This is a genomic window from Citrobacter sp. Cpo030 (genome assembly GCF_030333005.1).
In the GTDB taxonomy this organism is placed as follows: domain Bacteria; phylum Pseudomonadota; class Gammaproteobacteria; order Enterobacterales; family Enterobacteriaceae; genus Citrobacter; species Citrobacter portucalensis.
Genome location: NZ_JAOWGT010000047.1, coordinates 1 through 115343 on the forward strand (window position 1 = coordinate 1; position 115343 = coordinate 115343).

Sequence of the window (115343 nt, forward strand, 5' to 3'; positions counted from 1 at the left end):
GATGCTCAGGCCGAGATCCGCCGTCTCCAGAAAGAGCTGAAACGGGTTACCGACGAACGGGACATATTAAAAAAAGCCGCGGCGTACTTCGCAAAGCTGTCCGACTGAGGTACGCCTTTATCCGTGACAACTCCTGTTGCTGGCCTGTTCGCCTGCTCTGTCGGGTGCTGGATGTTCATCCCAGTGGTTTTTACGCCTGGCTTCAGCAGCCGCATTCACAACGCCATCAGGCAGACCTGAGACTGACAGGACAGATTAAACAGTTCTGGCTGGAGTCGGGATGCGTCTATGGTTATCGCAAAATCCATCTGGATCTGCGTGACAGCGGGCAACAGTGCGGAGTAAACAGAGTCTGGAGACTGATGAAACGTGTCGGAATAAAGGCTCAGGTCGGATACCGAAGCCCGCGGGCACGTAAAGGCGAGGCCAGTATCGTGTCACCCAACAGGCTCCAGCGACAGTTCAATCCGGATGCTCCTGATGAGCGTTGGGTAACGGACATAACCTACATCAGGACCCACGAAGGCTGGCTGTATCTTGCCGTTGTTGTTGATCTGTTCTCACGCAAAATTATCGGCTGGTCCATGCAATCCCGGATGACAAAGGACATTGTCCTGAACGCACTGCTGATGGCTGTATGGCGGCGTAATCCCGAAAAACAGGTGCTGGTTCATTCGGATCAGGGCAGTCAGTACACAAGCCATGAGTGGCAGTCGTTCCTGAAATCACACGGCCTGGAGGGTAGCATGAGCCGTCGCGGTAACTGCCATGATAATGCGGTTGCAGAAAGTTTTTTCCAGTTGTTGAAACGTGAACGGATAAAGAAAAAGATCTACGGAACGCGGGAAGAAGCCCGCAGTGATATTTTTGATTACATCGAAATGTTTTATAACAGTAAGCGTCGGCATGGTTCTAGCGAACAGATGTCACCGACAGAATATGAAAACCAGTATTATCAACGGCTCGGAAGTGTCTAGATTATCCGTGGCGATTCAAACGGCTACTTACCTCTACTTTTGAACATGAATAAAAGGCTTATTGAACCCCGTAAAAGGAATGTACATTTTCACAGCGCCTTGATTGTTCCTGAAAAAAATAGACATGGTTTTGCTTTACTCATTAATAAAATGCAATGTGGGATCAACATTAACGGCTATCAAAGTCATCATTTGGAAAGAGCTAACTTCAATGATGATTTTTTGAATGATTTTGGCTTACATCATTTCCACCTTGGTGAAACAACTCAAAAGACTGGAAAGCATAAGCACTACATTGAAAGAACTGGCAATACTGTTTTTGCAAAGGTTGATCAGAACGACATTTATTTATTAGGAGTATTCGGTCATAACAGTGAAGAAAAACAATTCATCTATTCTGATGAACAACTGCTCAAGTCCTTATATGATGAGTGGCCACATCTCCTTGAACAGTGTCGAGTTAGAGGTGTGACAGGGCAAACACTATCCCCAGAAGAACGAAATGCCTTACGAAGTAACGGTGCCAATGTGATTACGGCCCTTAGTGATGACATTACAATTATGTCCCCCGGGGGAGGGTACATGGCAAATAAAATGAGTGCTTCTGTTTCCATAGAAATGATACATCTATACCGTACAATTTCTATGCTTAAAAAATCATTATTTGAGATTCAAGAACAGCACTATCCATTTGATGCTGAATTCAAAGTGATCACTTTCGGTCACGATGAGTTAAGCTTATTTTGCGATAAAAACTGTTTTTTTACAAAAATACAGATATTAGGTGGCCATCATAAAACCATGAGTTTAGCGCCTGGATATGGGCCAGTTTACTCTCATGGCTTTGTACTAGGTAAAACGACTAAGCTATATGTTGCATTGATTGAAGCGCTAAATACTACTGCGAGCAGAAATTATCTACATCCATTTCCGTCACTATATATACGACATTTATGAATCTTTAATATACAATTAAATCAAAATTAAAATTTTTCAGGCATTTATTTCGAATCATAGATGTGCCTAAAATCCACACAATTTCCTTAAGGGGTCTTTGCATGCGGATTAGGTTACCTTTAAAGTGAACTTCCGCTCCTCGCTCATGAGGGACAACCATACTCAAATCTCCCACATTGCAGGAGATTTAAGTATGAACACGTCACCGTGGAACAAAGACCGTATCATTGGCCAAAAAAGACCACTTCAGATATCTCATATCTGGGGTATCCGAATCCGACTTGAACTGGAAGGTAAAACGCGCGATTTAGCCCTGTTCAATATGGCCCTAGACAGTAAACTTCGGGGTTGTGATCTGGTTAAGCTAAAAGTTTCTGATGTTGCATATGGTAGCTCCGTTTCAAGCAGAGCAATGGTGTTGCAACAGAAAACCGGTAGCCCTGTGCAATTTGAGATAACTAAAGGGACAAGAGAAGCTGTTGCTGCATTGATAAAGCTTAGCAATTTGCACAATAAAGACTTCTTGTTTTGGTCTCGGGTCGGAACTAACCGGCACATTTCAACTCGGCAATACAACCGAATCTTTCATAGGTGGGTAGAAAAGCTTGGTCTCGAAGATTCGCTTTACAGCACACATTCCATGAGAAGAACAAAACCTTACCTGATCTACAAGAAAACCAAGAATCTCCGGGTGATCCAACTTCTGTTGGGTCATAAGAAACTGGAAAGCACAGTCCGTTATCTGGGCATTGAAGTCGATGATGCGTTAGAGATCTCTGAATCGATTGAAGTCTAAGGTTGCCAGGGCTGCAACAGCAGTCCTGTGCCAAAAACGGACATTAATACATGGGGGGCGATAATGGGTGTGAACTCTTCTGCTGAATCGATTCCTGTGCTAACATAAACCCATAGGGGATGGCATTCCCCCTTGAACCGCCATGTGGCTAATGATGCCTGCATTTATTCCCGGACCGGGAAGATGCAGGCTTATCGTTTTATCAGCCATGCAGCGTTGTGTGTCCGGGATGATTAACCATCTGAGGATGCTTCAATGCGCTCAAATCACTTCCTGCTCAATAATTCAATCAGTTCTCTTGCGCAATGGCTTGGCCTTGCTTTCCTGATCGCCGTGCTGACCGGCACAGCTTCTGCGTTCTTTCTGTTTTCCCTTGACTGGGCTACGGCGACCCGGCTCAGACATCATTGGCTTATCTGGTTGCTTCCCGTTGCAGGATTTGCCGTGGGATGGGTTTATCTGCGCTACGGAAGTTCAGTAGAAGGCGGGAATAACCTGGTGCTCGATGAAATTCATAATCCCCAAAAAATTATCCGTCTGCGCATGGCCCCGCTGGTATTTATCGGCACTGTTGTTTCGCATCTCTTTGGTGCTTCTGTTGGGCGCGAAGGGACAGCAGTACAGATGGGTGCCTCCATAGCCGATCAGTTTACTCGCATGTTTGGCCTGACGCCGGATACCCGACGCATTGTCCTGATGGCCGGTATCAGTGCCGGTTTCTCATCAGTATTCGGCACCCCTCTCGCGGGCGCCATTTTTGGGCTTGAGGTTCTGGCCGTAGGGCGGATGAATTACAACGCATTAATACCGTGTATTTTCGCTGCCATTGTGGCCGATCAAACTGGGTTATTATGGGGAGTACATCATACTCATTACTCCGTCTCGTTTATTCCTCATATGTCTGCCTGGGCACTGATTGCTGTCATAATCGCCGGTGGGCTCTTTGGTCTGACTGCCAGGGCTTTTGCCAGCGCAACACATGCCATCGGCAGTTTCATGAAGAAGGCTATCCATTATGCGCCACTGAGACCGTTCATTGGCGGACTGGTAGTGGCTGTGTCGGTCTTTTGCCTGGGTGCTGATCGCTATATCGGTCTGGGTATTCCCGTTATCGTTGACGCCTTTCATCAGTATCTGGCTCCATGGGATTTCCTGGGAAAACTGGTATTTACGGTCACTTCTCTGGGCGCAGGTTTTAAAGGTGGGGAGGTCACACCGCTCTTTTATATTGGGGCCACACTGGGTAACGCGCTGGCTCCAGTGCTGCATTTACCGGTCAGTTTTCTGGCCGGGATTGGCTTTGTGGCCGTCTTTGCCGGAGCTGCGAATACCCCTGTGGCTTCAACACTGATGGCTATTGAGTTATTTGGCTCTGAGATGGGCGTTTATGCTGCACTGGCCTGTGCTGTTGCCTGGCTGATATCGGGTTATACCGGCATTTATCGTTCCCAGCGCGTAGCCTGCCTGAAACATGGCTTCGTGCCGAAGAATATTAAACTTGCTGATGTCCCTGACTGGTTAGCAGACAATGTAAAGTCCCGGAAACCGAAAAGCAGCGAAACCTGTTCGGCAGAGGTGAATAAGTGAAGATGGAAACGCTATCGACGCTACGAATCTATATCCCGTCAGGCACCAGGGTAAAAGCATCGGGATTTATGAAAAAACTTACCGCTCCTCCATTGAGCCATTATCTGCTGCGTCAGGCTAGGGCAGAGGGAGTACCTCAGGCTATCATCCACAACGTAAGTGCAGGGTATCTTGTCGGGATGAAAATAAGCTATTCCCACCATGAAATTAAAGCAGGTACTCACCCGGAATGCCTTGAACTGATTGGGCATGTAGCTGAATTAAAAAAATTCATCGCTGATTATGAAGAGCATCTCGAAGGATTGCGCTGCATCATCTCAATGTCTGAGGAACACACCATCATTTCTGAAGAAGTATTACCATGAATGAAATACATCCGTTGTAATAGCACGGATAGCTCTGAATCACCATGGGTTCAAAGGCAACTGCGTGCAAGTCATGGGCTGGGATTAGCCCATGACTTGCAGACACGGACAAATATCATGAATGTCCGTTATTCGCTCAAAGCGGACCTTGCGACGCTTCACTAGATGCCATGAAACGGGCATTTCAGCAGTAGTTTGGGCTGTGTTCAAACTCACCCAACCCTTTGTGATACGATATTCGCTTTAAATTGTCACATGGGGTCAGATTTTGAATTCATACATTTTCCTTGCTGGGGCCATCGTAGCTGAAGTCGTAGGTACAACCCTGATGAAGTTCTCTGACGGATTCACACGCCTATGGCCATCTGTAGCAACTATTGTGTGCTACTGTGCAGCCTTTTATCTTCTCTCCCAAACTCTGTCGACCATTCCAACGGGTATCGCATACGCAATTTGGTCAGGTGCTGGAATCGTATTAATCAGCCTTTTGGGCTGGTTAATAAGCGGGCAAAAGCTAGATTTTCCGGCGATCGCAGGTATGCTTCTTATTTGTGCTGGGGTTCTGGTTATTAATATTTTTTCAAAATCCTCCCCACATTGATCCTCTTATCTTGTTCGAGCAGGAAAAGTGCATATGAAAATACCAATACTCCATACAGAACGCTTGCTGTTAAAACCATTAGAAGCCGAAGATGCCTCGCAGATTCAGGTGCTTTATCCCCGCTGGGAGATAGTTCGCTATATGGTCTCCTCAGTACCCTGGCCCTATCCTGATAACGGTGCGGAGAATTACGTCAACAACGTTGCCCTGCCTGATATGGAAAAAGGGATTGCGTGGATCTGGACTATCAGACTCCGTGAGGCCCCTGACGCTCTCATAGGTTTAATTTGCCTTTATGACGTTGAGGATAATAACCGTGGATTTTGGTTAGCTCCGGAATATCAGGGGCAGGGTTTTATGCGTGAAGCCAGTAATGTCGCTACGGATTACTGGTTTAATACGTTAAATAAGACAGTATTGCGTGCGCCGAAAGCCTCTCTCAATATCCGTTCCAGACGTATTTCAGACAGTAGCGGAATGCGGCTTATCAAAACGGAAAAGAAAGAGTATGTCAGCGGTTTGCTGGATTCTGAACTTTGGGAAATCACGCGCGACGAATGGAACGCTCGTCAGGTTGGTTAAAATAAATTATGGAATGTCCATAACCGAACCGCAGAGAATTTCTGTTCTTCGCGAAAGTTCATCACCTCTTGAATCAGTTTTCTGCCCAATCCAATCCACTGCCGCGACAGCCATCATCGAGAATACACCAGCGCAAATGTGCTTCATTCATTTTGCCCTGCACCAATGGCAAGTTTATTAATCCTGAAGTTGCGATCATAATAAATAGATACGCAGCGAAGCCTGTCACTCGCGGGCAACATGAGTAATGCTATCTTATTTGAGGATTCTGGCATGGCCCCCTTTCATCAACTGACTGCCATCAGTTTGCATGGCCAGCCCATCTGTATGGCCGACTACGCAGGCAAACTGGTTCTGGTGGTTAATACCGCCAGCCATTGTGGTTTCACTCCACAATATGCAGGCCTCGAAGCGCTCTACAAGAAGTACGCCGCGCAGGGTCTGGTGGTGCTTGGTTTTCCCTGCAACCAGTTCGGTAACCAGGAGCCCGGTGGAGCCGACGAAATCGCGCAAACCTGTCACATCAACTACGGTGTGAGCTTCCCGATGTTTGAGAAAGTGGAAGTCAACGGTGCCGCTACGCACCCGGTGTTTCGTTACCTGAAAGACGAATTACCCGGCGTGCTGGGCGGGCGGATCAAGTGGAATTTTACTAAGTTCCTGATCGGGCGTGACGGCAAGCCGCTTAAGCGATTTGCACCCTTCACTACCCCAGAGAAAATAGAAACCACCATCCTTACAGTGCTTAAAGTCTGAGCGCCTCTGTAATTCAAACCGACCCTGGTATGCCCCAGTTCGCTGTCTGAATAAAAAACACGCTGCAAAATCAACAAAATATAATCAACTTGCTTAATTACTCTGCAATCGCGTGAGATCGGGAAGAAAAATGCTATTTCCCTCTTGCCTCATTCGGTCTGTGCCGCTAATATTCGTCCCCGTTGTCACCTACAACGTTGCGTTCATAGCTCAGTTGGTTAGAGCACCACCTTGACATGGTGGGGGTCGTTGGTTCGAGTCCAATTGAACGCACCATCTTGCGTCCGTAGCTCAGTTGGTTAGAGCACCACCTTGACATGGTGGGGGTCGGTGGTTCGAGTCCACTCGGACGCACCAAATCATATCCCTTTGATTTGGTGCTATTTCACTTCAAAACTATCTTTTTATCTTCAGTTTGTATCCGTCAGTTTTATCATTTCCCATGATGATTCAATAGCACTGCGCTAAATCATTCTAAATTCCATGCTCAACGCGTATCATTCATCTTCTTCGCATAATGTCTATCGTCAGAGCCAGGATACCATGCCCTCTTCCATCCTTCTGTTCGCTGCGGGCAGTTTACGCCCTGCATTTACTCCACTGATAAGCCAGTTCACGCACCAGAGCGGAATAGACGTTAAGGTCGAATATGGTCCGGCCGGTCTATTGCGCGAGCGTATTGAAGCGGGAGAAATGTGTGCGCTCTTTGCCTCCGCTAACCGGGAACATCCACAAAACCTGTTGGTACGTAATAAAGCCGTCTCTACGCACACCTTTTGCTGGAACAAACTGAGCCTTGTCAGCAATCGAACCGGTGTCTGGCTGGATTTACTCCGCGACCCAACGCTGCGACCTGGTACATCAACGCCCGGCTGCGACCCTTCCGGAGACTATACCTGGGCATTTTTCGACAATATGGATGTACTGGAACCAGGACTCGGGCAACAACTTCGCGCTCGCGCCATCCCGCTGGTTGGTGGTCGTGATACGGTAAAAATCCCGCAAGGAGAACTGGCGAGCGCCTGGATCCTGCGCCAAGGGCTGGCCGATTTGTTTATCGGTTACGCGCATTACGCACACGCGCTGCGAGCGATGCCCAACGTACATTACGTGGCTATTCCTGATGAGCACAATATTCGCTGCGAATACCAACTGGCGGTGCTTGATGCATCCAAAGAAGTGATGGCGCTGGTTGAATTCATACTTTCCCGCGGCGGTCAGGCGTTCCTTACCGCCGCAGGATTCTTACCGCTTAACGACGAATAGAAAACAACGGTGCAATAAACGGCGTCTGGTAGTTCTCCACGCTGAGTCTTCTCAGCGTTAAACCATAAGCCAGGAATAAATTCTCCTCCGTCACAATGCTGTCCGTTAGCCCAGCCCGCCATTTTCCTTCAGGGAGTAGCAGCAAAGTATGGGAAGCAACCTGTAACGCATGCAGCGGATCGTGGGTCGAAAAGACAATACTGCATCCCTGTTGATGGGCCAGATCGCTGATTAGCTGCAGCACCACCTGCTGATTGGCGAGATCCAGCGCGGAACACGGTTCATCCAGTAACAGCGTTTGACACTCCGTCACCAGAGCCCGGGCAATCATCACCAACTGTTGCTGCCCGCCAGAAAGTGAGCCAAATGAGCTGGAGGCGAGATGCGTGATATTCAACTGCTCTAACGCCTGCATTGCTCTTTTTTGATCCTGCGGACTGGGTTGCGCAAAAAGCTTCACGTGCTGTGCTCGCCCCATCAACACCACGTCGCTGACCGTGTACGGAAACGGCAGATGGCTATGCTGTGCCACAATCCCTATCCCACCGTTATTTTCAATACTCCCGCCTATAGCAGGCAGCGTGCCGGTTAACGTATCGAGCAGTGTGCTTTTACCCAGGCCGTTGCGTCCCAGCACGGCCCAGATCTCACCTTTCTGGCAACAGAACGTTAGCGGCTCAAATAGCGGCGCGCGATGCCCATAAATAAGCTGATTTACGCGCAGTGCGGCAGGTATCATGATTTCTCCCGGCGGCTGGTACGAATGAGCAAGAAAGCAAACAGCGGCGCGCCGAACAATGCGGTAATGATCCCCAACGGTATCTCCGCGTGCATCAGGGTGCGGGCAATGTCATCCACTACAATCATAAAACCGCCCCCCAGCCAGAAGGCACACGGCAGAAGACGACGATGATCAACGCCCACCAGCAAACGCGCCAGATGCGGAATCACTAATCCAACCCAGGCAATACTGCCGCTGACCGCCACCTGAGCGGCGACCAAAAATGCGCAGCACACCAAAACGCTGCGTCGCAGAGGAACCACCGCCACCCCCAGTGCTCTGGCATCTTTGTCATTAAGCGACAACAGGTTTATCCGCCAGCGTAGCTGGTACAAAACCGTCGCGGCGATACCGACCGGAACCGCCAACAGCAGCACTTTATGCCAGTTGGCCGTCGCAAAGCTGCCCAGCAGCCAGAACACAATATTAGGTAACGTCTCTTCGGTATCTGCCTGATACTGGATCAGGCTCACCAGCGCGGCAAAAAATCCGCTCAAAATGATACCCGACAGGATCAATACCAGCGTATTCTCCAGCCCCTGTAACGCAGCAATGGCATACACCAGGATCAACGCTGTCAGACCAAAGAAAAACGTTGATCCCATCATCAGCCAGGGCGAAAGACCGAGCAGGATGGCCAGTGTTCCACCAAAGGCCGCCCCCGACGTCACGCCGATAATATGCGGGTCGACCAGAGGGTTATGAAATACCCCTTGCAGCGTCGCGCCGCATAACCCAAGCGCGCCCCCCGCCAGCAGTGCCATCAGAATACGCGGTAGCCTGACTGTCCAGATAACCTGGCTGCCTATTCCCTCAGCGTCGCTATAGTGCGTCAGGTGATAAAACACTTCGCTTAACGACAGCGGATACTGTCCGAGGCATAGCGAACTGACGCCCAGCAACAGGACCACAACGATTAAGAGCGGTTGCTGGGGCAAAATACGGTTACTTAGCTGCATCAGGCTGCCAGTTCACACGATAAAAACGTTGATAGTAGTCCTGGGCCTGCGCATCAACGTCCACGTTTTTATAGGCATCCGGATACAGTTTTTTGGCCATCCAAAGTTCACCGATCGCCAACGCTTCCGGCATCGGATAGCCCCAGGCTTTGGCATATTCAGGCATCAACCAGACGCGATGATTTTTCACCGCATCAATCCCCTGCCAGTTTGGATCGTTTTGGATCTGAGTTACCACCTGCGGATAGCGATCCTGGACAAAAATCACCTGCGGGTTCCACGCTAATACCTGCTCCAGCGCAACCTGATGGGCACCTTTCACACTGGCAGCCGCCACGTTTAATCCCCCCGCGTGCTGCATCATCAGTCCCGTGTACTTCCCGGAGCCGTAGGTCATCAGGTCGGGGTTAGCCATATAAATACGGACTTTTTGCGCATCCGGGATTGTTGCAACTGGCGCATTGAATTTTGCCCGCGCGGCAAAAACGTAGTCGATTAACGTTTCGGCCTGCGGTTTGCGCCCAACCACGTCAGCGATCAGGCGAATACCCTGCTTCAACCCTTCGTTGTAGACCTGCTCTTCATCGGCCATGGTCGGGTTCATTTTATTCTGTTGCCCGGTGGCATCCTTACGTAACGAGATAGCCACGACCGGAATACCGGCGTTCTGAATCTGCTGGATCATCTCCGCTGGCGCATAGTTGGCGACAAAAACCACCTGCGGATGAATCGCCAACAGGCTTTCGATGTTCACGCTGGTGAGATCGCCTGGCGTCGGCAATGTAGTAATCGTCGGCATAAAGCGCGCAAATTCAGGCCCGAGCTGCTTTTTCCAGCTCGACATCACACCAACAATGTCCTGCTGGGCATTGAGCTGAACCAGAATATTCAACGTCTGGTGTTGCAGCACGACCACTTTGTCCACGTGGTCAGGAATCGTGACCTGTCGACCAAGCTGATCGGTGATCGTTCGGTCGGCCTGAGCAGAAAACGCAAACAACATGCTGGCGCAAACCAGCACAAAAGAGCGGAAAGTTAACATGGGATACCATCTGAATAGAGGAGTAAAAACGATATGCATTAAATTATATAACGAGAGACCTGGCAAACCATTTTCATCATGAGCGCACCAAACCCCACATTTCAGAGGGGAAAAAATGGCGTGCAATCCTTATCACGCCTGTCTTTATACGTGAGCGCTACTCCTGTGGGGGTAACGCGTTTAAAACTCGCATCGCCTGCTCCTGAGTGAGCGAATAATCGAAGAACTGGCGATAAAAATCTCGCGTTACGCTGACCATATCCAGGCCGCCAAACAGCGCAGGATGCAGTTTTGATGCGGCCCACTGCAGCTGCAACGCGCTTTCAGTGCCGTAACGGTCCCAGGGGAACACGCCCGCCGGATTGCGCCAGACGTTACCCTGTTTCACTGCGTTAAGTTCTTTGAACAATGCCGCATATGGCGAACTGGCGATATCACCGCACCCCGCACCGAGAATAATGACCTGCGGTTGCCAGTAAAGCACCCTCTCGGGCGACACCTCTTTCATGTTGCCGTCAACTTCACCTGCCGCATTCCGTCCACCCGCCAGCGTAATCCAGGTATCGATCAACGTGTTCCTGCCGTCGACTTTAAGCGGATTTAGCGATTGAATATGAAGTACCCGAGGGCGCTGATTTTCCGTCAGCTCCGCAGTTTTAGCCTGCACATCCGCGAGCACACGGTTGAGATACTGATTGTAAGCCGTTGCCCGGACGCGAGCCTGCTCGGTACCCAGAACCTCTGCGGTCGTAGTGACCGATTTTTCCATCGAAGCATAGTCAGTAAATGCCATTTCAAGGGCCGGGATACCCGCCTGACTGTAGCTTTGAGCATCCCCTTTTCCTTTTGCCACAAACACCACGTCGACGTGCCGGGCCAGCAAATCCTCACTATTAAATGATGTTCCCCGTATCTGTAAGGCTTGCCTCAGAGAAGGATTGATTTTAAACATCCATGGCTGGTTTTCCTCATGGTTGACCGTCGCAACAATGTTACGACCTGCGCCCAGCGTCATCAGCACCGAATGATGTGCAAACCAGCCATCCGCAATACGTTCAACATGCGTGGGAACGGTAACTGTGTGACCAGCATCATCCACAACCTGGCGTGTTGCCAGGGCAGGAAACGCCAGCCACACACAAAGCAGCCATGTGTGGCACGTTTTCATAAGCAACCTCTAAAAATCAACCTGAACAGAAAACTGAGCCTGGCGCGGTGCGCCAAGTTGAGCGCTGGCAGCCCCTGCACCCGTGTAACCAGTCAATGCGCCCGGAACAATATTGGTCCAATAGTGACGGTCGGTGAGATTGGTGATATCAAACCGGAAAGTGGTTGGCGTGTTCCACAGTCTGGTGGCATAACGCGTACCGATGTCCACCGTGGTGTAACTCCCGACCCAGCTGTCGTTGGCATTATCGGTAGCCCGACGTCCGACGTAATGCACGTTCGTGTCGACATCCAGTCCCGGAACCCGTTCGATGGTGTAGATTGCGAGGATATTCGAGGCGAAGCGCGGCAAACCAACTACTTGCTTACCATCCGCATTGCTGGCCGCGGTATTATGAAGTGTTGGATCAAGCCAGGCTCCCCCGCCTAACACGCGCAAATTACGGGTGATATGCCCATCAGCCATCAGTTCCAGCCCACGGTTCTTCTGCGTACCATCCTGAGCAAAATCGCCATTGTCGTTGGTATAGGCAAAGGGGCGTTTGGCTTCAAAAAGCGCAGCGGTAAGCAGCAGATCTTTTACTGGCGCATATTTTGCGCCCACCTCCAGTTGATGGCTACGGTAGGGAGCTAACACCTGCCCGGCATTGCGCGCCCCGGCGGGCGCGGTATCGCCCTGCTGCAAACTGTCCGCCCAGGTGGTATACAGCGTGACGTTCTCCACCGGTTTATACATCAGGCTGGTGGAACCGCTCATGCCATTGTCTTTCTGACGGCTGCTTTCATGCCCAGCTTTGTTGTAGTTACTGACGGTAAACAGGTTCTCGCTGCCGGAAAGCAGCAAGCTCCACTGCGGGGAAAAATGCAGCGTATCGCTTAGCAAAAATGCATGCTGAGTGGTAGTCGCCGAATGATAGCGATCGTTAAAGTCTGGATACGGTGGTCGCGGATAGTCGGGATGTTGATCGAGAGAAGAATGCCCCAGAGTGAAAGTGCCGCCGTTTCTTGGATTATAGTTTTTCCACACAAATCCACGCATTCCGGTAGCAATATCCTGCGTCAGCCAGCCGGTATCAACGCTACCGGTCAGGTTCGCTAAATAACTGTTGATGGTAAAGCGACTGGCCGCCGAATTAGAGGTTGTAGTGGTGTAATCGCCCCGGTTATCCGTCAGGGTGTTGGTCACGGCCGTCGACTCGCGGTCTGCAACCTGGTGCAACGCCCCCAGGTCCAGCATCCAGTTGCCGTCAAAATCATGCTTAATATGCATATCGACGGTAGTCGTTTCGTCATCATGACCCGCATAAGATTGACCATATTTACTGTCCGTAGGATCAAATGCCGCGGGAAAGTGAACGCCTTTCGCCAGGGCAAAGCTACCCGGCATGCCTTTTTCGTAATAATGGTAATAGCTGAAATTACTCTCCAGCACCGTTTGATCTGTCAGTTGAAAGTCCAGCCCCAAGCCAGCGTACTGTCGACGGACATGGCTATCGGTGGTGTAGCTATGGCCCTCATCGTTCAGCAAGTTGAGGCGATATTTCACCCGGTCTCCCGCATCGATTGGGCCGCTGAAATCCATCGATGCCAACGTTCCCGACCCTGTACCTTGCCCTACTGTGACGCGATGCAACTGTGTATCGACAGGTCGTTTAGACACCAAATTAAACATCCCTGCTGGATTAGCAGGGCCATACAGCGATCCAGCGATGCCGCTCAACACCTCAATGTTCTGGAACTGTTCGGTCGAATATTCCGTCGTGGAGACGGCGTTCAGGCCATCAATCATATGGTTTTGTACCACGCTCCCCTGCATGCCGCGGGTTTGTGGGCGGACGCCGTCACCCTGAACGGACGGTAGGTAGCGATAGGCGTCTTTCACATCTTTGATTTGTTGCTGATCCAGCACTTTTTTCGACAACGTCTGCACCGACCAGGGAACGTCTATCAACTCTCGCTCGCCGAGGCTACCTAACGTTGCTTTTTTTTCGCTCGCCGGAGGTTCATGTTCCGATAACGAGGATTGTGACGTGGCTGGCGCCGAAACGATGACGGTATCTTCAGCATGAGCCGTGACGGCGGTGGAAAAACAGGCAAAGGTTAACAACCCAGAGGCCACTGGGGTAAATTTGTTATTTAACATTCGTTAATTCAATTCGTTAGATAGAAAGACTGGAGGCCGCTAACGCAAGCGCCTTCTCTTGAAGAGTACAGTTATTATATTTGTATGATGAATAGGATAGACCCAATCGATATATATGTAAATATATAACGACGTGTTGTTGATAAATCCACGACAACAAAAAAGCCGACGGTGATGACGACCGTCGGCTTTGGGTAAATGACAATTAACGAATTACTTGGTTGCTGCTTTAATAATATCAAGCGCTTTGGCGAACTGCTCCTGCGGAATTGTCATCGGGTAAAGGAAACGAATAACGTTGCCATACTGACCGCAGGTCAGCAGCAGTAATCCTTGCTCAAGGGCTTTCTTCTGCACGCGTTGCGCGGCTGCGGCGTTGGGTTCTCCTGTCGCTGCATCACAGAATTCAGCGGCAATCATAGAGCCTAAACCTCGCACTTCGGCCAGTTCAGGACACCCTGCTTGTGCATCTGTCAGAGCGGCGCGCAGCTGTTCGCCGAGAGCCGCCGCACGCTGGCATAGCTGCTCATCACGAATGATATCCAGCACCGCATGGGCCGCTGCGATCGACAGCGGGTTTCCAGCGTAGGTTCCCCCCAGACCACCCGGCGCAGGCGCATCCATAATTTCGGCTTTGCCCACGACGCCTGACAGCGGCATGCCGCCCGCAAGGCTTTTCGCCATGGTCATCAGGTCCGCTTTATCGGCGTAATGATCCATCGCAAACAGCTGACCCGTACGGGCAAACCCGCTTTGTACTTCATCAGCTATCATCACGATGCCATGCTCGTCGCAAATACGGCGGATGGCAGCCACAAACTCTGGCGGTGCCACCACGAAGCCCCCTTCTCCCTGGACGGGTTCGAAGATAATCGCCGCAACCTGGGTTGGATCGATATCGGCTTTAAACAGGCGCTCAATCGCTTTTAGGGAATCCGCCGTGGAAATGCCCTGCAATTCAGAAGGATACGGCGCATGGTAAACAGAGCCTGGGAACGGGCCGAAACCTTTTTTATAGGGTGCCACCTTGCCGGTTAACGCCATCGTCATGTAAGTTCGCCCATGAAAACCACCCCCAAATGCGATAACGCCAGGACGGCCGGTATGCGCGCGCGCAATTTTCACCGCGTTTTCTACCGCTTCAGCCCCGGTAGTGAAGAATGTGGTTTTACGCTTGCCGTCGATTGGCGCAACAGCGTTGATTTTCTCAGCCAAAGACACATAGCTTTCGTACGGGACAATCTGATAAGCCGTATGGGTAAAAGCCTGAAGTTGCGCTTCGACTGCCTGCACCAGGCGAGGATGGCGGTGTCCGGTGTTCAGTACGGCGATCCCGGCGGCAAAATCGATGTACTGATTGCCTTCGATATCGGTAATTGTGCTGTTTTCTGCCGACTGGGCATAAAAATCACACATCACACCCACGCCACGCGGGGTGGCATCCAGACGACGTTGTTGCAGGTTTTTATTGTTCATTCTCTACACCTTGTCCATTAATACATTTCGGTTGAATTACCCTTTAAATTTAGACGCCGTCTGGTACTTTAATCGAGAGCCAAATCGTTTTATTTTAAGGATCCAAATGCGTTCACTTGCCGGAGATGTGATCAAGCATGCATTTAATCAGCAGACTGACGAAAAACTACATCGCCGCCTGTATGCCGCCATTTGTAGTTGCATCCTCGAAGGTAGCCTGAAACCGGCTACCCGAATGCCTCCGTCGCGTGACCTGGCAGGAGAGCTGACGCTATCGCGCAATACCATCCTGCGGGTGTACGAACAGTTGCAAGCTGAAGGGTATATTTCCGCGCGCACCAGCAGCGGCACATTTGTGACCGACAGCGTGCTGGACAATCTCGACCTGCGTCCTGACAAAGAGCCTGTTACTGCCGCTCAGGAAGATCACACCCGTTTATCCGCCCGCTGCCTTGAGCTGTTAGGTAATGCCAGCGCCAGTCCCCGTCAGTGGGGGGCATTTATTCCAGGCGTACCTGATGTAGAGCATTTCCCGCACCGGGTGCTCAAGAAAATTCAGGACAGGCTGGCAAGACGACTGCGCCCGGAGTTTCTCACTTACGATGCAGCAGGCGGCATGAATGAGTTGAAAGAAGCTCTGGCAGACTATCTGCGCACCGCTCGCGGCGTACGGTGCTCACCGGAGCAAATTCTGATTACTGAAGGTATTCACCAGGCCTTGGATCTGGTGACCCGGACTTTATGCAACCCCGGCGATCACGCCTGGATTGAGGAGCCGGGCTACTGGGGAATCAAAAATATTCTTCGTATCAATGCGGTAAATTTTTCGGCTATCCCGGTTGATGAACAAGGCATGGTCCCGCCGGATGCAGGTGAAACACCGCCAAAACTTATTTTTGTGACACCGTCACATCAATACCCACTCGGTTCGGTCATGAGTCTGAGCCGCCGCCGGCAACTTCTCTTTCGCGCACGTGAAACGCGAAGTTGGATAGTGGAAGATGATTACGACAGTGAGTTCCGCTTTTCCGGTCAGCCGATTCCCTCTTTGCAGGGGCTGGAAGAAGAGACACCGGTCATTTACATCGGGACATTCAGTAAGACCCTCTATCCCGCACTGCGACTCGGGTATGTCGTGCTACCTAAATCGCTAGCCGCTCCGCTGAAAAAGGTTCATAACGACCTTTATCGTGGTGGACATCTGTTGATTCAGGCCGCACTGGCGGAGTTTATTCGCGAGGGTTATTACGCGGCACACATTCGGAAAATGCGTCAGCTATACAGTCGTCGTCGCCAGATGCTGGTAGAGCTTATCAGCCGCCAACTTGGTGAACATTTTCTTGGTTCTTTCAGCAGCAACGCCGGGCTGCATATGATCTTACAGTTACCCGCCGGGAGTGATGATGCGGTCATTGCCCAACAGGCGAATGCGCAAGGGTTGCTGGTGCGCCCACTGTCACGCTACTACGTGAATGAAGAGAAACGCAGCGGCCTGTTGCTGGGGTTTGCCAGCATTGAAGAGCATGAAATGACGGCGGCGTTTACCCGACTCGCGGATATTATCAGAGTAAACACCGTGTAAGCACTGCCGGATGGCGGTGCAAGCACCTTACCCGGCATACGATTTAATGTGACGCTTTTTTAACGCCAGCCAGGTCTTCCTGGCTTACTTCGCTATTTCCTTCACCCCAGCTCTTACGCACGTAGTTGATCACGTCGCGCATTTCGTTGTCGCTTAACAAGCCACCGTAGGCAGGCATCTTAAAGGAGACGCTGCCACGCGTTGTCGGTGTTTCTGCGCCGTGGGCAATCACTCTGAACAGCGGTGTCGGGTCATCAACCATCACCAGTGGATTGTTCACTAAAGAAGGCGCGTTATCATCCGTACCTTTCCCTTCCAGACCGTGACAAGTTGAACAGTAGCGGTTATAGGTCACTTTGCCCGCCTCAGGTGAATTCGACCAGGATGCTGTAGTCGCCGCAGCACGTACCGTTTCAGGCTTCTCACTTTTCAGGCTCAACAGATATTGGGCGATCGCCGTGGCATCTTCGTCGGTCAGATACTGTGTACTCTGCGTGACGACTTCAGCCATCGAACCTGAAACCGCGGCATGCTTGCTTTTACCGGTCAGCAACAGCGATTTTAACTCCTGCTCAGACATACCGGTGCCCCGCAGCGAAGGGGCATACCAGCCGTCGATCATCGCGCCGCTCAGGTATTCGGCATCAGCATTGGTATACGCTTTTTCGTTCATCGCCATGCCTCTCGGGGTATGGCACGAGCCGCAATGTCCTGGACCTTCCACCAGATAAGCGCCCCGTTTTACCAGGGCTGCATTGTCATCCGTTTTCGCAGTTTCTACTGTCGCCGCTGGCGCATCGGTAAACAGCCAGTTCCAGATATGCAGCGGCCAGCGGGCGGAGAGTAACCACGGAATGGCATTCTCTTTATTGGGTTGCGCAGACGGAGTGACATCATGCATAAAATAGCGATACAGCGCCTGAACATCCTCGTCAGAAAGTTTTGCGTAAGAGGGATAAGGCATGGCCGGATAGAGCGGATGACCATCTTTGGCAATCCCCTGCCGTACGGCCTTTTCAAAATCCTCGTAAGAATAGTTACCAATACCCTGCGTCTTGTCTGGGGTAATATTGGTCGAATAAATATCCCCCACCGGAGTAGGAAACTTTTTGCCTCCCGCCATCGCCGCGCCACCTTCAGCGGTATGACAGGCGACGCAGTCTGAAATTCGCGCGATGTATTCACCGTTAGATTCAGCAGCGGAAACCGAAGCAGTAAATAAACAGGCGGCGAGAATGGTTACGTTACGCATAGATCACCCCATATCCTTGAGTTCATTAACCGCACGCCATGCCTGATCGATTGCCGTATGGGCATAAGCACTCCAGTCAGAATCGGAGTTAGCGATGGCAATGCGACCGACTGGCTGACGCGCCCGCTCGATGATCTCTGGCATTTTATCCATATCATCGAACAGCGAGTTGGCGTAGTACGCATAGCCATGCGCCCAGCGGTTAACCGTAATGGCGGAGATATCGCGTTGATTATCAAATCCGGTTGAGCCAAACATCTCCTGCAACTGGGAGCGAATCATCTCCTCATGCGCCGCAAAGGTGGTCCCCAGCAAATAGGCTCGTCCCAGACGGAACTGCTCTCTGGCCGAGAGGTTACTGCCCGGATAGGTCGGCACATAGACCATATGAATGACCATCGGATCGTCCGGGGAGGCCGGATGTTGATACCCACCAATACTGACCGGATAGTCGAGCTTGACCCTGCTATAAGGTGCCGCCGGAGAGTAAAACTCATGTACGCCAAGCTGTTTGAACGCCTGCCAGTTTTTGACCACCACGTTGGTGTACACCAGCGGTGCTTTCACGTTCAGTTTAAGATCCGCCTGCTGCTGTTCCGGCATCTCAGGCACCAGATACGGGATCATCATGTTATAACCCGCCATGATGGTGTTCTTACCGCGCACACGGTGCATTTTACCGTCACGCAGATAGGTCACCGCCACGCCATCCTGCACGTTGGCCGCATTAATCACCGTGCTGTTCAGGCGCAGGCGCGTGGTGTTTTCCGGCAGATCCAGCTTTTCGTAATGCAGTCTGGCGAGGACAGAGTCTTCCATAGTGTTGCCCGGTAGCGCATCCGGCAGCATATACCTGACTAACAGTCGCGCTAACCCGGCGTTACCGTCCGGGAAGTGGTAAACATACGGCTCTTCGAGGTCAGCCAGCGACTCACCGTCCAACGGCGGTAACCCCATCCCTTCCATGCCGGGTAAGGCGCACGCCCTGGCATCGCTGCAGGAGATGCCTTCAATACCGATGGCAAAGAAGTCGTTGGAACGCTGCTGGAAATAGAGCAGCGCCATTTTGCTCAAACCCACTTTTGTTGCTAAAAATTCACTGTAGCTGTGGGTATCCAGCCATTCCATTTTCTCATCGACCGTCATCCCCGGAAGGTAATCGCCAGGACGCACGTGCAGGTCGATCAGCGCTTTTCTGTCGTTCTCACTTAGCGGAAAATCATTGATAAAGTCTTCAATTTTACGCCCATTGAGCCTGTCCGGCGGAATATCATCAGATACCGCGCGGCCCGGATCGCCGCTGACGATTTTTGTTTCGCCAAAATTCTTCTTGTCGAAGAAAACGCCGCGACTGAGCTGCCAGTCGGGGTAGAAGTTTACGTCAAAACTCTCTTTTAACCGCGTGACGCTGACGCCCACGGTTTCCATCAGCTTTTGTACTTCAGGGCTGAAATTATGCGCAGGGGACTGGAATGCTTCGCTGCCACCATAACCGAGTAATTTCTTACCCGAGCTGGTAAATTCATTGCGTTTGGCGTGTCCACCAAAGTCGTCATGATTATCGAGGATCAGGATCCGGCTATTTTGCCCGGCAACTTGACGCCAAAAACAACCGGCAGCTAACCCGCTAATACCGCCACCCACAATCACCAGATCGTACTCTTCCTCAACGGGCAGAGCGTTTAAATCAAAATGTTTATGCTCGCGACCTAGCGCATGCGCCATTTCAAACGATCCAGGATGATTACCTCGCAGCCCCGTCAGCGCAGGAGGATAATAATTTCCATCTATAAATGCGTTTCCCTTTCCTGCCGCCCTGACCCACTCCAGCGGGGTAAGTCCCGCCGCAATAGTCACCGCGACGCCGTTGAGAAAATCACGTCTGGTAATTGCCATTAACTTTTTTCCTTATTGCTACACACTGCCTTTAATACGACACAAATAAGAGAGATACCCCTTCTTATTTATAAAGGGGTACAACCGACTACTTCACTGGCTTTAACTCTTCATCCAGTTTTTTAGAATCATAATAATCACCCTGCCAGGTGATTTTTCCTGCTTTAACATGAATATAGCTGACGCCTTCAAATTTGATCGGATTATTTGTCGGCGGACTCCCTGCCCATTCACCACTATTTTTGCCTGAAAATTCCCAACGAAAGGCCACGGTGTCTTCATCGTAGACGGGCTTGCCGACCATTTTCCAGCTAAGATCTGGAACCGCCTTAATAAAAGCGCCGATAACCTCTTTTTCTGCTTTTTCCCTGCCGTTTACCGGTTCTCCCGCGGCGGCATCATAATAGACCGCATCATCAGCAAGAAATTGAGCGGCTCGCGAAGCATCATGCGCATTCCATGCCGCCATATACTCTTTTACGGTATTCAGCGATGTACTTTCTGCCAGGCTATAGCCCGAGAACATCACTAATGAAAGCACCGCGAGTTTTAATGTTTTCATCGTAATCCTCTCTATTCAGAAATGTCGCACATGATATGTTTCACCCGAGTGTATTCCTCGAGCGAATAAGATGAGAGATCTTTGCCATAACCCGATTTTTTGAACCCGCCGTGCGGCATTTCGGCGCACAGAGGAATGTGATTGTTAATCCACACCGTGCCAAAATCGAGGTCAATGCTGAAGCGTTGGGCGCGACCATGATTACTGGTCCAGACGCTGGCGGCAAGACCATACTCCACATCATTCGCTTTGTGTAGTACCTCTTCGTCAGTAGTAAACGACTGAATAGTCATCACTGGGCCAAATACTTCATGCTGAATAGCTTCATCATTTTGATGCACTCCGGAGACGATCGTCGGCTCAAAATAGAAGCCAGGACCAGGCCCGACGCGCCCACCGGTTTCAATTTTCGCATGTGCCGGTAAACGCTCAATAAAGCCTTTCACCTGCTCCAGCTGATTCCGGCTATTCAATGCACCGTACAGTGCATTTTGATCTTCTGGCGGCCCAAATTTGATTCTTTTTGTTTTCTGGATCAGTTTTTCCAGAAACTCAGCGTAGATAGATTGTTCTACCAGAATCCGCGTAGCCGCTGTGCAATCCTGCCCGGCATTGAAAAAGCCTGCTGTGGTGATCGTCGCAATCGCCTTGTCCATATCCGCATCGGCGAACACGATTGCGGGCGCTTTCCCGCCCAATTCCAGGTGTGCTCGGGTCAGGTTTGCCGCCGCCGAAGCCGCAACCTGCAAACCCGCACGGACCGAACCGGTAATAGAAACCAATGAAGCCTTCGGGTTTGAAACCACCAGCGAACCAGTGCTGGCTTTGCCCAACACAACGTTAAATGCCCCTCTCGGGAACAACGGTGCGGCCAGTTCAGCCAACAGCAGCGTACTGACTGGCGTGGTGTCGCTTGGTTTTAACACCACAGTGTTGCCTGCCGCCAGCGCTGGTGCAATCTTCCACACCGCCATCATGAACGGGTAGTTCCACGGCGTCACTTGCCCAACAATACCCAACGGTTCACGACGAATGGTTGAAGTAAATCCTGCGGAATATTCTCCAGCCGCCTTTCCTTCAAGACAGCGCGCCGCACCAGCAAAAAAGCGGATGGCATCGCAAGATGCCGCGATCTCCTCTTTCTCAATAAAATGGCGAAGCTGACCGGTTTCCTGGCTCTGCGCGGTTACCAGTCGCTCAACGTTGCGTTCAATCTCATCGGCCAGCCGCAACAATGCTTTTTGCCGCTGTGCCGGCGTCGATTTTCTCCAGATGCTAAACGCCGCCTCCGCTGCTGAGTAAGCCTGCTCTACCTCCGCCTCGTTAGCGTTGGGAGATATTGCGTACGTTTCACCGTCAACCGGACTCACCAGTTCGAAGCTATCTTCGCTACTGCCTGCTACATAGTGCCCATTAATAAAATGCTTCAGGGTTTTCATGTTTGTCTCCTGCCAATTAATACATAAAGAATCTTATGTAATATATATATTGTAAAATTTTTTCAAATGCGCAACATTGACACTATGATAAGCCTCGCATTTTTAACTTAATTTTTACATTTTCAGGATGAGGCTTTTTATTGCCAGCTGACGCGTTACGCCCAGCTCATCATAAGGTTATCGGGACACACATCCGCTTGTGCAGTGACGTTGCGCCCAGGCATGTAAAATAACTCGGCCATTCTTACCTTCCTTGCCCGACGGGCATGTGTTAAAAATGGTCGTTGTTTCAGGGAATTGAGTACAGAAAAGATTATGATTACTCACGCGGTCATATTTGCGCCTATCGGGCAGGTCAGTCGTTCAGACCAGATAGTCCAACGCCTTTCAAATGCCATTATCACGGGGTTGCTGGAGCCAAAAGAACAGCTCCCCAACGAAACTGATTTGGCAAAGATGATGGGTGTCTCACATATCACTATCAGAGAAGCGCTAAACACGCTTCGGGCTAATAATCTTATCCATACGGTTCGTGGTCGTAATGGCGGGAGTTTCGTTTGCGAAAATATTGATGGCAAAAATAGCGCCCTGCATCCGTTCAAGGCGATCAGTACGGATTATCTGTCTGATCTGGGTGAAATGCATTGCGCCATTATTAGCCATAGCGCGCGGCTGGCTTCCCGACGGATGACCGGTGCGGATATCGCCAAATTTCGCGAGTTTGTCGAGGTGCTCAGAAAGGCAAACTCACCTGAGTTGATGACCCAGGCCGATATGCGTTGTCTGCTGGCGATTGCCGCAAGTTCGCATTCAGCGCGACTGGCCAATCAGGAGCTGCAGGTTCAGGCTGAATGGGCATCGCTGGTGGCGATACTTTATCGCACAGACAGTATTCATGCAGAAATTACCGCGCTTTATTCGGCGCTGGCCGATGCGCTGGCTGCTCACAACGAGGCAGAGTCAGTACAGTTTGCCACGCGGATCATCGACACGTTTACCTACTACCTTATTGAAAAAAAGCTGAAATATAACTCGAACTGACAATCAGTGAAGGCAGGACAGACAATGAGCTCTTCGACATCCCTAAGCGCATTAATTCGTAAAATTGATGACATTACTGTTTCTACCGTAGATTCTACCGTTGCGCTGGCGAGGAGCATCCATGAGGCGATTTCAGGGGTACAAAAGGCCTCAGCCGAGGTCGTTCTCGACCCCTCAGTCAGATCCACCGTTCAACAGCACATCAAGCGCACGCTCAATAACAACCATTACTGCTCAGGGGCGGGATTCGCCAGCCATATTGAGAGCACCGCAACCACAAAAGAGTATTGGTTGCTGGAGTGGTGGTATAAGAAAGATAATGGTTTGAGCCAGGCGCATCTGGATTTGGATCAGGCCACGCAACAACGACTGGACTTCAGAACCTTTGAGTGGTTTAAGCATTCTCCTCCGGCTGGCAAAGCCTATATCCACGGTCCCTACGTCGACTATATTTGCAATATCTCCTATACCCTGACGTCAGCCGTCCCGGTCTACTACAACGATCAGTTTCTCGGTGTTGCCGCGGTCGATCTGCTGGTCAGTCAGATAGAAGCCGAACTGCTTTCCTGCGCCCATCCTGACTATGTGATTCTGACTAATCTGGAAAACAGGATCATTTTCTCCAGTTGGCCACGTTTTCGCGTGGGTGAATTGCTGTCACCTGCAAACAGTACAGTGGTGTATCAGAGCGACTACTTTATCCTTTATCACTATCAAAACTAAGGGCCCGAAGGCCCTGAGTTTTTAGTTATCCTGCCCCATATTGAGCTTATTGGCGTAGGCAATGGCGTCGTTTTCCGGCGCCGCTGAACGACCAAACGGACGGGTCAGGAACATATAAATAAGCCCCGAGCCAACAACAATCGCCAGGCCGAACAGGACCGTCCAACGGTCGATGAAGTCGCTGCTGTCTGCCGGTTGCGCCAGTAACCAGATCCCGCACAATCCGTAAGCTAACGCCAGCACATTCACGATTACGCCCCAACCGCCAATGGTCCACTCCCCCGCCGGTTTCCAGCCTTTCAGACGCTGACGCAGCGCGGCCAGCACAACCATCTGGAACGAGATGTATATCCCGATTACAGCAAACGCGGTGATACGCGACAGGTTATCTGGCTGGAAATAAACCCAAACGCAGATAATCACTGGCAGCAGGCAACTGACGACCATGGCATTATCCGGAACACCATTTTTAGAGATTTTGGCCATCCATTCACTTCCCGGCAGCATTCTGTCGCGGGAGAAAGAAAAGATAAGACGGCTTAACGCAGCCTGCAGAGACAAAATGCACGACAACATGGCGATAATTGCGACGACGATAAAGACAGTTGCGCCAGTTTCGCCCAGAGCTTCATTAAGGATTGCAGGGATAGGATCGGACGTTTTGCCATTCACGATGCTGACCAGATTCGGTGAAGCCAGCAAATAACCCATAACAGAAATAATGGCGGAAATCGCGCCGAATACGATGCTTAAAATCATCGCCACCGGGATCTTTTTACTCGGATTCTGCACCTCTTCCGCAACGTTACCGCAGGCCTCAAAGCCAAAGAACATAAACAGCCCCATCAGCGCAGCGGACATAAATGCGGTGGAGTAGCTGCCGTCATGCGCCAGCACGCCCATCGAGTCAAAAATCACAGAGAACGGCTGCGAACGGTGGAAAATCAGCAGATAAATCCCCAGCGCGATCACGCTGACAATTTCACACCAGAAACCAATTTTTGCCACCCGGGCCAGATTTTTAGTCCCGGACATATTAACGGCCATCATCAACAGCAGCAGCAGGACAGAAGTCACCAACATCGTGGCCGGCGTCTGACCATAGTGGAAGAGTGATTCAACAAACGTTGATGTATATTCCGCGATCGACGTAATGGTGACTACCAGCGCCCACAGGTAGATCCAGGCGGCGATCCACGCATACTTCTTGCCCCACAACCTTCTGGCCCAGGGGTAAAGCCCGCCGGTTATCGGATACTGGGAAGCAACCTCACCAAACACCAATGCCACCAAAAGTTGCCCACATGCGACGATTAAAATCCACCATACTGCGGGCGGCCCCGCCAGCGTTACGGCCAGCGCAAACAGCGAATAGACGGCAGTAAGCGGCGACAGGTAGGTAAAACCCAACGCAAAGTTTGAAATAAGACCTATCGATCTATTGAACTGTTCTTTGCCATCTTTTTGAAAATTATCGTTTTTCTTATCAGGTGTCTGTTCCATATAGCTTTCTCTTTTGTGGAATAGTCGCAGGGTTGAACGATTAATGTATAAAAGATATTAAGTTATATGTATAGTGATTTTGTCGCAGATTTGTTAAAAATGATCGCGCATCACGTTAATGAAAAGTGGAGACAAAACGGTAGAGAGAGCGAGAATTTTGCGGTATTTACAACCAACGATTCTTTAGCAATTGCGAACCATAGGCTATTTTGGCGGATAAATACGCACAGCGGATTGCGTTCGATGCTAAGTAGCAAGAATCGCTGCTGTTAAGCAACATTTTTGCAATATAATAACGCGATGTTAAACGCTGAACCTGAGCAGGTGAATGATGGAAATTGATCTCGATAATCTGGTCTTTGATGGACTGGAAGAAGCGCAAGAGCGTAACGCTGAACGTCTGGAAGATGCAGACAAGAAAGCGCAGGAAATTATTGCTGATAATGACTGCGGCGACGCCTGCAAAATCTGATTTCCAAACCGGCGTAATGCCGGTTTTTATTGCCTGTTTAAGCCACCCGCTTCAGCCCGTATACCGCAACGCCTCAATCAGTTGCGCAAAAGCGGCGGTATGCTGTTTTCGGCTGGGATAGTACATATAATAGCCAGGAAAAGGTTCACACCAGTCCTCTAACACTTTTTCCAATGCCCCCTCAGCAACAGCCTGTTCGACGGTGTCTTCCGGCACAAAAGCCAGCCCCATTCCCGCCATCGCTGCGCTAATTCGCGGAGGTAGATTGTTAAAAATAAGCTGCCCTTCCACCCGTACGCGCAAATCTTGCCCGTCTTTAGCAAACTCCCAGGCGTATAATCCGCCCAACGTCGGCATGCGCATGTTAATACAGCTGTGATTTTGCAGGTCATGAGGGGTTTGCGGTTTGCCATGACGAGCAAAATACGCCGGTGACCCCACCACTACCATGCGCCAGTCCGGGCCAATTCTTATGGCGACCATGTCTTTTGCCACCTGCTCACCGAGCCGAATACCCGCGTCATAGCGGCCAGTCACAATATCCGTCAGACTATTGTCGATGGTCATTTCCACATTCACATCAGGGTAAGCCTGCAAAAACGGCTCCAGCGCGGGCCAGACGGTAGATTGCAATGCATGTTCGCCCAGCGTCAGGCGAATGTTACCGGCCACGCGCTGACGGACATCGGTTAATGCCAGCAGCTCTGTTTCAATGTCATCAAAACGCGGGCTGATACTGTTGATAAGCCGTTCTCCGGCTTCGGTCGGCGCAACGCTGCGCGTGGTGCGGGTCAGAAGCCGTACATCCAGCCTCTCTTCAAGCCCACGAATCGCATGGCTTAGCGCGGATTGCGAAACCCCAAGTTTTGCCGCTGCCCGGGTAAAACTACGCTCGCGGGCAACGATAATGAGATAATAGAGATCGTTAAAATTATCACGCAGCATGCTTATCCCCACTCCAGACCTGTTGTGACATATGGTACAGGTCCGGAGGGTATTCCAGTAGCATTTCTGGACATTAGCACAACTCAATCTTATTCAAGCGTGCTCTCTCACAAAAACAAAATGCGAATTATTACCAGGCTTATGCACGATTTTACCTTTCACTCATGCATTATTTTCACCCGCTATTAACACATCCTTCACTAATAACATTTTGTATATAGATAAGAATTTTTTCTTATTTTGTCCCAACCGTAAGTTATGGGAGCGTAAAAAGCACAAACCAAAAACTACAGGGATTTCATACAATGATGGCAACGAAAACGTACCGCGCTAAAAAAACACTGCTGGCATTGGGCGTGCTGCTGGCCTCAGGACTTACCGTCTCGCAGGTTCAGGCTGACCAACTGGCCGATATCAAAGCTGCAGGCGTCGTAAAAGTCGCGACATTTGACGCGAATCCTCCGTTTGGCTCCGTCGATGCCAAAACCCATAAGATTGTCGGCTACGACGTTGATTTTGCCGAAGCGCTGGCCAAATCCCTTGGTGTAAAACTGGAACTGGTGGCGACCAATCCGGCAAACCGCATTCCGTTATTACAATCCGGTAAAGCTGATTTAATCGTCGCGGATATCACGATTACACCTGAACGGGCGCAGGTAATAAATTTCTCCGTCCCTTATTTTGTTACCGGCCAGCAGTTCCTTGTGCCAGCAAAATCTCCGGATAAGCTCGATGAATACAGCAAGGCACGCATCGGCGCGGTAAAAGGCACTACTGGTGAACAGGCACTGCATCAGCGCTTCCCGCAGTCGCGCGTGGTGGCCTACGACGACATCCCGCTGGCGTTAACCGCGCTACGCAACGGCAATGTTCAGGCCATTACCCAGGACAGTACGATTCTGGCCGGTTTATTAGGCGGTGCGCCGGATAAAGCCGATTTCAAAATTCTGCCGGACCTGCTGAGCAAAGAAGAGATCGGCGTGGGGGTGAAAAAAGGTGAGCCAGCGTTGTTAAAAGCCGTCAACGATGAGCTTTTGAAGCTGGAATCTACCGGGCAGGCGGCCAAAATTTATGATGTCTGGTTTGGCCCTGAAACCAAAAATCCGCAACCCCGCGCCTTTAAAATAGAAGCCAAGTAATATGCTCTCAGCCCTTTTTCATCGTTCCGCAGCTTCGGCTGCGGATTTTACCCATTTGCGCCAGGCGAGCGTCGAACTGCGCAATGTGATTAAACAGTATGACGCTCATTCCGTCCTTAACGGCGTTAGTCTGGAGGTTGAAGCCGGTGAAGTGGTGACCATTCTGGGGCCTTCCGGCTCAGGAAAGTCCACTCTTATACGTCTTATCAACCAGCTTGAGTCGCTCAGCGGTGGCGAAATCTTCATCGATGGTAAACCGATTAGCCAGTTGCGCGGGGCGGCGTTACGCCAGCTACGTAGCCGTATCGGTTTCGTATTTCAGCAATTCAATCTCTATTCGCACCTGACTGCGCTACAAAACATTGCTCTGGCGCTGGAATATGTTCACGGCTGGAACAAGACGGAAGCGGATCGTCGGGCTCTCGAGTTGCTGGAAAAAGTAGGACTGGCGGAAAAAGCCAACGCCTATGCCGCGCAGTTGTCCGGTGGGCAGCAGCAGCGCGTGGCCATCGCCCGCGCACTGGCTTCATCACCGCAAATTATTCTGTTTGATGAGCCCACTTCCGCGCTGGATCCGGAAATGATCGGCGAGGTACTGCAGGTGATGAAAAATTTGGCCCACAGCGGTATCACCATGATCGTCGTGACCCACGAAATGCATTTCGCCCGCGAGATTGCCGATCGGGTGGTTTTCATCGATGGTGGCGATATTCTTGAAGTGGCCCCGCCGGAGGATTTTTTCGTCCGACCACAGCACCCAAGAACCCAGCGTTTCCTGAAAAAAGTGCTCGACCCGTTACACCAGGAGTCATCATCATAATGCATGCAATGGACTGGCAGGGAGTGCTGAGCGGGCAACCCCTGCAATGGATAATTTCTGGTTTTCTTACCACGCTCTGGGTAACGCTGGCAGGTATCGTGCTCGCCACGCTCATTGCCATCTCACTGCTCGGCCTGCGCCTGACAGGCAATCGTCTCGCTAAAGCGATAGTCGGGGTGTGGGTCTCGATGTTTCGCAACACGCCTTTACTGGTGCAACTGATGTTCTGGTATTTTGCCGCCTGGAACTGGCTCCCCCGTAACGTCATTAGCTTTATCAATGCCGATCATCCATGGTCAATTCTGCCGGGTGATGTCTGGTGGTTAACGCCGGAGTTTATCTGTTCAGCATGGGGACTGGGCGTATTTACCTCAGCATTTTTGGTTGAAGAGATCGCCTCTGGTTTACAGGCTGTTTCTGCCGGACAACGCGAGGCTGCCGTGGCGCAGGGGTTTTCATCCTGGGCGATATTTCGTCACATTCTGCTGCCTCAGGGACTGGCAAACGCCTGGCAACCGATTGTTGGGCAATATCTCAACCTGATGAAGCTTTCCTCGCTTGCCAGCGGTATTGGATTTGCTGAGCTCACCTACCAGGTACGGCAAATTGAGAGCTACAACGCGCACGCGCTGGAAGCCTTTGCCGTTGGCACCGCACTTTATCTGTTTACCGGCATCGTGCTGGGTATGCTGCTTACGCGTCTTGGCCCGCTGCCTGCGTCGGATAAATCATCAAAGGTAAGAATGCGCATCTTCAGCGTCAGGGGCATACTGCATGATCGCTAATATTTCGGTCATTACCGACAATCTTGACTATCTCCTGTGGGGCCGTGTAGCTGAGGGGCAACCCGGCGGCGTCCTGCTCACTTTGCTGATGGCTATCGGTGCGGCTTTGCTGGCGCTGCCTGGCGGGATCGTTCTTGCCTGTTGTGCCTGGCGATTTCCGGGCGCGGTTCGCAACGGATTGTTTATCTGGGCGGAATTTATTCGCGGCATTCCGCTCATCTTTGTGATTTTCTGGATGTGGTATTTGCTACCCATGCTGACCGGAAGCGATCTGCCCGGTGCCGTTACCGTGACACTGGCGCTGGCATGGTTCACCGCCGCCTCGGTGATGCACTCGGTGTATGCTGGAATTAGCGCACTGCCTGGCGGGCAATATGAAGCGGCAGTTGTTCAGGGTTTTCGCCCGGATCAGGCCCTGTGGCTTATCTTGCTGCCGCAGGTGCTGCGTAACGTACTGCCGTCGCTGACAGGGATTTTTATTGGGCTACTGAAGGACACGTCACTGGCGTTTATTGTTAACGTGCCGGAACTCACGACGGTTGCCGGTCAGGTTAACAGCCGGGTGCAGATCTACCCCGCTGCCATTTTTATCTTTACCGGGCTGGTCTATTACCTGCTGTGCTTTAGCCTTGAAAAAATCACCCAGCGCCGATTCGCACTAAAATGACCTCTCGGCTCAACATTCCACGAACTGATGGTCTTCGTTGAGCCGATATTTCACGCCCGCCCGAATGTTATTTTCCCCTTCAACGGCAAGCGCAAAACGCATTCTTTTGCCATCGTGATAAGCCAGCGCCGCACATCCGCCGGGACCAAGAATTATCGAGTCGACAGCACCGGTACTGGCAACAACGGCGTTCTCTCCGCTGGCAATAATGTGGATATTGTCCGCGCAGTTAGCGATTTTCGCCTCTGCGCCAAAACAGGCCAGCTGGGTTAAATCACCGCTACTGGCAATCCGGTTTCGGTCGCCGAGCGAACTGATACGTACGCGCATGCCGGTACTGGCGATACGCGTTCCGTCACCCACGCTGCTGATACGCGCCGAGTTTCCCGCAATCGCTATTCGCCCGCGATCGCCTGAACTGCCGATATGCGTGTTATAGCCTACACTGCCAATCCGTGCGCTGTAACCGGCACAGGCGATCTGCGCAGCATACCCGGCGCTGGCAATTTTAACGTTGTCACCCGCACTGCTAAACCGGGCATAATCTTCCGCACTCGCCAACGGACGGCTGGTTTCCCCCGCGGCTTGCTCACAGGAAATATTCCCCATTGCGTCAATATCCTGCTGAGCAAAACTCGCCTCTTCCCGCCATTTTGACCAGCCGTATTCCACCAGGCTATTTGCCCAATCGGTATACCCTTCCCGCTGGAGCGCGCGATGAACATCGGCATAGCTTCCTCCTGCAGGAAACGCGCGTAGAAACCAGCGGTACATGACGGGCCCAACACGCCAGGCCCGTAAGTCACTTCGCGTAATCATCATCGCTTAATGCCGGTGGTAGCCATCCACCATACACTTGAAGGTTTCGCCCGGCGTGCGACCCGTAGTGCAGAGATAAAGATGCCCAAAAATGAAAAACAGACTGACTATTGCCAGCGCAAAGTGCGCCTGAAGTAGCCAATAACGCACCCCGGGGAACAGATCGCCGACGGCCGTCGGGTAAAGCGATAACAATCCAGTGATCAGTAGCAGTGGCAACAAACCATACATCACGCCAACATAGGCCGCCTGCTGTAACGGATTAAACTTAGAGCGAGGTGAGGCCGGAAATGGGTGTGACTCGCCCTGCATAATGCCAAACAGGTAAAAACGAGTTTGTCTTTGCGCGCGTGCGATCCAGCCCTGACGTTGAATAATATAGTGATGTCCGTTGCCGCCAATCAGGTTGATCAGCACAAAACCAATCCAGCAGGCAAGTAGCAAAAAGCCACAAACCTCATGAACGGTAAGCAGGCTTTTCATTACCGGTGCGCTGACGGCAGAGAAGTGATTGACCAGGCCACTGACCAAAAGTAGCAGAAACAGCAGCGCATTCGACCAGTGCCACAAACGAACAGCCTTCGAATATAAATAGACCTTCTCACCGTGCCCTGCCGACGCTTTATGTGCCGCCCGAAAGCGCAGCATGGCGTGAAGCGCCAGCACCAGCCACATTCCCACCAGCATTAACCCGGCAACGACTAACCACACAGGCCAGTAGTCCGGTGAAAACAGGGGAACATACTGTGCAAGCTGGGCGTGAAACTGTTCGGCATTCTGCGACGCGTTCATACATTTTCCTTTTTAATCAAATGTTGACCGAACCGACGATACAGATGGGGTTTCCCGGCGCCTGCAAGTTGATATTCGTAATACTTGTTTTCTCGCAACCAGGTCTGAATTTCCGGGCTATCTTCACGACCGAAAATCAGCGCATGTTCCGGGCAAGCGTTAACACAGATCGGAGGGAAACCTTTCGCCAGCCGAGATTCTGCACAGAAGTCGCATTTATCAGCCACTTTGGTTTGCGGGTTTAGATAGCGAACCTGATAAGGACACGCACCAATACAGTAACTGCAGCCAATACAGGAAGACGTATCTACTCGCACAATACCGTTCTCATCTCGCCAGGAGGCACCGGTCGGACACACCTCAATACAAGGCGCATCATCACAATGCTGGCAGGACTGACGGAAGTAGTGATACAGCGTTTCGTTGTCGTTGTCCGAGACTGGAATATGCGCTATCGACAAACGGCTGCCCTGGGCAGGAACATGGTTGGTTTTCCTGCAAGCCCGGGCGCAGATATTACATCCGTTACACAGTGATTCATCGTGAATCATGACGTAACGAACGGCTTTAGGGCTCCTGGTACTCGCTAACAGATTTTGACCTGGACCGGTGAAAAAAATCACCGTCCCCATGCCAATGACAAATTTTCGTCGGGTGAAGGACATCGGGTTATCCTCTAATACTGTGACAGTGGTCGTCCACACGTTCCATGACATCAACCTGAATAATTCAGGGGTTCTGATACTGCTCAACCTCAAGCCATTCACACAGGCCGTACGCTTTGCCATAACTCATAATACGTTCGCTAAACAGATAAGGCTCCGCATTTGACGATTCCACAGTACGTATATCCGCGTAATCGGGATGCGTTTCCATGGCCGTGAGCGCCGCTGTAATCTGTTGAGACTCAAAGCTGTACGGCGGTTGCGTCAACATGGCGACCTTATAGGGGCGAGGATACGTTCGACAGTCGAAGCGTACCGCCTCGGCAATCGCACGGCAGATGTCGTTTTCCACCACCTGCACGCACATGTCGGCGTAGTTTGCCGTCATGGTTTGCGTTGAGTAGAAATAGACATCTTCCGCCCCCTGCACACGGGTGATATCCGCATTATTCGCGTCCTGGCACAGCACATCCAGCAGCGCGGAGAGATCGGCTTCAGGGACCGTATAAGGTGGCTGCAGAAACACGCTGCGCGCTACCAGGTGCCCCGATGCCGAATGCTGGCGGATAAAATCTGCCACAATCGACTCCGGGCTGGCGGCTTCCTGAACCTGCGGCGCAGTCACCTGCTCGACCGGCGGGTGAAACGCCTGTAGCCAGTGTCTCTTTTGGCTATCAACCTCGTCAGGAATCGCCTCAACGGGTGCCTGAACGTTGCTCACGTTAGTCATCTCGCGTTCCTTACGCTGGCAACAGATCCTGCGCAGCCAAATCGGCTGCCACATCTTCAAGTCCGAGTCGGTTCAGGGTTTCGCGCGTTGGGCAACCCAACTCGGGATCCCAGCCCATTTCCTGATAGAACATCGTCAGTGACTGACGCATATCCTCCCTGTCCATCTTGTCGGTGCCTTCGGTGAAGACCGGAATTTTCGGATCTTTATCAAACACCCAGGAGCAGATAAGATCGTGTTCATTACGCATATCTTTGGTTTGCATCAGTTTGACCGTATAGGCACGATGCAGGGTAAAGATGCGTTCAGCGGCCAGGTCCAGACTCGCCTGCGTGGTTTCATCACCAGTGACTGCCTGGAAGAATTTCGCTTCCAGATCCAAATCTCCGCGATAGTTGCGGCTCTTGAGTGGTGAAACCGTCATTGGCCAAACCCAATTACACAGCGTAACCGCGTTATGCAGGCAGACTTTCAGCAGCGTCCATTTGGCATATTTGATCTTGGCGGCATTGATCGGGGTGTAATTCTTGGTCTCGTCGTAGGCGTCCTGCGACCCAAATAACTCGCCCGCCACTTCGCGCTGTAATTTCAGCGGCAAACCGGAACCGATGAAGTTGATATGGGTGTGCGCCATACAGTCACGGTTAAACATACAGTTGGTGATCGCCCCCACCTGCGCCGAGGCTTCGTTTGCATGGTGGACCGGAAAACCAAACGGCGACCACAGTTTATTTTTGGCATAACCCCAGTACTCTTCGCCCAAATCCCAGCGTTCAGCAATGGCATACGAACCGTCCGCAAGATGACTGAGTTCCCCCACGCGATGCGCCAGTCGATAGTAAAAATCTTTGATAAAGTTAGGATCGCCCGCCTCCAGTTGATCCCAACGGATCTCCGCGTACTCTTCGGCTGGCAGCACGCGTTTAAAGACACCTTTCGAATAGCAGTAGGTAAAGTCACGGTGCAGCTGGCCGTAGTTACACCAGATACCGTAATCGTCAAACAGGTTCAGTCCGATCAGGTTCCCTACGACTCGCCCATCGTCTTTATCGTCAAAATCTTTCGGGCCATTGGGGAAAATGGTGGTGTGAACAAAGTTCGCCACGCAGGTGTTGCCGCCGGTACTCGGCACGCCAAAATCCTTCACCCGCGGGACATTGAGCTGCGACATACAACGAATAGGGCATGAATGACAGCCGCTCATTTTGACCGTGTATTTTTCTGCGGCTGGACCCAGATCGAACACCGATTTATAGGTACGGAAACCCACCGTATTTTGGTTGCCCGGCGGGATTTCACCGGTTTCGATTGGCCCCCCTTCTGCCGCCCCCCAGAAAAGTCCCTTACGGGCTGTCCAGCGCGAGTTTGGCGAAGAGTATTCTGCCCAGGCCTGCGGGGTGCTTGGCACAACGTGGTTGTTGTTGGCGCCGATAAGCTCGGTCATCATGTAGTCATTGAGACGCTTCATCTCTTTACGATCGGCAATGTTGACGCCTTTAGTCCCTTCTACCGCAATGGCCTTCAGGTTTTTCGACCCCATCACCGCACCCGTACCGGCGCCGCCGCTGTGGTTGCGGCTGTTGATCATGCAGGACAGTGGCACCAGATTCTCACCCGCCTGCCCAATAGCGGCAACGCAGGTTTCCGGGCTGGTAATCCGGCAAATCTCTTCGGTTGTAGCGCGAGTCCCCTTGCCCCACAAGAAATCGGCTTTTTCGATACTGACTTTATCGTCTTTGATGTTGATCCAGACCGGTGATACGGACTTGCCTTCAATAATAATGGCGTCGTAACCGGCGAATTTCATTTGTGCAGCAAAGAAACCGCCCATATGGGCATCTACGACTAAGTTACCTTTGGTAAACGTCGATAAGGAGGTGATATTGACGCGGGAGCTACAGGGAGCGCCAGACCCCGTCAATGGTCCGGTGGCAAAAACCAGTTTATTCCCTTCATCAAAAGGCATGGTGCCTGGCGGGACTTCGTCGTACATAATTTTATAACCAAAGCCCATCCCACCGACAAATTTTTTAAATTTACTGGAATCTTCAAGGGTGATATTACCCGTAGTGAGATTGACCCGTAAAATATTACCTGTCCAACCATTAGCCATCATGTTTTCCTTTGCAAGAAGGTTTAATAGATATACCCGCCATTCTTCAGGCAGCTTTTTTATCCAAAACTGCAGTATTTTTGGTAATTAATGGCGCGAATCAGGTATGCCTGTTATCTATCAAACAGTAATATCTTTCCACTCGATAATTTTTAATGCTCCAGTCGGACAAGCATTGGCGCATTCCCCGCATAACACACATTTTGAGGACTTTTTCGTTTCGGTATTTACGGTCGCCATCATCCACGGGCAGGCTGTGGTACACGCGCTACAGCCAATACAGCGTTTGTGGTCCACCGCAATACAACCGTCTTCCTGTTTCCAGGTAATTGCACCAATTGGGCAGACCTTCATGCACTGCGGATCTTTGCATTGCCGGCAGGTATCAGCGGTATAGTTTAAATCGCCATACAGCCCACCACCGGACCCGACGCCATCATCGCCAAAGAAGAAATTGCGATGGATTTTTATCCGGGAAAAGAAGGTCCCTACGGCACCATCGTTATAATTGGTACAGGATATTTCACAGCGGTGACAGCCCGTACAGCGGGCTCGCTGGGTCACCAGAACCCCTTTCGGCGTATTGATAAGCCCCACGGTCCCACTATCGACATCTTCCTGCTTACAACCAAATAGGGATAACAGCGCGGGGGCAATCGTTAATCCCGCTAGTCCTTTCCCTGATATCCGCAGGAATTCTAGTCGCGTTAAACCACAATCTAAAAATGGACGATCAACCTGGTTCATTTATTTCGCATCCTCTTCGCAAATGCTGTGGTAGCAACACATCCAGGCTAATTTAAACCAGCGCAGCTCAAGCCATATCGGGCGGTTAATGTTGCCAACAACACGTAAATTTTTGCCCTAACCTGATCGCGTAAATGACGGTGGTTAAACTGAATGAATCTAATCCTTTAGGGTTAGGCGCAGAAATAATGTGGTTATTCAGCATGCATAGTCTTGATCGTCATCAATTAAAAAACGGAAGGGATATAATTAATGCGGAGTGAGATTTATTATCATTAAGAAATGGAGTGTAATAGCAGCCCATTTAAATTACAAATATTTGTGAAGCCTCTCACAAATATAATACTGCACGATCATCGGTATATAAACAAATATATATCGATTTATAATTCTCTACAAGAATTTATTAACGAAGATAAATTATATAGATTGATAGATTAACGTAATGAGAATAAGAGGACGGCGAGAGAAACTACCGCCCTCTTTTTGTGGATTAACCGGCCAATGCTTTAATTACGGTCTCAATAGCCTGTTTTTCTAACTCACTGCGCTTCACACGCTGGTTAGCAAGGGTGGTTCTCAGCACTCCCGCAATGACGATATGCTTAGGCTCTTGTCCCAGATCGCGCATTTCCAGCACTACTTTACCGACTACTCTGCACATTTCACGGTACAACTCGTCGTCTTTCGTCTGATTTCCCATTTTTGCCCGCTCGTCATTAACTCAAACCAACAGCATATATCACTCTGAGGATTTAGACAAAATTCAATGAAAATCAAATAAATGTCATCATTCTACTGAACTCGCTGAAGTCGATTAACAAGCTCAGCAAGACTTCCTGCCTGCATTTTTTCCATCACCCGCGCCCGGTGCACTTCAACCGTACGCACGGCAATATTCATGGCATCAGCAATTTCCCGATTCATTAATCCTTTTGCAACCAGATGCGCCAGTTCCCGTTCTTTTGGCGTTAGTTGTTGATAGCAGCAGATGATCTCTTGTCGCGAGAACGCCGCTGCCGAGACCTGCAAGGCATGTTCTAATGCTGCCTGCAGCGGCACGGCTGACACCGGTTTTTGCAAAAAATCGACCGCGCCACGTTTCATTTGTTCAACCGCCATCGGTACATCGCCATGCCCGGTGAGAAAGACCACCGCCAGCGTGCTTGCTTTCTGACGCATGATTTCATGCACAGCGTGCCCATCCAGGACCGGCATACGCATATCCAGCAGTAGTACGCCCACCTGGTGCAGATTTGCCTCGGCGAGGAATTTCTCGCCTTGCTCCCAGCAAGACACCTCATATCCCAGACTTTCCAATAAAAACGCACAGGCCTGGGTGACGGCAATGTCGTCATCCAGCAGATGAATTATCGCCACTACGGTCTCCTTCCTGATTTGGTTTAAAATACAATGTCACTCTCGCCCCCGCTTTGCCGTCCGGAGCCTGCTGATTTTTGATCTCAATATCTCCGTTTGCGTAGCGCACCAATCGCTGACAAATGGCCAGCCCTAGTCCCATACCTTCTTTGCGGGTGGTCATAAACGGCTGAAACGCCTGATACAACTGAGCCTCGTCAATGCCTCCGGCATTATCCTGCACCTGAATACGCACGCCACCATCCTTGTGCAGGGCGCTAAACCATACTGTCGTAGCGCCTGCCTGGGCGGCATTGAGTACCAGATTAGCCAGCACCTGCTCAAGAAGAACGCTTGGCAGCATCAACGTTAACGCCTTACTAACCTGCGTGTGCAGCGTTATCGCCGGGAATTGCTGGCGCATGCGCAGTAATTGCCAGACGTGATGGATAGCATCGTGAACGTTGATGGCTTGCCAGTCATCGGTGAGTACCGGATTGCCCTGTGCCTGGCTGACCCACTGCCGGAGATTGCGCAGCGTATCGGCTCCTCGTTGCGCCTGGGCGTCTATGTGCTCAAGCGCGGGCAGCAACGGATGCTGCTCATCCTGACCACGCAGGCGAATCAGACAGCCTTGGGCATAATGACGGATAGCAGACAACGGCTGATTGAGCTCATGGGCAAAACCGGAGGTCATCTCCCCCAGCACGCTCATTTGGCGGGCAGTCTCCAGCGCCTGTTCCTGTTTGTGCAACAACACGTTGTTCCGCTCCAACTGCCTGCCGCGTCGGCGAACCAACAGCATCACCCAGATGTAATTGAGCGTAAGCAACAGCAACACGATGACCACGCCCCCCATCGCCAATCGGTGTTGAATAAACCAGCTTTTGACATCCAGCCACAACTGACGCTGCTGCGGATGCTGGCGGACGTCGCGCAGCAACGCTTCTACTTCACGGGTCGAGGCGGGCGCGCCCCAGCGAAACGCCGCGTTTTGCGGTGCATTGAACAGTACCCGCGTGACGCGATCGGCCAGCTCGTCACTCACTGCAGGTAGTGCGGCAAATGACCAGTCCGGATAGAGCGGCGTACTGGTTAAACAGGGAATTGAAGTCGGATGATTCAACACGGTCATAAAATCGGTTTTACGGATGAGGCCTTCTTCATCCATTTTTTCCAGCAGGCACACCGGCACGATCACCGCGTGCACGGCTTTTTCACGTAATAAATAGAGTAAGGCATCGGCGGGAAATCCGGTAAACGTCAGACGTAAATCACGTTCAGGGCGCAGACCGGCATCACTGAGCGCTTTATATCCCAGCAAATAGCCGCCAAACGCCTGAGCATCAATGGCGCCAACCGTTTTGCCGATCAGATCGTGTGCGGAGGTTAACCCGCTGTCGCGCCTGACGAGAATGGCGCTGCCAATCACGTTACTGGTGGCTTTCCCACCACGGGTGGAGCGTAACGACGCCAGCCAGCGTAGCGCTGAGCGGCTGTTAAGCTGGACAAACTGCGCCGGATTGGTGACCACAAAGTGTACCGTGCCACGATTCACCGCCTCCTGCATCTGTCGCAGGTCCAGCGGTTGAATATGAAACTGCTCACCGGTGATTTGCTGATTCAACAAGGTTTCCAGCGGCTGCCAGTGATTACGTGTAGAAACCTCCCCGCGCATCGCCAAAACGCCAATGTTCCATGTCTGCGCCCTGACCGCGCCGCTTAGCATCCACAGCGACGCCAGCACCGTCAGACATCTTACTACGTTGCGTCCCACTCAATTATCCCTGTCAATTATGTTGTTTTAGATCAACAACAAGCCGGGTATGTGGTTAACCACAATAGAGTATACCCCGTCACGATTTTTACACTGTAAATCATTGAGATTCTTTATTCATCACACGCAAATCAACGGCGTGACCAATGTTTCGTTGTTGCATCGTGACGGGAGAAAATATGGACAGCAGTAAACGGCAGTTTCTCCAGCAACTGGGCGTCCTGACCGCTGGCGCATCACTGGTTCCGCTGGCTCAGGCGCAATTTCCCTTTTCGCCTGAACGCCACGAAGGCTCACAACAGCATCGCTACGCCATGCTGGTTGACCTGCGACGCTGTATCGGCTGCCAGGCCTGTACCGTCAGTTGCGCCATTGAAAACCAGACGCCACAGGGTGAGTTTCGTACCCTCGTCAACCAGTATCAAGTACAGATTGAAGGTCAGCAAAGCGTCACCAACGTCCTGCTGCCGCGACTGTGCAACCATTGTGATAATCCCCCTTGCGTGCCCGTTTGCCCGGTGCAGGCCACTTTCCAACGCGAAGACGGCATTGTGGTGGTCGACAACACGCGCTGCGTGGGCTGCGCCTATTGCGTGCAGGCCTGCCCTTATGATGCGCGGTTCATCAACCATGAAACGCAAACCGCCGATAAATGTACCTTTTGCGTTCACCGCCTCGAAGCGGGGCTGCTTCCGGCCTGTGTGGAATCCTGCGTCGGCGGCGCGCGCATCATTGGCGATATTAAAGATCCGCGCAGCCGCATTTCACAAATGCTGCATGAACACCATGACGCCATCAAAGTCCTGAAGCCGGAAAGCGGTACGTCTCCTCACGTGTTCTATCTGGGGCTGGATGAGGCGTTTGTTACCCCATTGATGGGACGCGCTCAACCCGCTCTCTGGCAGGAGGTTTAAATGAACCCTTCACTGATTATCAACGAGGTTCTGGCCCATCCCCAGGACGTAAGCTGGTTACCCTGGGCCGTACAATATTTCTTTTTCATCGGCATTGCCGCCTGTGCAGCGCTGTTCGCCTGCGCTCTCCACTGGCGCAAAAAAGAAACGGCAGACCTGGAGAATCTGACGCTGTTAATCGCCCTGACCTGCGCGATTACCGCGCCGCTGGCGCTGACCGCTGATCTACACCAAACCGCCCGCGTCTGGCATTTCTATGCGTATCCGACGCCCTGGTCCTGGATGCCGTGGGGCGCACTGTTTTTACCGCTGTTTACCGGCTTTTTAGGTCTGTGGTTTCTGGCGCAGCATGTGAAACGGCTAACGCTAAAAAGTTACAGCGTCACAAAATGGTTAGCACTTGGTAGCGCGCTGTCCGCCATCGGATTGCTGGTTTACACCGGCCGTGAAGTGTCGGTGGTACAGGCGCGCCCCATCTGGTTCAGTTACGCCTTTCCGGTTGCGATGTTCCTCAGCGCGCTGCAAACATTTCTTGCCCTGCTTATTGCCACGACAAATAGCAAGGACGCACTACCGCGCAAGCTAGCGTGGGGGCAAATGGTCACGTTGATCGCGCTGGCTATCGTGGTGGTGATCTGGGCGAGTGGTAATACGCTTTCCGGTTCGGCTATCCGTCAGTGGCTGGATGTTGCCTCTTCAGCACAACACTACGCTATCGGTTGGGTTGCGCTATGGCTTGTTTCGCTTGCTCTTTGCGGGTTGGTTGTACGTTACCCCTTGTCGCTACCGCTGCGCATATTACTCGCTTTTAGCGCGATGGCGCTGTGCTGGCTAATGCGCTGGACGTTACTCATCCAGGTGCAGACCGTACCGAAATTTAACGCGCAGTTTAATCCCTATACCCTGCCCGGCGGCACCGATGGCTGGCTGGCTATTATGGGTACCTTCGGCCTGTGGATAGCACTGATTATTATTGTTCGTGAAGCCCTGAACGCGATCGCAAGGAGAATGCAACATGGCTAATTTAACCCGTCGTCAGTGGCTCAAAGTGGGCCTTGCCGTAGGTGGCATGGTGACTTTTGGCCTGAGTTATCGGGATGTGGCAAAGCGCGCGATAGACGGTTTGCTGGACGGAACCTCGGGCAAAATTACCCGTGACCGCATCTTTGCAAACGCGCTCATCCCAGAAGCCAACGCCCGGCCGCACTGGCAGCAAAACCCGCAGCAGGTGATCTCGATGACGCAGTGCTTTGGTTGCTGGACGCAATGTGGTGTGCGGGTTCGCGTTGACACTGAGCAAGGCAAGGTGCTGCGCATTGCGGGCAACCCTTATCATCCGTTGTCGCACGAGCACCATATAGACGCCAACGTCCCCTTTACCACGGCAATGGAACAGTTGGCCGGGGAGTCAGGTCTTGACGCACGTTCCACCGCCTGTGCCCGTGGCGCAACCTTACTCGAAGGTCTGTACAGCCCGCTACGTATTCTGGAGCCCATGAAGCGCGTCGGCAAACGCGGTGAAGGAAAATGGCAGCGCATCAGCTTCGAACAACTGATCAAAGAGGTGGTGGAAGGTGGCGATTTGTTTGGTGAAGGCCACGTTGATGGTCTGAGAGCCATCCACGACCCCACTACACCGCTTGATGCGAAACATCCCGGATTTGGCCCAAAATCCAATCAACTGTTGGTCACCAATACCAGCGATGAAGGACGTGATACCTTTTTACGTCGCTTCGCGCTGAACAGTTTCGGCAGTAAAAACTTCGGTGCTCATGGCGCTTACTGCGGTCTGGCCTATCGGGCCGGATCCGGGGCGTTAATGGGCGATCTGGATAAAAACACGCACGTGAAACCCGACTGGGATAACGTCGAATTCGCGCTGTTTATGGGCACCTCTCCGGCGCAATCCGGCAACCCGTTTAAGCGCCAGGCCCGCCAGCTGGCCAGCGCCCGTTTACGTGACGACTTCCGTTATGTTGTGGTAGCGCCTGCTTTGCCATTAACCACGGTGCTGGCTGACGATCGCGGCCACTGGCAGCCCGTACGACCGGGAAGCGACTCCGCGCTGGCAATGGGGATGATAAGCTGGATTATCAATAAACAACGCTATAACGCTGATTATCTCGCCATTCCCGGCGTGCAGGCCATGCAGCAGGCGGGAGAAAAAAGCTGGACTAACGCCACGCATCTGGTGATTACCGATGAAATTCCAACGCTTGCCGGACAGCACCTGACCCTCGCCCATCTGAGTGCAAACGCCGCCCAGGAGCCGGTGGTCGTCAACGAGGCCGGTGAGATTGTCGCCGCCAGCAGTTGCCCGCGTGCGCAGCTGTTTGTTACCCGCGAAGTGACGCTGGCTGACGGGCAGACGGTTACGGTAAAAAGTAGCTTCCAGTGTCTGCGAGAGTCCGCAGAGAAACTGTCGCTAACGCAGTACAGCCAGCAGTGTGGGGTGTCAGAAGCAGACATTGGCGCTCTGGCCGACGCATTCACCCGCCACGGGCGTAAAGCGGCGGTGATCACGCACGGCGGTATGATGGCAGGTAATGGGTTTTATAACGCCTGGTCGGTGATGATGCTCAATGCGCTTATTGGTAACCTCAGCCTTGAAGGCGGCGTGTTTGTTGGTGGCGGCAAATTCAATGGTGCCACCGACGGTCCGCGCTACAACATGGACAGCTTCGCCGGGAAGGTAAAACCGAAAGGGTTGAGCATCGCGCGCAGTAAAACCGCTTATGAGTCTTCCGAAGAGTACCGCAATAAGGTGGCAGCCGGACAATCCCCCTTCCCGGCCAAAGCCCCGTGGTATCCGTTTGTCGCCGGTCAGCTTACCGAACTCCTCGTCTCGGCGCTTGAAGGTTACCCTTATCCGCTGAAAGCCTGGATCTCCAACATGACCAACCCGTTTTACGGCATTGCGGGATTACGCGGCGTGGCGGAAGAAAAGCTCAAGGATCCTGCTCGCTTGCCGCTGTTTATCGCGATTGACGCCTTTATGAACGAAACCACGGCGCTGGCAGATTACATCGTGCCGGATACCCACAACTTCGAAAGCTGGGGATTTAGCGCTCCATGGGCGGGCGTGGCCAGCAAAGCCACCACCGCGCGTTGGCCTGTCGTCAGACCTGCTACCAGCCTCACGGCTGACGGTCAACCGGCCTCAATGGAGTCTTTCTGTATCGCAGTGGCAAAACGTATCGGGCTACCCGGTTTCGGCGACAATGCGATTACCGACCCGCAAGGTAATCACTATCCGTTGAATCGTGCGGAAGATTACTACCTGCGCCTCGCCGCCAATATTGCGTTTATGGGCAAAGCCCCGGTTGCAGAGGCACAGCCGGAAGACATTGCGCTGACCGGAGTCCAACGGATCATGCCTGTGATGACCCAAACGCTGAAAGCCGATGAAATCAGCCGAGTGGCGTTTATCTACTCCCGCGGCGGACGCTTTGCACCGGACAACAGTGGGCGAGTTGATAACCGCGTCGGCAATGCCTGGGAAAAACCACTCCAAATCTGGAATGCGAACGTCGCCGCGCACCGCCATGCGATTACCGGCGAGCGCTACAGCGGCTGCCCGGCCTGGTATCCATCACGTCTGTCAGATGGACGTGCAATCGAGGAGTTGTTCCCGGAACAAGAGTGGCCGTTGAAACTGATTTCCTTCAAATCCAATACCATGTCCAGCGCCACGGCGGTGATCCCACGCCTTCATCATCTGAAGCCGGTTAATCTGGTGGCGCTCAATCCACAGGATGGTCAGCGGTATGGCTTAGCACACGGCGATATCGTGCGTATCACTACCCCAGGCGGTCAGGCGCAAGCGCAGATAAGCCTTCTGCATGGCGTCATGCCGGGTGTCATCGCCATTGAACATGGTTACGGACATAAAGAAATGGGCGCGGCACGGCATACCCTCGACGGTGAGCCGATGGCGTTTGATGAGCAGATTAAGTCGGGGATTAATCTCAACGAGTTGGGTTTTGCGGACCCAACCCGACAGGTAGCCAATACCTGGCTTGACTGGGTGTCGGGTGCGTCGGTGCGTCAGGGGTTGCCCGCGAGAATTGAGCGAGTGTAGCTCTGGTGCCACATGGCATTGCGAACGCGTTTTACCCGGCCTACAGGACATCGTAGGCCGGGTAAAGCACTGCCGCCACCCGGCAAAAAGCGGATTAGTTGTTTACCGGGATCACCGCACCTTTATATTTAGTACGGATCCAGTCCTGGATCTCTTTTGAATGCAGGACATCAACCAGCGCTACGATATCCTTTTTCTTCTCGTCGCCACGATGCACGGTAATGATGTTGGCATACGGGTTGTTTTCACCACTTTCAACGGCAATAGGATCTTTCACTGGATCCAGCCCGGCGTCGATTGCGTAGTTGGCGTTAATCACCACCGCATCACCTTCGTCGTTGTTATACATCTGCGGTAACAGCGCGGCTTCCACGTTTGGCAGGAACTTCAGCTTTTTCGGGTTTTCGACGATATCGCTAATGCGCGCGGTTACTTTATCCACGCCCGGCTTCAGCTTGATCACTCCCTCTTTTTCGAAAATCGACAGAATTCGGCCTTCCTCAGATACCGCATCACGCATGATGACTTTGCCGCCTTCCGGTAGATCTTTAAGCGATTTCACTTTTTTCGAATAGATACCAATCGGCTCAATGTGAATCGCTCCGGCGCTGACGAAGTCATACGTTTTATCGCCTGCATGATCTTTAATCACGCTGTTCAGGTACGGAATATGCTGGAAGTAGTTGGCGTCAATCTCACGGCCAGCCAGCGCAGTGTTCGGCAGAATGTAATCCTGGAACGGTTTAATCTCCAGATCGATCCCCTGCTTCGCCAGAATCGGTTTGGCCTGTTCAAGGATCTCCGCATGCGGCACATTAGACGCGCCAACGGTCAGAGTATCAGCCCAGGAGGCAAAGCTCAGGGCGCTTAAGGTTGCTGCAGCGAGTAACGTCAGTGATTTTTTCATGATAATGGTTTCCGTATTTTATTAGCGTTTATCTAACAGAGAGGTGATCACATCGCCGCAAAGCTGGATGATGAAGACAATGAGCAAAATCGTCACCGTCGCCACCAGCGTGACGTCGCTGTGGTTGCGCTGGAATCCTTCCAGATAGGCCAAATTCCCTAAACCACCGGCACCAATTACCCCTGCCATCGCGCTGTAGCTCACCAGCGCAATTAGCGTCACGGTGATCCCGGACACCAGAGCAGGAGATGATTCCGGCAGTAAAACTCGAAAAATAAGTGTGCTCAGTCGTGCACCCATTGAACGCGTCGCTTCAATAACGCCTTTATCCACTTCACGCAGAGCGATTTCGACCAGACGCGCATAAAACGGCGCGGCCCCCACGATCAGCGCAGGCAACGCGGCATTGGCGCCGAGAATGGTGCCTACCATCGCTTTGGTAAACGGGATAAGCAGCACGATCAAAATGATGAATGGGATCGAACGAAAGATATTCACCACCAGTGAAATAGCGCTATATACCGCGCGATTAGGGAATAATCCGCCGCGCGCTGTCAGGAACAACGCCAGGCCAAGCGCGATGCCCAGGATAAAGGTCGCCGCCCCCGAAAGAGCTGTCATATACAGCGTTTCCTGGGTTGCCGCTAACAGTTGATCCCACTTCAGATGGGGAAACAGTTCTTCAGCCATGTTGAATCACCTCGCCTTCAATGTCGCTCTGGCGCAGGTCGGCCAAAATATTGTTCAATTGTTCCTCAGAGGCCACCACGTGCACCCAAAGTTGACCAAACACGCCGTGTGCGGTTTGCGTCATCTTGCCGTGCAAGATGTTGAACGGCAGGCCATAGCGCAGGGTCAATTCCCCAACCACAGGCCGATGGGTACGTTGCCCGGTAAAGGTTAATTTGATAACCACCCCACCCAACTCGCTTGCCAGTTGCGGATTAAACTCGTCTTCTTCGGTGTACTGGCTCACCTGACGAACAAACTGTCGGGTAATAGGCTGCTGAGGATGGGTAAAGACGCTGAGCACATCACCTTCCTCAACGACCTTGCCGTTTTCCATTACCGCGACGCGGTCGCAGATTTTGCGTACTACGTGCATTTCATGAGTGATCAGCACAATGGTCAATTTGAATCGACGGTTAATATCGAGGAGTAAATCGAGGATCTGATCGGTAGTTTGCGGATCCAGCGCCGAGGTGGCTTCGTCACACAGCAGGACATCCGGATTGTTCGCCAGCGCGCGGGCAATTCCTACACGCTGCTTTTGCCCACCGCTGAGCTGGGAAGGATACGCATTTTCACGACCGCTCAGCCCAACCAGCGTAATCAGTTCAGCAACCCGCGCTTTGATGGACGCTTTGGACGCACCGGCGATTTGCATAGAGAAAGCAATATTTTCGCTAACGGTCCGCGACCACAGCAAATTGAAGTGTTGAAACACCATGCTGATTTTCAGTCGCGCCTGGCGTAACGATTCCCCACTGGCGGCAGAGATATCGTGGCCGTTAATCGTCACGCTGCCGGAGGTCGGTTTTTCGAGACCATTGAGCAAACGAATTAAGGTGCTTTTACCTGCCCCGCTGTAACCAATAATTCCATAAATCTGCCCCTGTTCAACCGTCAGATTGACGTTATCGACAGCGGTGATGGCAAGCCTGCCTGGCGTAAACACTTTCGAAATATTTTTCAGGACAATCATGTCGTTTGGGTATCCGCTGCTGCTTATTGTTCTTCTGCTATCGCTTTTAGCTGTTTAGCAGTATGGATGTCCAAACGAGTGTAATCAGTGGAATTGGCTTTTAGAATGAATTAAAACGAATTTGATATAACTTTTAGAAATATAGTACAAGATCAACGTCAACCGTATAAAACATAGTCATCAGGATGTTAAATGCAGTTTGTTGCGCAACAGAACGCAACGCCCGATAACCTCTTTATCCATACCGATGAACAAATTAATGAATATTTATTGTAAAACTGCACAGAAGTGTTTTGAAACGCTGTTTCCATTTTCCTTTTTGATAATTTTCAGCGTATAATGCGCGCCAATTGTCTCTTGAATGGTTTCAGCACATTGACCTGTAAAACTCAACGACTACAAAATTCACCATCCCGTTGGGCTGAAACACAAGCACACATTCCTCTGCACGCTCTTTCGATGTCACCTATCCTTAGAGCGAGGCATCACAACTTTCGTAACTCAGGTTTAGCTTCCCGTCCGTGCGCGGCGGGAGCCAGATTTCCATATCCTTCTCAACTTAAAGACTAAGACTGTCATGAAAAAGACGAAAATTGTTTGCACCATCGGTCCGAAAACCGAATCCGAAGAGATGTTAACCAAAATGCTGGACGCGGGCATGAACGTCATGCGTCTGAACTTCTCCCACGGTGATTACGCAGAACACGGTCAGCGCATCAAGAATTTGCGCAACGTCATGAGCAAAACCGGCAAGAAAGCCGCAATCCTGCTCGACACCAAAGGTCCGGAAATCCGTACCATCAAACTGGAAGGCGGTAACGACGTTTCCCTGAAAGCGGGCCAGACCTTCACCTTCACCACCGACAAATCTGTCGTAGGCAACAACGAAATCGTTGCTGTTACTTATGAAGGCTTCACTAAAGATCTGTCCGTCGGCAACACCGTTCTGGTTGACGATGGTCTGATCGGCATGGAAGTTACCGCCATCGAAGGTAACAAAGTTATCTGTAAAGTGCTGAACAACGGCGACCTGGGCGAAAACAAAGGCGTTAACCTGCCGGGCGTTTCCATCGCGCTGCCAGCACTGGCTGAAAAAGACAAACAAGACCTGATCTTCGGTTGCGAGCAAGGCGTTGACTTCGTTGCAGCGTCCTTTATCCGTAAACGTTCTGACGTCGTTGAAATCCGTGAGCACCTGAAAGCGCACGGCGGCGAAAACATCCAGATCATCTCCAAAATCGAAAACCAGGAAGGCCTGAACAACTTCGACGAAATTCTCGAAGCGTCTGACGGCATCATGGTTGCGCGTGGCGATATGGGCGTTGAGATCCCGGTTGAAGAAGTTATCTTCGCGCAGAAGATGATCATCGAAAAATGTATCCGTGCACGTAAAGTCGTTATCACTGCGACCCAGATGCTGGACTCCATGATCAAAAACCCGCGTCCGACCCGCGCTGAAGCCGGTGACGTAGCGAACGCCATCCTCGACGGTACCGACGCAGTAATGCTGTCTGGCGAGTCTGCAAAAGGTAAATACCCTCTGGAAGCCGTTACCATCATGGCGACCATCTGTGAGCGTACTGACCGTGTGATGACCAGCCGTCTGGACTTCAACAACGACAGCCGCAAACTGCGCATCACCGAAGCCGTTTGCCGTGGCGCGGTTGAAACTGCTGAAAAACTGGACGCGCCGCTGATCGTCGTCGCAACCCAGGGTGGTAAATCTGCTCGCGCAGTACGTAAATACTTCCCGGATGCTACCATCCTGGCGCTGACCACCAACGAAACTACCGCGCGTCAGCTGGTGCTGAGCAAAGGCGTTGTTGCACAGGTGGTTAAAGAAATCAGCTCTACCGATGATTTCTATCGTCTGGGTAAAGAAGTCGCTCTGGAAAGCGGTCTGGCTCAGAAAGGTGACGTTGTGGTTATGGTTTCTGGTGCACTGGTTCCGAGCGGCACCACCAACACCGCATCCGTTCACGTGCTGTAATAATTCCAACGCGAATTAATTTGCTTAAAAAAGCGCCCTGGTGGCGCTTTTTTTATTTAATCGATAGCCACAATTAATAAAAAATCAAATCGGATTTCACTATCTAATCCGTGATTATCTAAGATGAATCCGATGGAAGCTTTCTGTTTTCACTCGGGTTTTTAGCCGTTTTTGCACAATTCGATGCTTCTTTGAGCGAACGATCAAAAATAAGTGCATTCCCATCAAAAAAATATTCTCAACATAAAAAACTTTGTGTAATACTTGTAACGCTACATGGAGATTAACTCAATCTAGAGGGTATTAATAATGAATCGTACTAAACTGGTACTGGGCGCGGTAATCCTGGGTTCTACTCTGCTGGCAGGTTGCTCCAGCAATGCTAAAATCGATCAGCTGTCTTCTGACGTTCAGACTCTGAACGCTAAAGTTGACCAGCTGAGCAACGACGTGAACGCAATGCGTTCCGACGTTCAGGCTGCTAAAGATGACGCAGCACGCGCTAACCAGCGTCTGGACAACGCAGCTACTAAATACCGCAAGTAATAGTATCTGTGTAATAGAAATGGCGCACATTGTGCGCCATTTTTTTTGCTCTGAATTCCCCTTCCCTGTTATTGCGTAGCGCGCACCTCAGCATCCTCTCCCGGCACGCCATTTTGCGCAGACTTCACTTCTGGCCCATTGCTCGCGACCGATGCTTGCCCGGCAGTGACGGTGACCGGATAACCTGCGCGACGATACAACGCCCTATCCACCAGATTGTTATCCACTGCTTTATTGTCTTTAAACTGGGTAAAACCGGCTGGCAGCACATACGGCATGGTCTGGACGTTTTGTTCCTCTTCCGGCGACAGCGGTCGATGCACTTCGACATACCTCATGCCGTTCGGCTCAATCGAATATTTTATCGGCTCATTAATCACCCTGACCGGCGTGCCTGTGCGGACCTGAGCAAACAGTGCTTTAATGTCCGGCGCGTTCATGCGAATACAACCAGAACTCACACGCAGGCCCACGCTGTCCGGTGCGCTGGTGCCATGGATCAGATACTCACCGTTTCCATGCGCCAGACGCAGTGCAAAGCGTCCTAACGGGTTATTTGGCCCGGCAGGTACAACAGGCGGTAATGTGATGCCGCGCTCCAGAGAGCGTTTACGGATGCCTGGTGTAGGGGTCCAGGTAGGATTCGGGATTTTCTGCCCAACCCGGGTTTCCATTACCGGCGTTTCCAGCCCCTGCAAACCGATACCAATTGGGAATACCTGAACAATATTCTCTCCCGGCGGGAAGTAATACAGACGCAGTTCCGCCAGATTCACGATAATGCCTTCGCGTGGTGCATCCGGCAGCAGTAATTGTGAGGGAATAGTAATCAGGGTTCCGGGTTTAGGTACGGGGGCAATAGTATTGTTGGCTTCAAGGATCAGCATGGCAGCGGTATCAAACTTACGGGCTATCGCCTGTAGGTTTTTATCGCCTTCCTGCACGGTGTAGGTTTGGTTTTGCCCAACAAGGCGGCTATTCGCCTGGGGCAAAGGATAATCGACCGCCCATGCGGCCTGAATAGCGCTGTAAGCGCCGATTAGCATTAACGTAATAACAGACGCGCGTTTCATACTCACTCACCCCCCTGGCGTTCTTGCCGGACCGCGGCGAGCGCCCAATCCGGCTTACGAGTCACTGCGTTGCCTTACACGAACGCTTTCAAGTCGGTCTGAAAGTTAACGTGTTTTATCAGTTTAGCTAAGAGTTGCGGCTTTGGCGCGAATAGCCCGAATCATCGCCTCCAGTCCTTGTGAACGAGACGGTGTGAGGTGCTGTGCGAGCGCCATTTTTTCAAACCACGGACGCACATCAAAATTCACAATATCCTGGGCCGTCATGCGATCATACAAAATGAATACCACGGCAATAAGTCCTTTAACAATTGCCGCATCACTGTCGCCCTGTAATTCAATAATCCCTTCGCCATTCTGGTTCATAACAATCCATACCTGACTTTGACATCCCTGGATGCTATTTTCCGGGCAGCGTAGGTCGTCGTTTAATTCCGGCAAACGCTGACCCAGCTCAATAATGTACAGGTATTTCTCTTCCCAATTAGCGCAACGCAGAAAATTACGCAACAACTTTTCTTTATCCGGTAGCGCAGCCATAACGCCTCCCTGTTAGCCCAGTAAATGATGAATACGCTTGAGGCCCGTTACCAGGCGATCCACTTCTTCATGGGTGTTGTACATTGCAATCGACGCCCGGCACATAGCAGGAACGTTATAGTAGGCCATCAGCGGCATAGCGCAGTGATGTCCCGTCCGCACGGCTATTCCATAGTTATCAAGAAAACTGCCGACGTCAAAGGCGTGATGTTTACCAAGGTTAAATGCAATCACACCCAGGCGGTTATCCGGCCCGTAGAGCGTCAAATCAGGTACATCTGCCAGCTGCTCCAATGCATAGCGCATCATGAACTGTTCATATTCGCTGATTTCAGTAAGCCCCAGTGCTGAAACATACTCAATAGCCGCGCCGAGTCCGATAATACCTCCGGTGTTTGGCGTTCCGGCTTCAAAACGCCAGGGGGCTTTGGCCCACGTTGTTCCCTGACTCAAACTCACCGTCGCAATCATTGAACCACCGCCTTCCCAGGGTGGCATCTCCTGCAACAGCGACTCTCTGGCATACAGAACGCCAATACCGGTTGGTCCATAAAGTTTATGCCCGGAGAAAACATAAAAATCGCAATCCAGTGCCTGGACATCCACCTGATGATGCATCACCGCCTGTGCGCCATCCACCAGCACTTTTGCGCCGTATTGATGCGCCAGCTCAATCATTTCCGATAACGGGTTCTCGGTACCCAACACGTTAGAAACATGGGTAATCGCCAGCAGTTGCGTACGATCGTCAAACAGCGTCGGCAGCGTCTCCAGCTGCAACGTACCATCGGCATTGAGCGGAATAACACGCAGTTCTGCCCCTACGCGGGCACACAGCATCTGCCAGGGCACAATATTGGCGTGGTGCTCCATTTCGCTGATGATAATGTTATCGCCCGCTCGCACATTGCTGCTGCCCCAGCTGTTCGCCACCAGATTGATGCCTTCCGTCGTACCACGAACAAACACCAGCTCTTCCGCTGAGCGGGCGTTAATAAACAACGAGGCAAGCTTGCGCACATTTTCCATTTTTTCCGTGGCCTGGGCGCTCAGCGTATGAATACCGCGGTGGACCGCCGCATAGCCGTGACGATAAAACTCGGCCTCAGCATCAATCACCTGATTGGGTTTTTGCGCGCTGGCAGCGCTGTCCAGATACGCCAACGGTAAACCGTTCACTTCACGCGTCAGGACCGGAAAGTCTGCCCGTACTTTTTCAATGGGAAATGTCATGCTGCGCCTCCCGGCAAGCGTTGGGCGATCCGCGCCAGTACCTGTTGTTTCAGCGTTTCATCGCCCAGGGCTTCCGTCAGCTCAGCGGCAAACGCATAGAGAATCATGTGTTGAGCATCCTGCTGACCGATTCCGCGTGAACGCAGATAGAACATCTGCTCGTCGTCGATCCGTCCTACCGTCGCCCCGTGGCTGCATTTCACGTCGTCGGCGTAGATTTCGAGCTGTGGCTTGGTATCCACCTCCGCCAGCTTTCCGAGCAACAGATTATTGTTGGTCATCTGACCGTCGGTTTTGATAGCGTGCTGGGCGACGTTGATCAGACCATTGAATACCGCCCGCCCCTTATCGCTGACAATCGTTTTATGCAGCTGGCGACTGTTGCAATACCCTTTATTGTGCTCAAGCCAGGTCCGTGTATCACAGACTTCATTTTTCACCGGCATCGCCAGACTGTTCAGCCGAAGCGTGGTGTTTTCGCCGTTAAGCTGCGTACTGGTGTTATGGCGCAATACCGCATCACCAAGCAAGAAACTATGGCTAACGGCAGTCGCATCCGCGCCCAATTGAATGTCATTATGCGCGAAGTGGTGGCTGAGCGGATTTTCGAACGCCAGTTTGATATGGCGCAAATGGGCGTTTGCCGCGACGTTCATCGTTAAGCGTGCGCCGGTGAAATGGCGACGCTCGCTGAGGCTGGCATAGTGTTCAATGACGGTGGCTTCTGCGCCTTCCGCTAGCTCCAGATGGTGGCGATAGTGCGCCGTGTTCACCTCATCGCCCGCCAGCCCCTGGGTTATATGCAGCAGCAGCAGCGGTTTCGCGGGGCGCTGGTTACGCTTCACCTGAATGTGCGTTACGCTACGGGACAGGCTTTCGGTAAGGTGCAAAAACACTTCCGGTTGGATAGCCGCTGGCAGCGCCTGGCGCGCATCGTCAATGGTAATGTCAAAACCGCTACCGTCTGTGCTGTCGCTGAGCGTTGGAAAGAATTGCCCGTCAACAAACACCAGTCGAATAGCGTCAATAGCCGGCGCTAACGCTGCACATTGGGCTGACGTTATCTCAGCGACATGACTGACAAACTGGCTGTTGGTTAATCCCTCCAGCGGCGTGTATTTCCAGTCCTCATGTTTACGCGTTGGCAGCCCCAGACGCAGCATCTGTTGCAAGTGCTGCTGCGCATAGTGTGAGCGTGTCTCCCCTTGCGTCTCAAACAGATGGTGCCACTGTTGCAGCACGTTACTGCTGTTCGCTAAGCCAGCCATAACCTTGCTCCTCCAGTTGTTTGACCAGCGTGAAATCGCCGGACTTCACAATTCGCCCCTGGTAGAGAACGTGAACAAAATCGGGTTTGATATAATCCAGGATGCGCTGATAGTGAGTGACGATAATGAATGAGCGTTTCCCGTCACGCAGCGAGTTCACGCCATCGGCAACGATTTTCAGCGCATCAATATCCAGCCCGGAGTCTGACTCATCAAGAATGCACAGCTGAGGCTCCAGCACGGCCATTTGCAGAATGTCATTACGTTTTTTCTCACCACCGGAGAAACCGACGTTAACCGAACGCGTGAGCAAATCTTCCGGCATCTTCAGCAGCGCAATTTTCTCTTCCATCAGGTCCTGGAAGTCGAATCGATCCAGCGACTCTTCGCCACGGTAACTGCGCACCGCATTCAGTGCCGTTTGCAGGAAAAACTGGTTACTAACGCCAGGGATTTCCACCGGATACTGGAATGCCATAAAGATCCCTTCACCGGCCCGGTCCTCCGGCGACAGTTCCAGTAAATCCTTGCCGTTGAACTCTACGCTCCCGCCAGTGACGTCGTAGTCTTCACGTCCGGCCAGGGTTGCAGAAAGCGTACTTTTCCCCGAACCGTTTGGTCCCATAATGGCGTGAACTTCTCCGGGGCGAACCTCAAGGCTCAACCCACGCAGGATCGCCTTATCTTCCACACTGACCTGTAAATCTTTGATGCTTAACATGTGCTTTCCTTAAAATTTAACCGACGCTGTGTTCAAGGCTTATGGCGAGCAGTTTTTGCGCTTCCACGGCAAACTCCAGCGGCAGTTCAGAGAACACGTCTTTACAGAAACCATTCACGATCATCGAAATGGCATCCTCTTCACTGATGCCGCGCTGCAGGCAGTAAAACAACTGGTCTTCACCAATACGCGACGTGGTGGCTTCATGTTCAAGCTGGGCGCTATTGTTACGACACTCCACATACGGGAAGGTGTGTGCCCCGCAATCCGCACCGATCAACATCGAGTCGCATTGGGTATAGTTGCGGGCGTTAGTAGCGGTCGGCATGATTTTCACTAAGCCGCGATAACTGTTCTGACTGTGTCCGGCGGAGATCCCTTTCGAGATAATGGTCGATTTGGTGTTTTTGCCAATGTGGATCATTTTGGTGCCGGTATCGGCCTGCTGATGTCCACTGGTCAGCGCGACGGAGTAGAATTCGCCGATCGAGTTGTCGCCACGCAAAATGCAGCTTGGGTATTTCCAGGTAATGGCCGAGCCGGTCTCCGACTGCGTCCACGACATTTTGCTGTTTTCGCCTTCGCAGAGTGCGCGCTTGGTGACGAAATTCAAAATACCGCCCGTATTGCCATCGCCGGGAAACCAGTTTTGCACCGTGGAGTATTTCACTTCGGCATCTTTGTGGATGATGACTTCCACCACCGCCGCGTGTAGTTGGTAACTGTCGCGCACCGGGGCTGAACAGCCTTCGATATAGCTGACGTAGCTGCCCTCATCCGCAACCAGAATGGTGCGTTCAAACTGCCCGGTTTTTTCCGCATTGATACGGAAATAGGTCGACAGCTCCATTGGGCAACGCACGCCTTTCGGTACATAAATAAACGTGCCGTCAGATGCCACCGCCGCATTCAGCGCGGCAAAGAAATTGTCATTGCCGGGGACAACCGTGCCCAGGTACTGTTTTACCAGCTCAGGATGATCGTGAATGGCCTCACCGAACGAACAGAAAATAATGCCCTGCTCCGCCAGTTTGTCGCGATAGGTGGTCGCTACCGATACCGAGTCGAAAATAGCATCAACCGCCACTTCTTTGCCTTCACGTACCGGCACGCCAAGCTGTTCGAATGCGTCCTCAACCTCTTTGCTTAAAAATGCATTCGCGCCCGTTTGCTGTACCGCTCCCGGTTCAGACGCACAGGTTTCATCGCAGTTACCGCAGGAAGGTGCGGAGTAATAGCTGTACTCCTGATAATTCAGTTTGTCGTAATGCGCTTTAAGCCAGTGTGGTTCTTCCATGGTCAGCCACGCTTTAAAGGCATTCAGGCGAAATTCCAGCATCCAGTCGGGTTCATTTCGTTTTGCCGAAATCGCGCGCACGACATCTTCATTGATCCCTTTTGCCAGCTCATCGGTTTGCAGTTGGGTGAAGAAGCCCTCTTTGTAATTAAGGTGCCCGCCAGCCCAGGTGTTGACATCGTCAGTTGCTTCAGTATTACGAGACATAGTACCGCCTATACCCCAAAACTTTCGCCACAGCCGCATTCGTTCTGGGCTTTCGGGTTATGAAATTTAAATAACTGGTTTAATCCTTCGCGAACGAAATCGACTTCTGTGCCGTCAATGAACGGCATCGCCTGCAACGGCACATAAAGTCTGGCGCCCTCCGTTTCAAACAGCAGATCGTCTTTTTCAGGTTGGCGGACGGTATCCAGCACGTAGCCGAATCCCGCGCACCCTGTTTGCTTCACGCCTAACCGTACGCCCAACATGTCAGGTTGCTTTGCCACCAGCTCACGGATATGCGCCGCAGCCGCTGGCGTTAACGTCAGTCCACGCCAGGCAAAATCGTCCGGGTTAAATGTTCCTGAATGCAATTCCATAGGGTTACCTCGAGTCACTAGCTTTAAAGCTATAACATCATGTTAGTGATAATGATTATCACTTCAACCCCTCAACAGCAGGGGCATTCGGGTTAATCGCCCTTTTTGACTACTTTTACTAAGCATAGACCCTGCTGCGTGGGTTCACAGAGATGGAATTTTTTGTTCAATACATTGATTAATAATGGATTATAAAAATCCAATCGTTCAGGCAGGTCAAATATCAAAAGATGTATAGAAAATGTCTATTTAAGGGATAGGTGGGGATGAAGGTAGGGAAAAACAATTCAAATAATAAACAAGCAACAAAAAACCCTTAAGTCTGCTTGTTGGCAGGCTTAAGGGTTCCGGCCCCATCCGGCGCTTATCTCCGGCACTCATATTGGCTTAGCTCTTGAAGGGGCGATAAGAAGAATCTCATACACTGATTAGTTTTTTTTAACACTAATTGCGGTTTGACTCTTTTATAAACGCGTTCAATCACATATTTAACACTGTGCCTCACTGAGCGTGTCCAGCAGCAGGCGTAGCCCTGCGGGTTGATGTTCACGTGAAAGGTATAAACCATAAATCGGCAGGCATTTAGGTTGAAGTTCTGGCAGTAATCGAATTAGCTTTCCCTGCGCCAGCCCTTCCTGCGCCTCCAGCTCTGGCACCAACGCGATCCCCATTCCTGACACCGCCGACTCGCAGAGCAGCGAAGAGATCCCTGCACTCAAATTCCCTTTGATTGCAACGGAGACAGACTGCCCCTGAGCATCCACAAAGTGCCAGGATTGTCCGGCAAAACCGCTGTAGTAAAGGCAATTGTGCCGTGTGAGATCGTCGATTGTCTCAGGCGTGCCATGTTGATGCAAATAATCTGCGGACGCGCAAAGTACCGATTTACAGTCGCCCAACCGACGGGCGATGGTTCCTGGCTCGGGATTTTCCGTTATGCGGATCGCCACATCGATGCGTTCCCCCACAAGGCTTACCGGTTGATTATTGATCTCCACCTCAATACGTAATTGCGGATATTGCTCCATAAACGACGGCAGAACCGGAGCAAGAATATGCATGGCAGTAAAATGGGCGCAGGCCACACGTAGCGTGCCGGAGGGAATTTGCGCTCCACTGGCGGCACCTATGTCCAGCGAAAGTTGCGCCAGAGAACGCGTCTTCAGTAATGCCTCTTCACCCGCTGGCGTGATCGTCAAGCGACGCGATGAGCGATGGATAAGCCTTGCACCTGCCCATTTTTCCATCTCGTCGAGGTAACGACTGACCATCGGACGGGAAAGCCCCAGCGCACGCGCGGCAGCGCTCAGACTGCCCAAATCACAGATATGGTTGAATACCGTTGCCGCCATCACTCTGTCCATTGCATCCCATCCGATCGTTTTATGAAACTCAGCATGTCCTAATGAGGGAATTCTAACAGATCCGAATTGCCTTAAAATACGGGAACTATCAAAAGACAATTTCCTGCACAAGGTTACCTGGTATGAAAATTAAAACTCTGGCTCTGCTGTTACCTCTGTTTGCGTCTTCAGCTTTCGCCGCGCCGCTACAGCTGGACGTCTATAATCCACAGGATAAGGCTATTTTCCCGGTTTCTTCGACGCTGGTGTCTGGCCCAAAAGAGGCGATTTTGTTTGACGCCCAGTTCAGCACCAAAGATGGCGAACAGTTGGTTCAGATGATTCGCGCCAGCGGTAAAACGCTGAAGGCTATCGTGATCACTTCCGGCGATCCGGATTTCTATTTTGGTCTGCAACCCATCGTCAAAGCCTTCCCACAGGTAAAAGTCCTGGCAACGCCGCAGGTGGTAGACCATATCCGCGCCACCAAAGAGGCCAAGCTGCAGTTCTGGGGCCCGCAAATGAAGGACGGCGCGCCAACATCGCTCACCGTTCCGCAGGCGACTACGCAAACGCAGTTCACGGTTGATGGCGAAACGCTGGAACTGCGTCACGCCAACGATTATGCAGCGTATATCTGGATCCCGGCGAATCGAGCCATTATTGGCGGCACAGGCGTGGCTTCCGGTATACACGTCTGGACTGCGGATACACAGTCTGAAGAACAGCGCAGTGCATGGCGTAACGTACTGCGTGAAATGCAGAGCTTACAGCCCACTCAGGTGGTCCCGGGTCATTACATTGGTGAACGCCCAACCGGCGATAAAGCGATCCGCTTCACTCAGGACTATTTGCAGTCGTTTGAGCAGGCGCTAGGGGCGAAGAAAGGATCGGACTATGTGATTAAAACCATGACGGCAGCATGGCCAGGCCTTGCAGACGTAAGCTCGCTGGAACTAAGTGCGAAGGTTAACAGCGGCGAGATGAAGTGGTAATGAAGATTTAAGGCAAAAAATAACCCCGAACGCGTGTCGGGGTTTCGTTACGATAAGCATACCGGAATCAATGAACGCCCATGCGCCAGGCAAAATAGATCTCTTCTTTCAGTTCAGTTGAAGAGAGTGCTAACAGATCTGCAAACTCCAGCTCAAGCTGTTTCAGCCTTTTCAGGTACTGAGCCGGTGAAAGATCGGTTTTATCACGACGTAAAAACTCTATTGCCAGTTGGGCCGGGTCTAATTGGGTAGACATATCATCCTCGCTTGTGTTCAAAACCTGCACAGTATAACACCATTCCCTGTGCAGATAATGACCAAAAGCAATATGCATCACAAAATTGCGGTCGTCAGACGCGACGTGCAGCACAATCGTCCCTGCTCATCGAAGATTTCTATTTGCCACACCTGGTGACGAGAACCAGTATGTAACGCGCGACATACGCCCCTGACGTGCCCTTCCCGCGCAGAACGGATATGGTTGGCGTTGATCTCCAGACCCACCACTTTCTGCTCACCCTGTGTACACAGGTATCCCGCTACCGAACCAATGCTTTCCGCCAGCACCACGGATGCGCCGCCGTGCAACAACCCAAAGGGTTGTTTGGTACGATGGTCCACCGGCATCGTCGCTTCCAGCGTATCGTCGCCAATGTGCACAAAACGAATATCGAGCAACCCAACCATATTTCCTTCACCCATGGCATTGAGCGCCTCGAGTGTGACTTCACGTTTCCAGATCATCCTATAATCTCCAGCAGTGCCTGTAATGGGTGGCGAACGCCCGTACCTTCAACGCGTTTAACCTGGCTGCGACAGGAGTACCCTGTAGCCAGACAACGGTTACGCGGCAATCGTTGCATTGCCTGGTGCCATGATAACTCATAGATCCCCAATGAGTTTTGGTGATTTTTCACTTCGTGCCCGTAGGTGCCAGCCATACCACAGCACCCCACGCTGACGTTCTCCAGCTTTGCGCCAAAGCGAGCAAAAATAGTCGCCCACTGTGCAGGCGCGCCCGGCAAAGCCGTCACTTCGGTACAGTGGCCAAAGAAGTACCACGGTTCACCGCCAACAGCGACTGACTGCTGTGTTTCCACAGCTTTCGATAACCATTCGTTGGCCAGCAGCACATGGAAATCACCCCGCAGTTCTCCCAGCACCAGCTTGTATTCATCGCGATAACAAAGCACCAGCGCCGGATCAACTCCCACCATCGGAATATTCAGCTTCGCTACACGGTTAAGAAACTCGGATGTCTTTTTCGCCGTTTTGGCAAAACGGTTTAAAAAGCCTTTAATGTGCTGCGCCTTGCCATTTGGCGAAAACGGCAGCAGTACCGGCTGCATACCCAGTTTTTCTACCAGACGTATAAAATCAGCGACCACCTGCGCATCGTAATAGCTGGTGAAAGGGTCCTGCACCACCAGCACCGTACGGGCTTTTTGCTCGAGGCTGAGTAATTCGAGCTGTTCCAGCGTCATATTGGCGGAACGATGTCCCACCAGTTGGCGTTGCAGCGACGGCGCAGACAACAGCGGTAAATCAACCATTCCAATGTGCTTTTTAGCCAGATTTCGCACCAGCGGCTGATTGATGAAGAAGTTAAACGTTTTGGGTGCTCGCGCCATTAGCGGTGCATAGCTCTCAACGGTCGCCACCATATGATCGCGCAACGGGCGCAGATAACGCGTGTGGTACAGCTGCAGGAAGCGTGAGCGAAACTCCGGCACATCAATTTTAATCGGACACTGTGTGGAACAGGCTTTACACGCCAGGCACCCTGACATCGCCTCTTTTACTTCGTGCGAGAAATCGTATTCGCCCTTGCGTGCATGCCAGCTGTTGCGGGTACGGGTAATCAGCGTGCGTAAACTGGCGCGTTTCTCCGGTAGCTCTTTTTCCAGTTGCACAGGATCGATCCCGCGATCGGCCAACAGACGCAGCCATTCACGTACCAGCGTAGCTCGCCCTTTCGGAGAATGGATACGGTTAAGGCTGATTTTCATCGACGGACACATGGGGCTTTTCGCATCGAAGTTAAAGCATAACCCGTTGCCATTACACTCCATTGCCCCACGCCACTCCTGGCGTACGGCCAGCGGGATTTGACGGTCATACGTTCCGCGTTTCACCGCGTCCACTTTCATCATCGGCGCATCAACGTCTTCCGGTGGACAGATTTTGCCGGGATTGAGCCGGTTTTGCGGATCAAACACCGATTTCACTTTGCGCAGTTCACGATACAGTTCATCACCGAAAAATGCCGGACTGTATTCCGCACGGAAACCTTTCCCGTGCTCACCCCACAACAGACCGCCATATTTTGCCGTCAGCGCGACGACATCATCAGAAATGCGTTTCATCAGCACTTCCTGCTGCGGGTCGCACATATCCAACGCCGGTCTGACGTGCAGCACGCCAGCATCCACGTGGCCGAACATGCCGTAACTCAGACCATGGCTGTCGAGCAGCGCGCGAAACTCGGCAATATAGTCAGCCAGATGCTCCGGTGGAACGCAGGTATCCTCGGCAAATGGAATTGGCTTCGCTGAACCTTTTGCATTGCCCAGCAGACCGACGGCCTTTTTACGCATGGCGTAAATACGCTCGACACCCGCCAGCTCGGTACACAGCTGCCAGCCAATAACGCCCGCTTCCTGACGAGCGATTAACCCATCCAGGCGTTCGCAGAGTGCGCTGACCTGCGAATTAATCAAGGTTTCGTCGTCACCGGCAAACTCGACAATATTCAGGCCCAGCATCTCTTTATCCGCTACATCGGTAATCAGTTCGCTTACCGAGTGCCAGACGATGTCTTCACGCGCCAGATTGAGTACTTTGGAGTCGACGGTTTCTACCGACAGTGCGCGCGCTTCCACCATCACCGGCGCGTTACGCAACGCCGAATCAAACGAATCGTACTTAACGTTAACCAACTGTCTGACTTTGGGCAGTGGCGTGATATCAAGGCGGGCTTCGGTGATAAACGCCAGCGTACCTTCAGAGCCGGTAAGAATGCGGGTTAAATCAAATTCGGTCATCTCATCGTTAAAGACGTGCCGCAGATCGTAACCCGTCAGGAAGCGATTAAGTTTCGGGAATTTATCCATGATCAGCTGTCGGTTATCACGACAACGCTCATAAACGGTCTTATAGATACGGCCAATCGTGGTATTGCTTTTACCCAACGTTTGGGCAAGTTCGACCGGCATGGGCTGGGTATCCAGAATATCACCGCCCATCAGCACCGCACGGATGCCCAACACATGATCGGAAGTTTTACCGTAAACCAACGATCCTTGCCCGGACGCATCGGTGTTGATCATCCCGCCGAGCGTTGCCCGGTTACTGGTGGATAATTCGGGGGCAAAGAAATAGCCGTATGGCTTCAGAAACTGGTTGAGCTGGTCTTTTATCACCCCGGCTTCTACCCGCACCCAACCTTCTTGCGGGTTGATTTCAATAATGCGGCTCATATAGCGGGACATATCAACAATAATGCCCTGATTCAGCGCCTGACCGTTGGTCCCGGTGCCGCCGCCGCGTGGGGTAAAAATCAACGACGAGAAAAGCGGTTCTGCCGCCAGACGGGCGATTAGCGCCACATCTGCGGTTGAACGAGGGAAAACGACAGCATCAGGAAGCAGCTGATAAATACTGTTATCCGTCGACATTGTCAGACGATCGGCATAGCTCGTTGCCGTATCACCCGTGAATCCTTGCTGCTCCAGTGCCTGCAAAAAATTGAGCACCAGTTGAACGACACCTGGCGCCTGAGAAATTTGTGGAATCATTATAGTGACCCTTTCCTGCGGTCTGTGTTGTGAATTTAATCGTTTGCGTGTTGCTTTGTTTGTTGTATCACATTTTTTTCTAATACGCTCAGCAGATTTACAGGCAGAATCCGCCTGTTCAAAACCGCTGAAATTGCTCATCATTACAGGGTGTCATTTAAGTATTCACGTCGCGTCAACGTTCTGGCGCAAAGACAAAGGTGAAAAGTATTTATGGTAAATTTCCGTCAGCCCAGGGATATTGCACAAGTGCTGCTATCGGTGCTGTTTTTAGCCATCCTGATTGTGGCCTGTCTCTGGATTGTTCAGCCCTTTATCCTTGGTTTTGCCTGGGCAGGCACGATTGTCATTGCGACCTGGCCTATCCTGCTACGCTTACAAAAATTGCTCTGGGGACGCCGTTCACTTGCCGTACTGGTGATGACGCTGTTGTTAGTGCTGTTGTTCATCATCCCCATCGCGCTGCTGGTTAACAGTATCGTCGATGGCAGCGGGCCGCTAATCCATGCCGTAACCGCAGGTGATATGACGCTACCGGATCTGGCATGGTTGAACAGCATTCCACTGGTGGGTGCCAAAATGTATGGCGTATGGCACAGCTTACTGGATATGGGCGGCTCGGCCATTATGGCCAAGGTTCGTCCTTATATCGGTACCACCACCACCTGGTTCGTCGGTCAGGCCGCGCATATCGGCCGCTTTATGATGCACTGTGGTCTGATGCTGCTGTTCAGTGCCCTGTTGTACTGGCGCGGTGAACAGGTCGCATTAGGTATTCGTCACTTCGCTTGCCGTCTTGCCTCTAAACGTGGCGATGCTGCCATTTTGCTGGCCGCGCAAGCCATTCGCGCAGTCGCATTAGGCGTTGTGGTCACCGCTCTGGTGCAGGCAGTGCTCGGGGGAATTGGTCTGGCGGTAACCGGCGTGCCTTACGCCACGCTGCTGGCGGTATTGATGATCCTGTCTTGTCTGGTGCAGCTGGGGCCGTTGCCGGTGCTGATTCCGGCCATTATCTGGCTATACTGGACGGGGGATTCCACCTGGGGCACCGTGCTGTTGGTGTGGAGCGGCGTGGTCGGAACACTGGATAACGTGATTCGACCGATGCTGATTCGTATGGGTGCCGATTTGCCACTGATCCTGATTCTCTCCGGGGTCATCGGTGGACTGATTGCCTTCGGCATGATTGGTCTGTTTATCGGTCCAGTAGTGCTGGCCGTTTCCTGGCGTCTGTTCTCCGCCTGGGTAAACGAAGCCCCTGCGCCAGGTACCAATCCGGATGAAATCCTCGAAGAAATTGCTGAAATCGAACGCAATAAGTAATCCAACATCAGGCGGCAGCGCCGCCTGATTGTTTAACAATACTAATCAATCCTCCCTCTTGCGGGATTAGACCCAACCTCGTCCTTCTTTAAATAATCATTTGTGTCGCAAATTCTTTACAGTTTTTAAACTATTGAGATGAATCTGATCGACGTAAAAAATCACTATGCCTACTATTAGCCCATGGCTTTAGATCAACACATTGATTTATAAGCATGGAAATCCCCTGAGTGAAACAACGAATTGCTGTGTGTAGTCTTTGCCCATCTCCCACGATGGGCTTTTTTTTATCCTTCACGCGCCACTCCACCAACCTTAACGCACCAACACATTATCTTCCCCGTCAAGGAACAAATAATATTGCACAAAATACTGTGACTCTCTTCAAGCCGAAATATCCACAGCAATGTTATTACTATTCCACCGTCTTTTATGAAGTGACCAAATAATGAACGCATTAGAACTACAGGCGATCCGCCATATTTTTGCTATGACGGTGGAAGAAAGCGCCAGGTATATCGCGCGCGATGACAATGTTGCCGCCTGGCAACAATGGGAAAAGGGTGAAAGAGAAATTCCAGACGACATCATCCGCATTTGTTCAGAAATGAAAGCCAGGAGGAAGTTAAGAATTAATGCAATTATCGACAAAATAAATAACCGTATCGGTAATAACACCATGCGTTTTTTCCCCGATCTGAACGCTTTTCAGGCGGTTTATCACCAAGATGGTTTTCTCGACTGGAAAATCTATCAGTCGGCTGCTGTTGAACTCTATGCTCACGATCTCGAGCGTATGTGTTAAGAGATTGCAACGCCATACCTATTTAGCCTCTTCGCTGAGTAACACATTATGAAAAACACCTATTTCTCCACTGCGATAGGGCTGTACCTAAATTATCTGGTGCACGGCATGGGGGTCATTCTGATGAGCCTCAATATGTCTTCGCTGGAACAACAGTGGCAAACCAATGCTGCGGGCGTCTCGATTGTTATTTCCTCACTCGGTATCGGCCGCTTAAGCGTTTTATTAGTGGCAGGGATGCTTTCCGATCGCTACGGTCGCAGACCATTTATTATCCTTGGTATGACCTGCTACCTGATTTTCTTTATTGGCATCATCAATACTCACAGTATTTTTCTTGCCTATGCTTTTGGTTTTTTAGCAGGAATGGCAAACAGTTTTCTCGATGCCGGAACCTATCCCAGCCTGATGGAGGCATTCCCCCGCTCCCCCAGCACGGCCAATATTTTGATAAAAGCTTTCGTCTCCAGCGGTCAATTCCTGCTGCCAATGATTATCAGTCTGCTGGTGTGGGCCGAACTTTGGTTTGGCTGGTCCTTCCTGCTGGCTGCAGCCGTTATGATACTCAACGGCGTGTTTTTGTTTCGCTGTCGGTTTCCGCCACACCCCGGGCCTCATACCGTCATCCGGGCTCAACCTGCAGAACGGGAAACCGCACAACCTGAACATCGTTGCTCCCTGCTCGACCTTGCCAGTTACACCCTGTACGGCTACATCGCAATGGCAACATTTTACCTGGTAAGCCAGTGGCTGGCGCAATACGGACAGTTTGTCGCCGGAATGTCCTATACGTTATCTATCAAACTGTTAAGCATTTATACCTGCGGCTCTCTACTGTGTGTGCTGATCACCGCCCCGCTGGCGCGAAAAGCAGAACGCGCGACATCGATGCTGATGCTGTATACGTTTATCTCATTTGTCGCACTGCTGATGGTTTGTCTGCATCCGACACCCTACGTGGTCATTATCTTTGCGTTTGTCATCGGTTTTTCTTCCGCCGGGGGCGTTGTGCAAATCGGTTTAACGCTTATGGCCGCACGCTTTCCGCATGCGAAGGGTAAAGCGACCGGGATTTACTATAGCGCGGGCAGCATTGCGACCTTCACCATTCCATTGATAACAGCAAAACTCTCAGAAACCAGTATTGCTCACATCATGTGGTTTGATACTGGCATAGCTGCTGTCGGGTTCCTGTTGGCGTTGTTTATTGGTTATCGCAGCCACATCGCGTCAAAGCATCAGCTAAAAATGATACAAGCCGTAGAATAGCGTGGATGCAATATTGTTCCCCCCTTCTGCAAAATAATTGGCATATATTTTAAAACATCAGCAAAACACCGGCTGGCAGAGTTCAATTTCACAGTGTGTTATGCAATATACCTGGTAACTTAAACGCCATGCTATGTAGGTTCTGTGGCTGCCGCCCGGTATATTAATTACAAGGTCGCCGCAATTTAAACAATATCGACGAGCACAGAACAATTTTAAAATCCGCAAGGAGTTGTGAAAATGTCTCAAAGCAAGACCTTTAATACGCCATTTCTTTTGGCGATAACCTGTATTTATTTAAGTTATTTCCTACACGGTATTAGCGTCATAACACTGGCGCAAAATATGACCTCTCTTGCAGAAAAGTTTTCCACCGACAATGCAGGAATTGCCTATTTGATTTCAGGCATTGGTCTGGGGCGACTGGTGAGCATCTTATTCTTTGGCGTGCTCTCAGATAAATTTGGTCGTCGGGCTATCATTCTGTTAGGGGCGATTCTTTATATACTGTTCTTCTTCGGTATTCCCGCCAGCCCTAATCTGATGATTGCCTTTATTCTGGCCGTTTGCGTTGGCGTAGCAAACTCGGCACTGGATACCGGTGGGTACCCGGCGTTAATGGAATGCTTCCCTAAAGCCTCTGGCTCAGCCGTTATCCTGGTAAAAGCTATGGTCTCGTTTGGGCAGATGATCTATCCCATCGTCGTCAGCACCATGCTGCTCAACCATATCTGGTACGGTTATGCGGTCATTATCCCGGGTGCGTTGTTTGTAGTCATTACCCTGATGCTGCTAAAAAGTCGTTTCCCCAGCCAGATGGTGGATGCTGGCATCGCGAAAGATCTGCCACAGATGAACAGTAAACCGTTGGTCTGGCTGGAAGGTGTGGCATCCGTCATGTTTGGTGTTGCTGCCTTTTCGACTTTTTACGTCATCGTAGTCTGGATGCCGAAATATGCGATGGCCTTTGCCGGTATGGCAGAATCCGACGCCCTGAAAACAATCTCTTACTACAGTATGGGTTCGTTGGTCTGCGTATTTATCTTTGCCGCACTGTTGAAAAAATGGGTACGGCCTATTTGGGCGAATGTATTTAACGCCGGACTGGCAACCATCACCGCAGCCGTCATCTATTTATACCCATCTCCGTTGGTATGTAACGCAGGTTCATTTCTCATTGGATTCTCTGCCGCTGGCGGTATTTTACAGCTCGGTGTCTCGGTGATGTCGGAGTTCTTTCCCAGGAGCAAAGCCAAAGTCACCAGCATTTATATGATGATGGGTGGCGTAGCTAACTTTATTATCCCATTAATCACCGGATACCTCTCTAACATTGGTCTGCAATACATTATTTTGCTGGACCTTGCATTTGCTCTGTTGGCTTTTGTCACCGCCATCATCGTCTTTATTCGTTACTACCGCGTATTTGATATCCCCAAAAATGATGTGCGGTTGGGCGAGCGTTATTTTCAATAAATTGTTTAGAAGGAGTATCAAATGGACGTAACTGCAAAATATGAACTGATTGGTTTGATGGCCTACCCTATCAGACACAGTCTGTCGCCTGAAATGCAAAATAAGGCATTAGAAAAAGCGGGATTGCCATTCACTTACATGGCGTTTGAAGTCGATAACTCAACGTTTGCTAATGCCATTGCCGGGCTGAAGGCCTTAAAGATGCGGGGTACCGGGGTCTCAATGCCCAACAAGCAGCTGGCATGTGAATATGTTGATGAATTAACACCTGCAGCCAAGCTGGTCGGCGCAATTAACACTATCGTCAATGATGATGGTTACCTGCGTGGTTACAATACCGATGGCACGGGCCATATTCGTGCAATTAAGGAAAGTGGTTTCGATATCAAAGGTAAAACCATGGTACTGTTGGGCGCAGGCGGTGCGTCGACGGCCATTGGTGCACAGGCAGCGATTGAAGGCATCAAAGAAATTAAACTCTTTAACCGCCAGGATGAATTTTTTACCAAAGCGCAGGAGTTTGCCAAACGCGTCAATGAAAACACCGACTGCGTGGTCACCGTTATCGATCTCGCCGATCGCCAGGCTTTTGCTCACGCACTTGCCAGCGCAGATATTTTGACCAACGGCACTAAAGTCGGCATGAAGCCGCTGGAAAATGAATCTCTCGTGACCGACGCTTCCCTGCTGCGTCCGGAACTGCTGGTAACCGAATGCGTCTACAACCCGCATATGACCAAATTATTGCAGCAGGCACAAAGTGCTGGTTGCAAAACAATTGATGGTTACGGCATGTTGTTGTGGCAAGGGGCTGAACAGTTCAAGCTCTGGACCGGGAAAGATTTCCCACTGGAGTATGTGAAACAGGTTATGGGTTTTGCCGCCTGACGGGCAAGCATTTGTACAATAGTTAAAGGGTAATCAATGAAAACCGTAACCGTAAGAAACCTCGTTATTGGCGAGGGTGCGCCGAAGATCATTGTCTCGCTGATGGGTAAAGACATCGCAACGGTAAAAAGCGAAGCACTGGCCTATCGCGAAGCGGATTTCGACATTCTGGAATGGCGCGTAGACCATTTCACCGATGTCTCTTCCATTGAGGCGGTGTTGGAAGCTGCGCGCACCATCCGCGATGTGATGGCTGACAAACCACTGCTTTTCACCTTCCGTAGCGCCAAAGAAGGCGGTGAACAGGCTCTGTCTGTTGAGCACTATATTGCACTTAACCGCGCGGCAGTAGACAGCGGTCTGGTGGATATGATCGATCTGGAACTGTTTACCGGAGACGAACTGGTCAAAGCGACCGTCGAGCATGCGCACGCGAAAAATGTCTTTGTGATTATGTCCAATCACGATTTTCATAAGACACCAGCCGCGGAAGAGATTGTCCAGCGCCTGCGTAAAATGCAGGAGCTGGGCGCAGATATTCCGAAGATTGCCTTGATGCCGCAAAATAAAACGGATGTTCTGACGCTGCTTAGTGCCACGCTGGAAATGCAAGAACGCTATGCCGATCGCCCGATAATCACCATGTCGATGGCTAAAACAGGGGTGATTTCACGTCTGTCTGGTGAGGTTTTCGGTTCAGCGGCAACCTTTGGGGCAGTAAAAAAAGCCTCCGCACCAGGACAAATTTCGGTCACCGACCTGCGTACTGTATTGACAATATTGCATCAGGCTTAATTACAGATATATCCATATAAATATCAGTATTGCCCTACCCCAGATATTCGTCTAACCACGGATATCTGGCCGGTAATTAAGCGTTATTATATAACTCACATTATTATTGTCGAATATAGCGACAGGTAGACGCACGCATATAATCTGGAGTTCACATGAAATTTTCAAGGCCAAATCGTATAGATGGTCGGGTACCCGTATTATCCGCTGCAGATGCAGTCAATTATATTCCTGATGAAGCAACTCTTTGTGTATTAGGTGCAGGCGGGGGTATTCTCGAAGCAACAACATTAATTAATGCACTGGCTGAAAAATATAAAAACTCTCAGTCACCACGAAATTTAGCGTTGATTAGTCCTACAGGTCTGGGTGACCGTGCCGACCGGGGAATTAGCCCGCTGGCACAGGAAGGCTTAGTCAAATGGGCATTATGCGGACACTGGGGACAATCACCACGAATCTCCGACCTGGCGGAACAAAATAAAATTGCTGCCTATAACTATCCTCAGGGTGTATTAACCCAAACCCTGCGTGCATCGGCGGCTCACCAGCCAGGTATCCTCAGTGATATCGGCATCGGTACATTTGTTGATCCTCGCCAACAGGGCGGTAAGCTGAATGAAGTGACCACCGAAGATCTGATCAAATTGGTGGAAATTGATAACAAAGAGTACCTGTATTACAAAGCCATTGCGCCAAACATCGCCTTTATTCGCGCCACCACCTGTGATAGTGAAGGTTACGCCACCTTTGAAGATGAAGTTATGTATCTCGATGCGCTGGTGATTGCCCAGGCCGTACACAATAACGGCGGCATTGTTATGATGCAGGTGCAAAAAATGGTGAAGAAAGCTACGTTGCATCCGAAGTCGGTACGTATTCCAGGCTATCTGGTCGATATTGTGGTCATCGACCCCGACCAAACGCAACTGTACGGTGGCGCGCCGGTTAACCGCTTTATCTCTGGCGATTTTGTTCTTGATGACAGCCAGCAAACTTCCCTGCCGCTCAATCAGCGTAAACTGGTGGCCCGACGCGCCCTGTTTGAAATGCGCAAAGGTGCTGTCGGCAACGTTGGTGTAGGCATTGCGGATGGCATTGGTCTCGTCGCGCGCGAAGAAGGCTGTGCTGACGATTTTATTCTGACAGTCGAAACGGGTCCGATTGGCGGCATCACCTCTCAAGGTATTGCTTTCGGTGCCAACGTCAACACCCGCGCCATTCTGGATATGACCTCCCAGTTTGACTTCTATCACGGTGGCGGGCTGGATGTGTGCTATTTAAGTTTTGCCGAAGTGGATCGCCACGGCAACGTCGGCGTACATAAATTCAATGGCAAAATCATGGGTACTGGCGGTTTTATCGATATTAGCGCCACCTCCAAAAAAATTATTTTCTGCGGCACGTTAACTGCCGGAAGTCTGAAAACGGAAGTTGCCGATGGCAAGTTATATATTGTGCAGGAAGGTCGGGTGAAAAAATTCGTCAACGAATTACCTGAAGTAACTTTCAGCGGAAAAATTGCTCTCGAACGTGGACTTGATGTGCGTTACATCACTGAACGCGCTGTATTTACGTTAAAAGCAGATGGTCTTCATTTAATCGAAATTGCACCGGGAGTCTCTTTACAGGAAGACATCCTGGACAAGATGGATTTCACGCCAATTATTTCGCCAAATCTGAAGTTGATGGACGAAAGATTATTTATCGATGCCTCGATGGGTTTTGTATTACCCGACGCCGCCAATTAAAAGGAGTACCATGATGGACTTTTCTTTAACTGAAGAACAAGAACTGCTACTTGCCAGTATTCGAGAACTGATTACCAGCAATTTCCCGGAAGAATATTTCCGTACCTGTGATCAGACGGCGACCTACCCGAAAGAGTTTATGCGTGCCCTGGCGGACAACGGTATTTCGATGCTGGGCGTTCCGGAAGAGTTTGGTGGCATCCCGGCGGATTACGTCACACAGATGCTGGCGCTGATGGAAGTTTCAAAATGCGGCGCACCCGCTTTTTTGATCACTAACGGTCAGTGCATTCACAGTATGCGTCGTTTTGGATCCGCCGAACAGCTGCGTAAGACCGCAGAAAGCACCATGGAAACTGGCGATCCAGCGTATGCGCTGGCATTAACCGAACCGGGAGCGGGTTCCGACAACAACAGCGCGACCACCAGTTACACTCGCAAAAACGGTAAGGTCTATCTCAACGGGCAGAAAACCTTTATCACCGGCGCGAAAGAGTATCCATATATGCTGGTACTGGCCCGCGATCCAGAACCAAAAGATCCGAAAAAAGCCTTTACGCTGTGGTGGGTCGATTCGAAGAAACCCGGCATTAAGGTTAATCCGCTGCACAAAATCGGTTGGCATATGCTCAGCACATGCGAAGTCTATCTTGATGACGTTGAAGTGGATGAAAGTGATATGGTCGGAGAGGAAGGCATGGGTTTCCTCAACGTCATGTACAACTTCGAGATGGAACGTTTGATCAACGCTGCGCGCAGTACCGGTTTTGCTGAATGCGCCTTCGAAGATGCCGCCCGTTACGCCAACCAGCGCATCGCATTCGGTAAGCCAATTGGTCACAATCAGATGATCCAGGAAAAACTGGCGCTGATGGCGATTAAAATCGATAACATGCGCAATATGGTGTTAAAAGTCGCCTGGCAGGCCGATCAGGAACAGTCTCTGCGCACCAGTGCAGCGCTGGCAAAACTGTATTGTGCACGTACTGCAATGGAAGTGATTGATGACGCCATTCAGATTATGGGTGGGCTGGGTTACACCGACGAAGCACGCGTTTCCCGCTTCTGGCGTGATGTCCGCTGTGAACGCATTGGCGGTGGTACAGATGAAATCATGATTTACGTCGCGGGTCGCCAAATCCTGAAAGATTATCAGAATAAGTAAGCAGTAATGCTTGCCGGATAGCGCAAATGCGTTATCCGGCACGTGCCAGGTGAATCATATTTCTGGCATCAGACATTCCTGTTCTACAAGGTTATTTTTAAACTGCTTACGATAATCGCTGGGGGTACAACCCACATGCCGCTGAAAGAGTTTGGCAAAGTGATCGACATTTTCATACCCTACCCGCCAGGAAATTTCTGCCAACGAGGACTCCGTATTCGTCAGGGCAAATTTTGCCTCTGTCATTCGCCGCTGAATCACATAATTAATCGGCGAAATACGATATTCCTTAGTAAACTCGTGACAGATATAACTCACGCTGGCACGAAATTTCTTAGACAACTGTTCCAGCGTAATTTTCTCTCGGAAATTGTTATTTAAATAAACCAACACATCTTTAATTAAGATATCTTTTTTAATATATCCCTGCTCAGAACGATAAGCATTTTTAAAGTTTTCGTAATATAAAACTGTTAATGCATAAGCGAAGGCGTCATAAGCGGAAGACGTCAGGTTATTCTTGCTCTGCGGGATCATAACACTCAGTTCATTAAAGATACTTTTAATAACCTCTTTGCCCTGGCTGACGCTAATAACCGGACACGAGTGCATCTGCAAGAGTTGGTTCTCCTGCCAGTCGTTGAAACGAAAGCCGTAGAGCGCACAGGTGTAAGTGGTTGCAGGCGCGCTGCTATCGGAAGCAACCGCATGTAACCGCCCTTGTTCTATCACCACGATGTCACCCGCATGCGCGACATACAGCGAAGAGTCGATAATTAGTCTTGCGACACCCTTTTTTACATAGATAAGCTCTGTTTCATTGTCATGAACATGATGGCCCGACTCCCAGTTAGGATCATCACTGATGACGAATCGCGAAAATCTCGGGGTTTTCCCCTGTTCAAAAAGGGTCTCCATGGCATTATCAAAACAGCGTTGATACATGACAACCTCCACCGAAAGGCAGTTATTTTGCGGATAATTAATATCGAAAAGTAAAAACGATGATGACGTTATACAACGTTATTCTGTCCAGGCGAAACAAAATTATTTGCGTCGTCTGCAAGATGACACCTCCAACTCCAGCACGCTGCTCGTGCAAATTGTTTTTATTTTAAAATAATAGGAAAGTATAAATGTTATTAAGTCAGCAATAATAATTTACACACCAGAAACAAAGTGCGTGCAGAATCGCATAAAAATATGATCCATTTCTCAAAAAAGCGCCTCGATTTTATTTCCATGTTTATCACTTTAACACCCGACGTCTTCTTTACGTTCATAAACTCAGCATTCCTAAAGTCCTTTTTTTTGCAAGATTGTTGGGAATGAAAACAGATTGCCCCGTCGAAAACAGTCTCCCTCTGCCGCACACTATTTTCAGTCAATTTTCCCTACTGTTGATGATGGCACTCCCCGTCATCATCCACACGAGAATCACTGGAGATGCCATGAAACTAATAACCTGCTTTAAGTTGGTGCCTGAAGAACAGGACATTGTTGTTACCCCACAACGTTCGCTTAACTTTGACCGGGCCGATGCCAAAATCAGTCAGTTTGATTTGAATGCAATAGAGGCCGCGACGCAACTTAGTGCGGAAGGTGATGAAATTGTCGCCTTAACGGTTGGCGGCTCGCTACTGCAAAACTCCAAAGTGCGTAAAGACGTACTGTCCCGCGGGCCGGACAGTTTGTTTATGGTGCAGGATCCCCAACTGGAGCATTCATTACCGCGAGACACGGCTCAGGCGCTGGCCTGCGCGGCCAAAAACATTGAATTCGACCTGATGCTGTTCGGCGAAGGGTCTGGAGACATCTACGCCCAGCAGGTTGGCTTACTGGTTGGCGAACTCTTACAACTTCCGGTGATTAACGCCGTCAGCAACATCCAACGTAACGGCGATCGCATTGTGGTTGAACGTACGCTGGAAGACGAAGTTGAAGTGATTGAACTGTCGCTCCCCGCCGTGCTGTGCGTAACCTCGGATATCAACACGCCACGTATTCCCTCGATGAAAGCCATTCTGGGCGCAGGTAAAAAACCGGTCACACCGTGGCAAGCCAGCGATATTGGCTGGACACCTGCCTCACCGTTAGCAGAACTGGTGAGCCTCACCGTTCCGCCACAAACAGAACGTAAGCACATCATTCTGGAAAATGACTCAGCAGAAGCCATCGCCGAGCTGGCTGAACATCTGAAAAAAGCCCTGAACTAAGCCCAACGGAGAGAAATTATCATGAGTAAATTAGCTAACGTATGGGTGTTCAGCGATAACGTAGAACGCTATGCAGAATTAATGGCCGGCGCACGCCTGTGGGGTGAACAGGTACACCTTATTGTACAAGGCAACGAACAGGCCAATCAGGTTAACCCTCTGGGTGCCGATGAGATTGTCGTGCTTGAAACAACGTCTGGTTTACAGCGTGTTGAAAATTTTGCCGAGACCATCGCCGCCCTGATACAAGAACATACCGGGCTATTACTGATGCCAGCTACTAAACGCGCTAAATCCCTTGGTGCACGGTTAAGTATTCAACTCAATGCAGCGATGGTAAATGACGCCACGTCGGTAACGCTTGATGATGGCTCACTGTTCGCAGAACACCGTATGTACGGTGGCCTGGCATTCGGCAAAGAAAAAATCAAAACAACTCAGGCAATTATCACTCTTGCCCCAGGCGTACTTGAACCGGTAGAGGCTAATGCTTCACATACCTGCCCTGTTGTCTCTGCACCTTACATCGCACCACACCATGAAATTATGTGCCAGGAACGTCGCGCCAAATCCGTGAGCAGTGTGGATCTCAGCAAAGCCAAACGTGTGGTGGGTGTGGGCCGCGGCCTGGTTGCGCAAAACGATCTGGAGATGGTGCACCAGTTGGCATCTGTACTGGGTGCAGAAGTGGGTTGTTCACGACCGATTGCCGAAGGCGAAAACTGGATGGAACGCGAACGCTACATCGGCGTTTCTGGCGTTTTACTGAAATCGGACCTTTACCTCACCCTCGGCATTTCAGGACAAATTCAGCATATGGTCGGCGGTAACGGCGCGAAAGTCATTGTCGCCATCAACAAAGATAAGAAAGCCCCTATTTTCAATTACGCCGATTACGGACTGGTCGGCGACATCTACAAAGTCGTTCCGGCTCTTATCGAGCATCTCAGCCGCTAACCCCACTTTTAACGCACATATCCCGCTGCCCTCGCAGCGGGAAGGGAGCATAAAGCATGTCAGATGAAAAATTTGATGCCATTGTGGTCGGTGCTGGCGTGGCGGGTACGGTTGCAGGCTACGTGATGGCTCAGGCCGGACTGGACGTGCTGGTCATCGAGCGCGGAAACAGTGCAGGTAGTAAAAATATGACCGGCGGAAGACTCTATGCACACAGTCTTGAGCGCATCATGCCGGGGTTCGCGCAGGAAGCGCCGCTCGAGCGTAAAGTCACCCGCGAAAAAATCTCCTTTCTGACCGAAGAAAGCGCCGTCACTCTCGATTTCCATCGTGAAAAAGCTGACGCACCAACGCAGGATTCGTATACCGTTTTGCGCAACAGACTTGACCCATGGCTAATGGAAAAAGCGGAACAAGCTGGGGTGCAGTTCATCCCCGGCGTGCGCGTCGATGCCCTGATCCGCGAAGGTAATAAGGTCACCGGAGTTCAGGCCGGTGACGATATCCTCGAAGCCAATATTGTCATCCTGGCCGATGGCGTCAACTCTATGCTGGGGCGGTCCCTGGGGATGGTTCCGCCCTCTTCTGCACACCACTATGCCGTTGGCGTAAAAGAGCTGATCGGCTTACCTCCAGCAGTCATTGCAGATCGCTTTAACCTTTCAGGTAATGAAGGCGCGGCCTGGCTGTTTGCGGGCTCACCGTCTGATGGATTGATGGGAGGAGGATTTTTGTATACCAACCAGGACTCCATCTCTCTGGGTCTGGTGTGCGGTCTGGGGGATATTGCCCATGCCACAAAAAGCATTCCACAAATGCTGGAAGACTTTAAGCAACATCCAACTATTCGGCCATTGATTGCCGGTGGTGAACTACTGGAATATTCCGCGCATATGGTGCCAGAAGGCGGTCTGGCAATGGTTCCAAAGCTGGTCGATGACGGTGTGATGATCGTGGGCGATGCCGCCGGTTTCTGTTTGAACCTGGGTTTCACGGTGCGAGGTATGGATTTGGCCATCGCTTCCGCAGAAGCCGCTGCCCAAACAGCCATTGCAGCAAAAGAACGCCAGGATTTCTCTGCCAACAGCCTGATGGACTACAAGCGCGCGCTCGAACAGGGCTGTGTGATGCGTGATTTACAGCATTTTCGCAAGATCCCGGCGCTAATGGAAAACCCACGTCTGTTCACCCAGTACCCACGTATGGTGGCCGATATCATGAGCGATATATTCACCGTTGACGGACGTCCAAATCAACCGGTTCGCAAGATGATTATGTCCCACGCCAAACAAATTGGGCTAATGAACTTACTGAAAGACGGTATCAAGGGGGCAACTGCATTATGAATCAGGACAATACCGTTAACGTTGACGTCAAACTGGGCGTCAATAAATTCAATGTCGATGAAGGCCACCCGCACATCATCCTGGCCGAACATCCCGATCTTAATGAATTTCGTAAGCTGCTGAAAGCCTGCCCCGCCGGGCTGTATAAGCAGGACGAGAGTGGAAACATTCATTTTGATTCTGCTGGTTGCCTGGAGTGCGGAACGTGTCGAGTACTGTGCGGCGACACGATCCTCGACCAATGGGAATATCCGGTCGGAACATTTGGCGTTGATTTTCGCTACGGCTAACGGATTTTGCCCGTAGTACACCGGATCGGCCACGCCGGCCATCCGGTCAGATGTATGCCGAAATCATCCTGGGAATAACTTCATGAGTATCACACTAACGTTTAACGCCGAACGTCGCGAAGCCTGGCGACAACAGGGTTTATGGGGAGATGCTTCGCTTGGCGATTACTGGCACCAAACGGCCAGAGCCATGCCAGATAAAATCGCTGTGGTTGATAACCATGGCGCTTCATTCACCTATGCTGCACTCGACAGCGCGGCCAGCAGTCTGGCAACCTGGTTTTTAGCCTGCGGTATTCAACCTGGCGATCGCATTGCCTTCCAGTTACCGGGCTGGTGCGAGTTTACGATTATCTACCTGGCCTGTCTGAAAACCGGGGCCGTTTCCGTACCGCTGCTGCCAGCCTGGCGTGAAGCAGAGCTGGTATGGGTGCTGAATAAGTGCAAAGCGAAGATTTTTTTCGCACCGACGCTGTTTAAACAGTCCCGACCGGTCGATCTGATCCTGCCCTTACAAAACCAGTTGCCGCACCTGCAACAGATTGTTGCCGTGGATAAACTGGCTCCGGCAACTACCTCGCTGGCGCTCAGCCAATTGCTTTTAGCTCCGCCATTAACCCAGACGATTAATGTTCACGCCGATGAACTGGCGGCGGTGCTGTTTACCTCTGGTACCGAGGGAATGCCAAAAGGCGTAATGCTGACCCACAACAACATCCTTGCCAGCGAACGCGCCTACTGTGCCCGCCTCAATCTCACCTGGCAGGATGTATTTTTGATGCCCGCACCACTGGGACATGCTACTGGTTTCCTGCATGGCGTTACCGCACCGTTTTTAATCGGCGCACGCAGCGTATTGTTAGATATTTTCACCCCAACCGCCTGCCTTGAACTGCTGGAGCAACAGCGCTGTACCTGTGTGCTCGGCGCAACACCCTTCGTCTACGACATGTTGTGTAGCATGGAAAAGCGGCCAAGCGATCTCTCATCGCTACGCTTTTTCTTATGTGGGGGCACAACCATTCCACAGAAGATTGCCCGTGACTGCCAGCAGCTCGGCATAAAATTATTAAGCATTTATGGCTCGACAGAGAGTTCACCGCATGCGCTGGTCAATCTTGACGATTCACTTTCTCGCATGATGAATACGGACGGATATGCCGCTGCAGGCGTTGAAATTAAAGTCGTCGATGAAGGGCGCAATACGTTGCCCGCCGGGGTAGAAGGTGAAGAAGCTTCGCGTGGTCCCAATGTTTTTATGGGCTATCTCGATGAACCTGAACTGACCGCCCGCACGCTGGATCAAGACGGCTGGTATTACAGCGGCGACTTGTGCCGGATGGACGATGCGGGGTACATCAAAATCACCGGACGGAAAAAAGATATCATTGTCCGCGGTGGAGAAAACATCAGCAGCCGCGAAGTTGAGGATATCTTATTGCAGCACCCCCGCATTCACGATGCCTGTGTTGTCGCGATGCCGGACGAACGCTTAGGTGAAAGGTCATGTGCTTATGTGGTGCTAAAACCGCCGCATCATTCGTTGTCGCTGGAATCAGTGGTAGCCTTTTTTAGTCGCAAGCGAGTGGCAAAGTACAAATACCCTGAGCACATTGTGATCGTGGAGAAATTACCGCGCACGGCGTCCGGTAAAGTACAAAAATACCAGCTGCGTAAGGATATCATTCAGCGTTTGAGCGTGGAGAGTATTACAGGATAAAGCGCCGGATGGCGATGCTAACGCATCTTATCCGGCCTACGTTGAATAGGCCGGATAAGGCATGATATTACTTGTTCAGTTCAGCCAGACTCAGCCAGGTTTGTACGACGGTGTCCGGGTTCAGCGACAGGCTGTCGATCCCCTCTTCCATCAGCCAGGCCGCGAAGTCTTCGTGGTCAGAAGGTCCCTGGCCGCAAATACCCACGTATTTACCCTGTTTCTTGGCTGCACGAATCGCCATCGACAGCAGCGCTTTCACCGCGTCGTTACGCTCATCAAACAGTTCAGAAACCACACCAGAGTCACGATCCAGACCCAGCGCCAACTGCGTCATGTCGTTTGAGCCGATGGAGAAGCCGTCGAAGTACTCGAGGAACTGCTCGGCCAGCAAGGCGTTAGACGGGATCTCACACATCATGATGATCTTCAGCCCGTTCTCGCCGCGTTTCAGCCCCTGGCGTGCCAGCTCTTCCACCACCGCTTTCGCCTGAGCAACGGTACGTACAAACGGTACCATCACTTCAACGTTAGTCAGGCCCATGTCGTTACGGACACGTTTTACTGCGTCGCATTCCAGCGCAAAGCAGTCGCGGAAGCTATCGGCAACATAACGGCCCGCCCCACGGAAGCCCAGCATCGGGTTCTCTTCATGCGGTTCATAACGCTCACCGCCGACCAGGTTGGCATATTCGTTGGACTTAAAGTCCGACATACGCACGATGACGCGTTTTGGATAAAACGCCGCACCCAGCGTCGCGATCCCTTCCGTCAGACGACCTACGTAGAATTCACGCGGAGAATCGAAACCTTTCATCATGGCGCGGATTTCATTTTGCAGCTCAGGCGTTTGGTCATCAAACTCCAGCAACGCACGCGGGTGCACGCCAATCATACGGTTGATGATAAATTCCAGACGCGCCAGGCCGACGCCTTCGTTTGGCAGACAGGCGAAGTCGAAAGCCCGATCCGGGTTACCGACGTTCATCATCACCTTCAACGGCAGATCCGGCATGGTCTCCACGCTGGAACTCTTCACGCTAAAGTCGAGCATGTCAGCGTAGACATAACCGGTGTCACCTTCGGCACAGGAGACGGTTACCTTCTCACCGTCTTTCATGCGCTCGGTCGCATCACCACAGCCCACCACGGCCGGGATCCCCAGTTCACGGGCAATAATCGCCGCGTGACAGGTACGGCCGCCACGGTTAGTGACAATTGCTGCTGCTTTCTTCATGATCGGTTCCCAGTCCGGGTCGGTCATGTCGGTAACCAGTACGTCACCTGGTTCGATACGGTTCATTTCGCTGATGTCATGAATGACTTTGACCGGACCCGCGCCAATGCGGTGGCCGATGGCGCGACCTTCAGCAATAATTTTACCCTGAGCATGCAGCGTATAACGCTCCATCACCTGGCCGCGAGAACGCACGGTTTCCGGACGCGCCTGAACAATGAACAGCTTGCCGGTATGACCGTCTTTCGCCCATTCGATGTCCATTGGACGACCGTAGTGCTTCTCGATTTGTACCGCCTGCTTCGCCAGTTCCTGCACTTCTTCGTTAGTCAGGGAGAAAATGTCACGTTGTTCCTGCGGGACATCTTCAATGGTCACCTGCTTACCGTGTTCCTGGGTCGGCGCGTAAATCATGCGGATTTTTTTCGAACCCATTGTGCGACGGACGATCGCCGGACGGTTAGCCGCCAGGGTCGGTTTGTGCACGTAGAATTCATCCGGGTTAACGGCGCCCTGCACGACCATTTCGCCCAGACCCCAGGCAGACGTAATAAAGACGACCTGGTCGAAACCGGATTCGGTATCGATGGAGAACATTACGCCTGAGGATGCGAGGTCAGAACGCACCATCCGCTGAACGCCAGCAGAGAGCGCTACGCCACGGTGGTCATAGCCCTGGTGAACACGATAAGAGATCGCGCGGTCGTTAAACAGCGAGGCAAATACGTGTTTGATGGCAACCAGTACGGCATCAAATCCCTGGACGTTGAGGAAGGTTTCCTGCTGACCGGCAAATGACGCATCTGGCATATCTTCTGCGGTAGCGGAAGAACGCACGGCAAAAGAGGCATTGGCATCGTCCGCTGACAGCTGCGCGTAGGCATCGCGGACGGCATTTTCCAGCTCTGGCTGGAAAGGAGTGTCGATAATCCACTGGCGGATCTGTGCCCCGGCTTTAGCAAGCTCAGTGACATCGTCGATATCCGTTTTATCCAGCAGCTCATAAATGCGCTGGTTTACACCGCACTGGTCCAGAAACTGGTTAAACGCATCGGCGGTCGTTGCAAAACCATTCGGTACGGAAACACCCATACCTGAAAGGTTAGTAATCATTTCACCCAGGGAGGCATTTTTGCCTCCAACTCTGTCTACATCATTCATGCCGAGTTGGTTATACCAAAGCACCAGCGGTGACGAGCCATTGTTGGACATCGAACAATCCTTATATATGAACGAGGTTAGGAAACTCAATTTTGCGTAATTATCTTGGCATATTTACTCCGTCGAAAAAAACGGTGAATCGTTCAAGCAACTTTATTTTTTATTTTTTCAGATTGTTTCCGCATTTGCGCAAACCCGCGAACCACACGGGATCACCACAAAAACGACCGGTATAAACATTTGTTCCGAAAAATGAAATGTACTTTTCAGTAAATATAAAAATACCGTTTCATTTTATAAAATAGATGCAGCAATATTCGCTTCTGGCGAATTTTAATTTATGCTTTCAGAGAATTATATCTGCCCCAGGATGAGCAAAATGGATAATGCTGTTGATCGTCACGTATTTTATATTTCTGATGGTACGGCCATCACCGCCGAGGTATTGGGTCACGCGGTGATGTCGCAATTTCCTGTCACGATCAGCAGTATTACGCTGCCGTTTGTGGAAAATGAGAGTCGTGCGCGCGCGGTTAAAGACCAGATTGACGCTATCTACCAACAAACTGGTGTGCGTCCTTTGGTGTTTTACTCCATCGTCCTGCCGGAAATTCGCTCGATCATTCTGCAAAGCGAAGGATTTTGTCAGGATATCGTGCAGGCGTTGGTTGCCCCACTGCAACACGAGATGAAACTCGACCCTACGCCTATCGCCCATCGCACGCACGGTCTGAATCCCGGTAACCTCAACAAGTACGACGCGCGCATTGCTGCCATTGACTACACCCTCGCCCACGACGACGGTATTTCGTTGCGCAACCTCGATCAGGCGCAGGTGATCCTGCTCGGCGTTTCCCGTTGCGGCAAAACCCCGACCAGTTTGTATCTGGCCATGCAGTTTGGTATCCGCGCGGCCAACTACCCCTTTATTGCCGATGATATGGATAATCTGGTGCTGCCCACTTCCCTGAAGCCGTTGCAGCATAAGCTGTTCGGTCTGACTATCGACCCTGAGCGCCTGGCGGCCATCCGCGAAGAACGCCGTGAGAACAGCCGTTATGCCTCGCTGCGTCAGTGCCGTATGGAAGTTGCTGAGGTGGAAGCGCTTTATCGGAAAAACCAGATCCCCTGGCTGAACAGTACCAATTATTCGGTAGAAGAGATTGCTACCAAGATCCTCGATATCATGGGACTGAATCGCCGCATGTACTAGAATGCTAGTGCATTGGTTCGATTTTTTGTTATTATGCTCGCCACCAGGCAGGATGAGTGTGATATTGTGATGTACATCACTTCCCGGTAGTCCTGCCGTTGAAGCAACAAATTTCTGAGACAAGTAATGAACAGAACCGATGAACTCCGTACTGCGCGTATTGACAACCTGGTCACTCCAGCAGAGCTTGCGCAACGGCATCCTGTTTCGTCCTCCGTCGCCCGTCATGTTACGGACTCCCGACGTCGGATAGAAAAAATTTTAAATGGTGAAGACCCCCGTTTACTGGTGATCGTAGGTCCCTGCTCGATTCACGATCTTGATGCCGCGATGGAATACGCGACACGATTACAGGCGCTGCGCACTAAGCACCAGGCGCGTCTGGAAATCGTGATGCGTACCTATTTTGAAAAACCACGCACCGTCGTAGGCTGGAAAGGCCTGATTTCCGACCCGGATTTGAACGGCAGTTATCGTGTAAACCACGGTATTGAACTGGCGCGAAAACTGCTGTTGCAGGTCAACGAACTGGGCGTCCCCACGGCGACTGAATTCCTCGACATGGTGACCGGCCAGTTTATTGCCGATTTAATCAGTTGGGGAGCTATTGGCGCGCGCACCACCGAAAGTCAGATCCATCGTGAAATGGCCTCCGCGCTCTCCTGTCCGGTCGGCTTTAAGAACGGAACGGATGGCAACACGCGCATCGCCGTCGATGCGATTCGCGCCTCCCGCGCCAGTCACATGTTCCTCTCGCCGGATAAAACCGGTCAGATGACCATTTATCAGACCAGCGGTAACCCTTACGGGCATATCATCATGCGTGGCGGTAAAAAGCCGAATTATTATGCTGAAGATATTGCTGCCGCCTGCGATACCCTGCACGAATTTTCTCTGCCTGAGCATCTGGTGGTCGATTTTAGCCACGGTAATTGCCAGAAGCAGCATCGCCGTCAGTTGGAGGTTTGTGATGACGTGTGCCAGCAAATTCGTAACGGTTCAACGGCAATAGCCGGGATCATGGCGGAGAGTTTCCTGCGTGAAGGTACGCAAAAAATCGTTAGCGGCCAGCCGCTGGTTTACGGTCAGTCCATTACCGACCCATGCCTGAACTGGGAAGATACTGAACTGTTGGTTGAAAAACTCGCCTCTGCGGTTGATAGCCGTTTTTAATGCTGTTCGCCGGGCAATATCACTTTGCCCGGCGCTAATCCCTTGTTTTTCCCTTGATTGTTGTGCAAAAAACGTTCTCGTCACAATTATTTCACAAAAACGCTTGCCGCAAATTTGCAGTTTGATGATAATGATTATCATTGTTACATTGATTGTTATTTTTAAACACTATGTCACGTATGGATAACACAACGGCAACGCCTGCAAAAGACAAAACACCGCCTTCCGTCGCGCCAAACGACCGACGAATTGACAGTAAAACCCTGTTGGGTAACGAAGGACGCGTGATCATAGAACATGATGGTCAGCACTACCTGCTGCGCCAGACCCAAGCCGGAAAACTCATTCTGACTAAATAAACAACACATTTCGCCAGCCACCCAGGTCATACCCAGGCAGCCAGCGCTTTTCGATTTCCTAATGGAGAGTTGCTATGCCTTACCTGCACACCGCTTCCCTGCGCCCATCGCTGTTGGCGCTGGCGATTGTCAGTAACCTGCCCGCCGTCGCCTATGCGGCGGCCGAGGATATGACCGTTACCGCCACCGGCAATGCCCGTAGCGCCTTTGAAGCACCGATGATGGTCAGTGTCATTGACACCACCGCCCCAGAAAACCAAACCGCCAGCTCAGCTGCCGACCTGTTACGTAAGGTTCCAGGCCTGACCCTTGACGGTACTGGCCGTACCAACGGCCAGGACGTGAATCTGCGCGGGTACGATCGACGCGGCGTTCTGGTGCTGGTTGACGGCGTTCGCCAGGGAACCGACACCGGACACCTGAACAGTACCTTCCTCGACCCGGCGCTTATCAAACGCATCGAAGTCGTGCGTGGTCCTTCCGCACTACTGTACGGTAGCGGCGCGCTAGGCGGCGTGATCGCCTATGACACTGCAGATGCCAAAGATCTACTGGAAGTCGGGCAAAACAGCGGTTATCGCGTGTTCGGTACCGCGGCGACCGGCGATCACAGTCTCGGCATGGGCGCCAGCACGTATGGCCGTACAGATACGCTGGACGGACTGCTTGCCTGGTCCAGCCGCGATCGCGGTGATTTACGCCAGAGTGACGGTACTACTGCGCCGAATGACGAAGCAATTAACAATATGCTGGCGAAAGGTAGCTGGAAAATTAACAGCGCCCAGACGCTGGCCGGTTCGCTGCGTTACTACAACAATGACGCCCGGGAACCTAAAAACCCGCAGACCAGCACGGCGGATGCCAGCAACCCGATGACCAACCGTTCAACGATCCAGCGTGATGCGCAACTGACCTACTCGCTCGCTCCGGCGGACAATGACTGGCTGAACGCTGACGCCCGTATCTACTGGTCCGAAGCGCGCATTAATGCTCAAAATGCAGATAACACTAGCGAATTTCGCAAGCAAACCACCAAAGGCGGGAAGATCGACAACCGCAGCCGCCTGTTTACCGACTCTTTTGCATCTCACCTGTTGACCTACGGCGGTGAATACTATCGTCAGGAACAACAGCCTGGAGGAGCAACAACTGGCTTCCCGGAGGCAAAGATCGATTTCAGCTCCGGCTGGCTACAGGATGAAATCACCCTGCGCGACCTACCGATTACGCTGCTGGGCGGTACCCGTTATGACTCTTTTCGCGGCAGCAGCGACGGCTATGAAGATGTCGATGCCGATAAATGGTCATCCCGCGCCGGATTAACAGTTGCGCCAACTGACTGGCTGATGCTGTTCGGTTCATACGCTCAGGCTTTCCGTGCCCCGACTATGGGCGAGATGTATAACGATGCGAAACACTTCTCGATTGGTCGTTTTTACACCAACTACTGGGTACCTAACCCTAACCTGCGCCCGGAAACCAACGAAACACAGGAATACGGATTTGGCCTGCGCTTTGACGATCTTCTGATGGCGAGCGACGCGCTCGAATTTAAAGCCAGCTATTTCGACACCAAAGCGAAAGATTACATCTCCACCAGCGTCGATTTCGCCGCTGCGACAACCACGTCCTATAACGTACCCAACGCCAAAATCTGGGGCTGGGACGTGATGGCGAAATATTCCACCGACCTGTTCAGCCTCGACATGGCCTATAACCGCACGCGCGGAAAAGATACTGACACAGGTGAATACATTTCCAGCATTAACCCGGATACCGTCACCAGCAAACTGAATGTGCCGGTTGCGCACAGCGGTTTCTCTGTCGGCTGGATAGGGACATTTGCTGACCGTTCCACGCATATCAGCAACAGCTACACTAAACAGCCTGGCTATGCGGTAAACGATTTCTACGTGAGCTATCAGGGCCAACAAGCGCTGAAAGGCATGACCACCACGCTGGTACTGGGCAACGCCTTCGACAAAGAGTACTGGTCGCCGCAAGGCATTCCGCAGGATGGTCGTAATGGCAAAATTTTCGTGAGTTATCAGTGGTAATCACTTTTCCCCGGTTCGCCGGGGCCGCAATCTGGAAGGAAGAGACAATGAATCATTACACACGCTGGCTGGAACTGAAGAAAGAAAATCCTGGCAAATACGCACGTGATATTGCGGGGTTGATGAATATTAGCGAAGCCGAACTGACCTTTGCACGTGTCGGTCACGACGCCTGGCGCTTACGTGGCGAAGTGCGTGAAATTCTCAGCGCACTGGAAACAGTGGGCGAAACCAAATGTATTTGCCGCAATGAATACGCAGTACATGAGCAGGTGGGTGCTTTTACCAATCAGCACCTCAACGGCCATGCTGGGCTGGTTCTCAATCCGCGCGCCCTCGATCTGCGTCTGTTCCTGAATCAGTGGGCCAGCACCTTTCATATCAGCGAAACAACCGCCCATGGTGAGCGTCAGAGCATTCAGTTCTTCGACCATCAGGGAGACGCACTGCTGAAGGTCTATACCACGCAAAATACCCTCGTTGAGGAATGGGCGGCGTTGCTGACCCGTTTCATCTTTGCAGAAAATCCGCCGCTGGTGCTGCAACCCGCCAACAATTCTGCGCCTGCCGCCGTCACGGTCGATGCACAGACCGTTGATCAAGAGTGGCGAGCGATGACCGATGTCCACCAGTTCTTCGGTCTGCTGAAACGCCATGAACTCACCCGCCAACAGGCATTTAATCTGGTGGGCGACGATCTGGCCTGTAAGGTTTCTAATAGTGCACTGGCGCAGTTACTCGACACCGCGCGTCAGGATGGCAACGAAATTATGGTTTTTGTGGGTAACCGCGGCTGCGTACAGATTTTTACCGGCGTGATTGAAAAACTGGTACCGATGAAAGGCTGGCTGAACATCTTCAACCCAACCTTTACCCTGCATCTGCTGGAAGAGAGCGTGGCCGAAACGTGGGTGACGCGCAAACCGACCGCCGATGGTCACGTCACCAGTCTGGAACTGTTTGCTGCCGACGGTACGCAAATCGCACAACTGTATGGTCAACGTACGGAAGGCGAGCCGGAGCAGACGCAATGGCGCGCACAGATTGACGCTCTGACGCCGAAAGGACTGGCTGCATGAAAAAACTGCTGACCCTGATCGCGCTGCTGCCCCTCGCGGCACTTGCTGCGCCTGAGGAGCGAGTTGTTGCCCTCGGTGGCGATGTCACCGAGATCGTATACGCACTGGGAGCACAACCCTCCCTTGTGGCGAGAGACAGCACCAGCCAGTGGCCTGCTGCGGCAACCGCGTTACCTGATGTTGGTTATTTGCGCCAGCTCAACGCCGAAGGGATCCTGGCTACCCGCCCTACGCTGGTCCTTGCCAGCGCGCAGGCGCAGCCTTCTCTGGTGTTAAAACAGATCGAGCAGAGCAACGTCAGGGTTGTCACGATCCCAGCAAGCAACGATCTTAACGCGATTGATGAAAAAGTTCGGGTTATCGCCGAGGCTACTCATCGGGAGGCCGACGGCGAAACGCTGCGCGCAACGTTACGTCAGGAACTGGCGACGCTCCCGTCGTCTGAACTGAATAAACGTGTGCTGTTTATTCTCAATCATGGCGGAATGACCGCGATGGCGGCGGGCCAGCAAACCGGAGCCGATGCGGCGATTCGTGCCGCAGGTCTACGCAACGCGATGCAGGGCGTTAATCGCTATCAGCAGCTGTCACAAGAAGGCGTCATTGCCAGCCAGCCCGATCTGGTAGTGATTTCACAAGAAGGTGTTAAGGCGATGGGTGGCGAGGCAAACCTGTGGGCGCTACCGGGACTTGCGCAAACACCTGCCGGCAGGAATAAACAGGTATTGCAGGTTGACGATATGGCGCTGTTGGGCTTCAGCGTTCGCACGCCACAGGCTATTTTGCAGCTTCGTGCTAAAGCGGAGCAATTGCCCTGATGTCCCGGCGGATCACCTGTTCGTTGTGGATGTTGGCATTGATGCTGGTTGTAATGACGGTTCTGGCTACCGGTTTTGGCGCGTTGCGCCTGCCGGTAAGTCTGCTCTGGCGTGATGGCGATGAGGCACTGCGTCAAATCTGGCTCACGATTCGTCTGCCCCGCGTCCTGCTGGCGCTGGTGATTGGCGGCTCTCTGGCGCTCGCTGGCTGCGTGATGCAGGGGTTGTTTCGCAATCCACTTGCAGACCCTGGATTACTGGGAATAAGCAGTGGTGCCGCCTGCGCTGTGGCCCTGTGGGTGGTGCTGCCTGTCTCCTTGCCCGCGCTGCTGATGTTGTATGCTCCAATGCTGGCCGCTTTTTTCGGCGCTCTGGCGGCAACCGTAGTGATTTTTATCCTTAGCCAACAGCGCGACGGTTCACTCTCACGCCTGCTGCTGGTCGGCATTGCCATTAACGCGCTCTGTGGGGCGGCGGTTGGCGTTTTGTCGTGGGTCAGTAATGATGCGCAACTGCGCCAGCTGTCGCTATGGGGAATGGGAAGTCTGGGGGCCGCGCAGTGGTCCACACTGTTGGCTGTCACTTCACTGACAATCCCGACGGTGCTGATCATCTGGCGACTTGCTCCGGCGCTGAATCTTCTGCAGTTGGGTGAGGAAGAGGCGCATTATCTCGGCGTTGATGTGCGTACAATCCAGCGTATTTTGCTGCTTTGTAGCGCATTACTGGTTGCCTCAGCCGTGGCGGTAAGCGGCGTGATTGGCTTTATCGGGTTGGTCATCCCACATTTAATACGTATGTGGCTCGGCTCAGACCATCGGGCCGTTATTCCGGGTTCCGTGCTGGCGGGCGCGTTTTTATTGCTGATTGCAGACACACTGGCCCGTACGGCGGTTGCGCCTGCGGAGATGCCGGTCGGACTGTTGACCAGTCTTCTCGGCGCACCGTGGTTTTTATGGCTTATTTTTCGTCAGCGAGGACCGCATGGCTGAGCATTTCATCGCTGAAGAGCTTCATTATCACGTAGCTGGCAGAGCGGTAATTGACAATGTATCGCTCGCCCTTAAAAAAGGTGAACTGGTGGCGCTGATCGGCCCAAACGGTGCGGGGAAATCCACTCTGCTACGCTTGCTGACCGGTTTTCTGAAACCGGCTACCGGGCGCTGCGTGCTGTCGGGCAAACCGCTGGAGGAGTGGCCTACCCAGAAGCTGTCACGACACCGGGCGGTGATGCGTCAGCAAACACAGTTGGGGTTTGACTGGCCGGTAGAGGCCGTCATCACGATGGGGCGCGCGCCCTGGAGCCAACGACCGGAACCTGGGCTTATTGCACAGGTAATGGAGATGACCGGATGTACGCCTCTGGCAGGCCGGCAATACGCCGCGCTTTCCGGCGGCGAGCAACAGCGAGTGCAGTTAGCCCGTGCGCTGGCGCAACTCTGGTGCGACGGTGCACCTCGCGGTTGGTTATTCCTTGATGAACCGACCTCCGCGCTGGATCTTTACCACCAGCAGCATTTGTTGCGCATGCTAAAAACGCTAACCGCTTCGGGTGGGCTGCATGTGTGCATTGTGCTTCACGATCTGAACCTCGCTGCACTGTGGGCAGACAGAATAGTGCTGCTGCACAACGGCAGGCTGGTGTCGCAGGGAACACCGGAAACTGTGTTACAGGCCGATGATCTGAAGCGCTGGTACGGTGCTCAGGTACACGTTGGCCAGCATCCGGCCAACGCCTCCCCGCAGGTATTTCTGGCCCCTTAGCTTGAACAACTCACTTCCAGCCGTTTGCCCCAGTCAGGTGGACGGCTGGCATAGTCATCATCACGATCGGCAAACGGGGTACGCAACGCCTGGTGCAACCGGTGCAGTTCCGCGTAATCCCCCTGCTCTGCCTGACTAATCGCCCGTTGCGCCAGCCAGTTACGTAATACCATCGCCGGATTTGTCGCCTTCATCTGTGTTTGTCTGACTGCATCGGCAATATTGTCTTGCTGAAGGCGCGAGCGATACCGCGTGAACCAGTCGTCAAATGCTGCGCGGTCGATAAACTCATCGCGCAACGGAGATTGCGCACTGTGCTGCTCCGTTTCGCTGAGCATGCGAAACGTTCGCGTATAGTCGCTTCTTTCTCGCGCCATCAGGCTAAACAGTTCGCTAAGCAGTTCGTTATCGTCTTTCTGCTCGCTAAAGAAGCCGAGCTTTTGCCGCATCCGCTGACCGTAGCGAGTTAACAGCGCCAGCTGGTAACTGTCCAGCGCATCATTGAGCGCCTCGACCGGGATAAATGGCGACAGGGTTTGCGCCAGACGTTGCAGGTTCCACAACGCGGCGGCCGGTTGATTATCGAAACTGTATCGCCCCTGGTTGTCAGAGTGGTTGCAGATATAATCGGGCACGTAATCATCAAGAAAACCGAATGGACCGTAATCCATCGTCAGACCCAGAATCGACATGTTGTCCGTGTTCATAACACCATGTGCAAATCCTACCGCCTGCCAGTCAGCGATTAACGTCGCAGTACGCGTGACAACATCGTTAAACCACAGCTGATACTTATCGGCTTCTTCCTGCCATTGCGGCCAGTAATGGCGAATCGCAAAGTCAGCCAACTGGCGCACTTTTTCCGGCTCTCGGCGATAGTAAAAATGCTCAAAATGGCCAAACCGCATATGGCTTTGCGCCACGCGAATGAGCATCGCCCCCGCTTCGACCGTTTCGCGATAAACCGGCGTGTCGCTGGTGACAATCGACAATGCCCGCGTGGTCGGTATTCCCAAGTAATGCATCGCTTCACTGGCCAGGCTTTCACGAATGGTCGAGCGCAGCACGGCACGCCCATCACCCATGCGGGAATACGGCGTGAGTCCGGCGCCTTTCAGGTGCCAGTCAAACGTTGAACCATCCGCGAGGTGTTGTTCGCCCAGCAGGATCCCACGTCCGTCGCCAAGCTGACCAGCCCAGACGCCGAACTGATGCCCACTATAAACCTGGGCTAAAGGCGACATCCCGGGAAGCAACGATTCGCCTCCCCAAACGCCTGCACCAGTCGGAATATCAAATAGCGCCGCAGGAATTGCTAATTGCTCCGCCAGCGCATCGTTATGCCAGATAAGGCGCGCGTTTTTCAGAGGGGTGGGTGAAAGCGCGGTATAGGTTGCTGGTAGTTCATCACGCCAGCGAGTGGTAAAAGACAGGGTCATAGGGCCTCCTGCCTCTAGTGTAGACTGTTAATAGCCTGTTAAACACCAGCAAATAAAAGGGTTATATCTTAGCGAGCGAAATTATCTGCGCAGGAGGCACCGCAGGCCACAATCCTCCCTGCATGGCACTGAATCCCACAGGCAAGACGCGCTCCAGCATCTCTTGTGTATCAATTCCGCTAATGATTATTGACTCACAGCTGGGCGATAGTTGCGCCAGAATAGCCCGCATAAACGGTTCAAACGAAATATGTGTAATCCTTTGTTGAACAAAGTTTTTATCCAGCACGACGCGTTTGAACAGGCCGTCAAAAATTGCCCGTGTTGATATACCACCAGAACCATAGTTTGTCAGGACTAATGGAAATCGCGCAGCAAGTGCGGCCAATATTGGATTATCTTTACCTTTGTTTAACTCCGGATAGCTTTCATTAATAGTCAGCTCCAGAAATGAAAATCGTTCAACTTGTGAAGCAAGTTCAGTATCTGATAATAAAGTATTAGCAACTGCTGGCGTTAAATTAATCCAGGCGGATACTTTTCGCTGAATAAAAAAATGTTGGCACGTTTCGATTAATTCTAGTTTTTCTACAAATAAACGACATTGTTCGTCGTCTGACATCCGAGGTAGGACCAGCTCGGTGGGTATACGCACATCTCCATGCGCACTGGCGAAACTGGTGATGATATCGACGAATTCAAGATCGCCTTTTTCGCTTCTCGCAGGAAGAAAAGAGAACTCAGAATGGTAAAGATTATCCAGTGAAACAATCATCGTGCCAGCCCCGCTGCATGGGTGTTATCCGGCATCCTGTAGCAAAGGATGGAGAAATACGTTACTGCTGATGCAAGTAGAGGCCCTTTCATTTTTCCCTTTTTAGCCGGTAAATCGAATCCTTTTTTTTAGCTTATCCTGATTATAAGCGAATATCCAGCTTTGCACTTTTTAATATCTCGGAATAAATCATATTTTTAGCAAGATACGCTCTTAATGTTCAGGGGTATTGTCTAACCAAAAGCAGAAATAAAAGTTAACTTTCAAATGGTGATGTTGAGGCTGCACACTCGATGGCAGCCTCGGAGTTACGGGGGATTAAATACGTCGTGCCTGCCAAAAGTTTTTACGCCAGTAAACGTTATCCAGAGACGAGCGCATCACGCCACGGCTGGTTGAAGCATGAATAAACTGATTATTGGTATCGTAAATACCAACATGCAGACCGCTTTCCCCAGACCCGGTTTTAAAGAAAACCAGATCGCCTGGCAGCAAATCATCTTTATCAATTTCGGTACCAATCTTTGATTGCGTACGCGTATCGCGCGGAAGTTGCAGGTCGAATTTATCGCGCATCGTCATCAAAACAAATCCAGAACAATCCACCCCACTACGACTCATACCGCCATAACGATAGGGTGTGCCATGCCAGGTTTGGAGCTGATCATTAAGACCGGCGATAACGGCAATAGAATCCGACAAGCGGGCATTTGGCGCAGGCGCACGATGGCTGCTGCAGCCCGCCAAAAACAATGCTGTGATGAAAAGGAGCCAAAAGCGCATTCAGTACGAATCCTCTGAATTTTATTTTTATGCCAATTTAGCGTGGAAATTATATGATTTTCAAGAACCCATTTCACTTAAGTGGTTGATATGAGCATTCTGTGCCCTTCAATATCCAAACGTCGGAAGTTGACGCCATAGGCCGCAGACAGATTGGCCGGCGTCAGTACCGTATCTCGTGCACCACTGGCAAGCAGTTTCCCGCGTTTGAGTAGCCAGGCTTTATGCGCATGGCGTAAGGTGTGATTAAGGTCATGGCTACTCATCACAATCGCTATGCCCTGCAAACACAGCTGACTCAACAGTCGGTCCAGTGCGTTTTGTTGCGCGACGTCCAGACTGTTCATCGGCTCATCCAGCAGTAAAAGCTGACCTAATGGATTCGCTTGTGGGCAAATCTGCAGGATAACCGCAGCCAGGCGCACACGCTGCCACTCACCGCCGGAGAGTTGGTTCACGCCGCGCCCCAGTTTATCTCCCAGACCGAGCGCATCGGCGATCTCCTGTAACAGATCGGTGCGTTCTTTGTCGGGTTGATGCAGTGTCAGAAAATGCCAGACCGGCATGGCAAACGGCGGATTTTGCTGTTGCGCAAGATAGGCGCGATATTGCGCCAGCCTGGCGGCCGGCCATTCCTCCAACGGCATATCACCAAAAGTGATACTGCCCTCTCCGTTTGTCAGACCCGCCATACGCGCCAACAGCGTACTTTTTCCGGCACCGTTTGGTCCCACTAAATGCAAGATCTCTCCTGCTTTTATCTCACCAGAAAGCGGGCCGAGACGGGTCGATTCCGCGACGTCCTGTAGCTGCATCAATCGAGACATTAGTTTGCCAGCGCCTGCTTGATGGTTTGCACCAGGATGGGATCCTCAGGCGTCATATCCGGTGAGAATCGTTGCAGCACTTTTCCATCACGACCCACTAAAAACTTCTCGAAATTCCACAGGATATCGTCCGGGTAGAGCGGCGCACGACCTTTGCTCGCCATTCGCTCGTAGAACCCACTGTCCGCAGGCGCAACGGCCGTTGGCGCGGCATCAATCAGCTTCTGATACAGCGGATGGCGTCCCTCGCCGTTGACGTCAATTTTGCTGAACATCGGGAAAGTTACGCCCCATGTGGTACTGCAGTACGTTTTTATTTCCTCTTCGCTGCCCGGCTCCTGGCCCAGAAACTGATTGCAAGGGAAACCAAGAACGCTGAAGCCCTGTTGGTGCCAGGCTTTCTGCAGATTCTCCAGTTGCTCGTACTGCGGCGTCAGCCCACATTTTGAAGCAACGTTGACGATTAACAGCACATTCCCGGAATACGGCTGCAGTGAGGTAACCTCGCCGTCGATGGTCGTCACTTCTGTATCGAGGATAGTGTTTTGCATAGCATCTCCAGAACAACAGGTGGATTTTCAGTTTTTAATCATAGACCGAACCAACGCGTTCTAGCGCGCGGCTTTTAACAATAGCCAGATAAATACCGGCGCACCCATAGTGGCCGTTACCACGCCGATAGGTAACTCAGCCGAGGCCAGCACCAAACGCGCGACAACATCAGCAAACAATAATGCGATTGCGCCAGCCAACGCACAACCTGGCAGTAAAACACGGTGATCGGTGAGGCCGCACAGTCGCAAAATATGCGGGATCACAAGCCCAATAAAACCAATCGCCCCTGCCAGAGCCACGCTCACGCCAACCATCCAGCCTGTGGCAACCACCAGCAGGTTGCGCCAGAACCATAATGGCAGTCCCAGCTGACGCGCAGAAGTTTCTCCTAACGCCAGCATATTCATCGGCTGCGACTGACAGCAGATCCACACCAGTACCGGAATCAACGCCACCATGAGCCAAGCCTGATGCCAGTCTACGCCACCGAAGCCCCCCATCATCCAGTACATCAGCTGTCGTAAGTCAAACGAGGTAGAGAAGTAGATAGCCCATGTCATCAGCGCGCTACAGATTATCCCCAGCGCCACCCCCGCCAGCAGCAGACGGCTGGTAGACAGATGTCGACGGGCGAAACGTAGCAAAATAAGCGTGATAATCAGCGCCCCGGCAATGGCGCAAAGGCCCAACGCCCAGCCGGGGAGTTGCCCCTGCCCCAGCAGCACCGCCGCGATAAGCCCGACTCCCGCGCCGTTAGATACGCCCAGTAATCCAGGCTCTGCGAGCGGGTTTTCAAACAGAGCTTGCATCACTGCGCCTGATAAGGCCAATGCAGCGCCTACCAGCAAAACGGCAAGGGTACGGGGAAGTCGAATTTGCCAGACGAACAGATCGCCGCGGGCGCTGAACCAGTCGCCGGGAGCGATCCATTGTTCTCCTGCGCACAAGCTTAGAATCGTTGCCAGTAGCATAAGTACTGACAGTGACAGTATCCAGCGTACGTTTCGACGCTGCTGTTGATGGGCGAAAGTCAGCATGTTTTCCATTCTGCTGAAAAGAGATGGAGGTGATTCTACGGTGCTGATTCGGTAGTGAAAAGGAAAAAGGCCGCATAGCGGCCTTTTTAGTTATACGCGTCATACTCTGCGTATCGTTAAATCACTCTTCTTTGGGCGTTGCGTTTTCAACCCGGCTTTTTAACTTCTGTCCGGGTCTGAAGGTCACCACGCGCCGTGCTGTAATGGGAATATCTTCGCCCGTTTTCGGGTTACGGCCCGGACGTTGATTCTTATCACGCAGATCGAAGTTACCAAAACCAGAGAGTTTTACCTGCTCACCATTTTCCAGAGCACGACGGATCTCTTCGAAAAACAGCTCGACCAGTTCTTTGGCATCCCGCTTGCTAAGCCCAAGCTTATCAAACAGATATTCTGACATTTCAGCTTTTGTAAGCGCCATAGGTTCAATCCCTCAATGATGCCTGGAATCGCTCTTTTAATGCCTCTACACATTTGGCGACGGTAGCGGCAATCTCCTCTTCTTCAAGTGTACGGCTGGTATCCTGAAGGATCAGGCTGATAGCGAGGCTCTTATAGCCCTCCGCAACACCCTTACCGCGGTACACGTCAAATAAGTTTACGCCAACTACCTGATTTACGCCAACTTTCTTACACTCGGATAAAATATCCGCAGCGGGAACGTTTTCTGCCACAACGACTGCGATATCGCGACGGTTCGCTGGGAAGCGAGAAACTTCACGCGCCTGAGGCACCACGCGGTCTGCGAGCTTATTCCACTCCAGTTCAAACACCAGAGTGCGACCGTTCAGATCCAGTTTACGTTCCAGTTCAGGATGAACAACCCCAATGAAACCAATACGTTCACCTTTCAGATAAATCGCCGCAGACTGACCCGGATGCAGTGCTGGATTCGCTTCAGCTTTGAACTGAATGTCCGCCAGTTTGCCGGTCAGGTCGAGAACCGCTTCCAGATCGCCTTTCAGATCATAGAAATCAACGGTCTCTTTTGCCAGATTCCAGTGTTCATCATGACGGTTACCGCAGATCACGCCCGCCAGCATCAGATCCTGACGGATCCCGAGGTTGGCCTGCGTATCTGGCACGAAACGTAAACCCGTTTCAAAAATACGTACGCGGTTCTGCTGACGGTTCTGGTTATACACTACCGTAGACAGCAAGCCAGTCCACAGGGACAAACGCATTGCCGACATATCAATAGAGATTGGGCTTGGCAGCAACAGCGCTTCTTCACCCGGGTGCAGCAGCGACTGGACTTTCGGGTCGACGAAACTATAGGTAATGACTTCCTGGTAGCCTTTGTCATTCAGCATGGTTTTTACACGTTTCAGCGACAAATCTGCTTCACGATGCGTACCCATGATAAGACCCGCCTGAATCGGCGTGTTCGGGATATTGTCATAACCGTATACGCGGGCGACTTCTTCGACCAGGTCTTCTTCGATTTCCATATCGAAACGCCAGCTCGGCGCGACCGCTTTCCACTCATCCTGCCCTTCCGTCACGTCACAACCCAGACGACGCAGAATGTCGCTCACCTGCTCATCGGCAATATGGTGTCCGATCAGACGATCCAGTTTGCTACGGCGAAGCGTAATGGTTGCGCGTTTTGGTAGCGTGGCTTCGTTCGTCACGTCAATGACTGGTCCCGCTTCGCCACCACAGATATCAATCAGCAGGCGCGTTGCACGTTCCATGGCCTTATGCTGCAGAGCCGGATCGACACCACGCTCATAGCGGTGAGAAGCATCGGTGTGCAGACCGTGACGACGCGCGCGACCGGTAATAGACAGCGGGCTGAAGAATGCACATTCCAGCAGGACGTTTTGCGTTTCATCATTCACGCCGGAATGTTCACCACCAAAGATGCCGCCCATCGCCAGCGCTTTGTTATGGTCCGCAATCACCAGCGTATCTGCATTCAGCTTCGCTTCGCTGCCGTCCAGCAATACCAGAGTCTCACCCTCTTTTGCCATACGGACAACAATTCCGCCTTCAATGCGGTCTTTGTCGAATGCGTGCATCGGCTGGCCCAGTTCGAGCAGCACATAGTTAGTCACGTCAACCACGGCATCGATAGAACGAATACCGCAACGACGCAGTTTTTCTTTCATCCACAGCGGGGTCGGCGCTTTAACATTGATGCCTTTTACCACGCGGCCCAGATAGCGCGGACAGGCTTCCACGGCTTCAACCTGAATCGGCAGGACGTCGTTAATGGTCGCGGCTACTGGCGCGATTTCCGGCTCAACCAGCGGGGCTTTGTTCAGTACAGCAACATCACGCGCCACACCGATAATACCCAGGCAGTCGGCGCGGTTCGGCGTGACGCTGATTTCGATGGTGTTGTCGTCAAGCTTCAGGTATTCACGGATATCGGTGCCAATTGGCGCATCGGCAGGCAGTTCGATAATCCCGTTATGATCGTCGGAAATACCCAGCTCGGAGAACGAGCACAGCATGCCTTCAGATGGTTCACCGCGCAGTTTCGCGGCTTTAATTTTGAAATCGCCCGGCAGAACGGCACCAACGGTTGCCACAGCCACTTTCAACCCCTGACGGCAGTTTGGCGCACCGCAGACGATATCCAGCAGGCGGTCGCCGCCTACATTCACTTTGGTGACACGCAGTTTGTCAGCGTTAGGGTGTTGGCCGCATTCAACCACTTCACCTACCACAACGCCGTTAAACGCGCCGGAAACAGGTTCCACACCGTCAACTTCCAGACCCGCCATCGTGATTTGGTTTGACAGCGCATCGCTATCAATCGCCGGATTTACCCATTCGCGTAACCACAGTTCACTGAATTTCATTGTTTTATCCTGCCTTTATTTAAACTGTTTGAGGAAACGCAGATCGTTTTCGAAGAAAGAACGCAGATCGGTAACGCCGTAACGCAGCATGGTCAGACGCTCCATACCCATACCGAATGCAAAGCCGGAATAGATTTCCGGATCGATGCCAACATTACGCAACACGTTCGGGTGAACCATCCCGCAGCCCAGCACTTCCAGCCATTTGCCGTTTTTGCCCATCACGTCAACTTCCGCAGATGGTTCAGTGAACGGGAAGTAGGAAGGACGGAAACGAACCTGCAGGTCTTCTTCAAAGAAGTTGCGCAGGAAATCGTGCAGCGTGCCTTTCAGGTTGGTGAAGTTGATGTTGGTATCAACAATCAGCCCTTCCATCTGGTGGAACATTGGGGTGTGCGTCTGATCGTAATCGTTACGATATACGCGGCCCGGGGCGATAATACGGATCGGCGGCTGTTTTTCTTTCATGGTGCGGATCTGCACGCCGGAAGTCTGCGTGCGCAGCAGACGCGTCGCGTCAAACCAGAAAGTGTCGTGGTCAGCGCGCGCCGGATGATGGCCAGGAATATTCAGCGCATCGAAGTTATGATAATCATCTTCGATTTCCGGACCGGTCGCCACGGTAAAGCCCAGCTCACCGAAGAAACTTTCAATCCTGTCGATTGTACGCGTTACAGGATGCAGACCGCCGTTTTCGATACGACGCCCAGGAAGGGAGATATCGATCGTTTCTTCAGCCAGACGAGCATTCAGCGCAGCGCTTTCTAATTCGGCCTTACGTGCGTTCAGCGCTTGCTGTACCTGCTCTTTAGCTTCGTTAATCACCGCACCTGCTGCCGGGCGCTCTTCTGGCGGCAGTTCGCGCAGGGTTGTCATCTGAAGGGTCAAGTGCCCTTTCTTGCCCAAATATTCGACGCGGACATTGTCTAACGCGGCAACATCTGAAGCCTGGTTAATGGCGGCCGTTGCACTGGCAACCAGCTCTGCGAGATGTGACATGGTTTTCCTCGTTATGTTGCGATATTCACTAGTCGCTCGTATATACGCAAAATCATTCAAGTTGTATCAACGCGGCCAAAGAGCGAATGCAGCCAATACAGAGACAACTTGAAAGATGACGCGTATAAAAAAAGCCTCCACCAGGGAGGCTTTTAGGCGCTGTTTTCCGTTTCTTCATTCACGCGCAAGCCTCCTGAGTTCAGGTGCTAAAGTAAAAGAAGAAGCGGAAAATAGCAGCATTCATGCTTGCGTTACCTTGTGTGGTAAAAACCGGACAACCTTTATTGAAAAGGCTTACGGATAAATTGTCAACTAATTGATTGCACTACAAATAAAAGAGAGGGAGCCAGGCTCCCTCTTTTCACCGGCTTATGCCAGAGCTGCTTTCGCTTTTTCGACCAGAGCGGTGAACGCTACTTTGTCGAATACTGCGATGTCAGCCAGGATCTTACGGTCGATTTCAACAGAGGCTTTTTTCAGGCCGTTGATGAATTTGCTGTAAGAAATACCGTTCTGACGTGCTGCTGCGTTGATACGCGCAATCCACAGTTGACGGAACTGACGCTTTTTCTGACGACGGTCACGATAAGCGTACTGACCAGCTTTGATAACAGCCTGGAAGGCAACGCGGTATACGCGAGAACGCGCACCGTAGTAGCCTTTAGCTTGTTTCAAAATTTTCTTGTGACGTGCACGGGCAACTACACCACGTTTTACGCGAGCCATATGTGCTCTCCTGTATCTATATTCTTAGTAAAAAAATGAATTAAACGTTAACGGCTTATGCGTACGGCAGGCACGCGATAACCAGACCCAGATCGCCTTTAGACACGAGGCCTTTTGGACGCAGGTGACGTTTACGCTTAGTAGATTTTTTGGTCAGAATATGACGCAGGTTTGCGTGCTTACGCTTAAATCCACCACCACCGGTTTTTTTGAAACGCTTAGCAGCACCGCGTACGGTCTTAATTTTTGGCATTTTAATAACTTCCACTTCGCATTGTTAATAAACGAAACGTAGGCGAACAACGGCTGTGGAACCCGTAGGCTCCACAGACATTGCTACTTGAAGGCCTTACTGTTTCTTCTTAGGAGCGAGCACCATGATCATCTGGCGGCCTTCGATCTTCGTAGGGAAGGATTCGACTACTGCCAGTTCACTCAGATCGTCACGGACGCGGTTGAGCACTTCCATACCGATCTGTTGGTGGGCCATCTCACGACCGCGAAAACGCAGCGTGATCTTAGCCTTATCGCCATCTTCCAGAAAGCGTACCAGGCTGCGGAGTTTTACCTGGTAATCGCCATCGTCGGTGCCAGGACGGAATTTAATTTCCTTAACCTGGATAACTTTTTGCTTTTTCTTCTGTTCCTTAGAAGACTTACTCTTTTCATAAAGGAACTTGCCGTAGTCCATAATACGACAAACTGGCGGTTCGGCGTTAGGGCTGATTTCAACTAAATCTACTCCAGCTTCTTCAGCTTTTTCGATCGCTTCTCTCAGACTCACAATACCCAAAGCTTCGCCTTCCAGACCTGTTAAGCGAACTTCCAGGGCGCGAATCTCGCCATTGATACGATTCGGACGTGCCGTTTGAACTCGTTTTCCGCCTTTAATACCTTATTCCTCCAGTTGTTGAAGACTGCGGCTGCGAATCTCTTGTTGCAGCTTCTCAATCACTTCATTTACGTCCAGGCTGCCCAAGTCTTTGCCACGACGGGTGCGCACGGCAACTTTGCCTGCTTCTACCTCTTTGTCGCCACAGACCAACATGTAAGGGACACGACGTAAAGTGTGCTCGCGGATTTTAAAGCCAATCTTCTCATTTCTCAAGTCTGCTTTTACACGAATACCCGCATTTTGTAGTTTCTGCGTTAATTCGTTAACGTATTCAGACTGAGAATCGGTGATGTTCATGACCACAACCTGAACCGGCGCGAGCCAGGTCGGGAAGAAGCCAGCGAACTCTTCGGTCAGGATACCGATGAAACGTTCCATCGACCCAAGAATTGCACGGTGAATCATAACCGGAACCTGACGCTCGTTGTTTTCGCCAACGTAAGAGGCGCTTAAACGGGACGGCAGGGAGAAGTCCAGCTGTACAGTACCGCACTGCCATGCACGATCGAGGCAGTCATACAGGGTAAATTCAATTTTCGGACCGTAGAACGCGCCCTCACCCAGTTGGAACTCAAACGGGATGTTGTTTTCTTCCAGCGCAACGGCCAGGTCAGCTTCAGCACGGTCCCACATTTCATCGCTACCGATACGTTTTTCGGGGCGAGTGGACAGTTTGACGACGATTTTCTCGAAGCCAAAGGTGCTGTACATATCGTAGACCATACGAATGCACGCGTTAACTTCATCACGAATCTGCTCTTCAGTACAGAAGATATGTGCATCATCTTGAGTGAAGCCACGAACACGCATCAGGCCATGCAGCGCACCTGACGGTTCATTACGGTGGCAGCTACCAAACTCAGCCATACGCAGCGGCAGATCGCGATAGGATTTCAGACCCTGATTAAAGATCTGCACGTGGCCTGGGCAGTTCATTGGCTTAATGCAGTATTCACGGTTCTCAGAAGAGGTGGTGAACATTGCATCTTTGTAGTTGTCCCAGTGACCTGTTTTTTCCCACAGCACACGGTCCATCATGAACGGACCTTTCACTTCCTGATACTGGTATTCTTTCAGTTTTGAGCGAACGAATACTTCCAGTTCACGGAAGATAGTCCAGCCATCGTTGTGCCAGAACACCATACCCGGTGCTTCTTCCTGCATATGATACAGGTCAAGCTGTTTACCGATTTTACGGTGATCGCGTTTGGCTGCTTCTTCCAGACGTTGCAGGTAGGCATTCAGGGCTTTTTTATCTGCCCATGCAGTACCATAAATACGCTGCAGCATCTTGTTATTGCTGTCGCCACGCCAGTATGCCCCTGCGGTCTTCATCAGTTTGAAGTGATGGCAGAAACGCATGTTCGGCACGTGCGGGCCACGGCACATATCGACATATTCTTCATGATGGTACAAGCCGGGCTTGTCATCATGGGCAATGTTTTCATCAAGAATGGAGACTTTATAGGTCTCGCCACGCTTCACGAAGGTTTCACGCGCTTCGTACCAGCTGACTTTCTTCTTAATGACATCGTAGTTTTTCTCAGCGAGCTCGTGCATCCGCTTCTCGAGCGCGTCGACGTCTTCCTGGGTTAACGTACGGTCAAGATCGATATCGTAGTAAAAACCGTTATCAACAACCGGTCCGATCGCCATTTTGGTGTGCGGCCAGAGTTGTTTGATCGCGTGCCCTAACAGGTGCGCACAGGAGTGACGAATGATCTCCAGACCTTCTTCATCCTTCGCGGTGATGATGGAGAGCTTCGCATCATGCTCAATCAGATCGGAAGCATCTACCAGCTCACCGTCAACACGGCCAGCAATAGTGGCTTTCGCCAGACCTGGACCGATGTCCAGCGCAACATCCATGGGGCTTACAGCGTGGTCGTAATGGCGTTGGCTGCCATCAGGAAGAGTAATAACAGGCATGTTATATCCTTATTTGCAGTGGTGCCCCACACGTAAGAGCACATACAAAGATTCAATATTTAAAATTATCAAAAAGGTCTGGGCTGATTCCCGCTTCACTCTGCGAAATATGTCACTGGTCGCCTTAAAGACCACACTGGACCTACACCCGCTTTTTGATAACACCGTTTGACAGTGTACACGGCATTACGGGTCGATCAAAGCAACAATCAACGCGTACTCTATGATGTAAATCAATTCACTGACACCCAACCGTCTTTGTTACACTGACACAAAGTCATCTAACCTGAGCAGGAAAAAAACAATGCCCACAAATCGCTTTGCGAAGAAACACTGGAAGATGGTTGTGATTCTGCTCGTTATTTGTGCGGCTATGTTGATGCTGCGCTGGGCTGCGATGATCTGGGGCTAAATGATGCTCACCCGCTGTTCCGGTTTCGTTTATTTATCGATTAATCGAATTCGTCTGAAAATAGCGTGTTATGGCCAGGTAAAAAATAAAACGCAAATTAAATATTAAATAACCTTAACTTTAATAGATAAAAGCCGGGCCAATTATTTGACCCGGTTTGTCATTACATCCGGTAGCCGAGTGAAACAGTAGTACGACGATCGGTATGCTCCGGCGCTGTTGCCGGCGGTTCAGAGTTCCAGGTCACGTTGTAAGCCACCTTTAACCCAAAGTGTTCGTTGATGGCAACGTTCAGGGCAGTTTCAGAGTTGAGCGTGGTATCTTCAGCGCCGAATACCGACACACCCTGAGTAAACTTGGTGTTGTCCGTCATCTGCCATGCATAGGCCCCGGACGCATAGCCCAACGGCTGTGTTTCGGTGGTGCCATCCGTGTGCTCGTCATAGCGCACGCCAGGACCGAATTCGAAACGGAAGCTGTGCACAGGTCCGTTGAGGAACTGACGACCATAACCCGCGGTCAGCACGTCACGCTCGCGGTAGCCGTTGTAGCGGTCGGTCAACCAGCTTGCCTGTCCAAAGAGATAGTCATAGTCGGTCATGTTGTAACGACTACGGCCACCTACGGCATATTTCTCCGATGAACGCTCATCATTTGAGGAGGTATTGCTGGCATTTCCCCACAGAGACCATGCGGTCGTTTGGCCGTACCAGGTCATGGTGGTGTCTGCGGTTAAAGAAGAACTTTTTGTGTTGCCTGACTGGGCGAGATATCCCGCGTTCAGGTTACCTTCAAAGGGTTTTTTCGCGCTGGAAGGGTCATCCATGACAGTAAAAACGGAATCATCGGCGGCAGCATGCATTGACGCAAGCAGGCCTCCCGTCAGCAGTAATGCTGCGGGCACTGTCTTCAAAAGCTTCATTTATTAAGAGTCCGTACAACAAAAAAAGAGACCATTACGGTCTCGGAAACTTTCATATGGATCAATGACAAAAGACCCTTGAAAGGTAACAAATTATAAAAAGACTCGAATAACATAGCAATAAATTCTTATTTCATTTTTTGAATAAGAGCGTTCCTAAACCTTTATTTTATTTATATAACTTTATGACGATAATTTTAAATAAAGATATGAAAAATCATGTTGTTAATTACTTCACTTTCGGGAGGTTAAGTGCCAGACTGAGGACAGCCTAACAGGAGGTAAAGATGGTACGTATCTATACGTTAACACTTGCGCCCTCTCTCGATAGCGCAACAATCACCCCGCAAATTTACCCGGAAGGTAAGCTTCGTTGTACCTCGCCGGTTTTCGAACCCGGCGGCGGCGGCATCAACGTCGCTCGCGCAATTGCCCATCTTGGCGGAACCGCAACGGCGATTTTCCCCACAGGGGGAGCAACCGGAGAGCATCTTGTTGCATTGCTCGCCGACGAAAATGTTCCTGTATCCACCGTCGAAGCCAAAGACTGGACCCGACAAAATCTACATGTCCACGTTGAGTCCAGCGGCGAACAGTACCGTTTTGTCATGCCTGGCGCTGCGCTGGCCGATGACGAGTTCTACCAACTTCAGGATCAGGTGCTGGAAATTGAATCTGGCGCGCTGCTGGTCATCAGCGGTAGTTTGCCGCCCGGCGTACAGCTTGAGAAGTTGACCCGACTCATTACCACCGCACAAAAACAGGGGATCCGCTGTATTGTCGACAGTTCAGGCGAAGCACTGACGGCGGCGTTAGCCATCGGCAATATCGAACTGGTCAAACCCAACCTCAAAGAACTGAGTGCGCTGGTAAACCGCGAACTGACACAGCCCGATGATGTGCGCAAGGCCGCACAGGAAATCATACAGAGTGGGAAAGCGCACCGCGTTGTGGTCTCGCTTGGGCCGCAAGGGGCGCTGGGCGTAGATCGAGATACCTGCGTTCAGGTGGTTCCGCCACCGGTGAAAAGTCAAAGCACCGTAGGCGCGGGCGACAGTATGGTCGGGGCCATGACGCTTAAACTGGCTGAGAACGCACCTTTTGAGGATATTGTTCGTTACGGTGTCGCCGCAGGTAGCGCAGCAACGTTGAATCAAGGTACGCGCCTGTGCTCTTTGGACGACACACAAAAAATTTATTCGTATCTCACTCAGTAATGACACCGTCCCTCTTTTGAAGAGAAAGGGGGATTCTCGCGTAAAACTGTCAGCATGGGTGTTATGCGGCTATGATAAAAAATCACGTGATTACAAAGAAGTGAATCATGTGCAGTCAGACGTCTCCACAATGGTACGTGGTGAAGAAGAGCAACAAACATTAAGTGCCTTTCCAGCGATGACGCGTCCGTGGTGTGCGTCAGTTCGTGTTTTTTAACCGCATTCTTGCGCTAACCTTATGATCTGGCAGACAACATGGGGAGAGACATCATGTGGCAGGCTATCAGTCGTCTTTTGAGCGAGCAATTAGGTGAAGGCGAAATCGAACTGCGTAATGAACTGCCCGGCGGAGAGATTCACGCCGCATGGCATTTACGCTATGCGGGGCGAGATTTTTTCGTCAAATGCGATGAAAGAGAGCTGTTGACCGGCTTTACGGCAGAAGCCGATCAGCTGGAGCTACTTTCCCGCAGTCAAACTGTATCTGTACCGAAAGTCTGGGCAGTAGGCGCGGACAGAGATTACAGCTTTCTGGTGATGGATTTCCTCCCTCCCCGTCCGCTTGATGCGCATAACGCGTTTATCCTCGGTCAACAGCTTGCGCATTTGCACGAATGGAGCGACCAGCCTCAGTTTGGTCTCGACTTCGATAACGCGCTCTCTACCACGCCGCAGCCAAATACCTGGCAACGTCGCTGGTCAACCTTTTTCGCCGAGCAGCGTATAGGCTGGCAGCTGGAACTCGCCGCTGAAAAAGGCATAGCGTTTGGCAATATTGACGCTATCGTCGAACATGTCCAGCAACGTCTCTCTTCTCATCAGCCGCAGCCGTCTCTCCTGCACGGTGATTTGTGGTCCGGGAACTGCGCCCTCGGTCCTAACGGTCCGTACATCTTTGACCCTGCCTGCTACTGGGGGGACAGAGAGTGTGATCTGGCAATGCTGCCGTTACATACCGATCAGCCGCCGCAAATTTATGACGGTTACCAGTCTGTCTCGCCACTGCCGCTGGACTTTCTCGACAGGCAGCCAATCTACCAGCTCTATACGCTGCTGAATCGGGCAATTCTGTTCGGGGGACAGCATTTGGTTGTGGCGCAGAAAGCGCTGGATAGATTACTGGCGGCTTAACGACGTACCGCGTTGCTTATCAGGCCTGCCGTTTCGCAACGTGGCAGGCCCGATAGAGCGGCACTTACAAAAAGCCCAGCAATGAGAAGAAGAAGTAGCCGATCACGATAACGATCACCGGCAGAATATAAAGCGGGAAAATTTGTAAGAAGATCGTATGGTGCGGTACCACAATTCGCGATTCAAGTTGCTCGCGGGATAACCCTTCACTCCCCTTTGCCTGTTCCAGAATTAGCTGATCCTCAACGCCTTCGCGCAAGAAACGCGCCTGGCGGCTCATTCTGGCGCCTGAGTCCTGCAACGCCAGGCCGATAAAAATCAGGATGAATATCAGCCAAAAAACGAGATTCAGTCCACTTTGAAAATCAGGCGTTGGTGAGTTATACCAGAACACGTTAAGAAAAGGTGTGTTCACCCGCATCATGTCGATCATCACATGGGCAAAATCGAGCATGACCGCGTTAATCCCTTCCTGCTTTTCGCTGTGCGCGTACATAAACTTCAGTACTGAAACCAGCGTTGAAATCAGCGCGGGAATGAAAACCACCCATCCCACCAGCCTTTTCAAGATGGCAATGCGTCCAGCTTGTTGATACGTCATGAGTTCCCCTTGATTAAGACGTGTCATTTTGGCCTAAGTTTACCCGTTGATTACCGTTTTCGCCTGATCTTTAAAGGCGGTATACTGCTGAATTAGCCATAATGAACGCTCAGAGTCCGTCCAGGCTGGCTCTAATCCCTTTTATCACCGTAAAGGAGAGGTTGTAATGTCAACCCCGCGTCAAATTCTTGCTGCAATTTTCGATATGGATGGGTTACTGGTCGATTCTGAACCGCTTTGGGATCAGGCTGAACTGGATGTGATAGCAAGTTTAGGCGTTGATATCTCCCGCCGCCATGAACTTCCCGATACCCTTGGCTTACGCATCGACATGGTGGTTGATTTGTGGTTTGCGCAGCAACCCTGGAACGGCCCCTCACGTCAGGAAGTCACCGAGCGCATCATTACCCGGGCCATTGCGTTGGTTGAAGAGACAAAACCGCTGCTGCCAGGCGTTCGTGAAGCTGTGACACTGTGCAAATCTCAGGGAATCAAAGTAGGACTGGCATCCGCTTCTCCGCTGCATATGCTGGAAAAAGTGCTGACCATGTTTGATCTGCGCGATGACTTCGACGCACTGGCTTCTGCAGAAAAACTGCCTTACAGCAAACCGCACCCACAGGTTTACCTCGATTGTGCGGCAAAACTGGGCATTGACCCGTTAAACTGCGTAGCACTGGAAGACTCAGTGAACGGCATGATTGCCTCGAAAGCTGCTCGTATGCGTTCCATCGTCGTACCAGCGCATGAAAATCAGGACGATCCTCGCTTCGTGCTTGCCGACGTCAAACTAACCTCGCTCACCGAACTTACTGCCGCACATCTGCGCGGCTAATCCTGTAACGGGCAATGATCGTATTGCCCGCTTTTTCATTTTTCATCTTTGCATTTTTTAAAACGCCGTTTCATTTTAAATTGTATTTCTGTTTAACCTCTCCTATCCTTGCCCTATAGCGCAAGCGTTAATGACATAAATAGTTGAGGTAAACATGATTCAGGAAGCTTTTCGTCTCGAAGGTAAAGTCGCCATCGTCACTGGATGTGACACCGGCCTCGGGCAGGGTATGGCAGTGGCGCTGGCTGAAGCGGGCTGCGATGTAGTCGGCGTGAATCGTAAAATACCGCATGAAACCTCAGAGAAAATTAACGCCCTCGGTCGACGCTTTATGGCCATTCAGGCCGACCTCAGTCACCAAGATGCCCTCACCAGCATCGTGACAAAAACGGTGTCGGCGTTTGGCCGGGTCGATATTCTGGTCAACAATGCAGGAACTATACGCCGTCAGGATGCGCTGGACTTCAGTGAAAAAGATTGGGATGACGTGATGAATCTGAATCTCAAATCCGTTTTCTTTCTGTCGCAGGCTGTGGCGCGTCAGTTTCTGGTTCAGGGCAATGGCGGAAAAATCATTAACATTGCATCGATGCTCTCTTTTCAGGGCGGTATCCGTGTACCTTCCTATACCGCATCAAAAAGCGGTGTTCTGGGCATCACCCGCCTGCTCGCCAATGAATGGGCGGCCAAGGGAATTAATGTCAACGCCATCGCGCCCGGCTATATGGCGACCAACAACACCCAGCAACTGCGCGCGGACAGCGAGCGCAATCAGGAGATTATCGATCGTATTCCCGCAGGACGCTGGGGCACGCCAAATGACCTGAAAGGCCCGGTCGTTTTCCTTGCAAGTCCCGCCTCTGACTATATTCATGGCTATACGCTGGCCGTGGATGGCGGTTGGTTGGCACGCTAAACCCGCACTTGTGACAAAGGGTTACAACGTCACCTCTTCCGCCTACTGTATAAAACCCCTATACTGTATGAATCGACAGTTTATTGGGTTTTATCATGACGGCGGAAGGCCACCTCCTTTTTTCTATTGCCTGTGCGGTATTTGCCAAGAATGCCGAGCTAACGCCCGTTCTTGCGCAGGGTGACTGGTGGCATATTGTTCCTTCAGCCATTTTAACGTGCCTGCTGCCGGATATCGATCATCCCAAATCCCTGCTGGGGCAGCGTCTGAAATGGATATCAAAACCCATTGCCCGAGCATTTGGTCATCGCGGGTTTACGCATAGCCTGCTTGCAGTCTTTGCCCTGCTGGCCACGTTCTACCTGAAAGTCCCGGACACCTGGATAATACCGGCTGATGCCTTACAAGGTATGGTTCTCGGCTATCTCAGCCATATTCTGGCCGATATGCTGACCCCGGCGGGCGTTCCCCTGCTTTGGCCCTGCCGCTGGCGTTTTCGTCTGCCCATCCTCGTGCCGCAAAAAGGCAACCAGCTGGAGCGGTTTCTGTGCATGGCGCTGTTCGCGTGGGCAATCTGGATGCCGCAGACCGTACAAGAGAACAGCGCGGTACGCTGGTCTTCGCAGATGATTAATACGCTACAAATGCAGTTTAATCGCTTCATAACGCATCAGATTGACTAATAAATCAGCCAAAAAATCATTTTTGGCATAAACAATTCCATTTGAATATAAGAGGCAGGTCACAGTTCTGCTAATCTTGCGCCAACAGAATCACCTTTAAACGGTGATACGTATAATAAGATCAGGAGAACGGGGATGAACTTTCCATTAATCGCGAACATTATCGTGTTCGTAGTGCTGCTGTTCGTGCTGGCGCAAGCCCGTCACAAACAGTGGAGTCTGGCCAAAAAAGTACTGGTCGGTCTGGTCATGGGTGTTGTGTTCGGCCTTGCCCTGCACACCATTTATGGCTCCGACAGCCAGGTTCTTAAAGATTCCGTACAGTGGTTCAACATTGTCGGCAACGGTTATGTCCAACTGCTGCAGATGATTGTTATGCCGCTGGTATTTGCGTCTATTCTCAGCGCCGTTGCACGTCTGCACAACGCCTCTCAGTTAGGTAAAATCAGCTTCCTGACCATCGGAACGCTGCTGTTTACTACGCTGATTGCCGCGCTGGTAGGGGTTCTGGTGACCAACCTGTTCGGCCTGACCGCCGAAGGTCTGGTGCAAGGTGGTGCCGAAACCGCACGTCTGAATGCGATTGAAACCAACTATGTTGGTAAAGTGGCTGACCTGAGCGTTCCGCAACTGGTGCTGTCGTTTATTCCGAAAAACCCATTTGCCGATCTGACCGGCGCCAACCCGACGTCGATTATCAGCGTAGTTATCTTCGCAGCATTCCTGGGTGTAGCCGCACTGAAACTGTTGAAAGATGATGCACCAAAAGGCGAGCGCGTTCTGGTCGCTATCGATACCCTGCAAAGCTGGGTGATGAAACTGGTTCGTCTGGTGATGCAGTTGACGCCGTACGGTGTTCTGGCGCTGATGACCAAAGTGGTTGCAGGTTCCAACCTGCAGGACATCATCAAGCTGGGTAGCTTCGTCGTGGCTTCTTATCTCGGTCTGGGCATTATGTTCGTGGTTCACGGGATCCTGCTGGGTATTAACGGCGTTAGCCCGCTGAAATACTTCCGCAAGGTGTGGCCGGTGCTGACTTTCGCCTTCACCAGCCGTTCCAGCGCAGCCTCAATTCCGCTGAACGTTGAAGCGCAGACCCGTCGTCTGGGCGTACCTGAATCCATCGCCTCATTTGCCGCCTCGTTTGGCGCCACAATTGGTCAGAACGGTTGTGCGGGCCTGTACCCGGCAATGCTGGCAGTAATGGTTGCACCGACCGTCGGTATCAACCCACTGGACCCAATGTGGATTGCCACGCTGGTTGGTATCGTGACCGTGAGCTCCGCAGGGGTTGCCGGTGTGGGTGGCGGTGCAACATTTGCCGCGCTGATCGTCCTGCCCGCTATGGGTCTGCCGGTCACGCTGGTTGCGCTGCTGATCTCCGTTGAGCCGCTGATCGATATGGGTCGTACCGCGCTGAACGTAAGCGGTTCCATGACTGCCGGTACGCTGACCAGCCAATGGCTCAAGCAGACTGATAAAACGATTCTGGACAGCGACGATAACGCCGAACTGGCGCATCGCTAAGTCTGTCAGCTAAAAAAAAACAAAAAACCGCCGGAGTGTCATGCTCCGGCGGTTTTTTTATATCCATTAATCGCTTAGTTCATTTTCCTGGCGAACCTGATTAGCCCAGCGTTGCGCTGATTCCGGGACCGTAAATGCAGGCGAACGTTGAAACGCCTCCCCCATTAAGACAAAAGCGACATATTTTCCGCGCAGTATCCATACGTCACGAAACGCATCCATTTTAACCGCATGCTCTGGTGGCGCGGGCTCCACGCGGGGAACATAGCTGATAACCGGACGATTTTGTTGGCGAAGAGGTTTCATAATCAGTTGCTTCACTAAAGACAAATTCTAAAAATCAGAAAACCGCTATCTTAGCCGATTTTGCCGCCTTGCGTCCTGCCTTGCGTGCGCTGTTTGCCTGGTTCATCGCGCTTTACGTCATCGGCCTGTACCTGCGCCGCTGAGTGAGTGGTCTATAGTTAAAGCTTTTGACAACAACAACGACCCTTTCAGCAATGAAACCAGGAGACGAGTTTAATGTCACAGAATGATAAGCATCCACTCCATCACTCAGCGCCGGTTCATGATGCCAGCGAATCCCAGCCAGGACTTGACTCACTGGCACCCACAGACGGTTCACATCGGTCAACACCTGAACCCACACCGCCAGGTATGCAGCCCACTACGTCCGGCAGTTTAAAAGCGCCAGATATCAAAAGTGACAAACTCAATGCACTGGACAGTTTTCGTAAAGGAAGCGAAGATTTTGCTCTGACAACTAATCAGGGTGTGCGAATCGCAGACGATCAAAACTCTCTGCGCGCAGGTAATCGCGGGCCAACCCTGCTGGAAGACTTTATCCTGCGGGAAAAGATTACCCATTTTGATCATGAACGCATCCCGGAGCGGATTGTACATGCCCGAGGTTCTGCCGCTCATGGTTACTTTCAGTCCTATGCCAACCTGAGTGCGACGACGAAAGCGGACTTTCTAAGTGATGAAAATAAAATCACCCCGGTTTTCGTCCGATTCTCTACCGTTCAGGGCGGCGCAGGCTCTGCGGATACGGTCAGGGATATACGGGGATTTGCGACCAAGTTTTACACTGAAGAGGGCATTTTCGACCTGGTGGGAAACAATACTCCCATCTTCTTTATTCAGGATGCCCATAAATTCCCGGATTTCGTCCATGCGGTTAAACCGGAGCCGCATTGGGCTATCCCGCAGGGCCAAAGCGCCCATGACACCTTCTGGGATTATGTCTCATTACAGCCTGAAACGTTGCACAACGTCATATGGGCAATGTCCGATCGGGCTATTCCGCGCAGCTATCGCACGATGGAAGGCTTCGGTATTCACACATTTCGGTTGATTAATGCGCAAGGGAAAGCCACCTTTGTCCGTTTCCACTGGAAACCGCTGGCAGGCAAAGCCTCGCTGGTATGGGATGAAGCGCAAAAACTTACCGGTCGGGATCCTGACTTTCATCGCCGCGATCTGTGGGAAGCTATCGAAGCGGGCGATTATCCGGAATATGAACTGGGACTACAGCTGATTCCCGAAGAAGATGAATTTAAGTTCGATTTTGACCTGCTCGACCCGACCAAGCTGATCCCGGAAGAGCTGGTTCCGGTGCAACGCATCGGTAAAATGGTGCTGAACCGCAATCCTGATAATTTCTTCGCCGAAAATGAACAAGTCGCTTTTCATCCCGGACATATCGTCCCTGGCATTGATTTTACTAACGATCCCCTGCTGCAGGGTCGCTTGTTCTCCTATACCGATACCCAAATCAGTCGCCTGGGCGGGCCCAATTTCCATGAAATCCCGATTAATCGCCCGACCTGTCCGTACCATAATTTCCAGCGTGACGGCATGCATCGAATGGACATCGATACCAATCCAGCCAACTATGAACCGAATTCCATCAATGATAACTGGCCGCGTGAAACGCCGCCGGGGCCAAAACGCGGTGGATTTGAGTCGTATCAGGAACGGATTGAAGGAAACAAAATCCGCGAACGTAGCCCCTCTTTTGGCGAATACTATGCGCACCCTCGCCTGTTCTGGCTAAGTCAGACGCCAATTGAACAGCAGCATATTATCGGCGGATTCAGTTTCGAACTCAGTAAGGTTACGCGCCCCTATATTCGCGAAAGAGTGGTCGAACAGTTAGCTCATATTGATACTGCCCTCGCCGAGGCGGTTGCCGATAAACTCGGTTTTAAGCTAACCAAGGAACAGGCCAGCATTGCGCCACCGCCCAACGTCAACGGTTTGAAAAATGCACCGTCACTCAGTTTATATGCAGGTGCGCAAGGTGAGATTAAGGGCCGCGTGGTCGCCATCCTACTTAATGACCAGGTGAAATCGAGCGACCTGCTTGCCATCATGCAAGCCCTACAGGCCAAAGGCGTTCATGCCAAATTGCTCTATTCCCGAATGGGTAAGGTAGTTGCCGATGATGGATCTGCCCTGACGATCGCCGGTACTTTTGCGGGTTCGCCATCCCTGACGGTCGATGCGGTTATCGTTCCATGCGGTAATCTCGCGGACATCATTAAGAACGGTGATGCCCGATATTATTTACTCGAAGCGTATAAGCACTTAAAACCTATCGCCCTGGCCGGCGATGCTCGTCAGTTTAAAGCAACGTTGAATATCAAAAATGAAGGAGAAGAAGGTGTGGTGGAAGCGGACAGTGCAGACGCACAGTTTATGGATACCCTGTTGACGCTGATGACCGCACACCGCGTCTGGTCACGTGCCGGAAAAATAGAAACGATTCCCGCCTAAAAAAATGCGGCGCATTAAGCGCCGCAAACTCAGGAATTACACGTTCAGAAAACTGCCAAGACGATAACCGCGCTCCGCAATTGCATATTTCAGTGACGAAGACGTCAGCACGTCGAGCTCAGTTAAGCGGGGGTAACAGTAGGCACTTTGACGAATAATGTCATCGATAAAGGCCGGATGACACATCACTTCCAGCGAAGACTCTCCCCGGTCGACTGACGCATCCAGCGTCTGTAAAAACAGAGCCTCGGAAATCGCTTCGCCGTAAAACTCGCTGCTGAATCCCTGGGAGGTACGTAACGTTTCCGGAAAATCAGACGCCTGAAACACGGTCTGACGATCGATACGCAATGCAATCCCCTTCTGGGCAGCAAACCCGGCTACGATAGGGAAAATTTGCGGGAACATATGCACATGGTGATGGCTATCCAGATGCGTCGGCTCCCGCCCGAACAGGTCAATAAAACGCTGATACTGCGCGGCCAGTTCCTGAGAAATTTCATCCAGCGGCAAAGTATCCTCCTCTGCCATCTGCCAGATCCATTTCCCCAGTAATCCGTCACGGGTAAGGCCCGGCATTGCCGTCAACGGCCTACCCAGCGTCAGAACAAAATGCATTCCGACGGCGAGTGCAGGTATGTCGCGACTCAGCTGTACCGCATGGTCAATCGCCGCACCGTTAACCAATGCCGTTGTCGAGGTGACAACGCCATTACGACAGGCTTCAACAATGCCGTAGTTTTGTCCTTTACTCAGGCCAAAATCATCCGCATTCACAATCAGTACGCGTTCCATAGCCGACCTCAGTTAGTGTTGTTCGCTTTTGAGTTTCTCAATGCACCCGGCGAAGTTTGGCAACCATTTTTCATGCGCCAGGATTAGCTCACGCGCCAGAATCTCGGCATCGCTGTCAGAATGAACCAGCGGACTCAGGTTTAACGCCAGCAGCACATCATTCAGCTCGCCGCTCAATGCCGCATTGCTCGCCGCAACCTCAAAGCCTTTAATGGTGTAGATAAGGCCAAGCACTTTCTCGTCAAAATGGGTAATACGTGGGTGCGGCGTAGCACCGTTACGTCCCAGCGTGCAGGTCATCTCAACCGCCCAGTCCGCAGGAATGTTATCAACGTGTCCATGATGTGGAATGTTGACGTAGTGCTCGGTCTGTTTGTCGTTGTAGATGGCGTTGATCACTTCACAGGCCGCATCGGAGTAATACGCGCCACCGCGCTGCTCCAGCTCTTTCGGCTTAACGTTTAACTCAGGATTTTTGTAGAGGTCAAACAATTGTTTTTCTACTTTTTGTACTACCTGGGCACGTGCGCCGCCCTTATAGTACTCGCCCATTTCGATCGCCAGCATCTCTTTTGGCTTGAAGTAGTACAGCAAATACGAGCACGGCAGCAGCTTCAGCGAACGAATCAACCCTTCGCTGAACGGCAGGTCGAAAATGTTCTTCACGGTGGAAGCTTTCAGTTGTCCAGAAGCCACGCCGTCCAGCAGTTCATCAAAGCGCGATGTACCGTTCACCAGCACGTCTTTAATAAAGACCATGTGGTTCAGACCGAACAGATCGATGGATAAGTCATCACTCTCTTTCAGCGCCAACACATCGCTAATAAACATTTTCATGCCGACAGGAATATTACACACACCGATGAATTTCTTGAAATTCGTGTGACGATAGACCGCTTCAGTCACCATCCCTGCCGGGTTAGTAAAGTTAATCACCCAGGCATTCGGGCACAGTTCTTCCACATCTTTAATAATATCAAAGATAACCGGAATGGTACGCAGACCTTTGAACAGCCCACCCGCACCGTTGGTTTCCTGTCCCAGATAACCGTGGCTCAGCGGAATGCGTTCATCCTTTTCACGGGCTTTCAGTTGCCCGACGCGCAGTTGGGTGGTAACGAAATCAGCATCTTTCAGTGCTTCACGGCGGTCCAGCGTTTTAAACAACTTCATCGGTACGCCGGCTTTGTCGATCATGCGCTGGCAAAGGTCAAAAATAATGTCCAGCTTCTCTTTTCCACCGTCGACATCAACCAGCCACAACTCAGAAACCGGTAATTCATGATAACGCTTAATAAAGCCTTCAAGTAATTCAGGGGTGTAGCTGCTCCCGCCACCGATAGTGACGACTTTTAATTTCTGGCTCATACTTTCTCCCTTCAGTGTAAAAACACTGACGTGTATTATGCTCAACCCGTTTGTCAGGTATAGCGTGGCTGTCCCGACGCTATTTTGGGCAAGCTATAAAAAATGGGTTATTGGCAAATAATATCTACTGATTAAATTCAGTTAATTTCTTACGGTAGCTATTCGGTGTAAACGACGTCAGCTTTTTAAACGTTTTAATAAACAGGCTTGGACTACTGTAGCCAGACTCGTAAGCAATATC

The 115343-nt window shown here is 51.5% G+C and carries 109 protein-coding genes, 2 tRNA genes, 1 other RNA gene, 1 pseudogene, 1 riboswitch and 1 other annotated feature (1 of these 115 running past the window's edge); of the genes and pseudogenes, 56 read left to right on the forward strand and 57 right to left on the reverse strand.

Annotated elements, in window-relative coordinates; all coding sequences use genetic code 11:
- From OGY37_RS05050 to OGY37_RS05105, 11 genes and pseudogenes are all read left to right on the forward strand, one after another.
- Positions 1-977: pseudogene (locus OGY37_RS05050) on the forward strand (IS3 family transposase); the annotation flags it as partial.
- Between the two features lie 45 nt (positions 978-1022).
- Positions 1023-1934 (forward strand): hypothetical protein, encoded by a 912-nt coding sequence (locus tag OGY37_RS05055; protein ID WP_286620273.1) that lies wholly within the window; start codon positions 1023-1025, stop codon positions 1932-1934.
- A 193-nt stretch (positions 1935-2127) separates the two neighbouring features.
- Positions 2128-2730, forward strand: coding sequence for a tyrosine-type recombinase/integrase (locus tag OGY37_RS05060; RefSeq protein ID WP_198579151.1), 603 nt, complete (start codon positions 2128-2130; stop codon positions 2728-2730).
- Positions 2731-2836: 106 nt separating this feature from the next.
- Positions 2837-2898, forward strand: a riboswitch (Fluoride riboswitch).
- Between the two features lie 87 nt (positions 2899-2985).
- Positions 2986-4317, forward strand: coding sequence for a voltage-gated chloride channel family protein (locus OGY37_RS05065; protein ID WP_198579150.1), 1332 nt, complete (start codon positions 2986-2988; stop codon positions 4315-4317).
- A complete protein-coding gene (locus tag OGY37_RS05070; RefSeq protein WP_198579149.1) occupies positions 4314-4682 on the forward strand; it encodes a hypothetical protein in 369 nt (122 codons plus the stop codon). The genes OGY37_RS05065 and OGY37_RS05070 overlap by 4 nt, the downstream gene beginning before the upstream one ends.
- 268 nt (positions 4683-4950) lie before the next feature.
- Positions 4951-5283, forward strand: a complete 333-nt coding sequence (locus OGY37_RS05075) for an EmrE family multidrug efflux SMR transporter (protein WP_126318254.1) — start codon at positions 4951-4953, stop codon at positions 5281-5283.
- 33 nt (positions 5284-5316) lie between these two features.
- Complete coding sequence (locus OGY37_RS05080) at positions 5317-5865, forward strand: GNAT family N-acetyltransferase (protein WP_149280889.1); 549 nt, start codon at positions 5317-5319, stop codon at positions 5863-5865.
- A gap of 273 nt (positions 5866-6138) precedes the next feature.
- Positions 6139-6621: a glutathione peroxidase gene (locus tag OGY37_RS05090; RefSeq protein WP_286552393.1), complete on the forward strand. Its 483-nt coding sequence runs from the start codon at positions 6139-6141 to the stop codon at positions 6619-6621.
- Positions 6622-6820: 199 nt separating this feature from the next.
- A tRNA-Val gene (locus tag OGY37_RS05095) sits at positions 6821-6897 on the forward strand.
- Positions 6898-6901: 4 nt separating this feature from the next.
- Positions 6902-6978 (forward strand) — tRNA-Val (locus tag OGY37_RS05100).
- 186 nt (positions 6979-7164) lie between these two features.
- Positions 7165-7887, forward strand: coding sequence for a substrate-binding domain-containing protein (locus OGY37_RS05105; RefSeq protein ID WP_286620275.1), 723 nt, complete (start codon positions 7165-7167; stop codon positions 7885-7887).
- Here the strand turns inward: OGY37_RS05105 and OGY37_RS05110 are convergent.
- The 6 genes from OGY37_RS05110 to puuE all read right to left on the reverse strand — a co-directional run bounded on the left by OGY37_RS05110 (position 7874) and on the right by puuE (position 15455).
- The gene (locus OGY37_RS05110) at positions 7874-8626 is read right to left on the reverse strand and encodes an ABC transporter ATP-binding protein (RefSeq protein WP_286620277.1); all 753 of its coding nucleotides are present in this window, start codon (positions 8624-8626) and stop codon (positions 7874-7876) included. The two genes, OGY37_RS05105 and OGY37_RS05110, sit on opposite strands and share 14 nt — an antisense overlap.
- A complete protein-coding gene (locus tag OGY37_RS05115) occupies positions 8623-9627 on the reverse strand; it encodes a FecCD family ABC transporter permease (protein ID WP_003832715.1) in 1005 nt (334 codons plus the stop codon). The genes OGY37_RS05110 and OGY37_RS05115 overlap by 4 nt, the downstream gene beginning before the upstream one ends.
- Positions 9614-10669, reverse strand: a complete 1056-nt coding sequence (locus OGY37_RS05120; protein WP_148362033.1) for an ABC transporter substrate-binding protein — start codon at positions 10667-10669, stop codon at positions 9614-9616. The genes OGY37_RS05115 and OGY37_RS05120 overlap by 14 nt, the downstream gene beginning before the upstream one ends.
- A gap of 157 nt (positions 10670-10826) precedes the next feature.
- On the reverse strand, positions 10827-11837 hold the full coding sequence (locus tag OGY37_RS05125) for an ABC transporter substrate-binding protein (RefSeq protein WP_286620279.1): 1011 nt from the start codon (positions 11835-11837) through the stop codon (positions 10827-10829).
- Between the two features lie 9 nt (positions 11838-11846).
- Entirely contained in the window at positions 11847-13979 is a 2133-nt protein-coding gene (locus tag OGY37_RS05130) for a TonB-dependent receptor (protein ID WP_286620282.1), read from the reverse strand.
- A 213-nt stretch (positions 13980-14192) separates the two neighbouring features.
- On the reverse strand, positions 14193-15455 hold the full coding sequence (puuE, locus tag OGY37_RS05135) for a 4-aminobutyrate transaminase (protein WP_286620284.1): 1263 nt from the start codon (positions 15453-15455) through the stop codon (positions 14193-14195).
- A gap of 106 nt (positions 15456-15561) precedes the next feature.
- Here puuE and pdxR point away from each other — a divergent pair, with 106 nt between their 5' ends.
- Complete coding sequence (gene pdxR / locus OGY37_RS05140; protein ID WP_149280884.1) at positions 15562-17037, forward strand: MocR-like pyridoxine biosynthesis transcription factor PdxR; 1476 nt, start codon at positions 15562-15564, stop codon at positions 17035-17037.
- Between the two features lie 43 nt (positions 17038-17080).
- Here the strand turns inward: pdxR and OGY37_RS05145 are convergent, their stop codons facing one another.
- The 4 genes from OGY37_RS05145 to OGY37_RS05160 all read right to left on the reverse strand — a co-directional run bounded on the left by OGY37_RS05145 (position 17081) and on the right by OGY37_RS05160 (position 22186).
- Positions 17081-18289: a c-type cytochrome gene (locus tag OGY37_RS05145; RefSeq protein ID WP_286620286.1), complete on the reverse strand. Its 1209-nt coding sequence runs from the start codon at positions 18287-18289 to the stop codon at positions 17081-17083.
- A gap of 3 nt (positions 18290-18292) precedes the next feature.
- Positions 18293-20185, reverse strand: coding sequence for an NAD(P)-binding protein (locus tag OGY37_RS05150; RefSeq protein WP_063941525.1), 1893 nt, complete (start codon positions 20183-20185; stop codon positions 18293-18295).
- Positions 20186-20273: 88 nt separating this feature from the next.
- Positions 20274-20747, reverse strand: a complete 474-nt coding sequence (locus tag OGY37_RS05155; RefSeq protein ID WP_063941524.1) for an ester cyclase — start codon at positions 20745-20747, stop codon at positions 20274-20276.
- A gap of 11 nt (positions 20748-20758) precedes the next feature.
- Positions 20759-22186, reverse strand: a complete 1428-nt coding sequence (locus OGY37_RS05160) for a gamma-aminobutyraldehyde dehydrogenase (protein ID WP_148362038.1) — start codon at positions 22184-22186, stop codon at positions 20759-20761.
- Positions 22187-22501: 315 nt separating this feature from the next.
- Here OGY37_RS05160 and OGY37_RS05165 point away from each other — a divergent pair, with 315 nt between their 5' ends.
- Complete coding sequence (locus tag OGY37_RS05165; protein WP_003832701.1) at positions 22502-23227, forward strand: FadR/GntR family transcriptional regulator; 726 nt, start codon at positions 22502-22504, stop codon at positions 23225-23227.
- Between the two features lie 24 nt (positions 23228-23251).
- On the forward strand, positions 23252-23950 hold the full coding sequence (locus OGY37_RS05170) for a cache domain-containing protein (protein ID WP_003832700.1): 699 nt from the start codon (positions 23252-23254) through the stop codon (positions 23948-23950).
- Positions 23951-23971: 21 nt separating this feature from the next.
- Here the strand turns inward: OGY37_RS05170 and OGY37_RS05175 are convergent, their stop codons facing one another.
- Positions 23972-25453: an APC family permease gene (locus tag OGY37_RS05175; RefSeq protein WP_003832697.1), complete on the reverse strand. Its 1482-nt coding sequence runs from the start codon at positions 25451-25453 to the stop codon at positions 23972-23974.
- A gap of 331 nt (positions 25454-25784) precedes the next feature.
- On the opposite strand from OGY37_RS05175, the gene OGY37_RS05180 reads away from it, so the two are divergent.
- Entirely contained in the window at positions 25785-25925 is a 141-nt protein-coding gene (locus OGY37_RS05180; protein ID WP_003832695.1) for a hypothetical protein, read from the forward strand.
- Between the two features lie 51 nt (positions 25926-25976).
- Here the strand turns inward: OGY37_RS05180 and OGY37_RS05185 are convergent, their stop codons facing one another.
- Entirely contained in the window at positions 25977-26870 is an 894-nt protein-coding gene (locus OGY37_RS05185) for a LysR family transcriptional regulator (protein WP_003832693.1), read from the reverse strand.
- A 305-nt stretch (positions 26871-27175) separates the two neighbouring features.
- Between OGY37_RS05185 and OGY37_RS05190 the strand changes: the two genes are divergently transcribed.
- The 4 genes from OGY37_RS05190 to OGY37_RS05205 are packed head-to-tail and all read left to right on the forward strand — an operon-like array spanning position 27176 to position 30281.
- Entirely contained in the window at positions 27176-28009 is an 834-nt protein-coding gene (locus OGY37_RS05190) for an ABC transporter substrate-binding protein (RefSeq protein ID WP_063941523.1), read from the forward strand.
- 1 nt (position 28010) lies between these two features.
- On the forward strand, positions 28011-28829 hold the full coding sequence (locus OGY37_RS05195; protein WP_149280881.1) for an amino acid ABC transporter ATP-binding protein: 819 nt from the start codon (positions 28011-28013) through the stop codon (positions 28827-28829).
- Positions 28829-29614: an amino acid ABC transporter permease gene (locus OGY37_RS05200; RefSeq protein ID WP_149280880.1), complete on the forward strand. Its 786-nt coding sequence runs from the start codon at positions 28829-28831 to the stop codon at positions 29612-29614. Before OGY37_RS05195 ends, OGY37_RS05200 begins: the two co-directional genes overlap by 1 nt.
- Entirely contained in the window at positions 29604-30281 is a 678-nt protein-coding gene (locus OGY37_RS05205; protein WP_003029326.1) for an amino acid ABC transporter permease, read from the forward strand. Before OGY37_RS05200 ends, OGY37_RS05205 begins: the two co-directional genes overlap by 11 nt.
- A gap of 9 nt (positions 30282-30290) precedes the next feature.
- On the opposite strand, the gene ydhT is transcribed toward OGY37_RS05205, so the two are convergent.
- From ydhT to ttrS, 9 genes are all read right to left on the reverse strand, one after another.
- The gene (gene ydhT, locus OGY37_RS05210) at positions 30291-31103 is read right to left on the reverse strand and encodes a protein YdhT (protein WP_149280879.1); all 813 of its coding nucleotides are present in this window, start codon (positions 31101-31103) and stop codon (positions 30291-30293) included.
- A gap of 3 nt (positions 31104-31106) precedes the next feature.
- Positions 31107-31892, reverse strand: coding sequence for a thiosulfate reductase cytochrome B subunit (gene phsC / locus OGY37_RS05215; protein WP_003832682.1), 786 nt, complete (start codon positions 31890-31892; stop codon positions 31107-31109).
- A complete protein-coding gene (locus OGY37_RS05220; protein ID WP_063941522.1) occupies positions 31889-32557 on the reverse strand; it encodes a 4Fe-4S dicluster domain-containing protein in 669 nt (222 codons plus the stop codon). The genes phsC and OGY37_RS05220 overlap by 4 nt, the downstream gene beginning before the upstream one ends.
- Positions 32558-32621: 64 nt before the next feature.
- Complete coding sequence (locus OGY37_RS05225) at positions 32622-33287, reverse strand: YdhW family putative oxidoreductase system protein (protein WP_286620291.1); 666 nt, start codon at positions 33285-33287, stop codon at positions 32622-32624.
- A gap of 10 nt (positions 33288-33297) precedes the next feature.
- Positions 33298-35400: an aldehyde ferredoxin oxidoreductase gene (locus OGY37_RS05230; protein ID WP_286620293.1), complete on the reverse strand. Its 2103-nt coding sequence runs from the start codon at positions 35398-35400 to the stop codon at positions 33298-33300.
- A gap of 120 nt (positions 35401-35520) precedes the next feature.
- Positions 35521-36147, reverse strand: coding sequence for a ferredoxin-like protein (locus tag OGY37_RS05235; RefSeq protein WP_003029338.1), 627 nt, complete (start codon positions 36145-36147; stop codon positions 35521-35523).
- Between the two features lie 493 nt (positions 36148-36640).
- The gene (gene fumD, locus OGY37_RS05240) at positions 36641-36850 is read right to left on the reverse strand and encodes a fumarate hydratase FumD (RefSeq protein WP_003029345.1); all 210 of its coding nucleotides are present in this window, start codon (positions 36848-36850) and stop codon (positions 36641-36643) included.
- Positions 36851-36942: 92 nt separating this feature from the next.
- Positions 36943-37527 (reverse strand): tetrathionate respiration response regulator TtrR, encoded by a 585-nt coding sequence (ttrR, locus tag OGY37_RS05245; RefSeq protein ID WP_003836549.1) that lies wholly within the window; start codon positions 37525-37527, stop codon positions 36943-36945.
- Complete coding sequence (ttrS, locus tag OGY37_RS05250; protein ID WP_286620333.1) at positions 37502-39235, reverse strand: tetrathionate respiration histidine kinase TtrS; 1734 nt, start codon at positions 39233-39235, stop codon at positions 37502-37504. The genes ttrR and ttrS overlap by 26 nt, the downstream gene beginning before the upstream one ends.
- Before the next feature lie 227 nt (positions 39236-39462).
- On the opposite strand from ttrS, the gene ttrB reads away from it, so the two are divergent.
- The 3 genes from ttrB to ttrA are packed head-to-tail and all read left to right on the forward strand — an operon-like array spanning position 39463 to position 44278.
- Positions 39463-40197 carry a tetrathionate reductase subunit TtrB gene (gene ttrB, locus OGY37_RS05255; RefSeq protein ID WP_316330450.1) on the forward strand — a complete coding sequence of 245 codons (735 nt, stop codon included), beginning with the start codon at positions 39463-39465 and terminating at the stop codon, positions 40195-40197.
- The gene (gene ttrC / locus OGY37_RS05260) at positions 40198-41220 is read left to right on the forward strand and encodes a tetrathionate reductase subunit TtrC (protein WP_149280874.1); all 1023 of its coding nucleotides are present in this window, start codon (positions 40198-40200) and stop codon (positions 41218-41220) included.
- A complete protein-coding gene (gene ttrA, locus OGY37_RS05265) occupies positions 41213-44278 on the forward strand; it encodes a tetrathionate reductase subunit TtrA (protein ID WP_149280873.1) in 3066 nt (1021 codons plus the stop codon). The genes ttrC and ttrA overlap by 8 nt, the downstream gene beginning before the upstream one ends.
- A 94-nt stretch (positions 44279-44372) precedes the next feature.
- On the opposite strand, the gene OGY37_RS05270 is transcribed toward ttrA, so the two are convergent.
- The 3 genes from OGY37_RS05270 to OGY37_RS05280 are packed head-to-tail and all read right to left on the reverse strand — an operon-like array spanning position 44373 to position 46890.
- Complete coding sequence (locus tag OGY37_RS05270; RefSeq protein WP_003029358.1) at positions 44373-45185, reverse strand: MetQ/NlpA family ABC transporter substrate-binding protein; 813 nt, start codon at positions 45183-45185, stop codon at positions 44373-44375.
- A gap of 21 nt (positions 45186-45206) precedes the next feature.
- On the reverse strand, positions 45207-45875 hold the full coding sequence (locus tag OGY37_RS05275) for a methionine ABC transporter permease (protein ID WP_048214308.1): 669 nt from the start codon (positions 45873-45875) through the stop codon (positions 45207-45209).
- The gene (locus tag OGY37_RS05280) at positions 45868-46890 is read right to left on the reverse strand and encodes a methionine ABC transporter ATP-binding protein (RefSeq protein ID WP_063941515.1); all 1023 of its coding nucleotides are present in this window, start codon (positions 46888-46890) and stop codon (positions 45868-45870) included. The genes OGY37_RS05275 and OGY37_RS05280 overlap by 8 nt, the downstream gene beginning before the upstream one ends.
- Before the next feature lie 375 nt (positions 46891-47265).
- Between OGY37_RS05280 and ynhH the strand changes: the two genes are divergently transcribed.
- From ynhH to lpp, 3 genes are all read left to right on the forward strand, one after another.
- Entirely contained in the window at positions 47266-47460 is a 195-nt protein-coding gene (gene ynhH, locus OGY37_RS05285; protein WP_242637968.1) for a protein YnhH, read from the forward strand.
- Positions 47461-47467: 7 nt separating this feature from the next.
- Positions 47468-48880, forward strand: coding sequence for a pyruvate kinase PykF (gene pykF, locus OGY37_RS05290; protein ID WP_003029366.1), 1413 nt, complete (start codon positions 47468-47470; stop codon positions 48878-48880).
- 309 nt (positions 48881-49189) lie between these two features.
- Entirely contained in the window at positions 49190-49426 is a 237-nt protein-coding gene (gene lpp, locus OGY37_RS05295) for a murein lipoprotein Lpp (protein ID WP_003029373.1), read from the forward strand.
- A 68-nt stretch (positions 49427-49494) separates the two neighbouring features.
- Here the strand turns inward: lpp and ldtE are convergent, their stop codons facing one another.
- The 8 genes from ldtE to OGY37_RS05335 form a co-directional block, all read right to left on the reverse strand.
- Positions 49495-50499 carry a L,D-transpeptidase LdtE gene (gene ldtE, locus OGY37_RS05300; RefSeq protein WP_149281074.1) on the reverse strand — a complete coding sequence of 335 codons (1005 nt, stop codon included), beginning with the start codon at positions 50497-50499 and terminating at the stop codon, positions 49495-49497.
- Between the two features lie 123 nt (positions 50500-50622).
- Complete coding sequence (gene sufE, locus OGY37_RS05305; RefSeq protein ID WP_003832654.1) at positions 50623-51039, reverse strand: cysteine desulfuration protein SufE; 417 nt, start codon at positions 51037-51039, stop codon at positions 50623-50625.
- 12 nt (positions 51040-51051) lie between these two features.
- Positions 51052-52272 carry a cysteine desulfurase SufS gene (gene sufS / locus OGY37_RS05310; protein WP_008784609.1) on the reverse strand — a complete coding sequence of 407 codons (1221 nt, stop codon included), beginning with the start codon at positions 52270-52272 and terminating at the stop codon, positions 51052-51054.
- Entirely contained in the window at positions 52269-53540 is a 1272-nt protein-coding gene (gene sufD / locus OGY37_RS05315) for a Fe-S cluster assembly protein SufD (protein ID WP_149280872.1), read from the reverse strand. The genes sufS and sufD overlap by 4 nt, the downstream gene beginning before the upstream one ends.
- Entirely contained in the window at positions 53515-54261 is a 747-nt protein-coding gene (sufC, locus tag OGY37_RS05320; RefSeq protein ID WP_149280871.1) for a Fe-S cluster assembly ATPase SufC, read from the reverse strand. The genes sufD and sufC overlap by 26 nt, the downstream gene beginning before the upstream one ends.
- Before the next feature lie 16 nt (positions 54262-54277).
- Complete coding sequence (gene sufB, locus OGY37_RS05325) at positions 54278-55765, reverse strand: Fe-S cluster assembly protein SufB (protein WP_020996440.1); 1488 nt, start codon at positions 55763-55765, stop codon at positions 54278-54280.
- A gap of 8 nt (positions 55766-55773) precedes the next feature.
- Positions 55774-56142: a Fe-S cluster assembly scaffold SufA gene (gene sufA / locus OGY37_RS05330; RefSeq protein WP_003832645.1), complete on the reverse strand. Its 369-nt coding sequence runs from the start codon at positions 56140-56142 to the stop codon at positions 55774-55776.
- A 488-nt stretch (positions 56143-56630) separates the two neighbouring features.
- A complete protein-coding gene (locus OGY37_RS05335; protein ID WP_126318289.1) occupies positions 56631-57506 on the reverse strand; it encodes a LysR family transcriptional regulator in 876 nt (291 codons plus the stop codon).
- A gap of 122 nt (positions 57507-57628) precedes the next feature.
- Here OGY37_RS05335 and OGY37_RS05340 point away from each other — a divergent pair, with 122 nt between their 5' ends.
- Entirely contained in the window at positions 57629-58480 is an 852-nt protein-coding gene (locus tag OGY37_RS05340; RefSeq protein ID WP_126318291.1) for a Vmh family MBL fold metallo-hydrolase, read from the forward strand.
- A 67-nt stretch (positions 58481-58547) separates the two neighbouring features.
- On the opposite strand, the gene OGY37_RS05345 is transcribed toward OGY37_RS05340, so the two are convergent.
- From OGY37_RS05345 to ydiJ, 3 genes are all read right to left on the reverse strand, one after another.
- On the reverse strand, positions 58548-58736 hold the full coding sequence (locus OGY37_RS05345) for a YdiH family protein (protein WP_003030540.1): 189 nt from the start codon (positions 58734-58736) through the stop codon (positions 58548-58550).
- A 77-nt stretch (positions 58737-58813) separates the two neighbouring features.
- Complete coding sequence (gene menI / locus OGY37_RS05350) at positions 58814-59224, reverse strand: 1,4-dihydroxy-2-naphthoyl-CoA hydrolase (protein WP_003030541.1); 411 nt, start codon at positions 59222-59224, stop codon at positions 58814-58816.
- Complete coding sequence (gene ydiJ / locus OGY37_RS05355) at positions 59221-62277, reverse strand: D-2-hydroxyglutarate dehydrogenase YdiJ (protein WP_191236239.1); 3057 nt, start codon at positions 62275-62277, stop codon at positions 59221-59223. Before ydiJ ends, menI begins: the two co-directional genes overlap by 4 nt.
- A 213-nt stretch (positions 62278-62490) precedes the next feature.
- Between ydiJ and ydiK the strand changes: the two genes are divergently transcribed.
- The 9 genes from ydiK to OGY37_RS05400 all read left to right on the forward strand — a co-directional run bounded on the left by ydiK (position 62491) and on the right by OGY37_RS05400 (position 71749).
- Positions 62491-63600, forward strand: a complete 1110-nt coding sequence (gene ydiK, locus OGY37_RS05360; RefSeq protein ID WP_286620298.1) for an AI-2E family transporter YdiK — start codon at positions 62491-62493, stop codon at positions 63598-63600.
- A 183-nt stretch (positions 63601-63783) separates the two neighbouring features.
- Positions 63784-63891: antisense sRNA RprA (gene rprA, locus OGY37_RS05365), an RNA gene on the forward strand.
- Positions 63892-64048: 157 nt separating this feature from the next.
- Positions 64049-64405 carry a YdiL family protein gene (locus OGY37_RS05370; protein WP_148362053.1) on the forward strand — a complete coding sequence of 119 codons (357 nt, stop codon included), beginning with the start codon at positions 64049-64051 and terminating at the stop codon, positions 64403-64405.
- Between the two features lie 48 nt (positions 64406-64453).
- Complete coding sequence (locus OGY37_RS05375; RefSeq protein WP_286620300.1) at positions 64454-65674, forward strand: MFS transporter; 1221 nt, start codon at positions 64454-64456, stop codon at positions 65672-65674.
- A 240-nt stretch (positions 65675-65914) separates the two neighbouring features.
- A complete protein-coding gene (locus OGY37_RS05380) occupies positions 65915-67150 on the forward strand; it encodes an MFS transporter (RefSeq protein ID WP_003832627.1) in 1236 nt (411 codons plus the stop codon).
- A gap of 21 nt (positions 67151-67171) precedes the next feature.
- A complete protein-coding gene (ydiB, locus tag OGY37_RS05385; RefSeq protein WP_286547131.1) occupies positions 67172-68038 on the forward strand; it encodes a quinate/shikimate dehydrogenase in 867 nt (288 codons plus the stop codon).
- A gap of 36 nt (positions 68039-68074) precedes the next feature.
- The gene (aroD, locus tag OGY37_RS05390; protein ID WP_286620302.1) at positions 68075-68833 is read left to right on the forward strand and encodes a type I 3-dehydroquinate dehydratase; all 759 of its coding nucleotides are present in this window, start codon (positions 68075-68077) and stop codon (positions 68831-68833) included.
- A 155-nt stretch (positions 68834-68988) separates the two neighbouring features.
- Positions 68989-70584, forward strand: a complete 1596-nt coding sequence (locus OGY37_RS05395; protein WP_286620303.1) for an acyl CoA:acetate/3-ketoacid CoA transferase — start codon at positions 68989-68991, stop codon at positions 70582-70584.
- Positions 70585-70597: 13 nt separating this feature from the next.
- The gene (locus OGY37_RS05400) at positions 70598-71749 is read left to right on the forward strand and encodes an acyl-CoA dehydrogenase (protein ID WP_003832619.1); all 1152 of its coding nucleotides are present in this window, start codon (positions 70598-70600) and stop codon (positions 71747-71749) included.
- 54 nt (positions 71750-71803) lie between these two features.
- On the opposite strand, the gene OGY37_RS05405 is transcribed toward OGY37_RS05400, so the two are convergent.
- Positions 71804-72694: an AraC family transcriptional regulator gene (locus OGY37_RS05405; protein ID WP_032943176.1), complete on the reverse strand. Its 891-nt coding sequence runs from the start codon at positions 72692-72694 to the stop codon at positions 71804-71806.
- 506 nt (positions 72695-73200) lie between these two features.
- Here OGY37_RS05405 and OGY37_RS05410 point away from each other — a divergent pair.
- The 5 genes from OGY37_RS05410 to fadK all read left to right on the forward strand — a co-directional run bounded on the left by OGY37_RS05410 (position 73201) and on the right by fadK (position 78278).
- Complete coding sequence (locus OGY37_RS05410; RefSeq protein WP_003832614.1) at positions 73201-73965, forward strand: electron transfer flavoprotein; 765 nt, start codon at positions 73201-73203, stop codon at positions 73963-73965.
- Positions 73966-73986: 21 nt separating this feature from the next.
- Positions 73987-74922 (forward strand): electron transfer flavoprotein subunit alpha, encoded by a 936-nt coding sequence (locus OGY37_RS05415; protein WP_191236235.1) that lies wholly within the window; start codon positions 73987-73989, stop codon positions 74920-74922.
- A 56-nt stretch (positions 74923-74978) separates the two neighbouring features.
- Positions 74979-76268, forward strand: coding sequence for an FAD-dependent oxidoreductase (locus OGY37_RS05420; RefSeq protein WP_191236234.1), 1290 nt, complete (start codon positions 74979-74981; stop codon positions 76266-76268).
- Positions 76265-76558 (forward strand): ferredoxin family protein, encoded by a 294-nt coding sequence (locus OGY37_RS05425; RefSeq protein WP_003832609.1) that lies wholly within the window; start codon positions 76265-76267, stop codon positions 76556-76558. The genes OGY37_RS05420 and OGY37_RS05425 overlap by 4 nt, the downstream gene beginning before the upstream one ends.
- Before the next feature lie 82 nt (positions 76559-76640).
- Positions 76641-78278, forward strand: a complete 1638-nt coding sequence (gene fadK, locus OGY37_RS05430; RefSeq protein WP_191236233.1) for a medium-chain fatty-acid--CoA ligase — start codon at positions 76641-76643, stop codon at positions 78276-78278.
- Positions 78279-78345: 67 nt separating this feature from the next.
- Here the strand turns inward: fadK and ppsA are convergent, their stop codons facing one another.
- Positions 78346-80724, reverse strand: a complete 2379-nt coding sequence (gene ppsA / locus OGY37_RS05435) for a phosphoenolpyruvate synthase (RefSeq protein WP_286620305.1) — start codon at positions 80722-80724, stop codon at positions 78346-78348.
- Between the two features lie 328 nt (positions 80725-81052).
- Between ppsA and ppsR the strand changes: the two genes are divergently transcribed.
- The 8 genes from ppsR to OGY37_RS05475 all read left to right on the forward strand — a co-directional run bounded on the left by ppsR (position 81053) and on the right by OGY37_RS05475 (position 89136).
- Positions 81053-81886, forward strand: coding sequence for a posphoenolpyruvate synthetase regulatory kinase/phosphorylase PpsR (ppsR, locus tag OGY37_RS05440; RefSeq protein ID WP_003832602.1), 834 nt, complete (start codon positions 81053-81055; stop codon positions 81884-81886).
- 126 nt (positions 81887-82012) lie between these two features.
- Positions 82013-83059 carry a 3-deoxy-7-phosphoheptulonate synthase AroH gene (aroH, locus tag OGY37_RS05445; protein WP_003832600.1) on the forward strand — a complete coding sequence of 349 codons (1047 nt, stop codon included), beginning with the start codon at positions 82013-82015 and terminating at the stop codon, positions 83057-83059.
- 170 nt (positions 83060-83229) lie between these two features.
- Positions 83230-83418 carry a hemin uptake protein HemP gene (gene hemP, locus OGY37_RS05450; RefSeq protein WP_003832599.1) on the forward strand — a complete coding sequence of 63 codons (189 nt, stop codon included), beginning with the start codon at positions 83230-83232 and terminating at the stop codon, positions 83416-83418.
- Positions 83419-83492: 74 nt separating this feature from the next.
- On the forward strand, positions 83493-85475 hold the full coding sequence (locus tag OGY37_RS05455) for a TonB-dependent hemoglobin/transferrin/lactoferrin family receptor (protein ID WP_286620307.1): 1983 nt from the start codon (positions 83493-83495) through the stop codon (positions 85473-85475).
- Between the two features lie 47 nt (positions 85476-85522).
- Positions 85523-86554: a hematinate-forming heme oxygenase ChuS gene (gene chuS, locus OGY37_RS05460; RefSeq protein WP_126318316.1), complete on the forward strand. Its 1032-nt coding sequence runs from the start codon at positions 85523-85525 to the stop codon at positions 86552-86554.
- Positions 86551-87372 carry a heme/hemin ABC transporter substrate-binding protein gene (locus OGY37_RS05465; RefSeq protein ID WP_286620309.1) on the forward strand — a complete coding sequence of 274 codons (822 nt, stop codon included), beginning with the start codon at positions 86551-86553 and terminating at the stop codon, positions 87370-87372. Before chuS ends, OGY37_RS05465 begins: the two co-directional genes overlap by 4 nt.
- Positions 87372-88364, forward strand: a complete 993-nt coding sequence (locus OGY37_RS05470; protein ID WP_003832595.1) for a FecCD family ABC transporter permease — start codon at positions 87372-87374, stop codon at positions 88362-88364. Before OGY37_RS05465 ends, OGY37_RS05470 begins: the two co-directional genes overlap by 1 nt.
- Positions 88357-89136, forward strand: a complete 780-nt coding sequence (locus OGY37_RS05475; RefSeq protein WP_126318321.1) for a heme ABC transporter ATP-binding protein — start codon at positions 88357-88359, stop codon at positions 89134-89136. Before OGY37_RS05470 ends, OGY37_RS05475 begins: the two co-directional genes overlap by 8 nt.
- Here the strand turns inward: OGY37_RS05475 and selO are convergent.
- From selO to thrS, 14 genes are all read right to left on the reverse strand, one after another.
- Complete coding sequence (gene selO / locus OGY37_RS05480; protein ID WP_126318323.1) at positions 89133-90575, reverse strand: protein adenylyltransferase SelO; 1443 nt, start codon at positions 90573-90575, stop codon at positions 89133-89135. The two genes, OGY37_RS05475 and selO, sit on opposite strands and share 4 nt — an antisense overlap.
- Before the next feature lie 61 nt (positions 90576-90636).
- Positions 90637-91350 carry an EAL domain-containing protein gene (locus tag OGY37_RS05485; protein WP_003832592.1) on the reverse strand — a complete coding sequence of 238 codons (714 nt, stop codon included), beginning with the start codon at positions 91348-91350 and terminating at the stop codon, positions 90637-90639.
- A gap of 318 nt (positions 91351-91668) precedes the next feature.
- Positions 91669-92133 carry an NlpC/P60 family protein gene (locus OGY37_RS05490; RefSeq protein ID WP_003832591.1) on the reverse strand — a complete coding sequence of 155 codons (465 nt, stop codon included), beginning with the start codon at positions 92131-92133 and terminating at the stop codon, positions 91669-91671.
- 77 nt (positions 92134-92210) lie between these two features.
- Complete coding sequence (gene btuD / locus OGY37_RS05495; protein ID WP_126318325.1) at positions 92211-92960, reverse strand: vitamin B12 ABC transporter ATP-binding protein BtuD; 750 nt, start codon at positions 92958-92960, stop codon at positions 92211-92213.
- The gene (locus tag OGY37_RS05500; protein ID WP_003832585.1) at positions 92960-93511 is read right to left on the reverse strand and encodes a glutathione peroxidase; all 552 of its coding nucleotides are present in this window, start codon (positions 93509-93511) and stop codon (positions 92960-92962) included. Before OGY37_RS05500 ends, btuD begins: the two co-directional genes overlap by 1 nt.
- Before the next feature lie 60 nt (positions 93512-93571).
- A complete protein-coding gene (gene btuC / locus OGY37_RS05505; protein ID WP_003832584.1) occupies positions 93572-94552 on the reverse strand; it encodes a vitamin B12 ABC transporter permease BtuC in 981 nt (326 codons plus the stop codon).
- A 121-nt stretch (positions 94553-94673) separates the two neighbouring features.
- A complete protein-coding gene (ihfA, locus tag OGY37_RS05510; RefSeq protein WP_003030571.1) occupies positions 94674-94973 on the reverse strand; it encodes an integration host factor subunit alpha in 300 nt (99 codons plus the stop codon).
- Between the two features lie 4 nt (positions 94974-94977).
- A complete protein-coding gene (gene pheT / locus OGY37_RS05515; RefSeq protein WP_149280863.1) occupies positions 94978-97365 on the reverse strand; it encodes a phenylalanine--tRNA ligase subunit beta in 2388 nt (795 codons plus the stop codon).
- Positions 97366-97380: 15 nt separating this feature from the next.
- Positions 97381-98364, reverse strand: coding sequence for a phenylalanine--tRNA ligase subunit alpha (gene pheS, locus OGY37_RS05520; RefSeq protein WP_003832580.1), 984 nt, complete (start codon positions 98362-98364; stop codon positions 97381-97383).
- Between the two features lie 124 nt (positions 98365-98488).
- Positions 98489-98613 (reverse strand) — a sequence feature (Phe leader region).
- Positions 98564-98608, reverse strand: coding sequence for a pheST operon leader peptide PheM (gene pheM / locus OGY37_RS05525; RefSeq protein WP_001386830.1), 45 nt, complete (start codon positions 98606-98608; stop codon positions 98564-98566). Its footprint overlaps the feature before it by 45 nt.
- A gap of 120 nt (positions 98614-98733) precedes the next feature.
- Positions 98734-99090 (reverse strand): 50S ribosomal protein L20, encoded by a 357-nt coding sequence (gene rplT, locus OGY37_RS05530; RefSeq protein ID WP_003030578.1) that lies wholly within the window; start codon positions 99088-99090, stop codon positions 98734-98736.
- Between the two features lie 55 nt (positions 99091-99145).
- Entirely contained in the window at positions 99146-99343 is a 198-nt protein-coding gene (rpmI, locus tag OGY37_RS05535; protein WP_003030583.1) for a 50S ribosomal protein L35, read from the reverse strand.
- 96 nt (positions 99344-99439) lie between these two features.
- Positions 99440-99982: a translation initiation factor IF-3 gene (infC, locus tag OGY37_RS05540; RefSeq protein WP_048997935.1), complete on the reverse strand. Its 543-nt coding sequence runs from the start codon at positions 99980-99982 to the stop codon at positions 99440-99442.
- A 3-nt stretch (positions 99983-99985) separates the two neighbouring features.
- A complete protein-coding gene (gene thrS / locus OGY37_RS05545; protein ID WP_003832572.1) occupies positions 99986-101914 on the reverse strand; it encodes a threonine--tRNA ligase in 1929 nt (642 codons plus the stop codon).
- 304 nt (positions 101915-102218) lie between these two features.
- Here thrS and yniD point away from each other — a divergent pair, with 304 nt between their 5' ends.
- Positions 102219-102326, forward strand: coding sequence for a small membrane protein YniD (yniD, locus tag OGY37_RS05550; protein ID WP_003030590.1), 108 nt, complete (start codon positions 102219-102221; stop codon positions 102324-102326).
- A gap of 163 nt (positions 102327-102489) precedes the next feature.
- Here yniD and OGY37_RS05555 read toward each other — a convergent pair whose 3' ends face one another.
- On the reverse strand, positions 102490-103248 hold the full coding sequence (locus OGY37_RS05555) for a DUF481 domain-containing protein (RefSeq protein ID WP_181508701.1): 759 nt from the start codon (positions 103246-103248) through the stop codon (positions 102490-102492).
- 287 nt (positions 103249-103535) lie between these two features.
- Between OGY37_RS05555 and pfkB the strand changes: the two genes are divergently transcribed.
- Complete coding sequence (gene pfkB / locus OGY37_RS05560; RefSeq protein WP_166465478.1) at positions 103536-104465, forward strand: 6-phosphofructokinase II; 930 nt, start codon at positions 103536-103538, stop codon at positions 104463-104465.
- 270 nt (positions 104466-104735) lie between these two features.
- Positions 104736-105596 carry a fructosamine kinase family protein gene (locus OGY37_RS05565; RefSeq protein WP_003030598.1) on the forward strand — a complete coding sequence of 287 codons (861 nt, stop codon included), beginning with the start codon at positions 104736-104738 and terminating at the stop codon, positions 105594-105596.
- A 64-nt stretch (positions 105597-105660) separates the two neighbouring features.
- On the opposite strand, the gene OGY37_RS05570 is transcribed toward OGY37_RS05565, so the two are convergent.
- Positions 105661-106197 (reverse strand): YniB family protein, encoded by a 537-nt coding sequence (locus tag OGY37_RS05570; protein WP_008784573.1) that lies wholly within the window; start codon positions 106195-106197, stop codon positions 105661-105663.
- 166 nt (positions 106198-106363) lie between these two features.
- On the opposite strand from OGY37_RS05570, the gene hxpB reads away from it, so the two are divergent.
- The 4 genes from hxpB (at position 106364) to tcyP (ending at position 110158) form a co-directional block, all read left to right on the forward strand.
- Positions 106364-107032 carry a hexitol phosphatase HxpB gene (hxpB, locus tag OGY37_RS05575; RefSeq protein ID WP_103014598.1) on the forward strand — a complete coding sequence of 223 codons (669 nt, stop codon included), beginning with the start codon at positions 106364-106366 and terminating at the stop codon, positions 107030-107032.
- Between the two features lie 154 nt (positions 107033-107186).
- The gene (kduD, locus tag OGY37_RS05580) at positions 107187-107948 is read left to right on the forward strand and encodes a 2-dehydro-3-deoxy-D-gluconate 5-dehydrogenase KduD (RefSeq protein ID WP_257661667.1); all 762 of its coding nucleotides are present in this window, start codon (positions 107187-107189) and stop codon (positions 107946-107948) included.
- Positions 107949-108031: 83 nt separating this feature from the next.
- On the forward strand, positions 108032-108631 hold the full coding sequence (locus OGY37_RS05585) for a metal-dependent hydrolase (protein ID WP_008784570.1): 600 nt from the start codon (positions 108032-108034) through the stop codon (positions 108629-108631).
- Between the two features lie 135 nt (positions 108632-108766).
- Entirely contained in the window at positions 108767-110158 is a 1392-nt protein-coding gene (tcyP, locus tag OGY37_RS05590; protein WP_003832558.1) for a cystine/sulfocysteine:cation symporter, read from the forward strand.
- A gap of 66 nt (positions 110159-110224) precedes the next feature.
- On the opposite strand, the gene cedA is transcribed toward tcyP, so the two are convergent.
- On the reverse strand, positions 110225-110488 hold the full coding sequence (cedA, locus tag OGY37_RS05595; protein ID WP_072025560.1) for a cell division activator CedA: 264 nt from the start codon (positions 110486-110488) through the stop codon (positions 110225-110227).
- Positions 110489-110680: 192 nt separating this feature from the next.
- Here cedA and katE point away from each other — a divergent pair, with 192 nt between their 5' ends.
- The gene (gene katE / locus OGY37_RS05600) at positions 110681-112939 is read left to right on the forward strand and encodes a catalase HPII (protein WP_286620312.1); all 2259 of its coding nucleotides are present in this window, start codon (positions 110681-110683) and stop codon (positions 112937-112939) included.
- Between the two features lie 36 nt (positions 112940-112975).
- On the opposite strand, the gene chbG is transcribed toward katE, so the two are convergent.
- The 3 genes from chbG to chbR form a co-directional block, all read right to left on the reverse strand.
- Complete coding sequence (chbG, locus tag OGY37_RS05605) at positions 112976-113734, reverse strand: chitin disaccharide deacetylase (RefSeq protein ID WP_148362066.1); 759 nt, start codon at positions 113732-113734, stop codon at positions 112976-112978.
- A gap of 12 nt (positions 113735-113746) precedes the next feature.
- Entirely contained in the window at positions 113747-115102 is a 1356-nt protein-coding gene (locus OGY37_RS05610; protein ID WP_032943151.1) for a 6-phospho-beta-glucosidase, read from the reverse strand.
- Positions 115103-115226: 124 nt separating this feature from the next.
- Positions 115227-115343, reverse strand: partial view of a transcriptional regulator ChbR gene (gene chbR, locus OGY37_RS05615; protein ID WP_085951046.1) — the 3' end only. It continues 726 nt past the right edge of the window; only the last 117 of its 843 coding nucleotides appear in the window; its start codon lies off the right edge, out of view; its stop codon occupies positions 115227-115229.

Excerpts from the sequence above, each read along its gene's own strand:
- OGY37_RS05055 (WP_286620273.1), top strand. The coding sequence starts at position 1,023 with ATGAATAAAAGGCTTATTGAACCCCGTAAAAGGAATGTACATTTTCAC.
- OGY37_RS05060 (WP_198579151.1), top strand. The coding sequence starts at position 2,128 with ATGAACACGTCACCGTGGAACAAAGACCGTATCATTGGCCAAAAAAGA.
- OGY37_RS05065 (WP_198579150.1), top strand. The coding sequence starts at position 2,986 with ATGCGCTCAAATCACTTCCTGCTCAATAATTCAATCAGTTCTCTTGCG.
- OGY37_RS05080 (WP_149280889.1), top strand. The coding sequence starts at position 5,317 with ATGAAAATACCAATACTCCATACAGAACGCTTGCTGTTAAAACCATTA.
- OGY37_RS05090 (WP_286552393.1), top strand. The coding sequence starts at position 6,139 with ATGGCCCCCTTTCATCAACTGACTGCCATCAGTTTGCATGGCCAGCCC.
- OGY37_RS05105 (WP_286620275.1), top strand. The coding sequence starts at position 7,165 with ATGCCCTCTTCCATCCTTCTGTTCGCTGCGGGCAGTTTACGCCCTGCA.
- OGY37_RS05110 (WP_286620277.1), bottom strand. The coding sequence starts at position 8,626 with ATGATACCTGCCGCACTGCGCGTAAATCAGCTTATTTATGGGCATCGC.
- OGY37_RS05115 (WP_003832715.1), bottom strand. The coding sequence starts at position 9,627 with ATGCAGCTAAGTAACCGTATTTTGCCCCAGCAACCGCTCTTAATCGTT.
- OGY37_RS05120 (WP_148362033.1), bottom strand. The coding sequence starts at position 10,669 with ATGTTAACTTTCCGCTCTTTTGTGCTGGTTTGCGCCAGCATGTTGTTT.
- OGY37_RS05125 (WP_286620279.1), bottom strand. The coding sequence starts at position 11,837 with ATGAAAACGTGCCACACATGGCTGCTTTGTGTGTGGCTGGCGTTTCCT.
- OGY37_RS05130 (WP_286620282.1), bottom strand. The coding sequence starts at position 13,979 with ATGTTAAATAACAAATTTACCCCAGTGGCCTCTGGGTTGTTAACCTTT.
- puuE (WP_286620284.1), bottom strand. The coding sequence starts at position 15,455 with ATGAACAATAAAAACCTGCAACAACGTCGTCTGGATGCCACCCCGCGT.
- pdxR (WP_149280884.1), top strand. The coding sequence starts at position 15,562 with ATGCGTTCACTTGCCGGAGATGTGATCAAGCATGCATTTAATCAGCAG.
- OGY37_RS05145 (WP_286620286.1), bottom strand. The coding sequence starts at position 18,289 with ATGCGTAACGTAACCATTCTCGCCGCCTGTTTATTTACTGCTTCGGTT.
- OGY37_RS05150 (WP_063941525.1), bottom strand. The coding sequence starts at position 20,185 with ATGGCAATTACCAGACGTGATTTTCTCAACGGCGTCGCGGTGACTATT.
- OGY37_RS05155 (WP_063941524.1), bottom strand. The coding sequence starts at position 20,747 with ATGAAAACATTAAAACTCGCGGTGCTTTCATTAGTGATGTTCTCGGGC.
- OGY37_RS05160 (WP_148362038.1), bottom strand. The coding sequence starts at position 22,186 with ATGAAAACCCTGAAGCATTTTATTAATGGGCACTATGTAGCAGGCAGT.
- OGY37_RS05165 (WP_003832701.1), top strand. The coding sequence starts at position 22,502 with ATGATTACTCACGCGGTCATATTTGCGCCTATCGGGCAGGTCAGTCGT.
- OGY37_RS05170 (WP_003832700.1), top strand. The coding sequence starts at position 23,252 with ATGAGCTCTTCGACATCCCTAAGCGCATTAATTCGTAAAATTGATGAC.
- OGY37_RS05175 (WP_003832697.1), bottom strand. The coding sequence starts at position 25,453 with ATGGAACAGACACCTGATAAGAAAAACGATAATTTTCAAAAAGATGGC.
- OGY37_RS05180 (WP_003832695.1), top strand. The coding sequence starts at position 25,785 with ATGGAAATTGATCTCGATAATCTGGTCTTTGATGGACTGGAAGAAGCG.
- OGY37_RS05185 (WP_003832693.1), bottom strand. The coding sequence starts at position 26,870 with ATGCTGCGTGATAATTTTAACGATCTCTATTATCTCATTATCGTTGCC.
- OGY37_RS05190 (WP_063941523.1), top strand. The coding sequence starts at position 27,176 with ATGATGGCAACGAAAACGTACCGCGCTAAAAAAACACTGCTGGCATTG.
- OGY37_RS05195 (WP_149280881.1), top strand. The coding sequence starts at position 28,011 with ATGCTCTCAGCCCTTTTTCATCGTTCCGCAGCTTCGGCTGCGGATTTT.
- OGY37_RS05200 (WP_149280880.1), top strand. The coding sequence starts at position 28,829 with ATGCATGCAATGGACTGGCAGGGAGTGCTGAGCGGGCAACCCCTGCAA.
- OGY37_RS05205 (WP_003029326.1), top strand. The coding sequence starts at position 29,604 with ATGATCGCTAATATTTCGGTCATTACCGACAATCTTGACTATCTCCTG.
- ydhT (WP_149280879.1), bottom strand. The coding sequence starts at position 31,103 with ATGATGATTACGCGAAGTGACTTACGGGCCTGGCGTGTTGGGCCCGTC.
- phsC (WP_003832682.1), bottom strand. The coding sequence starts at position 31,892 with ATGAACGCGTCGCAGAATGCCGAACAGTTTCACGCCCAGCTTGCACAG.
- OGY37_RS05220 (WP_063941522.1), bottom strand. The coding sequence starts at position 32,557 with ATGTCCTTCACCCGACGAAAATTTGTCATTGGCATGGGGACGGTGATT.
- OGY37_RS05225 (WP_286620291.1), bottom strand. The coding sequence starts at position 33,287 with ATGACTAACGTGAGCAACGTTCAGGCACCCGTTGAGGCGATTCCTGAC.
- OGY37_RS05230 (WP_286620293.1), bottom strand. The coding sequence starts at position 35,400 with ATGGCTAATGGTTGGACAGGTAATATTTTACGGGTCAATCTCACTACG.
- OGY37_RS05235 (WP_003029338.1), bottom strand. The coding sequence starts at position 36,147 with ATGAACCAGGTTGATCGTCCATTTTTAGATTGTGGTTTAACGCGACTA.
- fumD (WP_003029345.1), bottom strand. The coding sequence starts at position 36,850 with ATGGGAAATCAGACGAAAGACGACGAGTTGTACCGTGAAATGTGCAGA.
- ttrS (WP_286620333.1), bottom strand. The coding sequence starts at position 39,235 with ATGCTAAGCGGCGCGGTCAGGGCGCAGACATGGAACATTGGCGTTTTG.
- ttrB (WP_316330450.1), top strand. The coding sequence starts at position 39,463 with ATGGACAGCAGTAAACGGCAGTTTCTCCAGCAACTGGGCGTCCTGACC.
- ttrC (WP_149280874.1), top strand. The coding sequence starts at position 40,198 with ATGAACCCTTCACTGATTATCAACGAGGTTCTGGCCCATCCCCAGGAC.
- ttrA (WP_149280873.1), top strand. The coding sequence starts at position 41,213 with ATGGCTAATTTAACCCGTCGTCAGTGGCTCAAAGTGGGCCTTGCCGTA.
- OGY37_RS05270 (WP_003029358.1), bottom strand. The coding sequence starts at position 45,185 with ATGAAAAAATCACTGACGTTACTCGCTGCAGCAACCTTAAGCGCCCTG.
- OGY37_RS05275 (WP_048214308.1), bottom strand. The coding sequence starts at position 45,875 with ATGGCTGAAGAACTGTTTCCCCATCTGAAGTGGGATCAACTGTTAGCG.
- OGY37_RS05280 (WP_063941515.1), bottom strand. The coding sequence starts at position 46,890 with ATGATTGTCCTGAAAAATATTTCGAAAGTGTTTACGCCAGGCAGGCTT.
- pykF (WP_003029366.1), top strand. The coding sequence starts at position 47,468 with ATGAAAAAGACGAAAATTGTTTGCACCATCGGTCCGAAAACCGAATCC.
- lpp (WP_003029373.1), top strand. The coding sequence starts at position 49,190 with ATGAATCGTACTAAACTGGTACTGGGCGCGGTAATCCTGGGTTCTACT.
- ldtE (WP_149281074.1), bottom strand. The coding sequence starts at position 50,499 with ATGAAACGCGCGTCTGTTATTACGTTAATGCTAATCGGCGCTTACAGC.
- sufE (WP_003832654.1), bottom strand. The coding sequence starts at position 51,039 with ATGGCTGCGCTACCGGATAAAGAAAAGTTGTTGCGTAATTTTCTGCGT.
- sufS (WP_008784609.1), bottom strand. The coding sequence starts at position 52,272 with ATGACATTTCCCATTGAAAAAGTACGGGCAGACTTTCCGGTCCTGACG.
- sufD (WP_149280872.1), bottom strand. The coding sequence starts at position 53,540 with ATGGCTGGCTTAGCGAACAGCAGTAACGTGCTGCAACAGTGGCACCAT.
- sufC (WP_149280871.1), bottom strand. The coding sequence starts at position 54,261 with ATGTTAAGCATCAAAGATTTACAGGTCAGTGTGGAAGATAAGGCGATC.
- sufB (WP_020996440.1), bottom strand. The coding sequence starts at position 55,765 with ATGTCTCGTAATACTGAAGCAACTGACGATGTCAACACCTGGGCTGGC.
- sufA (WP_003832645.1), bottom strand. The coding sequence starts at position 56,142 with ATGGAATTGCATTCAGGAACATTTAACCCGGACGATTTTGCCTGGCGT.
- OGY37_RS05335 (WP_126318289.1), bottom strand. The coding sequence starts at position 57,506 with ATGGACAGAGTGATGGCGGCAACGGTATTCAACCATATCTGTGATTTG.
- OGY37_RS05340 (WP_126318291.1), top strand. The coding sequence starts at position 57,629 with ATGAAAATTAAAACTCTGGCTCTGCTGTTACCTCTGTTTGCGTCTTCA.
- OGY37_RS05345 (WP_003030540.1), bottom strand. The coding sequence starts at position 58,736 with ATGTCTACCCAATTAGACCCGGCCCAACTGGCAATAGAGTTTTTACGT.
- menI (WP_003030541.1), bottom strand. The coding sequence starts at position 59,224 with ATGATCTGGAAACGTGAAGTCACACTCGAGGCGCTCAATGCCATGGGT.
- ydiJ (WP_191236239.1), bottom strand. The coding sequence starts at position 62,277 with ATGATTCCACAAATTTCTCAGGCGCCAGGTGTCGTTCAACTGGTGCTC.
- ydiK (WP_286620298.1), top strand. The coding sequence starts at position 62,491 with ATGGTAAATTTCCGTCAGCCCAGGGATATTGCACAAGTGCTGCTATCG.
- OGY37_RS05370 (WP_148362053.1), top strand. The coding sequence starts at position 64,049 with ATGAACGCATTAGAACTACAGGCGATCCGCCATATTTTTGCTATGACG.
- OGY37_RS05375 (WP_286620300.1), top strand. The coding sequence starts at position 64,454 with ATGAAAAACACCTATTTCTCCACTGCGATAGGGCTGTACCTAAATTAT.
- OGY37_RS05380 (WP_003832627.1), top strand. The coding sequence starts at position 65,915 with ATGTCTCAAAGCAAGACCTTTAATACGCCATTTCTTTTGGCGATAACC.
- ydiB (WP_286547131.1), top strand. The coding sequence starts at position 67,172 with ATGGACGTAACTGCAAAATATGAACTGATTGGTTTGATGGCCTACCCT.
- aroD (WP_286620302.1), top strand. The coding sequence starts at position 68,075 with ATGAAAACCGTAACCGTAAGAAACCTCGTTATTGGCGAGGGTGCGCCG.
- OGY37_RS05395 (WP_286620303.1), top strand. The coding sequence starts at position 68,989 with ATGAAATTTTCAAGGCCAAATCGTATAGATGGTCGGGTACCCGTATTA.
- OGY37_RS05400 (WP_003832619.1), top strand. The coding sequence starts at position 70,598 with ATGGACTTTTCTTTAACTGAAGAACAAGAACTGCTACTTGCCAGTATT.
- OGY37_RS05405 (WP_032943176.1), bottom strand. The coding sequence starts at position 72,694 with ATGTATCAACGCTGTTTTGATAATGCCATGGAGACCCTTTTTGAACAG.
- OGY37_RS05410 (WP_003832614.1), top strand. The coding sequence starts at position 73,201 with ATGAAACTAATAACCTGCTTTAAGTTGGTGCCTGAAGAACAGGACATT.
- OGY37_RS05415 (WP_191236235.1), top strand. The coding sequence starts at position 73,987 with ATGAGTAAATTAGCTAACGTATGGGTGTTCAGCGATAACGTAGAACGC.
- OGY37_RS05420 (WP_191236234.1), top strand. The coding sequence starts at position 74,979 with ATGTCAGATGAAAAATTTGATGCCATTGTGGTCGGTGCTGGCGTGGCG.
- OGY37_RS05425 (WP_003832609.1), top strand. The coding sequence starts at position 76,265 with ATGAATCAGGACAATACCGTTAACGTTGACGTCAAACTGGGCGTCAAT.
- fadK (WP_191236233.1), top strand. The coding sequence starts at position 76,641 with ATGAGTATCACACTAACGTTTAACGCCGAACGTCGCGAAGCCTGGCGA.
- ppsA (WP_286620305.1), bottom strand. The coding sequence starts at position 80,724 with ATGTCCAACAATGGCTCGTCACCGCTGGTGCTTTGGTATAACCAACTC.
- ppsR (WP_003832602.1), top strand. The coding sequence starts at position 81,053 with ATGGATAATGCTGTTGATCGTCACGTATTTTATATTTCTGATGGTACG.
- aroH (WP_003832600.1), top strand. The coding sequence starts at position 82,013 with ATGAACAGAACCGATGAACTCCGTACTGCGCGTATTGACAACCTGGTC.
- hemP (WP_003832599.1), top strand. The coding sequence starts at position 83,230 with ATGTCACGTATGGATAACACAACGGCAACGCCTGCAAAAGACAAAACA.
- OGY37_RS05455 (WP_286620307.1), top strand. The coding sequence starts at position 83,493 with ATGCCTTACCTGCACACCGCTTCCCTGCGCCCATCGCTGTTGGCGCTG.
- chuS (WP_126318316.1), top strand. The coding sequence starts at position 85,523 with ATGAATCATTACACACGCTGGCTGGAACTGAAGAAAGAAAATCCTGGC.
- OGY37_RS05465 (WP_286620309.1), top strand. The coding sequence starts at position 86,551 with ATGAAAAAACTGCTGACCCTGATCGCGCTGCTGCCCCTCGCGGCACTT.
- OGY37_RS05470 (WP_003832595.1), top strand. The coding sequence starts at position 87,372 with ATGTCCCGGCGGATCACCTGTTCGTTGTGGATGTTGGCATTGATGCTG.
- OGY37_RS05475 (WP_126318321.1), top strand. The coding sequence starts at position 88,357 with ATGGCTGAGCATTTCATCGCTGAAGAGCTTCATTATCACGTAGCTGGC.
- selO (WP_126318323.1), bottom strand. The coding sequence starts at position 90,575 with ATGACCCTGTCTTTTACCACTCGCTGGCGTGATGAACTACCAGCAACC.
- OGY37_RS05485 (WP_003832592.1), bottom strand. The coding sequence starts at position 91,350 with ATGATTGTTTCACTGGATAATCTTTACCATTCTGAGTTCTCTTTTCTT.
- OGY37_RS05490 (WP_003832591.1), bottom strand. The coding sequence starts at position 92,133 with ATGCGCTTTTGGCTCCTTTTCATCACAGCATTGTTTTTGGCGGGCTGC.
- btuD (WP_126318325.1), bottom strand. The coding sequence starts at position 92,960 with ATGTCTCGATTGATGCAGCTACAGGACGTCGCGGAATCGACCCGTCTC.
- OGY37_RS05500 (WP_003832585.1), bottom strand. The coding sequence starts at position 93,511 with ATGCAAAACACTATCCTCGATACAGAAGTGACGACCATCGACGGCGAG.
- btuC (WP_003832584.1), bottom strand. The coding sequence starts at position 94,552 with ATGCTGACTTTCGCCCATCAACAGCAGCGTCGAAACGTACGCTGGATA.
- ihfA (WP_003030571.1), bottom strand. The coding sequence starts at position 94,973 with ATGGCGCTTACAAAAGCTGAAATGTCAGAATATCTGTTTGATAAGCTT.
- pheT (WP_149280863.1), bottom strand. The coding sequence starts at position 97,365 with ATGAAATTCAGTGAACTGTGGTTACGCGAATGGGTAAATCCGGCGATT.
- pheS (WP_003832580.1), bottom strand. The coding sequence starts at position 98,364 with ATGTCACATCTCGCAGAGCTGGTTGCCAGTGCAACGGCCGCCATTAAC.
- rplT (WP_003030578.1), bottom strand. The coding sequence starts at position 99,090 with ATGGCTCGCGTAAAACGTGGTGTAGTTGCCCGTGCACGTCACAAGAAA.
- rpmI (WP_003030583.1), bottom strand. The coding sequence starts at position 99,343 with ATGCCAAAAATTAAGACCGTACGCGGTGCTGCTAAGCGTTTCAAAAAA.
- thrS (WP_003832572.1), bottom strand. The coding sequence starts at position 101,914 with ATGCCTGTTATTACTCTTCCTGATGGCAGCCAACGCCATTACGACCAC.
- yniD (WP_003030590.1), top strand. The coding sequence starts at position 102,219 with ATGCCCACAAATCGCTTTGCGAAGAAACACTGGAAGATGGTTGTGATT.
- OGY37_RS05555 (WP_181508701.1), bottom strand. The coding sequence starts at position 103,248 with ATGAAGCTTTTGAAGACAGTGCCCGCAGCATTACTGCTGACGGGAGGC.
- pfkB (WP_166465478.1), top strand. The coding sequence starts at position 103,536 with ATGGTACGTATCTATACGTTAACACTTGCGCCCTCTCTCGATAGCGCA.
- OGY37_RS05565 (WP_003030598.1), top strand. The coding sequence starts at position 104,736 with ATGTGGCAGGCTATCAGTCGTCTTTTGAGCGAGCAATTAGGTGAAGGC.
- OGY37_RS05570 (WP_008784573.1), bottom strand. The coding sequence starts at position 106,197 with ATGACGTATCAACAAGCTGGACGCATTGCCATCTTGAAAAGGCTGGTG.
- hxpB (WP_103014598.1), top strand. The coding sequence starts at position 106,364 with ATGTCAACCCCGCGTCAAATTCTTGCTGCAATTTTCGATATGGATGGG.
- kduD (WP_257661667.1), top strand. The coding sequence starts at position 107,187 with ATGATTCAGGAAGCTTTTCGTCTCGAAGGTAAAGTCGCCATCGTCACT.
- tcyP (WP_003832558.1), top strand. The coding sequence starts at position 108,767 with ATGAACTTTCCATTAATCGCGAACATTATCGTGTTCGTAGTGCTGCTG.
- katE (WP_286620312.1), top strand. The coding sequence starts at position 110,681 with ATGTCACAGAATGATAAGCATCCACTCCATCACTCAGCGCCGGTTCAT.
- chbG (WP_148362066.1), bottom strand. The coding sequence starts at position 113,734 with ATGGAACGCGTACTGATTGTGAATGCGGATGATTTTGGCCTGAGTAAA.
- OGY37_RS05610 (WP_032943151.1), bottom strand. The coding sequence starts at position 115,102 with ATGAGCCAGAAATTAAAAGTCGTCACTATCGGTGGCGGGAGCAGCTAC.